87 protein-coding genes, 4 tRNA genes and 1 pseudogene are annotated in these 97,096 nt (G+C 57.5%); 53 read left to right on the top strand and 39 right to left on the bottom strand.

The window, feature by feature from the left end:
- Nucleotides 1–124: 124 nt before the first annotated feature.
- The 5 genes from R3F64_RS17075 (at nt 125) to R3F64_RS17055 (ending at nt 3,656) form a co-directional block, all read left to right on the top strand.
- Entirely contained in the window at nt 125–466 is a 342-nt protein-coding gene (locus tag R3F64_RS17075) for a DUF427 domain-containing protein (protein WP_332612737.1), read from the top strand.
- 244 nt (nt 467–710) lie between these two features.
- A complete protein-coding gene (locus tag R3F64_RS17070; protein ID WP_332612735.1) occupies nt 711–1,532 on the top strand; it encodes a hypothetical protein in 822 nt (273 codons plus the stop codon).
- Nucleotides 1,532–2,005, top strand: a complete 474-nt coding sequence (locus R3F64_RS17065; protein WP_332612733.1) for a hypothetical protein — start codon at nt 1,532–1,534, stop codon at nt 2,003–2,005. The genes R3F64_RS17070 and R3F64_RS17065 overlap by 1 nt, the downstream gene beginning before the upstream one ends.
- 79 nt (nt 2,006–2,084) lie before the next feature.
- Nucleotides 2,085–2,579 carry a hypothetical protein gene (locus R3F64_RS17060; protein ID WP_332612731.1) on the top strand — a complete coding sequence of 165 codons (495 nt, stop codon included), beginning with the start codon at nt 2,085–2,087 and terminating at the stop codon, nt 2,577–2,579.
- Nucleotides 2,580–2,582: 3 nt separating this feature from the next.
- Nucleotides 2,583–3,656 (top strand): ComEC/Rec2 family competence protein, encoded by a 1,074-nt coding sequence (locus R3F64_RS17055; RefSeq protein ID WP_332612729.1) that lies wholly within the window; start codon nt 2,583–2,585, stop codon nt 3,654–3,656.
- Nucleotides 3,657–3,754: 98 nt separating this feature from the next.
- On the opposite strand, the gene recD is transcribed toward R3F64_RS17055, so the two are convergent.
- The 5 genes from recD to recC are packed head-to-tail and all read right to left on the bottom strand — an operon-like array spanning nt 3,755 to nt 14,329.
- Nucleotides 3,755–6,076: an exodeoxyribonuclease V subunit alpha gene (recD, locus tag R3F64_RS17050; protein ID WP_332612727.1), complete on the bottom strand. Its 2,322-nt coding sequence runs from the start codon at nt 6,074–6,076 to the stop codon at nt 3,755–3,757.
- A complete protein-coding gene (recB, locus tag R3F64_RS17045; protein WP_332612725.1) occupies nt 6,073–9,861 on the bottom strand; it encodes an exodeoxyribonuclease V subunit beta in 3,789 nt (1,262 codons plus the stop codon). Before recB ends, recD begins: the two co-directional genes overlap by 4 nt.
- Nucleotides 9,858–10,385: a hypothetical protein gene (locus R3F64_RS17040; protein WP_332612724.1), complete on the bottom strand. Its 528-nt coding sequence runs from the start codon at nt 10,383–10,385 to the stop codon at nt 9,858–9,860. The genes recB and R3F64_RS17040 overlap by 4 nt, the downstream gene beginning before the upstream one ends.
- A complete protein-coding gene (locus R3F64_RS17035; RefSeq protein ID WP_332612722.1) occupies nt 10,382–10,690 on the bottom strand; it encodes a nucleotidyltransferase domain-containing protein in 309 nt (102 codons plus the stop codon). The genes R3F64_RS17040 and R3F64_RS17035 overlap by 4 nt, the downstream gene beginning before the upstream one ends.
- Nucleotides 10,691–10,744: 54 nt before the next feature.
- Nucleotides 10,745–14,329: an exodeoxyribonuclease V subunit gamma gene (gene recC, locus R3F64_RS17030; protein WP_332612720.1), complete on the bottom strand. Its 3,585-nt coding sequence runs from the start codon at nt 14,327–14,329 to the stop codon at nt 10,745–10,747.
- Between the two features lie 127 nt (nt 14,330–14,456).
- Between recC and ilvD the strand changes: the two genes are divergently transcribed.
- A complete protein-coding gene (gene ilvD / locus R3F64_RS17025) occupies nt 14,457–16,142 on the top strand; it encodes a dihydroxy-acid dehydratase (protein WP_085919859.1) in 1,686 nt (561 codons plus the stop codon).
- Between the two features lie 74 nt (nt 16,143–16,216).
- Complete coding sequence (gene chrA, locus R3F64_RS17020; protein WP_332612717.1) at nt 16,217–17,413, top strand: chromate efflux transporter; 1,197 nt, start codon at nt 16,217–16,219, stop codon at nt 17,411–17,413.
- 96 nt (nt 17,414–17,509) lie between these two features.
- On the opposite strand, the gene R3F64_RS17015 is transcribed toward chrA, so the two are convergent.
- Entirely contained in the window at nt 17,510–17,782 is a 273-nt protein-coding gene (locus R3F64_RS17015; protein WP_085919848.1) for an XRE family transcriptional regulator, read from the bottom strand.
- 210 nt (nt 17,783–17,992) lie between these two features.
- On the opposite strand from R3F64_RS17015, the gene purE reads away from it, so the two are divergent.
- The 4 genes from purE to R3F64_RS16995 all read left to right on the top strand — a co-directional run bounded on the left by purE (nt 17,993) and on the right by R3F64_RS16995 (nt 22,819).
- The gene (gene purE / locus R3F64_RS17010) at nt 17,993–18,508 is read left to right on the top strand and encodes a 5-(carboxyamino)imidazole ribonucleotide mutase (RefSeq protein WP_085919847.1); all 516 of its coding nucleotides are present in this window, start codon (nt 17,993–17,995) and stop codon (nt 18,506–18,508) included.
- An 11-nt stretch (nt 18,509–18,519) separates the two neighbouring features.
- Nucleotides 18,520–19,659, top strand: coding sequence for a 5-(carboxyamino)imidazole ribonucleotide synthase (locus R3F64_RS17005; protein WP_332612715.1), 1,140 nt, complete (start codon nt 18,520–18,522; stop codon nt 19,657–19,659).
- A gap of 157 nt (nt 19,660–19,816) precedes the next feature.
- A complete protein-coding gene (locus R3F64_RS17000; RefSeq protein ID WP_332612713.1) occupies nt 19,817–21,427 on the top strand; it encodes a diguanylate cyclase domain-containing protein in 1,611 nt (536 codons plus the stop codon).
- A 150-nt stretch (nt 21,428–21,577) separates the two neighbouring features.
- Nucleotides 21,578–22,819 (top strand): GGDEF domain-containing protein, encoded by a 1,242-nt coding sequence (locus tag R3F64_RS16995; protein WP_332612710.1) that lies wholly within the window; start codon nt 21,578–21,580, stop codon nt 22,817–22,819.
- On the opposite strand, the gene R3F64_RS16990 is transcribed toward R3F64_RS16995, so the two are convergent.
- The 7 genes from R3F64_RS16990 to R3F64_RS16960 all read right to left on the bottom strand — a co-directional run bounded on the left by R3F64_RS16990 (nt 22,812) and on the right by R3F64_RS16960 (nt 28,778).
- A complete protein-coding gene (locus R3F64_RS16990; protein ID WP_332612708.1) occupies nt 22,812–23,591 on the bottom strand; it encodes a TraX family protein in 780 nt (259 codons plus the stop codon). The two genes, R3F64_RS16995 and R3F64_RS16990, sit on opposite strands and share 8 nt — an antisense overlap.
- A gap of 225 nt (nt 23,592–23,816) precedes the next feature.
- On the bottom strand, nt 23,817–24,584 hold the full coding sequence (locus R3F64_RS16985; protein ID WP_085919842.1) for a transporter substrate-binding domain-containing protein: 768 nt from the start codon (nt 24,582–24,584) through the stop codon (nt 23,817–23,819).
- A 110-nt stretch (nt 24,585–24,694) separates the two neighbouring features.
- Entirely contained in the window at nt 24,695–25,426 is a 732-nt protein-coding gene (locus R3F64_RS16980; protein WP_085919841.1) for an ABC transporter permease, read from the bottom strand.
- A complete protein-coding gene (locus tag R3F64_RS16975) occupies nt 25,426–26,130 on the bottom strand; it encodes an ABC transporter permease (protein ID WP_085919840.1) in 705 nt (234 codons plus the stop codon). Before R3F64_RS16975 ends, R3F64_RS16980 begins: the two co-directional genes overlap by 1 nt.
- Before the next feature lie 15 nt (nt 26,131–26,145).
- Nucleotides 26,146–26,916, bottom strand: coding sequence for an ABC transporter ATP-binding protein (locus R3F64_RS16970; protein WP_085919839.1), 771 nt, complete (start codon nt 26,914–26,916; stop codon nt 26,146–26,148).
- Nucleotides 26,917–27,103: 187 nt separating this feature from the next.
- Nucleotides 27,104–28,096, bottom strand: a complete 993-nt coding sequence (locus tag R3F64_RS16965) for a succinylglutamate desuccinylase (RefSeq protein ID WP_199284890.1) — start codon at nt 28,094–28,096, stop codon at nt 27,104–27,106.
- A gap of 241 nt (nt 28,097–28,337) precedes the next feature.
- The gene (locus R3F64_RS16960; RefSeq protein ID WP_085919837.1) at nt 28,338–28,778 is read right to left on the bottom strand and encodes a hemerythrin domain-containing protein; all 441 of its coding nucleotides are present in this window, start codon (nt 28,776–28,778) and stop codon (nt 28,338–28,340) included.
- Between the two features lie 183 nt (nt 28,779–28,961).
- Here R3F64_RS16960 and wrbA point away from each other — a divergent pair, with 183 nt between their 5' ends.
- Nucleotides 28,962–29,561 carry an NAD(P)H:quinone oxidoreductase gene (gene wrbA, locus R3F64_RS16955; RefSeq protein WP_085919836.1) on the top strand — a complete coding sequence of 200 codons (600 nt, stop codon included), beginning with the start codon at nt 28,962–28,964 and terminating at the stop codon, nt 29,559–29,561.
- A 77-nt stretch (nt 29,562–29,638) separates the two neighbouring features.
- On the opposite strand, the gene R3F64_RS16950 is transcribed toward wrbA, so the two are convergent.
- Both R3F64_RS16950 and R3F64_RS16945 read right to left on the bottom strand, forming a co-directional pair.
- Complete coding sequence (locus tag R3F64_RS16950) at nt 29,639–30,667, bottom strand: SMP-30/gluconolactonase/LRE family protein (RefSeq protein WP_199284891.1); 1,029 nt, start codon at nt 30,665–30,667, stop codon at nt 29,639–29,641.
- Nucleotides 30,668–30,849: 182 nt separating this feature from the next.
- Nucleotides 30,850–31,926 carry a tartrate dehydrogenase gene (locus tag R3F64_RS16945; RefSeq protein ID WP_199284892.1) on the bottom strand — a complete coding sequence of 359 codons (1,077 nt, stop codon included), beginning with the start codon at nt 31,924–31,926 and terminating at the stop codon, nt 30,850–30,852.
- A gap of 171 nt (nt 31,927–32,097) precedes the next feature.
- Here R3F64_RS16945 and R3F64_RS16940 point away from each other — a divergent pair, with 171 nt between their 5' ends.
- The gene (locus R3F64_RS16940) at nt 32,098–33,018 is read left to right on the top strand and encodes a LysR family transcriptional regulator (protein WP_085919833.1); all 921 of its coding nucleotides are present in this window, start codon (nt 32,098–32,100) and stop codon (nt 33,016–33,018) included.
- On the opposite strand, the gene R3F64_RS16935 is transcribed toward R3F64_RS16940, so the two are convergent.
- On the bottom strand, nt 33,015–33,566 hold the full coding sequence (locus R3F64_RS16935) for a lipocalin family protein (protein ID WP_199284893.1): 552 nt from the start codon (nt 33,564–33,566) through the stop codon (nt 33,015–33,017). The genes R3F64_RS16940 and R3F64_RS16935 overlap by 4 nt on opposite strands.
- 92 nt (nt 33,567–33,658) lie before the next feature.
- Here R3F64_RS16935 and R3F64_RS16930 point away from each other — a divergent pair, with 92 nt between their 5' ends.
- The gene (locus tag R3F64_RS16930; RefSeq protein WP_085919831.1) at nt 33,659–34,087 is read left to right on the top strand and encodes a secondary thiamine-phosphate synthase enzyme YjbQ; all 429 of its coding nucleotides are present in this window, start codon (nt 33,659–33,661) and stop codon (nt 34,085–34,087) included.
- Nucleotides 34,088–34,259: 172 nt separating this feature from the next.
- Here the strand turns inward: R3F64_RS16930 and R3F64_RS16925 are convergent, their stop codons facing one another.
- Nucleotides 34,260–35,198, bottom strand: a complete 939-nt coding sequence (locus R3F64_RS16925) for an ABC transporter substrate-binding protein (protein ID WP_085919830.1) — start codon at nt 35,196–35,198, stop codon at nt 34,260–34,262.
- A gap of 97 nt (nt 35,199–35,295) precedes the next feature.
- Nucleotides 35,296–36,468 carry a TauD/TfdA family dioxygenase gene (locus R3F64_RS16920; RefSeq protein ID WP_233337374.1) on the bottom strand — a complete coding sequence of 391 codons (1,173 nt, stop codon included), beginning with the start codon at nt 36,466–36,468 and terminating at the stop codon, nt 35,296–35,298.
- 115 nt (nt 36,469–36,583) lie between these two features.
- On the opposite strand from R3F64_RS16920, the gene R3F64_RS16915 reads away from it, so the two are divergent.
- Both R3F64_RS16915 and R3F64_RS16910 read left to right on the top strand, forming a co-directional pair.
- The gene (locus R3F64_RS16915) at nt 36,584–37,447 is read left to right on the top strand and encodes a LysR substrate-binding domain-containing protein (RefSeq protein ID WP_085919829.1); all 864 of its coding nucleotides are present in this window, start codon (nt 36,584–36,586) and stop codon (nt 37,445–37,447) included.
- Nucleotides 37,448–37,462: 15 nt separating this feature from the next.
- Nucleotides 37,463–37,762, top strand: a complete 300-nt coding sequence (locus R3F64_RS16910) for an MGMT family protein (RefSeq protein ID WP_085919828.1) — start codon at nt 37,463–37,465, stop codon at nt 37,760–37,762.
- Between the two features lie 148 nt (nt 37,763–37,910).
- Here the strand turns inward: R3F64_RS16910 and R3F64_RS16905 are convergent, their stop codons facing one another.
- The 3 genes from R3F64_RS16905 to R3F64_RS16895 form a co-directional block, all read right to left on the bottom strand.
- Nucleotides 37,911–39,479: a bifunctional GNAT family N-acetyltransferase/carbon-nitrogen hydrolase family protein gene (locus tag R3F64_RS16905; protein WP_085919827.1), complete on the bottom strand. Its 1,569-nt coding sequence runs from the start codon at nt 39,477–39,479 to the stop codon at nt 37,911–37,913.
- Nucleotides 39,480–39,624: 145 nt separating this feature from the next.
- Nucleotides 39,625–39,945, bottom strand: a complete 321-nt coding sequence (locus R3F64_RS16900; protein WP_199284894.1) for a hypothetical protein — start codon at nt 39,943–39,945, stop codon at nt 39,625–39,627.
- Nucleotides 39,946–40,053: 108 nt separating this feature from the next.
- Nucleotides 40,054–40,974, bottom strand: a complete 921-nt coding sequence (locus R3F64_RS16895; RefSeq protein ID WP_085919825.1) for a DMT family transporter — start codon at nt 40,972–40,974, stop codon at nt 40,054–40,056.
- 238 nt (nt 40,975–41,212) lie between these two features.
- On the opposite strand from R3F64_RS16895, the gene R3F64_RS16890 reads away from it, so the two are divergent.
- From R3F64_RS16890 to R3F64_RS16870, 5 genes are all read left to right on the top strand, one after another.
- Complete coding sequence (locus tag R3F64_RS16890) at nt 41,213–43,234, top strand: NADPH-dependent 2,4-dienoyl-CoA reductase (protein WP_199284895.1); 2,022 nt, start codon at nt 41,213–41,215, stop codon at nt 43,232–43,234.
- A 139-nt stretch (nt 43,235–43,373) separates the two neighbouring features.
- Nucleotides 43,374–44,417, top strand: coding sequence for a threonine aldolase family protein (locus R3F64_RS16885; protein WP_085919823.1), 1,044 nt, complete (start codon nt 43,374–43,376; stop codon nt 44,415–44,417).
- 236 nt (nt 44,418–44,653) lie between these two features.
- The gene (locus tag R3F64_RS16880) at nt 44,654–46,576 is read left to right on the top strand and encodes a PrkA family serine protein kinase (protein ID WP_085919822.1); all 1,923 of its coding nucleotides are present in this window, start codon (nt 44,654–44,656) and stop codon (nt 46,574–46,576) included.
- Between the two features lie 25 nt (nt 46,577–46,601).
- Nucleotides 46,602–47,891, top strand: coding sequence for a YeaH/YhbH family protein (locus R3F64_RS16875; protein WP_085919821.1), 1,290 nt, complete (start codon nt 46,602–46,604; stop codon nt 47,889–47,891).
- Between the two features lie 21 nt (nt 47,892–47,912).
- Complete coding sequence (locus R3F64_RS16870) at nt 47,913–49,478, top strand: SpoVR family protein (RefSeq protein ID WP_085919820.1); 1,566 nt, start codon at nt 47,913–47,915, stop codon at nt 49,476–49,478.
- A 57-nt stretch (nt 49,479–49,535) separates the two neighbouring features.
- On the opposite strand, the gene R3F64_RS16865 is transcribed toward R3F64_RS16870, so the two are convergent.
- Complete coding sequence (locus R3F64_RS16865) at nt 49,536–49,850, bottom strand: high-potential iron-sulfur protein (protein ID WP_085919819.1); 315 nt, start codon at nt 49,848–49,850, stop codon at nt 49,536–49,538.
- A gap of 264 nt (nt 49,851–50,114) precedes the next feature.
- Between R3F64_RS16865 and R3F64_RS16860 the strand changes: the two genes are divergently transcribed.
- Together R3F64_RS16860 and R3F64_RS16855 are read left to right on the top strand one after the other, a co-directional pair.
- Nucleotides 50,115–50,390 carry an Lrp/AsnC family transcriptional regulator gene (locus R3F64_RS16860; RefSeq protein WP_027338179.1) on the top strand — a complete coding sequence of 92 codons (276 nt, stop codon included), beginning with the start codon at nt 50,115–50,117 and terminating at the stop codon, nt 50,388–50,390.
- Between the two features lie 67 nt (nt 50,391–50,457).
- Nucleotides 50,458–51,303, top strand: coding sequence for a DNA/RNA non-specific endonuclease (locus R3F64_RS16855; protein ID WP_199285413.1), 846 nt, complete (start codon nt 50,458–50,460; stop codon nt 51,301–51,303).
- Nucleotides 51,304–51,346: 43 nt separating this feature from the next.
- On the opposite strand, the gene R3F64_RS16850 is transcribed toward R3F64_RS16855, so the two are convergent.
- From R3F64_RS16850 to R3F64_RS16835, 4 genes are all read right to left on the bottom strand, one after another.
- Nucleotides 51,347–51,433: transfer RNA gene (locus tag R3F64_RS16850), tRNA-Leu, on the bottom strand.
- 33 nt (nt 51,434–51,466) lie between these two features.
- Nucleotides 51,467–51,553, bottom strand: a tRNA-Leu gene (locus R3F64_RS16845).
- Nucleotides 51,554–51,586: 33 nt separating this feature from the next.
- Nucleotides 51,587–51,673 (bottom strand) — tRNA-Leu (locus tag R3F64_RS16840).
- A 57-nt stretch (nt 51,674–51,730) separates the two neighbouring features.
- Nucleotides 51,731–51,817 (bottom strand) — tRNA-Leu (locus R3F64_RS16835).
- 245 nt (nt 51,818–52,062) lie between these two features.
- Between R3F64_RS16835 and rnr the strand changes: the two genes are divergently transcribed.
- From rnr to R3F64_RS16790, 9 genes are all read left to right on the top strand, one after another.
- Nucleotides 52,063–54,480 carry a ribonuclease R gene (gene rnr, locus R3F64_RS16830; protein ID WP_199284896.1) on the top strand — a complete coding sequence of 806 codons (2,418 nt, stop codon included), beginning with the start codon at nt 52,063–52,065 and terminating at the stop codon, nt 54,478–54,480.
- 2 nt (nt 54,481–54,482) lie between these two features.
- Nucleotides 54,483–55,268, top strand: coding sequence for a 23S rRNA (guanosine(2251)-2'-O)-methyltransferase RlmB (rlmB, locus tag R3F64_RS16825; RefSeq protein WP_199284897.1), 786 nt, complete (start codon nt 54,483–54,485; stop codon nt 55,266–55,268).
- Nucleotides 55,269–55,482: 214 nt separating this feature from the next.
- A complete protein-coding gene (gene rpsF / locus R3F64_RS16820; RefSeq protein WP_066321716.1) occupies nt 55,483–55,872 on the top strand; it encodes a 30S ribosomal protein S6 in 390 nt (129 codons plus the stop codon).
- A gap of 36 nt (nt 55,873–55,908) precedes the next feature.
- Nucleotides 55,909–56,136 carry a 30S ribosomal protein S18 gene (gene rpsR, locus R3F64_RS16815; RefSeq protein ID WP_085919816.1) on the top strand — a complete coding sequence of 76 codons (228 nt, stop codon included), beginning with the start codon at nt 55,909–55,911 and terminating at the stop codon, nt 56,134–56,136.
- 12 nt (nt 56,137–56,148) lie between these two features.
- Nucleotides 56,149–57,000, top strand: a complete 852-nt coding sequence (locus R3F64_RS16810) for a hypothetical protein (RefSeq protein WP_085919815.1) — start codon at nt 56,149–56,151, stop codon at nt 56,998–57,000.
- A 15-nt stretch (nt 57,001–57,015) separates the two neighbouring features.
- Nucleotides 57,016–57,462 carry a 50S ribosomal protein L9 gene (gene rplI / locus R3F64_RS16805; RefSeq protein ID WP_085919814.1) on the top strand — a complete coding sequence of 149 codons (447 nt, stop codon included), beginning with the start codon at nt 57,016–57,018 and terminating at the stop codon, nt 57,460–57,462.
- Between the two features lie 177 nt (nt 57,463–57,639).
- Nucleotides 57,640–60,279, top strand: coding sequence for a replicative DNA helicase (locus R3F64_RS16800; RefSeq protein ID WP_199284898.1), 2,640 nt, complete (start codon nt 57,640–57,642; stop codon nt 60,277–60,279).
- A 64-nt stretch (nt 60,280–60,343) separates the two neighbouring features.
- Nucleotides 60,344–60,637, top strand: a complete 294-nt coding sequence (locus R3F64_RS16795; RefSeq protein WP_199284899.1) for a hypothetical protein — start codon at nt 60,344–60,346, stop codon at nt 60,635–60,637.
- A gap of 127 nt (nt 60,638–60,764) precedes the next feature.
- Nucleotides 60,765–61,067: a DUF6482 family protein gene (locus R3F64_RS16790; protein WP_085919812.1), complete on the top strand. Its 303-nt coding sequence runs from the start codon at nt 60,765–60,767 to the stop codon at nt 61,065–61,067.
- A gap of 16 nt (nt 61,068–61,083) precedes the next feature.
- Here the strand turns inward: R3F64_RS16790 and R3F64_RS16785 are convergent, their stop codons facing one another.
- Together R3F64_RS16785 and R3F64_RS16780 are read right to left on the bottom strand one after the other, a co-directional pair.
- Nucleotides 61,084–61,485: a thiol-disulfide oxidoreductase DCC family protein gene (locus tag R3F64_RS16785; protein ID WP_199284900.1), complete on the bottom strand. Its 402-nt coding sequence runs from the start codon at nt 61,483–61,485 to the stop codon at nt 61,084–61,086.
- Complete coding sequence (locus tag R3F64_RS16780) at nt 61,482–62,984, bottom strand: cryptochrome/photolyase family protein (RefSeq protein ID WP_199284901.1); 1,503 nt, start codon at nt 62,982–62,984, stop codon at nt 61,482–61,484. Before R3F64_RS16780 ends, R3F64_RS16785 begins: the two co-directional genes overlap by 4 nt.
- Nucleotides 62,985–63,095: 111 nt before the next feature.
- Here R3F64_RS16780 and hemH point away from each other — a divergent pair, with 111 nt between their 5' ends.
- The gene (hemH, locus tag R3F64_RS16775; protein ID WP_085919809.1) at nt 63,096–64,175 is read left to right on the top strand and encodes a ferrochelatase; all 1,080 of its coding nucleotides are present in this window, start codon (nt 63,096–63,098) and stop codon (nt 64,173–64,175) included.
- 135 nt (nt 64,176–64,310) lie between these two features.
- Here hemH and nhaC read toward each other — a convergent pair whose 3' ends face one another.
- The 6 genes from nhaC to R3F64_RS16745 all read right to left on the bottom strand — a co-directional run bounded on the left by nhaC (nt 64,311) and on the right by R3F64_RS16745 (nt 71,997).
- Entirely contained in the window at nt 64,311–65,753 is a 1,443-nt protein-coding gene (nhaC, locus tag R3F64_RS16770; RefSeq protein WP_199284902.1) for a Na+/H+ antiporter NhaC, read from the bottom strand.
- 41 nt (nt 65,754–65,794) lie between these two features.
- Nucleotides 65,795–67,093 (bottom strand): NAD(P)/FAD-dependent oxidoreductase, encoded by a 1,299-nt coding sequence (locus tag R3F64_RS16765; protein WP_085919807.1) that lies wholly within the window; start codon nt 67,091–67,093, stop codon nt 65,795–65,797.
- Nucleotides 67,094–67,474: 381 nt separating this feature from the next.
- Entirely contained in the window at nt 67,475–68,146 is a 672-nt protein-coding gene (locus R3F64_RS16760) for a GntR family transcriptional regulator (protein WP_085919806.1), read from the bottom strand.
- 205 nt (nt 68,147–68,351) lie between these two features.
- On the bottom strand, nt 68,352–69,929 hold the full coding sequence (locus tag R3F64_RS16755) for an aldehyde dehydrogenase (NADP(+)) (RefSeq protein ID WP_199284903.1): 1,578 nt from the start codon (nt 69,927–69,929) through the stop codon (nt 68,352–68,354).
- 43 nt (nt 69,930–69,972) lie between these two features.
- The gene (locus R3F64_RS16750; RefSeq protein ID WP_085919804.1) at nt 69,973–70,920 is read right to left on the bottom strand and encodes a dihydrodipicolinate synthase family protein; all 948 of its coding nucleotides are present in this window, start codon (nt 70,918–70,920) and stop codon (nt 69,973–69,975) included.
- Nucleotides 70,921–71,064: 144 nt separating this feature from the next.
- Nucleotides 71,065–71,997 carry a 4-hydroxyproline epimerase gene (locus R3F64_RS16745; RefSeq protein ID WP_199284904.1) on the bottom strand — a complete coding sequence of 311 codons (933 nt, stop codon included), beginning with the start codon at nt 71,995–71,997 and terminating at the stop codon, nt 71,065–71,067.
- A 157-nt stretch (nt 71,998–72,154) separates the two neighbouring features.
- Between R3F64_RS16745 and R3F64_RS16740 the strand changes: the two are divergent.
- The 6 genes and pseudogenes from R3F64_RS16740 to rloA3 form a co-directional block, all read left to right on the top strand.
- Nucleotides 72,155–72,367 (top strand): annotated as a pseudogene (locus R3F64_RS16740) (ferrochelatase); the annotation flags it as partial.
- A gap of 180 nt (nt 72,368–72,547) precedes the next feature.
- A complete protein-coding gene (locus tag R3F64_RS19455; RefSeq protein WP_085919801.1) occupies nt 72,548–72,706 on the top strand; it encodes a DUF2256 domain-containing protein in 159 nt (52 codons plus the stop codon).
- A gap of 2 nt (nt 72,707–72,708) precedes the next feature.
- Nucleotides 72,709–74,127, top strand: coding sequence for a DASH family cryptochrome (locus R3F64_RS16735; protein WP_199284905.1), 1,419 nt, complete (start codon nt 72,709–72,711; stop codon nt 74,125–74,127).
- A gap of 30 nt (nt 74,128–74,157) precedes the next feature.
- The gene (locus R3F64_RS16730) at nt 74,158–74,589 is read left to right on the top strand and encodes a DUF3429 domain-containing protein (RefSeq protein ID WP_199284906.1); all 432 of its coding nucleotides are present in this window, start codon (nt 74,158–74,160) and stop codon (nt 74,587–74,589) included.
- 69 nt (nt 74,590–74,658) lie between these two features.
- Nucleotides 74,659–75,930 (top strand): lytic murein transglycosylase, encoded by a 1,272-nt coding sequence (locus R3F64_RS16725; RefSeq protein WP_233337376.1) that lies wholly within the window; start codon nt 74,659–74,661, stop codon nt 75,928–75,930.
- Nucleotides 75,931–75,966: 36 nt separating this feature from the next.
- Nucleotides 75,967–76,533, top strand: coding sequence for a retropepsin-like aspartic peptidase RloA3 (rloA3, locus tag R3F64_RS16720; RefSeq protein ID WP_085919797.1), 567 nt, complete (start codon nt 75,967–75,969; stop codon nt 76,531–76,533).
- Between the two features lie 3 nt (nt 76,534–76,536).
- Here the strand turns inward: rloA3 and R3F64_RS16715 are convergent, their stop codons facing one another.
- The gene (locus R3F64_RS16715) at nt 76,537–77,250 is read right to left on the bottom strand and encodes a 16S rRNA (uracil(1498)-N(3))-methyltransferase (RefSeq protein WP_199284907.1); all 714 of its coding nucleotides are present in this window, start codon (nt 77,248–77,250) and stop codon (nt 76,537–76,539) included.
- A 169-nt stretch (nt 77,251–77,419) separates the two neighbouring features.
- On the opposite strand from R3F64_RS16715, the gene phaR reads away from it, so the two are divergent.
- The 6 genes from phaR (at nt 77,420) to coq7 (ending at nt 81,774) form a co-directional block, all read left to right on the top strand.
- Entirely contained in the window at nt 77,420–77,944 is a 525-nt protein-coding gene (phaR, locus tag R3F64_RS16710) for a polyhydroxyalkanoate synthesis repressor PhaR (RefSeq protein ID WP_085919795.1), read from the top strand.
- Nucleotides 77,945–78,016: 72 nt separating this feature from the next.
- Nucleotides 78,017–79,303, top strand: a complete 1,287-nt coding sequence (purD, locus tag R3F64_RS16705) for a phosphoribosylamine--glycine ligase (protein WP_199284908.1) — start codon at nt 78,017–78,019, stop codon at nt 79,301–79,303.
- A 78-nt stretch (nt 79,304–79,381) separates the two neighbouring features.
- Nucleotides 79,382–79,822, top strand: coding sequence for an acyl-CoA thioesterase (locus R3F64_RS16700; RefSeq protein WP_199284909.1), 441 nt, complete (start codon nt 79,382–79,384; stop codon nt 79,820–79,822).
- Between the two features lie 3 nt (nt 79,823–79,825).
- Nucleotides 79,826–80,698: a phosphoribulokinase gene (locus R3F64_RS16695; protein ID WP_085919792.1), complete on the top strand. Its 873-nt coding sequence runs from the start codon at nt 79,826–79,828 to the stop codon at nt 80,696–80,698.
- 56 nt (nt 80,699–80,754) lie between these two features.
- Nucleotides 80,755–81,096 carry a histidine triad nucleotide-binding protein gene (locus R3F64_RS16690; protein ID WP_085919791.1) on the top strand — a complete coding sequence of 114 codons (342 nt, stop codon included), beginning with the start codon at nt 80,755–80,757 and terminating at the stop codon, nt 81,094–81,096.
- A gap of 39 nt (nt 81,097–81,135) precedes the next feature.
- A complete protein-coding gene (gene coq7, locus R3F64_RS16685; protein WP_199284910.1) occupies nt 81,136–81,774 on the top strand; it encodes a 2-polyprenyl-3-methyl-6-methoxy-1,4-benzoquinone monooxygenase in 639 nt (212 codons plus the stop codon).
- Nucleotides 81,775–81,971: 197 nt separating this feature from the next.
- On the opposite strand, the gene ettA is transcribed toward coq7, so the two are convergent.
- The 4 genes from ettA to R3F64_RS16665 all read right to left on the bottom strand — a co-directional run bounded on the left by ettA (nt 81,972) and on the right by R3F64_RS16665 (nt 86,062).
- The gene (gene ettA / locus R3F64_RS16680) at nt 81,972–83,633 is read right to left on the bottom strand and encodes an energy-dependent translational throttle protein EttA (RefSeq protein WP_199284911.1); all 1,662 of its coding nucleotides are present in this window, start codon (nt 83,631–83,633) and stop codon (nt 81,972–81,974) included.
- A gap of 178 nt (nt 83,634–83,811) precedes the next feature.
- Nucleotides 83,812–84,027 (bottom strand): PA3496 family putative envelope integrity protein, encoded by a 216-nt coding sequence (locus tag R3F64_RS16675; RefSeq protein ID WP_085919788.1) that lies wholly within the window; start codon nt 84,025–84,027, stop codon nt 83,812–83,814.
- Between the two features lie 140 nt (nt 84,028–84,167).
- Nucleotides 84,168–84,614, bottom strand: a complete 447-nt coding sequence (locus R3F64_RS16670; RefSeq protein ID WP_199284912.1) for a PAS domain S-box protein — start codon at nt 84,612–84,614, stop codon at nt 84,168–84,170.
- 134 nt (nt 84,615–84,748) lie between these two features.
- Nucleotides 84,749–86,062, bottom strand: coding sequence for an MFS transporter (locus R3F64_RS16665; protein WP_199284913.1), 1,314 nt, complete (start codon nt 86,060–86,062; stop codon nt 84,749–84,751).
- 209 nt (nt 86,063–86,271) lie between these two features.
- Between R3F64_RS16665 and R3F64_RS16660 the strand changes: the two genes are divergently transcribed.
- From R3F64_RS16660 to R3F64_RS16625, 8 genes are all read left to right on the top strand, one after another.
- Nucleotides 86,272–86,541: a SelT/SelW/SelH family protein gene (locus R3F64_RS16660; RefSeq protein WP_085919785.1), complete on the top strand. Its 270-nt coding sequence runs from the start codon at nt 86,272–86,274 to the stop codon at nt 86,539–86,541.
- Nucleotides 86,538–87,407: a DMT family transporter gene (locus tag R3F64_RS16655; protein ID WP_085919784.1), complete on the top strand. Its 870-nt coding sequence runs from the start codon at nt 86,538–86,540 to the stop codon at nt 87,405–87,407. The genes R3F64_RS16660 and R3F64_RS16655 overlap by 4 nt, the downstream gene beginning before the upstream one ends.
- 398 nt (nt 87,408–87,805) lie before the next feature.
- Nucleotides 87,806–89,332 (top strand): TolC family outer membrane protein, encoded by a 1,527-nt coding sequence (locus tag R3F64_RS16650; protein WP_199284914.1) that lies wholly within the window; start codon nt 87,806–87,808, stop codon nt 89,330–89,332.
- Complete coding sequence (locus R3F64_RS16645; RefSeq protein WP_199284915.1) at nt 89,325–89,654, top strand: SPOR domain-containing protein; 330 nt, start codon at nt 89,325–89,327, stop codon at nt 89,652–89,654. The genes R3F64_RS16650 and R3F64_RS16645 overlap by 8 nt, the downstream gene beginning before the upstream one ends.
- A 119-nt stretch (nt 89,655–89,773) precedes the next feature.
- Nucleotides 89,774–91,942: a type I secretion system permease/ATPase gene (locus R3F64_RS16640; protein WP_199284916.1), complete on the top strand. Its 2,169-nt coding sequence runs from the start codon at nt 89,774–89,776 to the stop codon at nt 91,940–91,942.
- Nucleotides 91,942–93,369 carry an HlyD family type I secretion periplasmic adaptor subunit gene (locus R3F64_RS16635; RefSeq protein WP_199284917.1) on the top strand — a complete coding sequence of 476 codons (1,428 nt, stop codon included), beginning with the start codon at nt 91,942–91,944 and terminating at the stop codon, nt 93,367–93,369. The genes R3F64_RS16640 and R3F64_RS16635 overlap by 1 nt, the downstream gene beginning before the upstream one ends.
- Complete coding sequence (locus R3F64_RS16630) at nt 93,369–94,016, top strand: response regulator transcription factor (RefSeq protein ID WP_085920467.1); 648 nt, start codon at nt 93,369–93,371, stop codon at nt 94,014–94,016. Before R3F64_RS16635 ends, R3F64_RS16630 begins: the two co-directional genes overlap by 1 nt.
- 237 nt (nt 94,017–94,253) lie before the next feature.
- On the top strand, nt 94,254–97,096 hold a 2,843-nt coding region (locus R3F64_RS16625; RefSeq protein ID WP_332612662.1), incomplete at its 3' end, for a retention module-containing protein.

The following is a 97,096-nucleotide window of genomic DNA, read 5'->3' as shown; positions in this document are numbered from 1 at the left end:
ATCCATGCGGTAATGAATCCTAGGCAGTTGACGATGGCCGTATTATCGCTGATTTCGGAGACTTATTCAGAGTCTCCCTAGGCTAATTTTACTAGAGCGAAAAATCGCCGCAGGGAACAACCTAATGCCGCATGCCCCACGCATCGAGCTTCACCCCATCAACCAGCGCATGCAGGTGCATGTGGATGGCAATCTGATTGCCGACTCCATCCAGGCCCTCGAACTCCGCGAAACCGGCTACCCGCCACGGCATTACTTCCCACGTGGCGATGTGCGGATGGGTTTGCTTAGTACCTCCGAGACGACCACCCATTGCCCATTTAAAGGCGACACGGTGTATTTCTCGCTGGGCGATCATAAGGATATTGCCTGGAGCTACGAGCAGCCGATTGAAGGAATGGAAGCGATAGCAGGAGGGGTGACGTTTGCATACGGGGTAGCGAAGATGCAGGTGGTACATGGGTAAACACTGCTTGTTTATTTATAATATTGCCATTCGATGGCAAATGCAGCCCGCCTGCAAATTCTGTAAATGCTGCTTAGTTAAAGTTGATTTTATTGGAATCAGACTTTTTAAGACTGGTATGTTGTGTTTATCGTATAGATAGCTGTCTGATATCTATTAGGGTTTTACAGGGTATAGGGGGAATTGGGTGAGAAAAGGAAGGTACTATCTTGGTCGGGTCAAAAAGATAAATCTTGACCAAGAAATGTTGATTGATGCCATTACCAATGCTCCTATAGTCTCAATTGGAAAGTTCGATTGGACGATAACGGATGTAGTCGACAATAGAGGTGAAGAGACACCCTATATTTTCGGGAAGTTGTCGAAGTATGCAAAGGAAGGTCATGCAAAAGTAATTGATGAAGTCAATCGTTCTCAGATTGATGCAGATGTGCCAAACCTTCTGGAGGCTAGCTCTTCGTTTGTATATTTGCCCGAATACTCAGGGATTGCATTTCTGCAGGTATGGAATGGTATTCAGGAAGACGTATTTCCAAGAAGGTTCAAGTCCGTAATTGAGGCTGCATATGGTGGATTTTTTGTCGCATGTGATGTGGAACCAGTATCCGACTATCGTGCTTTCACTGCTCGGCTTAAAAAGTTAAGTCATTTCACAGAATTTTCTGCAACCGTACATCCTCCAAATCCCCTTTTTGGGAGATTGTGGGGAAGTCTCAACGACTACATTGACAAACGAAATGCCTCTGAAGTGACAGTCAAAGAACAGACCACCAAGCCAAAAGGTTTAAAGTCAAGAATAATAGAGCTTATGGATCGAATAATAGATTCGCCGGAATATGAACCGGAAGAATCTCCTGCGATTGGTGATGCCGCTATTCTAATGGCTGCCGATGGATATGGCAGGGGTAAAGTAGTTGGGATGGAGAATGGTGATAAAGTCGAGATCAAAACTAGTGACACACAAAAGAGCTTTCTTCATGATAAAGAGCCTGTGCCCGGAGAGCTTGCGGTAAAAACATCAGCTCAGTTTGAGAAGGTTTCCAGAGAGCGGGATATGAAGCACTGATGACAATGTTCTACTATCTTAGAGTTTTTTTTGTAAGCTACGAATTTGCGTTCCTTTTGTTGTGCTGGGTTGTCTATGCTTTTTTGCAAGAAAATCTTTCAAAGTATTTTCCATTTCCCTCTTTGAATCAGGATGCACTTAAGTGGGCAATGCTCATTCCTGGGGGAGTTGCAGGGTGGACTTTGAAAGAAGGAGTCGGTGTTATTTTTCCTAGTGAAAAAAATGAGAAAGTATTGCACGAATGGCCCGATTATTGGAGACTTAAAGTTCATTTTGATGTTGGTGTTTTAAATAGTATTTTGTTCGTGATCCCTTGTTTTATTGTTTGGCTTCTAGGTGCTTTAAATACGTTGGTTGGGGCTTGGGTTTTTATTGGATTCGCTGGTGCCCTTTCAATAAATGCTTTTAGCTTCTACGCTGCAAAGATAGCTATAAAAAGTGCCTTAATTAGGTTGAATGACGGAAAAACCTAGCAATTCGGTGAATTAGGAAGCTCGCATGCGTGAGCCTGTAGCATGAGGGTTGGGTGTTTTAATTGAATGAGAAGATTTGATGAAAGACTTACTTGATAAAATATCTTCATACAATATTTTTAACTATCTTTTGCCTGGCGTAGTGTTCGTTTCAGTATCAGAGTCGCTGACAAGATATGATCTTGTTCAAGAAGATATTGTTATTGGTGTTTTCTTATACTATTTCATCGGTTTGGTTATTAGTAGGATCGGTTCGATTATGATCGAGCCTATTCTTAAGTGGTTGAAATTTGTTCGATTTAGTGATTATGAAGATTATGTTAAAGCGTCTCATAAAGACAAAATTATAGAAGTGCTATCCGAAGTAAATAATATGTATAGAACGTTCTTGTCATTATTTCTCTGTCTTTCGGTTTTAAAAATATATGAATATTTAACGTTACGCCACCAATCGGTAAATGAATGGACGCCTGTAGTTGTAATCTGTGGGTTGCTGTTTCTATTTGCTTTTTCCTATCGAAAACAAACCAATTATATAAGTAGACGTGTTGCTAACTATAAAGAAAAGGGGTAAGTTATGACTGATTTTTTTGAGATAGATTTTTTAGACGTTGAGTCCAAAAAAAGTGGAGATGCTATACCACTTCGGTATTCAATCGATGGTACTACAAGAATCCATGTGACTGATGGTGGATTTCAAGCTACAGGAGACTTGGTAGTAGACCATATTAACAAATATTATGGATCACCAAATTATATTGACGCTGTAATCGTAACACATCCTGACAGTGACCATGCTGGTGGGCCAAGAAAGCTGTTTGATGAATACGAGATTGGTGAGTTATGGATGCTACGACCTTGGCTTTATGCTGAAGAGCTAATTAATCGATTTAGTCGTTTCACTTCGGTTGATAATCTCGTACAACGACTAAAAGAGCTGTACCCAAATTTAGCAGCTTTAGAAGAACTTGCGCTTGAGCACGGTGTGAAAATATCAGAGCCATTCCAAGGTGAAAAGATAGGTGAGTTTAGTGTCTTGGCGCCATCTAAAACCAGATACTTAGATCTCGTTGTTGAATCGGAAAAAACCCCTGAGTCGACTAAGGAAGAAGAACAGTCCTTAGTCGAGGCTGCTGGGCAGTTATTTGATAAAGCGATAAATTTCATTAAATCTGCATGGGGAGATGAATATTTTCCTGATGATGATACGAGCCCTGAAAACAACATGAGCGTGATTCAATATGCCTGCTTATGCGACAAGAAAATTTTGTTGACAGGTGACGCGGGGCGGGCTGCGCTTGATGAAGCAGCTGACTTTGCACCGAATGTGGGTTTGCAACTTCCAGGAATTGATCGTATGCAAGTCCCACATCATGGTTCTAGGCACAATGTATCAACTGAAGTATTGGACCGGTGGCTTGGAGCTAAGCATGAAGCACAACCTGATTTGGGTAGTTTTACCGCAGTAGTTAGTGCAGCGAAAGAAGATAAAGATCATCCTCGAAAGTCTGTAGTTCGATCATTTATGCATAGAGGAGCAAAAGTAATCTCTACGGAGGGAAGTAATAAGAAAATCGGTCACAATGCACCTGAACGTAAGAATTGGGTGACAGTAGATCCTTTGCCTTACCCTGAAGATCAAGAAAAGTGAAGGTTGAACCACGCATAAAAAGTGACTGTGATCAGGCAAACAATAGTTCTGGGTTCGCCTCTACATTTCACCTGTCGCAGAGCCTGACGTAAATCTAATTACCCGAACCCACTCACCCTCATAACCTCCCTAGTCACCGCATCATTCAATATCCCGCGTTTGGCTTCCACCACCGTGAGCCATTCGCGGGCGCGGGTGATGCCGGTATAGACCAGCTCGCGGGTGAGAATGGGATTGGGCGTGGGCGGTAGCAGCAGGGCGGTGTGCAGGAACTCCGAGCCCTGGGATTTGTGTACCGTCATCGCGAATACGGTTTCTACCGCATGCAGGCGGGAAGGCAGCACCCAGTTGATGGGCTTTTCCGGGTCGCTGGTTGGGAAGGCGACGCGCAGTAATGATTTACCCGGCGTGCGCGGGTCCGGCACGGCGAGGGTAATGCCGATATCGCCGTTCATCAGCTTCAGGCCGTAGTCGTTTTGGGTCACCAGCACCGGGCGGCCTTCATACCAGCCTTTTTCCAGCATGTGGTCGCTGCCGAACAGCAGCTTTTCGCCGCGCAACGTTTTGGCGATGCGCAGGTTCAGGCCTTCTACCCCCCAGGGGCCTTTGCGCAGTGCGCACAGCAGTTGAAAGTGGCTGTAGGCGCTAAGTACCGCGCCTGCCCAGTCGTTATACGCCGTTTTATCTTCCTCAAACGCCAGCCCCTGCGGGCGCTGTGCTTTTAGCGTGTTCAGGTAGTGGTGGTAGCCCGTGGGCGGGGCGATGGGCGTGCCTTCGTGGTCGGTGCGGCCTTCGCCCGCGTTCGGGAACGCATCGGGGCTGCCATGAATCACCAGCTTATCCAGCGCGGGGTCTTTCTCTCGGCTTTCGGCGTTACTGCCCAGCACCAGGTGGTGCAGGTCCGGGTAGCCGTGGCGCAGTACGCCATGAACCGCCTGGTGCTTTTCCCGTTCGCTTTGAGCGTGGCTTGGCTGGTTAATCGCCTGGGCCAGCTGGCCGATGCCGCTTTCGGCGTTGAAGCGGTGGCTGACCCGCAGCATGGTAATCGCCTGGTCGAGCGGCTGGCCGTTGGGGTCCAGGTAGTGCTCGGGCAGCGGCTGGCCGGTGGCGCTTTCCAGCCACTGGGCGGTTGCCGGGGTGTAGTGGGCGGTCTCGGCGCGGCGGCACAGGTCGCCGAGCACGGCACCGGCTTCGACCGAGGCCAGCTGGTCTTTATCGCCCAGCAGTACCAGCTGCGCCTGGGCGGGCAGGGCGCTGAGCACGGCGGTCATCATTTCGATATCCACCATCGAGGCTTCGTCGATCACCAGCACGTCCAACGCCAGCGGGTTGGCGGGGTTGTGGCGGAAGTGGCGGGTGTCGGGGCGTGCGCCAAGCAGCCTGTGGAGTGTGGTTACTTCAGTGGGGATCGAAGATTTTAGGCGCTCTGTGCCTGACTCATCGCCGATATGTCGGACCACCAATGAATCGTGCTCCAACAAAGTGCTTAAAGACTCGAATGGCAGCAGGCTTACCTGCCCGGCGATGGATTCATTCAGCCGGGCGGCGGCTTTGCCGGTGGGCGCGGCGAGGCGAATGCGCAGCGGTTGCGTGGGCGATTGGGCCAGCTGCAGGGTTTGCAGCAGGGCGAGCAGGCGCACCACGGTAGTGGTTTTGCCGGTGCCGGGGCCGCCGGTGATTACCCCGAAGCGGTTGCGGGCGGCGAGGGCGCAGGCGGTTTTTTGCCAGTCTAGGGTGGGGGGTTTTTTAAATAGAACGTTTAGGGCGTTGGGGAGTAGATTGGGATGGTTCCGAACGGTATCTGACTCGGTGCCTGAATCAATCGCCCAATGAATTGGGCTCCTACAAAAACCCTCTTCGCCGGAGAGGCGGTTGGCGATTTCTTGGTGCAGGGTTTGTTCGTACTGCCAGTAGCGGCGCAGGTAGAGGCGGGTGGTGTGTTCGCTTTCGCTGCGCACTAGCGGGGTGTTGCCGGGGCCTTGGGTGATCAGCGTGGGGTGGTTTAGCGCGGCTTGCCATTCGGTAAGGGTGAGCGTTGCCAGCACCTCGCTGGGTAGCGGCGGCGGGTCGGTTAGGTCGTCGCCTTCCGGCGGTAGCGAAAGCGCGAAGTCCGGTGCGTTGAGCGTGGCGTTGATATCCAGGCATACGTGGCCGCGGCCGAGCTGGTGGCTGGCCAGCGCCGCGCCTAGCAACAGCAGCGGCGGGGCGTCCGGTGCTTCCGTGGCTAAAAAGCGCACCAGGGCGCGGTCCAGGTCGCGCAGCCAGCCTCGGGCGACCCAGCGTTCGCATAGTGCCAGTAGTTCGACGGTATCGCTTAGCGCGGGGTGAGCGTTCACTTGCGCTGGAGCGCTTGGCTGGTTGGCTTCGGGGGCGTCGCCGAACAGGTCGGGCGTGTGGTGGTTGTGTCGTGAGCCGCTCATGCGGTGGCCTCCTGTGCCGTACCTGTAAACAGGCCATCCAGTGCTTCAATCAATGCCACGGGGGCGGCTTCGGTATACACGCCGCGCCCTGGGCTGCGGCTGCCGCGCAGAAACACCGTCATCGAACCGCCCAGGTGCTGGTGTGGGTCGTAATTGGGCAGGCGCGCCTTGAGCAGCCGGTGCATCGCCAGTAGGTAAAGCGCGGCCTGCAGGTCGTAGCGCTTGGCGAGCAGCGCGTGGCGCAGGGCATCCGGTTCGTAGGCGCTGTCGTCCGGCCCCAGGTAGTTGGATTTCCAGTCGAGCACGTAAAAGCGCCCCTGGTGCTCAAAGGCTAAATCAATAAAGCCTTTGAGCATGCCGTTCAGGCTGTCGCTATCCAGCGCGGGTCGCTCGTAACCCGGCAGTAAGTGCTTGCTAACCAGCGCGTCGATGGCCTGGGTATTCACCTGCTTGGCGGCCAGCCAGAACTCCAGCTCGACCTGGTAGCTGGCAAGCTCGGTGAGTGCGACGCTCTGTTGAGAGGCCAGCGGCAGCGGGGTGGTGAGCAGTGCGGTCAGCCAGCCGGAAAGCGGCTCCTGCCACTTATGCCAGCCGCGCAGCTGCACCCGCCGCCAGAGCATATCGTCGAGGCTTTCTGCGTCGCTCGCGGCGGCGTCAAAACCTTGCCTGCCCGCCCATTCCAGCAGCCCGTGCAGGAAGGTGCCGGGGCCGGGGCCTCTGGGGAATTTATGCAGATGAAACGCTTCCGGTTGGGCGAGATCCTGGGGTTCGTCCAGCACCTCGAACGCCGTGGCTTCCTGGGCGGTGGTGGGTTCCAGCGGCGTGGTGACCGGGGCTGTGAGCGTGCCGGAAAGGCGCAGCGCCGAGTAGCTGGCAATCCACCAGTGTTCTTTGGCCGGGCGCAGCGGCGTGCGGGCGTGGCCCAGGGCGGCGGTGTTCTTGGGGGGCGTTAGCCGCTGGGCGGTGGGCGCGGGCGGTTCGTCGACGCGGATGTCGCTGCCTGCGGCGAGGTCGGCGAGTTTTGCGCTGAGCGTGTCCGGCGCCATGGCTTCGCCGCCGTTGATCAGGTGGCCGATGGCGCTGTTTTCCAGCCCCTTGAGCGGCGCCAGCCCCAGCCAGGTGGCGTGGCGGGCGCGGGTCAGCGCGACGTAGAGCTTGCGCAGGTCTTCGCCCAGGCGTTCGCGGTCGGCGGTGGCCAGGGTGTCTTCATCGGCGCTCAGGCTGAGTTGCAGGTTGCCGTGGGCGTCGTGCCAGCGCAGCGGCAGGTCCTTATCGCTGACCGGGCGGTGGTTGGCGATGAACGGCAAGAACACCAGCGGGTACTCGAGCCCCTTGGATTTGTGGATGGTGACCACCTTGACCAGATCGGCGTCGCTTTCCAGGCGCAGCTTGTGGCTGTCGCCGTGGCTGTCCGGGTCGGCGATGGCGTCATACAGAAAGCGAATCAGCGCGTGTTCGCCGTCCAGCTCTTGGCTTGCCTGCTGGAGCAGTTCGCCCAGGTGGAGCAGGTCGGTTAGCAAGCGCTCACCGTCCTCGAACTCCGCCAGCAGGCGAGCGGGGATGTCGAAATCCACCATCATGCGGCGAACCAGCGGCAGCACCCCCTGGCGCTGCCACAGCCGGTGGTAGTGGCTGAACTGCTCGACGCGTTCTTCCCAGGCCAGCTCGCTTTGTTGCAGGTGATCCAGGTTGGCCAGCGTCAGGCCCAGTACCGGGGTGGCCAGGGCCGCGCGCAGGTGGGCTTCGGCCTGGCGGGAGCTGGCCAGCGGCTCGGCGCAGGCGCGCAACCAGCGTTCTACCTGGGCTGCCATGGGGGAGCTGAAGACCTTGTCGTGGTCGGAAAGGTAGACGCTTTTGACGCCACGGCTGGCCAGCGCCAGACGAATCGCGCGGGCTTCCTGCAGGCCGTTGACCAGCACCGCCATGTCGGAGGGCTTGAGCGGCGTAAGCGCCTCGCCGTCTTGAAAGCCGCTTTGTGCCTGCTGGCCTGCCTCGAGCAGTTCGGTCATGTGCGAGGCGCAGCGCTCGGCCATTTCGGTCTGGTAGGCGGTTTTGGAGAGTGGCTCGTCGCTTTCAAGCGGCCAGAGGGTCATCGCGGGCAGCGGCTGGCCCTGGTGCACCAGCTGTTCGTCGCGGCCTTTGGCGGTCACGGGCTGGAAGGGCAGCGGGTTCTCGCCGCCTTCTTCGCGGAACAGAAATGCCCCGGCGGGCTGCCGGTCTGCGTAAGTAAAACAGTGGTTGACGGCCTCGACCATGGCGCGGCTGGAACGGAAGTTGGTGCCCAGCGTGACGTGGCGGCCAGCGGTATCCTGGCGGGCCTGCAGATAGGTGAAGATATCCGCGCCGCGAAACGCGTAGATGGCCTGCTTGGGGTCGCCGATCAGCAGGATGGCGGCGTCGCGGCGGGGCTTGGCGACCTCGAATACCGCGTTGAAGATGCGGTACTGAATGGGGTCGGTGTCCTGGAATTCGTCGATCAGCGCCACGGGGAACTGGCGCAGAATCTGCGCGGCCAGCGCTTCGCGGTTGGGGCCTTGCAGGGCGCGGTCCAGGTGGGTGAGCAGGTCGTTGGGGCCCATTTCGGCGCGGCGTTCCTGCTCGCGTTCCAGGCGCACCTTGCACCATTGCACGGCGTGAATCAGCAGGTCGTTGCGTGGTTCCGGCAGGGCCTTGAGCGCGGCGGGCAGTTCGGCCAGCGCTTGCCATACCTCTGGGCAGGGCGGTGCGCCGTCTTTCCAGATCTCGGCCATGCCCTCCGGGGTGAGGCGTTTCCAGGCGGCGGGCGTCAGCGCGGGGCGTTCCAGGTCGCTTTCGCTCCATTCGCGCAGCGCGCCCAGCCAGTTGGCGCGGCTTTTGGCGTTGAAGCTTTGGCCCTTGAAGGCCTTGCGCTTGGCGGCGTCTTCCAGTGCGGGCACCAGTTCGTCCAGCCAGGCGGGCCAGGGGGCTTTCAGGGTGCTGAGCGTTGCCTGGCGTTCGGCCTCGGCGGCGCTGAGGGTCTCCGCCGGGTCGGGTCGCTGGCTGCCGAGGGCCTCGCTTTCGGGCAGCAGCCGGGCGACCTGGGCGTGCAGTTCGCCGGGGGATTTCCAGTAGCGGGTAATGTGGCCGAGTGCCTCCGCATCCAGCGGGTAGTAGAAGGTGCGCCAGTAGTCGCGGACGACTTCCTGTTCCAGTTCGTGCTGGTCGTTTTCCAGGTCGAGGGAGGACAGGCTGCCGCTGTCGAAGGCGTGTTCGCGCAGCATGCGGTAGCACCAGCTGTGGATGGTGGAGACGGCGGCTTCGTCCATCCATTCGGCGGCCAGTTCCAGGCGGCGGGCGCAGGCGGGCCAGGTGGCCGGGTCGTATTGGTCGCGGAGCTCTAGAAGCAGCGGGTCTAGCTTAGCTTGCGGTGCTGCCCCGCCGGGGGTATGCCTACGAGGAGGCGCTGTGAACCCATCCTTGGGCGCTACGTCCGACATCCCTGTCGGACAACCTCCTCTACGGCATACCCCCGGCTCCTCCTCATGCAATGCTTCTGCCCGAAACACCCCGGCAGCTTCTACCAGCCGGTTGCGGATGCGTTCGCGCAGCTCCTGGGTGGCGGCGTTGGTGAAGGTGACGACCAGGATTTCCGGTGGCGTGAGCGGGCGCACGAAGGCGGTGTCGTCGTCGCTGTGTTGGCCGCCCAGTACCAGGCGCACGTATAAAAGCGCAATGGTGAAGGTTTTGCCCGTGCCCGCGCTGGCTTCTATTAGCCTGCTGCCGTGGAGGGGGAGGCGTAATGGATCGAGTGGTGCGGGCTGGCTCATAAGAAGATACTGTCAAACTCAGTGGAGAAATCTTGGCTTGCGGGATGAATCTGGAGTTGGTCAGCGCACCAGGCCACCAGATTTCGAGACGTATGCAGGAGTATGTCGGAGAGTTCATTCAGCAGATTGAAGTGTTCTGCTATCTGAGCGTAGTGCGTTGAGTAGTCGTGGGCGGCGATGTTGCGGATGGCGCGGCAGCGCTGCCAGTCACTCGTCGCATCAATCACGCCTTGTTTTTCAAACAGCGCAAGTACCTTAAGAAAGCTCTCGGTGGACTCTCCCGCAAGCAAGGCACTGTGTCGCATCGCGGATGCCAGGGAATCCTGCAGCTTGGCAAATCGTTCATTGAGGGCGGCAAGTGTTTCAAATAATTCCACATCTTTTTTGTGGTCTGCCAGCCACTCTCCGTCAATCGGCCAAGTCACCTTGTTGCGAGACTGTTGCAGAAACCAGGCGCAGCGCTGAATCACTTCCAGTAATTGCGCAAGATAACGTTGTTGGTCGCTGAGAACGTCCTGGCTCATGCTGCTTCCTCACCATCAATTGACGTCGACTGGCTCAGGGCTATCGCCTGGAAGGGCGTTGGCTCATCCGTCGAGACGTAGGTCACGATATCCACAGGGAGTTGCAGCCGCTCCTCCAGCGCCATTTTGAGTTCGGCAGAGGCGAGCAGAGGAATCGCTGTCCTGGAGATCAGCAGAAGGTCGATATCACCGCCTCGCTTTGTGTCATCAAGACGCGAGCCAAACACGTGGACGTTGACGGAAGGCCCAATGAACTCACGGACACCAGAGACGATCGTGGAGCGCTGTGATTGAGTGAGTCGCATGGAGGCCTCTCCTTTCCTTTGAGCCTGTTGATAAAGTCTAGCACTGTATCGAGTCTAACCCTTTACTGCATAAAACAGCGGGGCGTAGAGCGCCTCGGTGAGCGTAGCGAAGCGGTGGCCGTGTTGGGTTTGCTCGTTGAACAGCCGTTCGAAGCGGGGCCACTGGTGGCCGAGGTAGGCGCTTTGGGCGACTTCGCCGGTCTGGAAGCGGCCGCCGTCATAGGCGCCTTCGGCGGCGGCGTAGGCGTCGCTTTCCCGGCCTTTGTCTTCGGCGATCTCCGGCGTGCCTAGCTTGGTCAACCAGGCAAAGGCGGCCTGGGGGGCCAGTGGCAGCGGGGCTTCAAGGCCTGCTTGCCAGGCGTTCATCTGGGTGTCCAGGTGGGCGCGGGCGGTGTCGGCGGCGATGGGGTCCAGCGTGATGTTGCCCGCCTTGGAAAGTAGCTGGGTGGTCATCGGGCCGCTGAGGTTGCCCGCCAGGTGGGCGACCCAGGGGCGCAGCAGGTGGGTCCAGCGGTACTGGCCGCGCCCGCTGCCCTGGCTGATCAGGCTGCTGCTGAGCAGCAGCAGGCGGCAGCGGTCACCGGCTTCGTTCTGGCGCAGCTCGTTCAGCCAGTCTTCCAGCACGATGCCGTCGGCGCTTTCTACGCGAACCGGCTCCGGCGCAGGCAAGGCGATGGGCCACTGGTCCAGTGCGTCCTGGTAAGCGCTGAACAGGTCGTCCATGGGCTCGGCCAGGGCGTTGCGCATGCGCTCGCCAAAGGCCCCCATGGCGAGCACACCCTGACCCTGGAAGCGCTCAAGCTGGGCGTCGAGGGCTTCCAGGCGTGGCTCGCCGTTGTCCACCGCGTGGCGCTGGGCGGCGATGAGCCGGTCCTGCAGCTGCCAGTTCTGCAGGCCGTCCAGGGCGAAGGGTTCGGCGTCCAGCTCGGCAATGGCTTCCTGCTCGAAATACACCCCTAGCCGGGTATTGAAGAACGTCCGCACCGGTTCGCGCAGAAAGCCGCCCAGTTGGCCGAGGGACAGGCTGGTAGGGGCGTTTTCTGGCTTGGGTAACGTTACTTGGGCGGTTGGGGGCGTGCGCGGGGCATGCTCATCTCGCCATACATGGGCCCCACGCCATTCATGAACATAGGTAAACAGTCGCCCAGCGTCGTCGCCATCCTGGAAATACGCGCGGCTGAACGGTTGCAGCGGGTGCTCGGTGGTCAGGGCGTCGAGCAGTGGGGCGCCGTGTTCAAAGTGCCAACCGGCGGCCAGGTGGTCGCGCAGCTGGCCGACCAGCACCGAGGGTGGCAGCGTCGTGTTGTCGATCTGGCTGCGGCCGACCCAACTGATGTAGAGCTGGTCCCGGGCGGAGAGCAGCGCTTCGAGAAACAGGTAGCGGTCGTCTTCCCGGCGGGAGCGGTCGCCGGGGCGGTAGTCGCTGCCCATCAGGTCAAAGTCCAGCGGCGGCTGGGAGCGCGGGTATTCGCCGTCGTTCATGCCTAGCAGGCAGACGCGCTTGAACGGAATGGCGCGCATGGGCATCAGCGTGGCGAAGTTGACCGCCCCGGCCAGAAAGCGCTGGGAAAGGCTGTGTTCGTCGATCTGCGCCAGCCAGTGTTCGCGCACCATGGAAAGCGGCAGCGGGTCCGCCAGCTGGGCTTCGCGGCTGCTTTCGAGGATTTGCTGCAGGCCGTTTTCCAGCTTGGTAAGCATCACGCTTTCCTGGGCGTCGTCGGTCAGGAAGAAGGTTTCCAGCAGGGTGCGCAGCCGCTCGACCCAACTGGCGGCATCGGTGGGCTGGCGAAAGGTCTCCCAGGTGGCTTCGAGCTTTTCCAGCAGCGTTGCCAAGGGGCCAGCAAGGCCCGCTTCCAGCCCGCCGATGTCGTCGAACGGCTCGATGCCCTGCCAGGCATTACCTTCACCTACCGTATACCCCAGCAGCAGGCGGCGCAGGCCAAAGGCCCAGGTGTTCTGGCTAAGCCCGCCAGGTAGTTCGAGAGTCTGGCGCTGTTTGGCATTCAGCCCCCAGCGGATGCCCGCGCCTTCCATCCAGCGCTCCAGCACCGGCAGGTCGCGTTCTTCCAGCCCGAAGCGCTGGCGCAGGGCGGGCACGTCGAGCAGGTCCAGCAGGTCGCTGACGGACAGGCGCAGCTCCGGCAGGCGCAGCAGCTTTTCCAGCGCGATCATCATCGGCAGTCGATGGCGGCTGGCCTGGTCGGAAAGCGTGTAGGGGATGAAGCGCGGGTCGTCGCCTTGAAGCTGGCCGAATACCGCGTCGATGTGCGGCGCGTAGCGGTCGATATCCGGCACCATGACGATGATATCCCGCGGGCGCAGGTCGGGGTCGGCGCTGAACGCGGCGAGCAGCTGGTCGTGGAGAATCTCGACTTCCCGCTGGGGGCCGTGGGCGATATGAAACACCAGGGAGTCATCCGCCGGGGCGAGGGCGGGCCAGTGGGTCTGGGTTTCGGCCACCGGGCGCAACTCGCGGATGTCGTCCTGCAACTGGCTGAGCAGGCAGCCGCGTTCACCGGAGAACGGCTCGAACATGTCGATGCGCAGCGCCTGCTGCTCGAACAGGGTCTGGTAGTCGCCGGTGTCGTCGTGCTCGTCCAGCAGGCGCAGGTAGTCGCGGCCCTGCTTGCCCCAGGCGGCAAGCAGCGGCTGGGCATGCAGGTGCAGGGCATCGTCGGCGTCGCCGGTGCCCAGTACGTCCAGCGCTTCGGGCATGCCGGTCTTGCGCCGCTGGCGGTAGCGGCTGGCGCGCAGCAAGTCCTTGTGCTCGATGATATCCGCCCAGTAGAACTGGCAGGGGTTGTGCACGCAGAGCACCACCTGGCAGCAGCGCGAGAGCGCCGCCAGGGCTTCCAGCGTCTGTTGGGGCAGCGACGAGATGCCGAAAATGATCAGCCGCCGGGGCAGGCCCGGCGGGCAGGTCTGGCCGTCCAACTGCTCGGTGGCCTTCAAAAAGCGCCGATGCACCTGGGCGCGGCTGCTGTCGAGGCCCGCATCGCCCTGGGTGGCGGCCACATCCTCACGCAAGATGCGCCACAGCGCGGGTTGCCAGCGCTGGTGGTCTTCCAGGGGGCGGGTTTCGCCGCGGGCGGTGATCAGCACGTCGTCGCCATTGGCCCAGGCGTCCAGCCAGTCGGCGCGGTAGACCTGATACTGGTCGAACAGGTCCGCCAGTCGCTCGGCCAGCTGGTAGTGCTTGCGCTGGTCGCGGTCGACTTCCAGAAACTGCGCCAGCGGCGCAAACACGTCCTGCTCGGCCAGGGTGGGCAGCAGACGGAGTAGCCGCCAGACCAAGCGCGATTTATCGAACGGCGAGGTTTCCGGCACGGCGTCTTCGTTGTTCGATACGTGAGTCAGCACCGTGCGGTAGGCCTGCCACAGGAACCGCGCGGGCAGCATGACGTCCAGCGCCGCCGCGATCCCCGCGCCGCCGTTGTCCGGGTCTTCCGCCAGCGCGAGCTTCAGCCACTGCCCGATGCCGTTGCTCTGCACCAGAATGGTTTCATTTTCCAGCGGCCCCAGCGGGTGCAGGCGCATCCACTCCACCGCCAGCCCGCGCAAATCTTCCAGGCGATTGCCATGCACCACCATGAACCCGGGCGTTAGCGATGTTGGCGAAAGCAGCGAATTGGCGGGCATGCGCGAGGTTCCTTCACGGCGGTGGTGGTAGCTAAGGGTATGGTGCCATAATTGAACATCTTGCGGGATGCGCGATATATCGCCAAGCTATGCCGATACCGTGAACAAAGTTGAGAGATCTATCCCCATGACCGAGTCATCACAAAATTCCCGCCGTCATTCTTCCTCTGTGGTCGATGGCCCAGGTAAAGCCGCCAGCCGCGCCATGCTGCGCGCGGTGGGTTTTAACGACGACGATTTCAAAAAGCCCCAGGTCGGCGTTGCCTCGACCTGGAGCATGGTGACCCCCTGCAACAGCCACATTGGCGAGCTGGCCGAACATGCCCGTGACGGCGCGGACGCGGCGGGTGGCAAGGGTGTGATCTTCAACACCATCACCATTTCCGATGGCATCGCCAATGGTACCGAGGGCATGAAGTACTCGCTGGTGTCCCGCGAGGTGATCGCCGATTCCATCGAGACCGTGGCGGGCTGCGAAGGCTTTGACGGCCTGGTGGCCATTGGCGGCTGCGACAAGAACATGCCCGGCTGTGTGATGGGCCTGGCGCGGCTCAATCGCCCGAGCGTGTTTGTTTATGGCGGCACCATCATGCCCGGCGAGGGGCATACCGATATCGTCTCGGTCTTCGAGGCCATGGGCGCGCACTCCCGCGGCGATATCGACCTGATCGAACTCAAGAACATCGAGGAAACAGCGATTCCCGGCCCGGGTTCCTGCGGCGGCATGTACACCGCCAACACCATGGCCTCGGCGATTGAAGCCCTGGGCATGAGCCTGCCAGGCAGCTCGGCGCAGAACGCCATTTCCCGCGATAAGCGCGAGGACTGCGAGGCGGCGGGCGAAGCCGTGCTGGCGCTGCTGGCCAACGACATCAAGCCTTCCGATATCATGACCCGCGAGGCGTTTGAAAACGCCGTGACCGTGGTCATTGCCCTGGGCGGCTCGACCAACGCCGTGCTTCACCTGGTGGCCATGGCGCGCACCATTGGCGTCGAACTGTCGCTCAAGGACTTCACCGAGATCGGCAAGCGCGTGCCGGTCGTGGCTGACCTGCGCCCCAGCGGCCACTACATGATGAGCGAGCTGGTGGCGATTGGCGGTATTCAGCCGCTGATGAAGATCCTGCTCGACGCAGGCCTGCTGCACGGCGACTGCCTGACGGTCACCGGCAAGACGCTGGCCGAGAATCTCGCCGATGTGGAGCCGTACCCGCTGGACCAGAAAATCATCGCCCCGCTGGGTAACCCCATCAAGGCCGAAAGCCATCTGCGTATTCTCCACGGCAACCTGGCCCCGGAAGGCGCGGTGGCCAAGATTACCGGCAAGGAAGGCACGCGGTTCAGCGGTTCGGCACGAGTGTTCGGTTCTGAAGAGGAAGCCCAGGCGCGCATCAACGACGGCACCGTGGTGGCGGGGGACGTGATAGTGATTCGCTACGAAGGCCCCAAGGGCGGCCCAGGCATGCGCGAAATGCTCACGCCGACGTCGGCCATCATGGGCCGTGGGCTGGGCAGCGACGTGGCGTTGATTACCGATGGCCGCTTCTCCGGCGGCAGCCACGGCTTCGTCGTGGGCCACGTGTCCCCCGAGGCGTTCGAGGGCGGTCCGCTGGCGCTGGTGGAAGACGGCGACACCATCACCATCGACGCGGTGGCCGACACCATTGAAGTGGCGGTTTCCGACGACGAATTGATTCGCCGCCGTGCCGCCTGGCGTCAGCCGACACCGCGTTACCGCCGTGGCGTGCTGGCCAAGTACGCGCGACTGGTCAGTTCCGCCAGCACTGGCGCGGTCACCGACAACGAAGAGTAAGCCTAGCGCTGTCATCTGCATGTCAAACGCCAGGGATAACCTGGCGTTTTTATTGGCGTAAAGGAAACGTTTCAATGACGACGCAAGCGAACTCCAAGACGTCACGGGTCAGCGAAGTCTTCAAGGCGTTTCTGCTGCTCGGGCTCACCTCCTTTGGCGGGCCGGTGGCGCATCTGGGTTACTTCCGCACCGAGTTTGTCGCGCGCCGGAAGTGGCTGACGGAAAGCGCCTACGCGGATCTGGTGGCGCTGTGTCAGTTTCTACCCGGCCCGGCCAGCAGCCAGGTGGGCTTTGCCCTGGGGCTGATGCGGGCGGGCCCCTGGGGCGCTGCCATGGCATGGCTGGCGTTTACCCTGCCGTCGGCCATTGTGCTGGTGCTGTTCGCCTTTGGCGCTGCGGTGCTTGAGGGGCCGATTGCCAGCGGTATTATTCATGGCTTGAAGGTCGTCGCCGTGGCCATTGTTGCCCATGCGGTGTGGGGCATGGCACGCAATCTATGCCCGGATCCTACCCGCGCGGGTATCGCCCTGGCCGCCGTATTTGCCGTGGTGGCCATCAGCGGACCGTTGGGGCAGGTAAGTGCCATTGTGCTGGGTGGCGTCGCCGGGCTGTTGCTATGCCGGGGCGTGGCCGCGGCCGCTGAAAGTGATCCGCTGCATTTCCCGGTGTCGCGCCTGGTCGGCATCATCGCCCTCGTGCTGTTCGGCGGGCTGCTGGTGTTACTGCCCCTGCTGGCCGGCATGGCGGTCTGGCTGGATATCACCGATGCCTTTTACCGTTCAGGCGCGCTGGTGTTCGGCGGTGGTCACGTGGTGTTGCCGCTGCTTGAAGCCGAGGTGGTGCAGTCGGGCTGGGTTTCCGCCGACGCGTTCTTGACCGGTTACGGTGCCGCCCAGGCGATACCCGGGCCGCTGTTTACCTTTTCGGCCTACCTGGGCGCGCTGATACCGTCAGGCGGCAGCTTGCTGACCGCGACGCTTGCGCTGCTGGCGATTTTCCTGCCGGGATTCTTGCTGCTGGTGGGCATACTGCCATTCTGGAACCGCTTTCGTCAGTGGCAGTGGGCTCAGGCGCTGATGCGCGGTGCCAATGCGGCAGTGGTGGGTATTCTGGGGGCAGCGCTCTATGATCCGGTATGGACGAGTGCCATTATCGGGCCACAAGAATTTGCGCTTGCGCTCACCGGCTTCCTGCTACTGACTGTCTGGAAACTGCCTGCCTGGGCGGTGGTGATCGTGGTGGCATTCGGCGGCGTGTTGATTGCACCCTGAGGCCGTTGCATGAAGCGGATACAAAAACGGCCGCTTCAAGGGCGGCCGATATAGCGAGAGAAAAACATCCAATAGGAGGCGTAGAGGATCTGTTCGCTATGGCGCCTCCACTTCCAGCGTGCGACGCAAAACGTGAAGTTCATCCACGTTAAGGTGCTCAAGCTTTCCAGCGAGCAGGTCGCTGACCTTCTGAACGGGTAGCCCCGCTCGGCGGGCGATTTCACGGCTTCCCATGTCTGATACCGCAATCAGACGCGTGATAATGCGCATCAAGCGCGTACGTCTTTCGAGTTCCCTGACATCGAGGTCAGGGCTGCTTCGCGGAGGGTCGTGCAGATCCGCGTGTGCAATTGAGCGTGCCGTACTCATGAGGCTCCATCAGTCTGAAGTGACAAGGACACAATGCCGCCAACCGGGGGGCATTTCAATACCTTTTTTGATGAAAATTTCATGGCGCGGAAGGCCCCCCGCAAGGGGCTTGGCTCTGGTAGACTAACCCCTTATTTTTTCGTCTGTCCTCTCGTGTGAGGCACGGTATATTGAGCGTACGGATAAGGCCACGGGCCTAGGAGTGATGGCATGTCGTCGAACAGCGCACCCAAAGTGGGTGTGATTATGGGGTCAAAATCGGACTGGCCGGTCATGGAGCACGCTGTTTCCATGCTGGAGCGTTTGGGCGTGGCTTATGAAACCCGCGTCGTGTCGGCGCACCGCACGCCTGATCTGCTGTTCGACTATGCCAAGGGGGCTGCCGAGCGGGGCCTGCAGGTGATTGTGGCGGGCGCTGGCGGTGCTGCCCATCTGCCGGGCATGGTGGCCTCTCAAACGCCGCTGCCGGTGCTGGGCGTGCCAGTGGAATCCAAGTCGCTGAAAGGGCTGGACTCATTGCTATCCATTGCCCAGATGCCGGGTGGCATTGCGGTCGGCACCCTGGCGATTGGTAAAGCGGGCGCGACCAATGCCGGCTTGCTGGCGGCACAAATTGTGGGTTTGCAGGATGCCGACGTGCGCAATGCGGTGGAAGCGTTCCGCGCCGAACAGACCCAGAAAGTGCTCGATAACCCGGACCCACGTCCCGACCCGGAAGCCGAATAAGGAGGCCTGCGATGCAGTCTGTCATTGCCCATAACATCGGCATTTTAGGTGCCGGTCAGCTAGGCCGCATGCTGGCCCTGGCGGGCTACCCGCTGGGTAATCGTTTCACCTTCCTGGATACCACCGGTAACCCCAGCGCCGGCATTGGCGAGGTCATCGTCGACCCTGACAACCAGCACCTGGCGGCGTTTCTTGAAAAGGTCGACGTGGTGACCTACGAATTCGAACACCTGCCGGTTCAGCTGGTGCGCGATATTGAGCAGCATAAGCCGGTCTATCCCGGCAGCCGTGCCATTGAAGTATGCCAGAACCGCGTGGAAGAGAAGGCCCTGTTTGACCACTTGGGGATTCCCACGCCCGCCTATCGTATCGTCGAGAGTGCCGAGCAGCTTGAAGCCGCCGCCCGTGAACTGGGCTGCCCGGTAGTGGCGAAGTCCGTCACCGAAGGTTACGACGGTAAAGGTCAGGCGGTGCTCAAACAGCCTGAGCAGGCGGCTGACGCCTGGCGTGATATCGGCCACCGCCAACTGATTGTCGAAGCCTTTGTCGACTTCGTGCGTGAAGTGTCGATCATTGCGGTGCGCGGCCGCGATGGCGAGGTGGTGTTCTACCCCATGGCGGAAAACCAGCACGTGGATGGCATTCTGCGCTATTCGGTCGCGCCGCTGCCGGACATCGACGCAAGCGTTCAGCAAACCGCAGACCGCTATATTCGCTCGCTGCTGGATGAACTGGATTACGTGGGCGTGCTGGCACTGGAGCTCTTCCAGGCCCGCGACGGCAGCCTGCTGGCCAATGAAATGGCGCCGCGGGTTCATAATTCGGGCCACTGGACCATGAACGGTGCGGTGACCAGCCAGTTTGAAAACCACCTGCGAGCGGTACAGGGGCTACCCTTGGGCAGTCCCCAGGCGATTGCACCGACCTGCATGGTCAACGTCATCGGTCAGGAGGGCGACAGTGCGGCATTGTTGGCGTTGTCTAACACCCACCTGCACCGTTACGACAAGACCGAGCGGGCCGGGCGCAAGCTGGCGCATCTCAATATCGTGGCGGACACCCACGCCGAACTGCTTGAAAAAGTGCGTACCTGTCAGGCGCTGTTGCCGGGGGCGCCGCCTGTCGCGTGGAGTTTTGAATCAACTCTTTAAGCCGAATCGCCGCCTTTCAAGGCGGCTTTTTTATGCGCAAACGCGCCAATCGCTGACTTCAGTCGCAAAGCATTAAAAAATCGGCTAAAAAGGGCCAGACGGATTCATCAATAAGACTGGCTGAAAAGTCAGCTTGGCACCTTGCAAGGGACTTTGTATGCCTCACCCTGTTAATACGGCTAACGCGTCGGGTCTGCGAAGTCGTTTCAAGCGTGACCACCATGCCACGCTGAAAAGCCTGCGCAGCGAAAAAGTACGCCTGTTGTATGAAAACTTGTGGTCGCCTGTGCTGGCCAGCGTGCTGGGTGGGATATTGCTGGTGGCTGCGCTCTGGCCGGTGGTGGCGCACTGGAAGCTAATCGGCTGGCTGGCACTGTTAGTGATGGTCTCAGGCTTGCGTCTTGGCCTGGCCTACCGCTTTCAACGCTTGCCGGCCTTGGAGCAGCGGCGCCAGCGCTGGCTGCGATGGTTCAGCATCGGCGCCATCTCGGCGGGTAGCGTATGGGGCCTGGGCAGCTTTGCACTGTTCACCGGCGATCACCCTGGCCAGGTGGCGGCGCTTTCGATTGTGGTCGCCGGTATCTCAGCGGGCGGGGTGACGACGCTTTCAGCTATCTGGTGGGTGGCGCTTGGGTTTGTTCTGCCCATCATGCTGCCATTGATGGTGCAGTTTTTTCTGCTTGGGTCGTCGCTTTCGTTACTGATCGGCTCGATGCTGACGCTATTTCTGGGGTTGATCGTCGTGACCAGCCGCCGTTTGAGCCGCATCATCCACGATAATATTTCGCTGCGCGTCAACATGGCGGCGCGCGAGGCGCAGTTGATGGAAAGCGAGGACCGCTACCGGTCGATTTTTGATCAGTCGCCGCTTGGCGTGCTGCACTTTGACGATCAGGGCACCATTACCGACTGTAACGGCAAGCTACTGGAGATTCTTGGCGTTGAGCGTGGTCAGCTAATGGGTTACTGCATGCTGGCCCCAGGTGCGGATAAAGCGGTTGCCCGGGCGGTCAGCGACGCCTTGAACCAGGGCACCGGTTACTACGAGGGGACTTATCAACTCCCCAAAGCCTCTGTAGGCACGCCGCTGCGCGCCTTTTTCAACGGGGTGCATAGTACTCGCCAGGAGATGGTCGGTGGGGTGGCCATGATCGAAGATTTCAGCGAGCGCAAGCAGCATGAGGCGATTATTTACCGCCAGGCCTACTACGATGCGCTGACCGATCTGCCCAATCGGCGCATGTTCATCGAGCGCCTGGAAACCCTTTGCGGCGATGATCAGTACGCCAGCGGTCTGCTGCTGTTCATGGATCTGGACCGTTTCAAGCTGATCAACGATACCCTGGGCCACGCTGCCGGTGACGATTTGCTGATTCAGGTGGCGCGCCGACTGGAAGGCTGTCTCCATAAGGGGGACATGGCCGCACGGCTGAGCGGCGACGAGTTCGTGCTGCTGGCGTTGACCCCTACCACCACGCCCAAGGCCCTGGAAGACTGGACTGAAGACTATATGCAGGCCGTCCAGTTAGCCCTGTCAGCGCCTTATCGGTTGGAAAGCCATTCGGTGGACGTGACCCCGAGCATGGGATACACCTGCTTCCAGGCCAGTGGCTGTGACCATGGTGAACTGCTGAAGGAAGCCGACCTGGCCATGTACCAGGCCAAGACGGAAGGGCGCGCGCAGCGCCGCCGCTACCAGCCATGGATGCGGGAGGAAGCGCAAAAACTGGCCAGTGCCGGGATGCCTGCTGAAAACTCGGCTAGCTGAACTGGCCGCAGAGTTCAAACGCAAGCTTTTGTCGCCAGGTTCCCGTAAATCGCCTAAAAAAAGAGATCGAGTCGCCGATTAATAATAAAGGCTCGAACGCCTGAGCTCAGGTGATATGTGTGGGCAATGCTATGAAGGGGATGTTTTTAAATGCCACAGTCCTTGAGTGCGGCGATCCTGTCGGGTCTACGGCGCCGGTTTGAGCGTGAAGATCCTGATAAGGCCTGTAGCCTGATCAGTGAAAAAGTGCGCATCCTCTACAGCAATTTATGGCAGCCCGTGTATGCCGGTATTCTAGGGGCGCTTCTTTTGGTCAGCATCATGTGGGAGGTCGTCGCTCCTGCTGTTTTAATCGGCTGGCTAGTCGCCATTATTGCTATCTCTCTGATTCGCTTGCGGCTGGCTTTCTTGTTTCTGCAGTCCGACGCGTCATCACAAGCGCAACCGAAATGGATATTCTGGTTTGCGTTCACTGTCTTTGTGGCGGGGTGCGTTTGGGGAACAGCCGGTTTTCTCATGTTTGTCCCCGAGCGACCTGAATACATCGCGGCGCTGGCGATTATCCTGTCGGGTGTGGCAGCCGGTTGCGTGACCATGATTTCGGCGATTTGGTGGATAGTACTATTGTTCATCTTGCCGATTGGTCTGCCTCTGCAATGGATGTTCGTGACGTCCGTGGTGCCTACCCACACCATGATGGGCATCATAATGACGGTATTTTTAGGGCTGCTGATTGTCACCAGTCGACGCCTGGGGCTGATCATTCACGACAACATTTCACTGCGGGTCAGCATGGCAGCCCGCGAAGCGACGATCTACCGCCAGGCCTACTATGATGCATTGACCGACCTGCCCAACCGACGCATGTTCATCGAGCGGCTTGAGGCGCTTTGCACCGATGGAAAGTCCGCCAGTGGCCTGCTGCTGTTCATGGATCTGGACCGTTTCAAACTGATCAACGATACGCTTGGCCACGCTGCCGGTGACGACTTGCTGATTCAGGTAGCGCGCCGCCTGGAGGGGTGTCTACACGCAGGCGACATGGCCGCTCGACTCAGCGGTGATGAGTTCGTGCTGTTGGCGTTGACCAATACCGCTACATCAAAGGCGCTGGACGACTGGTCTGAAGCGTATATGCAGGCGGTACAGCATGCGCTTTCGGGCGCATATAAGCTGGATACCCACTGGGTAGATGTGACGCCAAGTATTGGTTACACCTGTTTTCAAGCTTGTGGTTGTCAGCATGACGAGTTATTGAAACAAGCCGACCTGGCCATGTACCAAGCCAAAATGGGAGGCCGCGCCCAGCGTCGACGCTATCAGCCGTGGATGCTGGATGAAGCGAAAAAACGGGCCCGGTTCCGTTCCTCGGCTGACGATTCGACTAGCTGAACTGGCCACTGATCAGGAGCCATAGCGCGATCAGGGCGAAATGACCAGGGTACCAGGCCAGCCATAAGCGCCTGGGCATGGTCCACTGAAGGGTGGGTATGCGCTGTGCGACGCCTGCTGCTAGCACCAGAACGACAATACAGGTGCCTACCGTAAACGACTTGGCCATATCGGAAGCATTCATCTGGCCTGCTATCCATAAGACCGGAAAAGCCGCCAGTCCTGCCCATAGTCGCGCTGAAAAATGACGCTCGGCGTCGTTCAACGCCTGCATGGCAAACATCAGCAAGGGAATCAAAAGCAATCCGTAGTGGCTATATTCGACCCAAAAGCCGAGTAGATACCATAGGGTGACCCCTGCCGCTGCACCGCCCAGCAGCCAGCCAAAGTGAATGCTTTCCTGCTGATAGTGCTGCCACCCCAGCCGTACCAGTGACCCCAGCGCGAGGCCGGTAGCCAGCGTAAAGCAGATGTTGAGGATGAAGGCGTCGGATTCACGCGGCATCAGCATGTAAGGCAGTTGCGCGATCACCCCGATAATCAGCATGCGCCGGGCGTAACGCATCGGGTTCCGCGTATTGAAAAGGCCGTGCCAGGCGACCATCGCGGCAAACAGCGGGAAGGCAATACGGCCCACGGATGACCCCACCCACTCAAGGCCCCAGCCCTCGGGTATGACATAGCGCGTCACATGGTCCATCGTCATGGTGAACAGAGCGAGCCACTGTGCCCAGCCTGTCCAGTGCGATGAGGGTTTTGCTGAAACCGCCATAGTACCTCCCTGTGAATGACGCTAAGTGGGGCTTATCAATGGATAATGCTACTAATGCAAAGACCGAGAGATAGAGCGTCGGTTCACTTAAGGCTCAATGAATCTTGGTCGGGGAGGCTAGAAAGGTCAGGCGGTGATGGAGATAGGTAAGGCGGTCGTGGAGATAGGTTAGCAGTCGATAAGACAGAAGAAGTCCCTCCCCATAAGGCTGGGGAGGGGGATTGCTTACTCTGCGTCGAAGTAACGCGCGTAGATTTCGTCGTAGGTGCCGTTGTCACGAAGGGTTTCAAGGGCTTCGTTGAACTGCTCGGCAAGTGCTTCATCGCGCTGGCGGAAGGCAATACCGAAACCGTCGCCGAAGTATTCTTTCGGCTCGGTCAGCATGTCGCCGACAACGATGTAGTCGCCTTCTTCACTTTCCAGCAGGGTGGATTTGCCCACCGGGAAGTCGAGGAACAGGATATCCAGACGCTCGGATTCCATGTCCAGCACCATGTCATCGGCGGTTGCATAGCGGTTGATGTCCGCCACATCGCCATACATGTCGGTGACGTAGTTGTCCTGCAGGGTGCCGCGCTGTACACCGATAGTCATGCCGGTGAGCGTCTCTTCGTTGACGGCGTCAAACTCGACGCCTGCAGGGGCAAACCAGGCAGACGGCGGCGTGATGTAGGGGTCTGAGAACAGCACCTGTTCGCGACGATCATCGTTGATGGTCATGGACGACATGATGGCATCGTATTTACGTGACAGGAGGCCAGGAATGATGCCGTCCCAGCCTTGAACAACCCATTCGCAGCTAACGCCGATTTCTTCGCAAAGGGCGTTGCCCAGATCAATATCGAAGCCAGTGAGGTCACCGTCAGGGGTGCGGTATTCCATTGGCTCGTAGGGAACATCCACGCCGATGCGAACTTCTTCGTAATCCTGCGCCTGGGCACTGGATGCAGCCATCGCCAGGCCAAGTAGAGAAAGTGTTAGGACTTTTTTCATTATGAGTCTCCTGATGGACGTAATTCACCAAGTGGTGAGGAACATAACCTTCGTCAGCTTAGCGCCGACAACAATGTTTTGTCGACGTATGAACTAACGTTTGTTTCACACTACCCGGTTTGGGGTTGTAGATGGGCCAGCAGTTTTTTCTCCAGATGGCGGAAGAAATACAGAATCGCAAAGGTGAGGCACAGATAAATGGCCGCGACGAATAAAAAGGCATCGAAGGGCGCGTAGTAACGGGCATAGACAAAGCGCGCCGCACCGGTCAGGTCCATGATGGTGACCACGCTGGCGATCGCGCTGGCGTGGAGCATGAAAATCACTTCATTGCCATAGGCGGGCAGGGCGCGCCGGAAGGCACTGGGAATGATGATCCGACGCATGGTCAAGCCGGGGGACATGCCGTAAGCCCGCGCGGCCTCGATTTCGCCTTTCGAGGTGGACTTGATGGCACCGCGAAAGATTTCGGTCGTGTAGGCGGCGGTATTAAGCGTGAAGGCAATCAATGCCGGTACAAAAGGGTCTTCCAGAATGAGCCACAGCCATGTCTCCTGGATGCCGTCAACGAACACCACACCGTAGTAGATCAGGTAGAGCTGGATGAGTAGCGGGGTGCCGCGAAAGACGTAGGTGTAGGCAAAGATTGGCCATTTGATCCAGGCATGCCTGGAACCGCGACCAATGGCGAGCGGCACCGCCGCAATAAGCCCGATAATCAGCGAGAGGAAAACGAGCTGAACGGTGGTCGTCAGGCCTTCGCCGTAGTGGGCCAGCGTTTGCAGGGTGAAAATGCTGTTATCGGCGAGCTGGGTTTCCAGCCAGGTAAGTAGGGATTCCATTAGTCTGCCTCCCCGTACCCGATGTCATAGCGCTTTTGCAGGCGGATAAATATCCACTCCGAGACGCTGGCGATCAACAGGTAAATGAGCGCCACCACAATCATGAAGGTGAACGGCTCGCGGGTGGCCTTGGAGGCCTCGGACGCCACGCGGACCATGTCGGAAAGACCGATGACCGAGACCAGCGCGGTGGTCTTTAGCAATACCATCCAATTGTTGGACAGGCCTGGCAGGGCGTGGCGCATCATTTGCGGGAAGCGGATGCGCCGGAATACCAGTGAATTGCTCATGCCGTAAGCCTTGCCGGCTTCGATTTGGCCGTGATCCACCGCCATGAAGGCGCCGCGAAAGGTTTCGCCCATGTAGGCGCCGAAAATCAGCCCGATGGTCACGACGCCCGCGACAAACTCATTGATATTAATGAAAATATCGATATCAAATTGATAGTACAGCCAGTCGGTGATCATGTTGACGCCGATTTGCCCGCCGAAGAACAGCAGCATCATCAGCACCAGGTCGGGAACGCCGCGGATAACGGTGGTGTAAAGCGTCGCGGTACGGTGGGCCAGCCAGCTGCGCGACATCTTCGCGCTGGCGGTGATAAGCCCGAGTACCACGGCGAGAAGCAGCGATAACAGGGCTAGCTGAAGCGTTACGCCGGCGCCTTCCAGCAAGCGCGGGCCGTAACCATGAAGATCAAGCATAGTGAGCCTCGCGTATCAGTATTTGGGCGCCAGGAACTGCTGCAGGCGCGGAGATTGAGGGTTGCCGATCAGTTCTTCAGGCGGCCCCGCTTCTTCCACCATGCCTTCGTGGAGGTAAATCACCTGGCTGGAGACGTCCCGGGCAAAGCCCATCTCATGGGTGACCACCACCATGGTGCGGCCTTCTTCGGCCAGGCCATGCATGACGTTGAGGACATCGCCCACCAGTTCAGGATCCAGCGCCGAGGTGGGTTCATCGAACAGCATGACCTCCGGGTCCATGGCCAGCGCGCGGGCAATGGCGCCACGCTGCTGCTGGCCACCCGACATCTGCGCTGGGTAGGCATTCGCACGGGCCGTCAGGCCGACCCTTTCAAGAAGTGCATGGGCGTGCTCGATGGCTTCTTTCTTGGGTTTGCCCAGTACATGGATCGGCGCCTCGATGATGTTTTCGAGCAGCGTCATGTGTGCCCACAAATTAAAGCTTTGAAACACCATCGACAGCTTGGCGCGCATCTGCACCACCTGCTTCCAGTCGGCGGGCTCGCGGCCACGGCGGGTGTTCTTGAAGCGGATTTCTTCGCCGTGCACGTAAAGGTCGCCTTCGTCAGGCTGTTCAAGCAGGTTCATGCAGCGCAAAAAGGTACTTTTACCCGACCCTGATGCCCCAATGAGGGTGATGACATCCCCTTTATGGGCCTGTAGGGAAAGGCCTTTCAGAACTTCCGTATCGCCGAAGCGTTTTTTTATATTACGCACTTCAAGAGGAATAGGCGTAGCGGCCATGTGCTTGGCTCCAATACTGGGTTGCCGCGGCAACAGTGAATGTTGGTGGCGGCTGGCGCGAAAAAAGGGGCGATTCTATCAGGCTAAACGGCCGATGCACGTTCTCCTGGTGTTTTTAATGGCTCAACGTTAGTCGTAGACAACGTCAAGCAGGTGATCATCGCCAGTGGATTGTTGTTGTCATCCCTTAAGCATTTGTGGGTGGTGCGCAGGGAACCACCAAGAGCGCGGCGCGCGCGCCAATTTCAACGTTGGCATTGGGAAATACCACGTGGAGCGGGGTATCGCCCACCCGATATTCACCGGTTTGGCTGTCGTTGGCTAAGCAGGTTCCAGGCGCAAAATGGGTGAAATTGGGGGTGTCATCGTCGAAGCACAGCGTGAAATGGTCGCCGTGGCGCATCAACTCATGCCGTACGCGGAAAAACGTCACCGCTTCAATGTCACTTTCCGCCGGTGTAGTGCCTTCGCTGAGCCGACCCAGCAGGGCCTGCATCGGCGTAAGCGATGCCATGTCGTTCTGCCCGAACGGCGCTACCCGGCCCAGCTCGAAGGTAAACGATTGAGCGCCGTGATAATGCTTGCTGTAGTGGGAGAATGTCCAGCTATGTTGGTGCTGGTGCAACACGGCCTGCATATCGGCAGCGGCCAGCCACTGCCACTGTTCGCTGTGTGTGTCGCTATCCCCATAGGGCTCCACGACAAAACGCGGGTAGAGGCTAGCGCGAATCGCCGTGTGGAGATCGTAGTGGAGCTTGGGTAATGCAGCGTTGTCGCTGAAAAAGTCATCAACCTCGGCCATCAGCTGGCGCGCCCGGTCCGGCTCGTCGCCGCTCGCAGAGAGCCCGCGCTCGAAGAGTCGATTGAGGTTGGTGTGGATAAAGCGCTGCTGGGCCTTGAGAGCAGGAATATTGCCAAGAATCACCAGCACCGGGGCGCCGAGCGTTAGCGTTCCGGCTTCCAGTTCGCTCAGCCAGGCACCTAACAGTTCGACGGGGGCGGTTTCGTTGCCGTGAATGGCGGCTGAAAAGATACAGGCGTGCGCATCGGGCCGTTGACGGTGCGGCGTCAGGCGCATAACGCCGGGCGCGCTGATGTCGAAGCGACCACTGGCAAAGGTGCCTTTGCGGGGCGTATCGCGCTGCTCGTCGAGGGTCCAGTCCAGCCACTCGCCTAGCATGCTGGCACCTCGTGGCGGGTAACAGCGCCAGAGAGAGAACTTCGCCGGGTAACGTTGTGTTGTGTCATTGGCAGTGCAACAAGCTGATAAACGTGGCCTACCTTTACCATCTTCCGCTTGACCGGCAACCCTGGGCGTCGTTCGAATGAAAAAGCGCGGTGGCATCGTGAAAGATTGCCGATAAAAAACGCCCGGGAGCTACTTGCTGTGCAACTCGGGCGTTATCGATCCTGCTCGATGGTCAAGCTGAACGCTGGCGCTGCATTTCTTCGTTGTATTCTTCGGCAAGCGCGGTTTTCTGCGGGTCTTCAAGGCCTCGTCCGGCGAGCTGAAAGACCTCGTGTTCTTCTTCATCCAGGTGATGGGTGACCAGGTGCTGGAGTTTCTTGGCGTGGGTCAGCCAACTGGTTGCGCTGAAATCGGTGTCGTCGAGCAGCTCGATCATTTCGTCGATTTCGTGGTGCTCAGCCACGCTGTGGCGCGCTTTTTCCTGGGTCAGGTCAACGTCCATCATGGGGATGTAAAGCGCGCGCTCTTCGGCATTGGCGTGAAATTTCAATTCCGCGCGAACCTGCTGATAGAGCTGCTCCCTTTCATCGCTGTCGCCATGGGTTTCCACCAGGCGCGCCAGGAGGTCGCGCTGAATATCGTGGTCTTTACGTAACGCTTCGAAAATTGTCATTCCTTTCTCCATGGATGCAGGGGTGAAGTAAAAGCTAGTCAGCGAACGACGAAAGCGCAAATGGCAGAGCATCGATGAAATCGATGCTCGCGGTCGAAAACATTCGCTTTTTTCTACGCGCTACTGCGTTATGTTGTGTTTATCAACTCAGACATCATCAATCGCAGCGCAAAGGAGTGAGCAATGACGAAAGTACTGGTGCTTTACTATTCCATGTATGGTCACATCGATACGCTGGCGGCGGCCGTTGCCGAGGGTGCCAGGAGCGTCGATGGCGTGGAGGTTACCGTCAAGCGCGTGCCGGAAACCATGCCGGAAGAAGCCTTCAAGAATGCCGGTGGCAAGCAGGATTTCACGACGCCTGAAGCAACGCCACAGGAGCTTGCCGATTACGACGCCATCATCTTTGGCACCCCCACGCGCTTTGGCAACATGGCCGGTCAGATGCGTACTTTCTTTGACCAGACTGGTGGGCTCTGGGCGAATGGCGCGCTGCGCGGCAAGGTGGCCAGCGTGTTTACCTCTACCGGCACCGGCGGCGGCGATGAAATGACCATCACGTCTACCTGGACCACATTGGCCCATCACGGCATGGTGATCGTGCCGATTGGCTATGGTATCGAAGAGCAGTTCGATATTTCCAAGGTAAGTGGCGGTACACCCTATGGCGCCGCCACCATTGCCGGTGGTGATGGTTCTCGCCAGCCGGATGATCGCGAACTGAAAATTGCCCGCTTCCAGGGTGAGCATGTTGCAGGCATCGCGGCCAAACTGGCCAGCTAATCGCTTGCAGCTGTGGCACAAGAAAGCCTCGTCGGCATCATCCGGCGAGGCTTCTCTCGTTCAGGTATCGCCAATGGCTAGGCGCCGCGTGCCGCCGTATAGATGGTGTAGACGGATTGGCTGGCGGTCATGAATAGCCGGTTTCGATCCTGACCCGCAAAACACACGTTCGAGCAGACTTCGGGCAGCAAGACACGTCCGAGCAAGGTGCCTTCCGGGGAGAAGACCACGACGCCGTCGATGCCTTCTCCACCATTGGCACTTGACCAGATATTGCCATCTACATCGCACGTCATGCCGTCGAAAATCGTATCTTCGCTGGTCACGATCACTTGCCGGTCGCTGACACTGCGGCCATCTTCGCCAAGCGTCCAGCGGATAATTCGCGCAGGCTCGTCGAAATGGGTAGGCGCACTGTCACTTGCGTAGAATCCCTCGCCATCCGGTGTCATGACAATACCGTTTGGCTTATGAATGTCATCGGTCAGCATGATGGGTTCATCGAGGCTGTCATCAACGTAATAGATCGCCGTGTCGAGTTCCAGGTCGCGTTTTTTCCCTTCATAGTCGAAGTGAGCACCATAGCCGGGATCAGTGAAAATCACGCCTCCTGACGGTAGGGCAATGACATCATTGGGGGCGTTGAGTGGCTTGCCTTGATAGCGCTCGGCAAGCACCGTTGTGCTGCCATCCCACTCGTAGCGCAGAACGCGTGAGGGGTAGTGTTCGCAAGCGATTAGCCGACCCTGATGATCGAAGGTGTTGCCGTTAGAGTGCCCGACATTGTCCCTAAGAACGCTGACCTGCCCCGTGGCTTCGTCCCAACGCATCTGCTTGGCACGGGGTATATCCCTGAACACGACATAGCGACCGATGGCGTTCCAGGCGGGTCCCTCTGCCCAGAGCCCTCCGCTCCAGTGTCGCTCCAGAGGACTATTGAAAAGCATGTAATTACTGAAGCGTTGATCCTCGACCTGCCAGGCGTCGATGGGATATCGCTCCGGGGTAGGGCCAGGTGAGGACTGCCACGCAAAAAGCTGAGGTGATGTACCGACGGCGGCCAGGGTGGCCGTTGCCGAAAGAAACTGACGGCGTCCGAGTTTCATAGCATTGTCCTGATTGTTGTTTGAAAACTTGTTATGAGCGAGTGAAGCAGGCTTCACTCGCTCTCAGGAAAATGTAGAACATAAAGAGTTGGAAGTCATACATTGGCTGCCCGGTTGGGCTTGTTCGGGCAGCCAGTCGCGACGTCAGTGTCGGCCTATGCTAATGAGTGATCAAGACGACGTCAGTGCGCGCCAATTCGCTCGGCAATGGCCTTGCCCAGGCTTTCCGTGCTGCCTTGTCCGCCGATATCGCGGGTGAGCGCTTGGCTATTGCCGTCACTCAGTACGGCTTCAATGGCCGTGACCATTGCTTCCCCGGCTTCTTGATAACCCAGGTGTTCGAGCATCATGGCGCCGGACCAGATCTGGCCGATGGGATTGGCGATGCCCTTGCCGGCAATATCCGGTGCGCTGCCGTGAACCGGCTCAAACAGACTGGGGAAGTTGCCTTCCGGGTTGATGTTGGCCGAGGGCGCAATGCCGATAGTGCCGGTACAGGCGGGGCCTAAATCGGAAAGAATATCGCCGAACAGGTTGCTGCCCACCACCACGTCGAACCAGTCCGGGTGCAGCACAAAGTTGGCAGTCAGGATATCGATATGGAATTTATCCACGGCGATCTCTGGATAGCTGTTGGCCATCTCCGCCACGCGCTCATCCCAGTAGGGCATGGTGATCGAGATGCCGTTGGACTTGGTGGCTGAGGTCAGCTTTTTACGCGGGCGGGTCTGCGCCAGGTCAAAGGCGTACTTGAGGACCCGGTCAATGCCGGTGCGGCTCATCACCGTTTCCTGAAGGACGATTTCGCGCTCGGTGCCCTCAAACATTTTGCCGCCGATGCTCGAGTACTCGCCCTCGGTGTTTTCGCGCACGACGTAAAAATCGATATCGCCGGGCTCGCGGCCTGCCAACGGACTTTTGATGCCGGGCATCAGCTTGCACGGGCGCAGGTTGATGTACTGATCAAAGCGGCGACGGAACTGCAACAGCGAGCCCCACAGGGAAATATGGTCGGGCACCTTGTCGGGCCAGCCCACCGCGCCATAAAACAAGGCGTCGAAGCCTTTCAGCTGCTCGAACCAGTCATCCGGCAACATGCTTCCGTGTTCCAGATAGTAGTCGCAGCTGCCGAACTCAAAGGTGGTGAATTCCAGCGGGATGTTAAAACGCTTGGCGGCAGCTTCCAGCGCACGGATGCCTTCGGGCATGACTTCGGTGCCAATGCCGTCGCCGGCAATCACTGCAATACGGTGGGCCATGGTGACTCCTGTTTAGGTAGGCGCAATGAGCTATTTACTAGAGCTATTTACTATGAGCTATGCACAATGAGCGATGCGGTAGCGTGTCGTTGTAAGGTGAGTGTAGTCCCTATAGCAAAGAAGATAATTAGTCTATGATGCAAGCTATTGTTGCCTTGAGGTAAAGAATCAGTGACTCCCCTGGATGATTTGGCATTTTTTCAGCAGTTGGCGCGGGCTGGTAGTTTGACCGCTACCGCGCGGGAGTTGGGTCTCTCGCTCTCGGCGGTCAGCAAGCGGCTAAAACAGCTGGAAGCCCGGCTGGGCGTGATGCTGGCGGCGCGAACCACGCGGCGCCTGACACTGACGGCTGAGGGTGAGCACTATCTGGCCCGAGGGGGACTGATTCTTGAAGAGCTCGACGAGCTGGAAAATGGCCTCGGGGATTCGTTCAGCCAGGCACTTGGCGGGCGATTGCGGGTAAACGCCACCTTTGGTTTTGGCAGGCGACATGTCGCGCCGTTGCTGTCCGGCTTTTGTGTCGAGAACCCGGCGATTGAAAGCTGGCTGGAATTGACCAATTTTCCGCTGAATCTAAGCGACCACGGTTTTGATGTGGGGGTGCGCATCGGCGAGCCGCCGGACTCCCGCCTGGTGGCCAGGCGAATCCTGGTCAATCGTCGCGTGCTTTGCGCATCGCCCGGCTACCTCGAACGGATGCCTGCGTTAACCACGCCTGCCGATCTGGCGCAGCATAGCTGTCTGGTCATCCGTGAAAACGACAGTGATTTTCCAGTGTGGAGGTTCGAGCGCTGCGGCTCGCCAGCCAATGTTCAATCGGTAAAAGTCAGCGGTCGACTTGCCAGTAATGACGGCGAGGTGGTGACCCGCCTGGCGCTCGAAGGTCATGGGGTGATGCTGCGTTCCTGGTGGGATGTCAACGAGCACCTTGCCAGTGGCGCGCTGGTGCCGTTGTTACCCGGCTGGCAAGGCGTGCGTGCGGATTTCTACGCGCTATTTGAGCATCGTCGTCATATACCCAGGCGCATCAGTGCCTTTATCGATTACCTTCAGGAAGAAATGGCCATGCGCGTGCCTGCCATGCCGCTTTAGCGCTCGGGGCATATTTCTCCATGGGCGACATCAATCAGTTCGTCGGTTGGAAAATCCAGCTCGGCCGCCCGCTCGCGCAGGCGGTTTTCCAGCTCGCTGTCCATGTCCGGCGTCCGCGAAAGAATCCAAAGGTAATCACGGTTGGGGCCTGATACCAGTGCCCACTGGTAGTCATCATCCAGCGCCAGAATGTTGTAACCGCCGTAGAAGGGGCCAAAGAAACTGACTTTCAGTCGTCCGATATCGTCATCGTCGATAAAGTAAGCGCGCCCTTCGGCTTCATCCCAGGCCTGTTCCTCCGGGTTGTAGCCGCGGTTGATCACTCGGACGCCGTCATCCTCGCGAAGGCTGTAAGTCGCCGTCACGCATTGAAGTCCTTCCTCGAAGGAATGATCCAGCCGGGCGATTTCATACCACTGGCCCAGGTAGCGGTCCAGCTCAAAGCCGGTAACGGGCTGAGTACCGTCGGGAATGCCGGTACAACCGGCAATGGCAGCACTGCCAAGGACGACCTTCCATGGTTTTAACACCTTCCATGGTTTTAACATTGTCTGCTCCTGAGGTGACGGGTGGTTGCTAATCCGGGCGTCGCCCATAACAATGAATAGCGTGACTCACTCATTATGTTAAGGCGATGGTTATGTGGCATCAGGATGAAATTCACCTAACCGAGCGGCCACGGGGCTTTCATCTTATCACCCACGAGCTGGTCGAGGCTCTACCCTGGCTGGCGGAATGTGAGATGGGCGTTTTGCACCTGCAGCTACTGCATACCTCGGCCTCGCTGACGCTCAATGAAAATAGCGACCCGGATGTTCGCCATGATATGGACGCCTTCATGCGTCGATTGGTGCCGGAGGGGTTGGATTATTTCCGTCATACGCTGGAAGGCCCGGATGACATGCCTGCCCATGTCATGGCAAGCCTGTTGGGAACTCAATTGACACTGGCGGTGCGTGATAGCCGCTTGGTGCTGGGAACATGGCAGGGGGTTTGGCTCGGCGAACATCGCGAGCAGGGCGGCCAGCGACGCGTCATGGCGACACTTACCGGGAAAGCTGACCCCTAATCAGTCGCCTTTTACAAAGACTCAATAACGGGGTGCTGGGGCAGGTTGAAGCGAGGGGCTTTTTCCAGGGCCGGGAAATACTCCCGGCGACTCCGGCATCCCCGCCCTCCATGGCGGTCATATGGAAAACCAGATGGAAAAGTAGCTCCCTCGACAACGTTAACGGCGCTTGTTACTCGTTAAGCTGGCTCTCGATAACCGGCCAGGCGGGGTCGCCGTCGGTGGTGGTCACGTCGGCGAGCATGGCTTCCACCCGTTCGGCGTTTTCGTTGATCCACTGCTCGGCGACACCGTCCAGTTCACGCTCTTCCTGGCCGAACTGCTGGATCATCCAGCTCTGTTCTTCGGCGCTGAAGGTGAACTGTTCAAAGAACGTCACGACATTGGGGTTGGCGTCGGCGTAGCCGGAACGCATCAGCGTGAGCACTTCGCTTTCACCATTGTTCTCGCCGAACAGGTCTTTCTCGTCGTCGAGATAGCGCATTGGTAACTCAAGGTTCATCCAGTGCGGTGTCCAGCCAACCCATACGATGGGCTCTTCACGAGAGATCGAATCGCGGGCGGCGGAGAGCATCGCGACTTCGCTGGTGTCGACCAATTGCCAGTCGCCGAGTCCCCAGGTGTCGTTATCAATGGCGTTGTTGAGGATTTCGCTGGCCGCTGAACCGGCACCAAAGCCATGAATTTCGCCATTCAACTGGTCACGGTAATCATCCAGATCGGCGAAGCTTTGCAGGCCGTCTTCATAAAGGTATTCCGGCACGGCCAGGGTCATTTGCGCGCCATCGACGTTGTTGGCTACATCGACCAGTACGCCGGACTCCTTGCGCGGGTTGAACATCTCACGCTGAGCCGGCAGCCAGGCACCCAGGAAGGCATCGATATCGCCGCTTTCAATACCCTGGTAAATCACCTGCAGGCCGATTTCCTGGGTCGTGGTCTCGTAGCCTAGCGGGTTGAGCAGCTGCTCGGCGATGGCGGTCTTGACGGTAATGCCTGGCCAGGCAGGCACGCCAAAGTCGAGGGTCTGGTCATCGGCGTGGGCTGCTGAAGCAAACAGCGCTGCACTGGCAAAGGCAATGCCCGAGGCGAGAGGTTTCAGATGTGTCATACGATCTCCTTGCTTGGTTTATTGTCAATGCATGCTCGTCATGTGCTTCTCATGCATCTTTTCATGCGCTTTCTCACGCGCTATTTCATGAACTGTTTCATGCAGTACGCGCCAGAACACGAAGCTTGGAAGCGAGCATGTCACGGTCTAGATAGGTGCCCTGCAAGTGACGTGCGCCGCTGTTGGGGTCGAATTCGCGCCGTCCATGGAGGACACGGCGGTTATCGAACGCCACCATCTGGCCGGGTAGTAGGGTGAACTCGATCTGGTGCGCCTCGCTGTGAAACAACTGCCATAGAACGCGGTAGGCGCGGTACCAGGCGGCCATCTTGGGCGCCGGCAGGTGCAGCGTGTCGCGAATCCAGTTGTTGAGGCGCATTTCGATGAGGTTGCCGTCAGCGTCGAGCTTGATGACCGGCTCACGCACTGAAATGTCGTGCGTGTCGTCCTGAAAGCGAAAATCGATCGCGGTTTCGCTCAGAATCTTCAGGGCTTCCGGATTCTGTTGGCGTAATGCGTTGACCACCCGTGCGCCATCGGCAAACAGCGATTGACCGCCACTCGCCTCGTTCTGCAGGCAGTAGAGCAGTTGAATATCCGGCGGCTGACGCCAGTTGGGCAGGTCGATGTGCAGCGGCAGGCCGACGGCGGTGTAGGCGGCATTGTTGGGGTTGGGCTTTGAGCGGACATCAAAGCGCGAGCCAAAGTTGGTGGCACGCTGGGGGCCGATACGCTCCGCCAGGCGGCTGACTTCTTCCTCAACCAGCGGGCCTTCAGTGATCAGCGCCAGACCATCGCGCAACATGGCCGTCAGCCAGGCTTTTTCGCCGTCGGGCGTCAGGAAATCGGCATGGGGGATGCGCTCAGGGGTGAACTGATCCCGCCAGGGGGTCAGCGATGGAACGGCCGTGGGGATCTCGGCTTCCGGGCGGCGCTGGTAAAGCCATCCGCTGTGGAAGGCACTTTCGTGGCCATCCTGCCAGGTCAGGTAGAGATGTCCACCCGCAAGTTCGATTGCTGGCGTTTCACTGATATCCTCAAGCGGCAGGTACAAGCGCTCGCGGGTTTGCGGGTGCCGACAGGCAGGGCAGGCGCAATGGTCGCGCAGCCAAAGTAGCGGTAGCATGGTGTGCTGGCCATCCTGCCATGTAAGGCGGATGCCTTCATCGGTGGGCACTGCCTCAGTTAGTGATGGACCGTCCTGGTAGGGGGCTAGTTCGCCCATTTGCGGCGCTTGGTATTGCTCTTCAGCGAAAACGGCACTGTTCATCACTTCCTCCCGGCATTGACTAAATAACGCCCATCTAGGATGCGCAGTCGCATTGGCAGTGACAAACGATTAATCTGACCCCTGAGACCCCGTTCAGCTTATAGGTTGCTTTCCCATGAGTGCATTGCCGCCGTTACTATGGCTACAGGCCTTTGAATCCGCCGCCCGAACGCTCAGCTTTACCGCTGCCGGTAACGAGCTGGGGGTGACCCAGGCGGCGATCAGTCAGCGCATTCGACTGCTGGAGGATCGTCTGGGGCAGAAGCTGTTCGTCAGGCATGCCCGAAGCCTGACCCTTACGCCCGCCGGGCAGGCCTGGCTGCCGAGTATTCACGATGCCTTCGCGCGGATCAGCGAGGGCACCTCGGAAGTGTTCGGCATGACCCTCGAGCAGCCGGTCACCCTGCGCGCCACACCGGTCATTCAGCAGGTGTGGCTGGCGCCGAGGCTGATTCAGCTGCATCACCGGCATCCCAAGCTATCGCTGCGTCTGGTCAGCGCCATCTGGCCCGATGATTTTGGCCCGGAGGGCGCCGATATCGAAATTCGCTATGGGCGGGGGGACTGGAGCGGCGTCGAGATGTACCCGCTAGGCGACGAGCAGCTATTGCCCGTCTGTACCCCCGCTATCGCTGCAACGCTCGGCGCGCCGAGCGACCTGGCCGGGCACACCCTGCTCCACGCAGTGGGCTTTGGGGTTGGCTGGCCTGGCTGGTTGCAGACGGCGGGGGTGTCACATGTGGAGGCACAGTGCCACGCGCTGACCTGCGATAATCAGGTCATGACGCTGGCGCTGGCAAGCCAGGGAGGCGGTGTTGCGCTGACGCATCGTCGCCTGCTCGAGCAGCGCGATGATCTCGTGGCACCGTTTTCGGTCAGCGTGCCAAGTGAGGAGCGTTTCTGGCTCGTAAGGCCCAGCCGTCGTATCGTGAGCGAAGACGCTGAAACGGTATGGCAGTGGTTGATAAAAGCGATTTAGCAGGAGAGTCAAACGATGCCCCGGCCCGAACTACTCGAACAGATCTATACCATTGTCGATCAGATACCGGCGGGGCGGGTCACGACCTACGGGCGGATTGCGGCAATGACCGAAGGGGCGACCCCACGCATGGTGGGGTCTGCCATGCGCCACTTGCCGGACGGTCACCAGTTGCCCTGGCACCGGGTCATTGCCGCATCGTTGAAACTGGCCGACCACGGCGGCGCGGCCCGCCAGCATCAAAAACTACGCGATGAAGGCGTCGCGTTTGATGCCAAGGGGCGCGTCCCTGCGCACCTTGTCTGGCCTGATTGATCAGGCAGTCGCCCGGATCGGAACAGCCCTCCGCGGGGGCGCTGTGAGCCCATCCCTGGGCGCTACATTCGCCATCCGTGGGCGAATAACCCCCGCTTCGAGCTGATTCCGATCCTACGGAGTGCTTGAAGCTTAAGCTGACTTCAAATCAGTCATCGAGATTGGCGCCTGACTTCCAGGACCAGTCGCGCCAGCGAAGGTCGAAGAGATCCTTGCGGCGGTCTTTCAGGTTGGTCACCGAGCCTTCGGCGCGCACCACGGTCAGGCGAGTCAGGTCCAGGTCCGAGAAGAAGATCATCTCGGTATTGGGCGTGGTTTCCGCCAGCACCGCGTCGTGGGGGAAGGCAAAGTCGGACGGCGAGAACACCGCCGACTGTGCGTACTGGATGTCCAGGTTCTCGATCGACGGCAGGTTGCCGACGCTGCCGCACAGCACCACGTAGCACTCGTTTTCGATGGCGCGCGCCTGGGCGCAATGGCGCACCCGCAGGTAGCCGTTCTTGGTGTCGGTCCAGAAAGGCACAAACAGAATGTCCATGTCCTGATCAGCCAGCAGGCGGCCCAGTTCAGGGAACTCCACGTCGTAGCAGATCAGAATGCCTACACGGCCTGCGTCGGTATCGAACACCTGCAGATCGTCACCGCCTTCGATGACCCAGTCGCGTCGCTCTTGGGGCGTGATATGCAGTTTCGACTGCTTCTCGATGCTGCCATCGCGGTGAAGCAGGTAGGTGATGTTATACAGCCGGTCATCCTCGCCGGCCTCGATCATCGAGCCGCCGATAATATTGATGTTGTAGGACACCGCCATCCGCGACAGCTCGGCGACAAAACGCTCGGTAAAGCCCGCCAGAAAGCGAATCGCGCCCATCTGGTCCTGCTGGGCTTCACGGTCCTGCAGCCCCATCAGCGGCGCGTTGAACAGCTCGGGGAAGACAGCAAAGTCACTTTGGTAATCCGACAGCGCGTCCACAAAGTACTCGATCTGCTGTAATGCGGCTTCCACGGAAGAGAACTCGCGCATCTGCCATTGCACTGCCCCCACACGCACTTGTGTCGGACGGGTGTCCAGCACGCTTTCCGCGGGCTCGAAGAGAATATTGTTCCACTCAAGCAGCGTGGCGTAGCCCCGGGACTGCTCGTCTTCCGGCAGGTATTTGCGCAGCAGGCGCTTGACCTGGAAGTCGTTAGCCAACTGGAACGACAGAATCGGGTCGTAAATCTCTTTACGCGATACTTTGTCGATGTACTGGGCCGGGGACAACTCATCGGAATGCTGGTGGTATTCGGGAATTCGCCCACCCGCCAGAATGGCACGCAGGTTATGCGAACGGCACAGTTCCTTGCGCGCCTCGTAAAGGCGGCGGCCCAGGCGGTAGCCGCGATAGTCGGGATGAATCAGCACATCCAGGCCGTACATGGCATCGCCATCCTGATCATTGCGGATGATTTCACGATGGCCGATCAGGTCGTCGTACTTGTGCGGGTTGGAAAACTCGTCGTAATCCACCTGAACGGTCAGCGCCACGCCAACCAGGATTCCGTCGTCCTCGATAGCGATCTGGCCATCAGGAAACTCCTGGATCAGTTTATCGATCGTAAGCTTCGGCCAGGCACCCCCGATATCGTGATACACCGCATCCATCAATGACTTCAGCTGTTCATAGTCATCGCTTGTCAGGTTGCGGAGATTAAGGTGCAGTTCTTCTAGGGACATGCATTACCCTTTGTGTGAAAACCATCGTGTCATGATAACACTCTCGATCGATGAGCTGTGACAATGGCTCTACCTTTGTCGCTCGGCGCCAACAAAAAACCCCGGCTAGACGCCGGGGCTTTTACAAGGTGACAAGAGTGGGTGATCAATCTTCGGGGTCGTTTGCCGAGTCGACACCGTTGTCTTCAGCGACTTCACCGTCTTCCAACTGTCCCTCAGGCTCTGTCGTACCGTCATCCGGGTCGTTGGCACTCTCTGTGATATTCTCATCTTCTACTACGGCGTCATCAGACATCATTGCATCTGGTTCGGACTGACCGTCAGAAGGATCATTGGCGGAATCGACGCTTGCTTCCGCTTCGTTCATTTCATGATCTTTCATGTCTTCATGATGTTCGGCGAATGCCATTCCTGACATCAAGCCAAATGTACCTACCAGCGCGACTGTCCTAATTACGTTTTTCATGGCAAATCCTTATGATCTGGTTGAGTGCTTTATCATCCAAAGATGTTTTTTCAATGAATGTACGTACAAGTTTAGTAGGGATATTTTTTTTTACAAGTATGAATTTCATTAGCTGCGTTTACGTATGGCAGCACCTTCTCTCTTAAAGCCTTGGGCCAAGGGCTGGGTCAACGTTTGCGCCATGATGACGCCCGCCAGTATCAGCAGGCCACCGATAAAGTGGAAGCCCGCCACCTGCTCGCCCAGAAACGCCATGGCGATGAGGGCGCTGAAAAGTGGCATCAGGTTGATGAAAATACTCGCCTGGCTGGCGCCTATTTGGCGGACGGCACGCATCCATAAAAAGGTGGTGATGATCGATGCGGGAATACCCGCGTAGAGGATGAGTCCAATGTTTTGGCTATCCACCGGCGTCATTGGCCCCATCAAGTAAGGTGGCAGCAGTAACAGCACGGCAAAGCACACCTGGGCGTAAAGCATGACCCAGGGTGGCAACTTCATCGACCAGCGCTTGAGCATGACGCCGTAAAGCGCATAGCAGGTGGCTGCTACCACCATCAGTGCGTCACCATAGACGACCTCCAGCTGTAGCAGCGAAAGCGGGTTGCCGCGACCCAGCAGGACGGTCACGCCGATAAACGCCAGGATCCCGCCTGCCACACCTCCACGGGTCGGCGGCTCGCGTAGAATCAATGCGCTCAACAGCACGGTCAGCAGTGGCACCATTGCCGCCAGTATGCCCATGTTGGTGGCGCTGGTGGTTTCCGCGGCGACATAGGCCAAGCCTTGCCAAAGGCCCATGCCCAGAAGCCCCAACAAAGCCAGTTTTGGCCAGTGGCGGCGGATTTCCTCACGGTGGCGTATGGCAGCGGGCAGCACAAAAGGCGTCATCACCACCAGTGCCAGCAGCCAGCGCAAAAACGCGATGCTGCTCGGTGCAATGGCGCCCACGGTGAGCTGGTTGATGGTCATGTTGCCCGACCAGATCAGCACAGTGGTCAGCGGCGCTAAAAAATACATCAATGGCATAGCACATTCCCTTAAAACAGTCCCTTATCGTTAGCCGGGTAATGTGACGCCCTTTTGCTGAGTGGGCAAGGCCCTTTCACCTGAGCCTATCACCAGAACCTGTCATCAGAGCCTACCATCAGGCCTTGCCAGCAAGACTTGTTATCAGGGCTTGTTATCAGGACCGGGGCTGTACGTGACGGGCAGGATGTCATACGCTTGTTTGAATAATCATCAAATAACCCTCTGGAGAACCGTGATGACTCGTGCGCCTGCCTATCCGCATCTTTTCCGTCCGATCAGACTGGGGCATTTAACGCTGCCAAATCGGGTATTGATGGGCTCCATGCACACCAACCTGGAAGAAGCGCCCAATGGCTTTGAGCGCTTGGCCGCGTTTTACGCCGAGCGTGCGCGTGCCGGGGTTGGCCTGATCGTGACCGGGGGCATTGCCCCCAATGCCGAGGGCGCGGTATTTCAGGGGGCGAATGCGCTGACCGAAACATCGCAGTTGGCGGAGCACCGTCATGTCGTCGACGCCGTTCATGCGGAGGGAGGGCATCTCTGCATGCAGATTCTGCATGCCGGCCGCTATGCGTACTCCCCTGAACTGGTCGCGCCATCGGCGATCCAGGCCCCGATCAATCCCTTTACACCGCGCGCGCTGACCAGCGATGAGGTCGAGCAGCAAATTGCCGACTACGTGCGCTGTGCCAATCTCGCCCAGCAGGCGGGCTACGATGGCGTTGAGGTGATGGGCTCCGAGGGCTATCTGATCAATCAGTTTATCTGCCAGCGCACCAATCAGCGCGACGACGAATGGGGCGGTGACTTTGAGCGGCGGATCCGCTTTCCCATCGAAATCGTCAAACGCATCCGCGCCGCCGTGGGTGAGCGGTGCCTGGTGATTTTCCGCCTGTCGATGATTGACCTGGTGGAGGAGGGCAGCTCCTGGGAAGAAGTCGTTGCCCTGGGAAAAGCCATTGAAGCTGCCGGTGCCGACGTGATCAATACCGGCATTGGCTGGCACGAGGCCCGGGTGCCGACCATTGTCACCAGCGTTCCCCGGGCGGCGTTCAGCGAAGTGACCAGGCGAATGAAGGGGGCGCTTTCGATTCCGCTGATCACTACCAATCGCATCAACATGCCGGAGGTGGCAGAGCGGGTGCTCGCCGAAGGGCATGCGGACATGGTTTCGATGGCGCGGCCGTTTCTTGCCGACCCGGAATGGGTACGCAAGGCCGAAGCGGGGCTGGCCGACGAGATCAACACCTGTATCGCCTGCAATCAGGCCTGTCTGGATCACACCTTTGCGGGCAAGCTGACCTCCTGCCTGGTGAATCCTCGCGCCTGCCATGAAACCGAACTGACGCTTGAGCCTGCCCGCACGGCGAAGCGGGTCGCGGTGGTCGGCGGCGGCCCGGCGGGCCTGGCGACAGCCGTGGAGGCGGCTCGCCGCGGCCATGCCGTCGTGCTGTTTGAACGTCGTGGCGAGCTCGGCGGGCAGTTCAATTACGCCCGCAAGATCCCCGGCAAAGAGGAGTTCAACGAAACGCTGCGTTACTACCGCGTGATGCTGGAAAAGCATGCCGTGGAGGTTCGCTTGAACACCGACGCCACGGTCGACGCGTTAACGGACTTCGATGACGTGGTGATTGCCACCGGCGTCATGCCCCGTGAACTGACGCTGCCCGGTGCCGACCATCCCAAGGTGCTGAGCTATGCTGAAGCGATTGAACGCCCTGAGCGCGTTGGCTCAACCGTCGCGGTGATTGGGGCGGGCGGTATCGGCTTTGATGTGTCCGAGCTGTTGGCGCATCAGGCGCATCCGACGCTCGATCTGGCTGCATGGTGTGACGAATGGGGGGTGGATCTGGCGATGGACGCAAGGGGGGGCTTGAAAGCACCCGCGCCGCCCGCGTCGCCAAGAGAGATCGTCATGCTCCAGCGTAAAACTTCCAAGCCGGGCAAATACCTGGGCAAGACCACCGGTTGGGTGCATCGCGCGTCGCTTAAACAGCGCGGCGTCAAAACCCTCACCGGCTGTGAGTACCTCAAGATCGACGACGACGGTCTACACATCCGCCAAGAAGGGCAGAACCAGGTGCTCGACGTTGCTTCCATCGTGGTCTGTGCTGGCCAGGAGTCGGTGCGCGATTTGATCGTGCCGCTGGAGCAGTCGGGGCACCGCGTGCACGTGATCGGCGGCGCCGATGAAGCCGCCGAGCTCGATGCCAAACGCGCCATTGATCAGGGCACCCGCCTGGCGGCTTCCTTATAACGTTGAAATGGCGATAGACTGTTTACCCCACCCGTTAGCCAACCTGGCGGGTGATGACGATGCAGGTGGCACCCAGCCTGCGTCGTTTGACTGTCAGATAAAGGTCTATCCACAAGGACTCGCCACAAGGACTATCGCCATGACCTCGGAGTGTACCCCACGATTTTTGGCCAGTGATAATACCTCCGGTATTTGCCCGGAAGCCATGGAGTATCTGCTGGAAGCCAATCAAGCCGATGATCTAGCCTACGGCAACGACCGCTGGACAGCCCGCGCCGCCGATCGTTTTCGCGACATGTTCGACTTCGACTGTGACGTCTTTTTTGTCTTCAACGGTACCGCTGCCAATTCACTGGCCCTCTCCGCGATGGGGCGTAGCTACCACAGTGTGATCTGCCACGAGCTGGCCCACATTGAAACCGACGAATGCGGTGGCCCCGAGTTCTTTTCCAACGGTGCCAAGCTGCTGACGTCGCCGGGTGCCAACGGCAAGTTGACCCCGGAAGGCATTGAAGCGCTGGTCACCAAGCGCAGCGATATTCACTACCCAAAACCCAAGGTCATTTCGCTGACCCAGGCCACTGAAGTCGGCACGGTCTATTCCCGGGAGGAGCTTCTGGCCATTCGCGCCATGGCGGATAAGTACGACCTGCGCCTGCATATGGACGGCGCCCGCTTTGCCAACGCCTGCGCCAGTCTGGACGCCACCCCGGCCGAGCTGACCTGGCAGGTGGGTGTCGATGCGCTGTGTTTCTCGGGTACCAAAAACGGCTTAGCGTTCGGTGAGGCGATTCTGTTCTTCAACCGGGAGCTGGCCGAAGATTTCTCCTACCGCTGCAAACAGGCAGGCCAACTGGCGTCCAAAATGCGTTTTGTCTCCGCGCCCTGGCTGGGATTGCTGGAAAGCGGTGCCTGGTTGACCAATGCCCAGCACGCCAATGCCATGGCGCGCTACCTGTCTGACGGCCTGCAGGCGTTGCCCGGCGTGTCGCTGATGTTTCCGACGCAGGCCAACAGCGTCTTCGTTGAATTGCCGCCCCGTGCCATCGAAGCGTTGAAAGCCAGAGACTGGACCTTCTATACCTTCATTGGCGCCGGCGGAGCACGGTTTGTCTGCGCCTGGAACACCACCGTTGAATTACTCGACCAGTTGCTGAACGATATCCAGGAAGTGCTTGAATAGACCCATACCCGTTAACGGATTCCCTGGCGCCGCCGTTCTGGCGGCGCTGTGCGTTGGGCCTGTCAACGCAACTAATCTTCCCCTCTTATGCTCATAATATTAACGCCGCAGCGTTGAAGTTTGAGTCATCACATTTTGCTAATGCTGACTATGCTGATAAGCGACACCTCGTTCGGCATATCGCACCGATGTTGATTGGCTGGCGACTGCCTGGGGATGGGCTACAGGAGAGTTCCATGAGCATCTTTGATCACGTTCAAGACCGTTTTGCCCGCGTTCAGCAAGAAGACATGAGCCTTGAGGAGTACCTGGCGCTTTGTCGCCGCGACTCCAAGGCCTACGCCAGCGCGGCCGAGCGCCTGCTGGAAGCCATTGGTGAGCCTGAGGTCATCGACACCGCCAAGGACTCGCGTCTCTCGCGCATTTTTTCCAATAAAGTCATTCGGCGCTATCCCGCGTTCGCCGAGTTCCACGGTATGGAAGAAGCCATCGAACAGATCGTGGCTTACTTTCGACATGCGGCCCAGGGGCTTGAAGAGCGTAAACAGATTCTCTACCTGCTGGGGCCGGTGGGCGGGGGTAAATCGTCGCTGGCGGAGCGCCTCAAACTGTTGATGGAACGGATTCCTTTTTATGCCATTAAAGGCTCGCCGGTGTACGAATCACCGCTTGGCCTGTTTTCGCCGGAAGAAGACGGCGAGCTGCTCGAAAAAGAGTACGGCATTCCTCAACGCTACCTTAAAAGCGTGATGTCGCCCTGGGCGGCCAAGCGTTTGAAAGAATATGGTGGCGATATTTCCCAGTTCCGGGTCGTGCGATTATACCCGTCACGGCTTAACCAGATCGCCATCTCCAAAACCGAACCCGGTGATGAGAACAACCAGGATATTTCGTCCCTGGTCGGCAAGGTCGACATTCGCCAGCTGGAGCTTTATTCCCAGGATGATCCGGATGCCTACAGCTTTTCCGGTGGCCTGTGCCGTGCCAACCAGGGGTTGATGGAATTCGTCGAGATGTTCAAGGCACCCATCAAGGTGCTGCACCCGCTGCTGACCGCTACCCAGGAAGGCAACTACAACCCCACCGAGGGCATGGGCGCGATCCCCTTCGACGGTGTGATCCTGGCCCACTCCAACGAATCCGAGTGGCAGGCATTCCGCAATAACCGCAACAACGAGGCGTTTCTTGACCGGGTGTATATCGTCAAGGTGCCTTACTGCCTGCGGGTAACCGAAGAAATCAAGATTTACCAGAAACTGCTCGAAGACTCGTCGCTTAACGCCGCGCCCTGCGCGCCTGATACGCTACGCATGCTGGCGCAATTCTCGGTGCTTTCGCGGTTGAAAGTGCCCGAAAACTCAAGCATCTACTCGAAGATGCGCGTCTACGATGGCGAAAATCTCAAGGATACCGACCCGCGAGCCAAGTCGATTCAGGAATATCGCGACGCCGCCGGGGTGGATGAAGGTATGCAGGGGCTATCAACCCGCTTTGCCTTCAAGATTCTCTCCAAGGTGTTCAACTTTGATGGCACGGAAACGGCGGCCAACCCCGTGCATTTGCTTTACGTGCTGGAACAGGCACTCGAGCGCGAACAGCTGCCGTCGGAAGTATTCGAACGCTACATCGGCTTTATCAAGGAGTTTCTGGCCCCGCGCTACGTCGAGTTTATCGGCAAGGAAATCCAGACCGCTTACCTGGAGTCCTACAGCGAGTACGGGCAGAATATTTTTGACCGCTATGTCACCTATGCAGACTTCTGGATTCAGGATCAGGAATACCGCGACCCTGATACCGGTGAGCTGTTCGACCGTCAGGCGCTCAACGAAGACCTGGAAAAAATCGAGAAACCGGCGGGTATCTCCAATCCCAAGGACTTCCGCCATGAAGTGGTCAATTTCGTGCTGCGTGCCCGCGCGCAAAATAACGGCATGAACCCCAGCTGGCAGTCTTATGAAAAGCTCAAAGGCGTGATCGAACACAAGATGTTCGCCAACACCGAAGAACTGCTGCCGGTGATCTCCTTCAATGCCAAGGCGTCGAAGTCGGATCAGAAAAAGCACGAAGACTTTGTCGCGCGAATGGTGGATCGTGGCTACACCGAAAAACAGGTGCGGCTACTCTCCGAGTGGTACCTGCGCGTACGCAAGTCCCAGTAGCGGATGCGCTTAAAAAGGAGGTCATATGACCTACTTCATCGATCGCAGGCCCAATGCCAAGCACAAGAGTGCGGTCAATCGGCAACGCTTTCTGGAGCGCTATCGCAAGCATATCAAGCGTTCCGTGGAAGAAGCCGTCAACCGCCGCTCGATCACCGACATGGAGCGGGGCGAGAAGGTATCGATCCCCACCAAGGATATCTCCGAGCCGGTGTTTCAGCACGGACCGGGCGGGGCGCGTGAAATCGTCTCGCCTGGCAACAAGGAGTTTCTGGCGGGCGATAAAATCCATCGTCCGCCCGGACAGGGCGGCGGCAGCGGCTCCGGTGAAGGCAACGCTTCCAATCAGGGGGAAGGCACCGATGAATTTGCCTTCACCCTGAGTCGTGAAGAGTTTCTGGAATTTGTCTTTGATGGGCTGGAACTGCCTCACCTTCAACGAAAGCCGCTCAAGTCGCTGCAGGAAATCAAGATGGTGCGCGCAGGCCTGGCGAGGGACGGGGTGCCTTCGCGCATCAGTATTACCCGCTCGATGCGTGAAGCCTATGCCCGGCGTATCGCCATGCGCGCGCCTATCAAGCGCGCCCTGCGAGAAGCTCAGCAGGCACTCGAGGCCGAGGAGCGTAAAGACCCGGTGCTGCGTAACCCCGCTCGCATCACTGAACTGAAAGCCGAGATCGAGCGCCTGGAAAAACGCATCGAAGCGGTGCCGTTCATCGACACCTACGATCTGCGCTATCACCAGCTGGCCGCTCAGCCACAGCCCTCAAGCCAGGCGGTGATGTTCTGTGTCATGGATGTTTCGGGTTCGATGACCCAGAACCACAAGGACATCGCCAAGCGGTTTTTCCTGCTGCTGTATCTGTTTCTGGAAAAACACTATGAGAAAGTCGAGCTTGTGTTTGTCCGCCACCACACCGCCGCCCGGGAAGTCAGCGAAGAGGAGTTCTTCTACTCGAGGGAAACCGGCGGCACCATCGTGTCCAGTGCGCTTACTCTGGTCAAGAAGATCATCGACAAGCGGTACCCGGCAGAGCAGTGGAATCTGTATGTCGCACAGGCCTCCGACGGCGACAACTGGGATGATGATTCAAACGTGTGCCGCGACTTGCTGGTCAAGCAGCTGATGCCGCAGCTCCAGTACTATGCCTATGTGGAAATCACCCCCCACGACCATCAGTCGCTCTGGCAGGAATATGAGGCCGTAGCCGCTCGTTTTCCCGAACAATTTGCCATGCGCCAGATAGTCGAGGCTGGGGATATTTACCCCGTCTTCCGTGAACTGTTCAAGCGTCGCTTGAGTCAGCAGCACTGACTGACCGTTGAGGAGTGAGCCATGAATGCCACCCGCAAGCCGATTGCGACCGGTTCTGACTGGAACTTCAACGTGCTCGAGCGTTTTGACGCCGAGCTTGCCCGGCTCGCCGACGAATACCGGCTGGATACCTATCCCAACCAGATTGAAGTGATCACCACCGAGCAGATGATGGATGCCTATGCCAGCGTCGGCATGCCGGTAGGCTATCACCACTGGTCGTTCGGCAAGCAGTTTCTGGCCGTCGAACAGGCCTACAAGCGCGGCCAGATGGGGCTTGCCTATGAGCTGGTCATCAACTCCAACCCCTGCATCGCCTACCTGATGGAAGAAAATACCCTGATGATGCAGGTGCTGGTCATGGCGCATGCCTGCTACGGGCATAACTCCTTCTTCAAGGGCAACTACCTGTTTCGCACCTGGACCGATGCGGAGTCCATCGTCGATTATCTGGTGTTTGCCCGTCAGTACATCGCCCGGTGCGAGGAGCGCCATGGTGTTCAGGCGGTCGAGCAGTTGTTGGATGCCTGCCATGCGCTGCAAAACTATGGAGTGGACCGTTACAAGCGCCCGTCGCCGATTTCGGCGGAAGAAGAAGCCAAGCGTCAGGACGAACGCGAGGCCTACCTGCAAACCCAGGTGAACCTGCTGTGGCGCACGATCCCCGACAGTCCGGAAGGCGTCGAGCCGCTGCCCGGCAGTTTATCGCCTGAAGAAGACGACCCGCTTGGGCTGCATAGCGGCGGCCGTTATCCCTCCGAACCCCAGGAGAACCTGCTCTACTTTGTCGAGAAGAACGCGCCACTGCTGGCCCCATGGCAGCGCGAAATCGTGCGTATTGTGCGTAAACTGGCGCAGTATTTTTATCCCCAGCGGCAAACCCAGGTAATGAACGAAGGCTGGGCGTGCTTCTGGCACTATACCTTGATGAATCGCCTTTACGACGATGGCAATGTCGATGAAGGGGTGATGCTCGAGTTTTTACAGTCCCATGCGGCGGTGATCAACCAGCCCGGGTTTGATAGCCCTTACTACAGCGGCATCAACCCCTATGCCCTGGGCTTCGCCATTTTTATGGATATCAAGCGCATCTGCGAAGCGCCCACTGACGAGGATCGTCGGTGGTTTCCGGATATGGCGGGCTCGCCCTGGCGCGAAACGGTTGAATTTGCGATGCGTAACTTCAAGGATGAATCATTTATCCAGCAGTTTTTGTCGCCCAAGGTGATGCGCGATCACAAGCTGTTTCTGGTGGTCGACGATGATCAGGAGGAAATGCTGGAGGTGGCGGCCATTCACAACGAACAGGGCTACCGGCGAGTGCGTGATGCGCTGGCCACGCAATATGCACTATCGGTGCGCGAGCCCAATATTCAGGTCGTGGAAGCGGCCATTCGAGGTGACCGTTCACTCACACTGCACCATGTGCAAGACAGCCGTCGCCCGTTGGCACGCAGCGTATATCCGGTGATTCGGCATTTGCAGAAGCTATGGGGGTTCCCCGTCCACTTGATCTCCATGGAAGAGGGGCGCGTCACGCGTCGTTACCGCTGGCCGGTGGAAGAAAGCGCTCAAAGCGAAGAGTGACGTCAAGCCAACATGACTGGATGGCAGAGGCGCATGGCGTCTCTGCCATTTTGGTTGTTAGCCCTGTGCAACCCAGGACTGGCACCAGCCCCCTGGCTCAACGCTGTTTTCCGGGAAAAGTTGGCAGCCCTGATTATCGGCGGAGTAGAACATGCAGTTGTCGCACCGCTGGCCATCTTCGTAGGCCGGGTGATCGCTGGCATCCGCTGCATCCTCCACGTAGCTCAATGCCTGGGCATTGCTTGCCGAAGGGTCCAGGCGTGGCAATGTTTGTGCAAAGGCGGTTTTGGAAAGGATACCCGCGCCCAGCGGCAGGGCAGCAAGGCTGAGTATGCTGGATCGCATGAAGGCACGTCGGCTTTGGTTAGCCATGGTTGCTCCTAGTCGTCATTGACTGACGTATTGTCACGGTGTCTGTTATTGACAGTGCTTTTTTTATAAAGCGCTGAATATAATCAGCGCCTATCTGGATGCTAGCGGAACTCGTCGTGGAGTGCGAATCACCTGAACAAGGCAGCGACAATCGGTCACGCTGAGAGAACGACTATTTCTAGCACCACTACGCCCACTGCCAGGGCCCTGTTATACTCGTCCCCTATCAGACCATATCCAACACCCACAGTTCATGAGGGCGCGATGCAAAACGCAGTCATCCTAATCAATACCGAGAAAGGTCAGGTCAAGGCCGTCGCTGAGCGCCTGGCGGACGTCGACGGTATCAGCGAAGTGTATTCGACCTGCGGTCGCTACGATCTGGTGGCTATCGCACGGACTCGCGACTTCGAGAGCCTGGCTGACCTGGTCACCGAACGACTCAATGCCGTAGAAGGCATCAGCGACACGGAAACGCTCAACGCCATGCAGGTACACTCGCGTCACGATCTGGAAACCATGTTTTCACTGGGTTGGTAACGCGCCCTGTTTGATCAGGGGCTGAATCTAGCGGGTCAGGGGAGTTGTGGGATTGGGTAAGTTACGCTTGGGTTGGCGTCGGCAGGCCAGACGAATAGGGATTCTCGTGCTGTTTGTGGTGCTGGGCGGCGTGCTCTGGCAATACCAGGAGCGCCAGCATCAAGATATGTACACTTGGCAGGGCGTACCAACCTGGGAGGCGCTGAGTCTGACTTCATTCCACCGGGTGCTGCGCAACGACGGATACCTGGTCGGCTGGTCGGACGTTCGCGTCAACCCGCTCTGGGTCAGTTATCAGGTCGCCGCCGTGGACGATACGCGTATAGGATCGCGCCCGGACTTCCGTCCCGACTGGCGGACATTATGGCCGGTGGGTACTGACAGCTATTCCGGCAGCGGCTACGACCGCGGCCATCTGGCTCCCAACTATGCCATTGCCGCCGTTCACGGCCGTAGCGCACAGCTCGACACCTTCTACATGAGCAACATGACCCCCCAACGGCCCAATCTGAACCGCCGATTATGGCAGCGTTTGGAAGAAGCGGTCATGGATCATTTCGCGCCGCGTTTTGATCGCTTGCAAATCATTACCGGCCCCGTCTTTCCTGACAATTTAATGGATAATGTCTTCAATCGTGTGGGCCTGGTCGAAGTGCCCGAGGCGTTCTACAAGATCATTGTGGCGCCCCACGATGAAGCACCGCTGGCGCTTGCCTTCATCATGCCCCAGGACGTGCGCGGCAACGAGCCGTTGGACGACTACCTGGTCAGCATCGATGACATCGAAGCGCGTACCGGCCTGGATTTTTTCCATGAGCTGAATGATAACGTCGAGAGTGTTCTGGAAAGCGAAATCCGTACCGACGGCTGGGCACTGGAAGAAGTGGCGAAAAAGCCGGGGCGTTATCAATAATAAGGGGTAATTTCGGCGTTCAAATGATGCGAGGGCTATTAAATGGTGCCCAGGAGAGGACTTGAACCTCCACGACCATACGGTCACTAGCACCTGAAGCTAGCGCGTCTACCAATTCCGCCACCTGGGCGCATCATATTGTCACTTGCGGGCTGTGTTCGATTGGTGCCCAGGAGAGGACTTGAACCTCCACGACCATACGGTCACTAGCACCTGAAGCTAGCGCGTCTACCAATTCCGCCACCTGGGCGCATCATATTGTCACTTGCGGGCTGTGTTCGATTGGTGCCCAGGAGAGGACTTGAACCTCCACGACCATACGGTCACTAGCACCTGAAGCTAGCGCGTCTACCAATTCCGCCACCTGGGCGAACACAACGTTTCAACACCAATCAGCCTTGTGGAAAGGGGATAACACAAGTTTGATTGGTGCCCAGAAGAGGACTTGAACCTCCACGACCATACGGTCACTAGCACCTGAAGCTAGCGCGTCTACCAATTCCGCCATCTGGGCAAGTGGCGCGTATGATACCCGTGTATTGGCTAAATGCAAGCATTAGACAGGGGTTTTTGACGTCTAAATACGAGAATCGTTGCCAAGGTGGTTGGGTGATGGGCGTCACAGCGCTATAATGCGCCTATGACCAAACAAAATATGAAATTTTTCAGCCGAGTGAACGCTGAAAGCCCTCATCCGCGGCATGCAATGCACGCGCTTTTTTTACGCCTCCCGCCAACGCAAGCAAGGATGTTGATCGCATGAAGTACTGGACATTGAATGATGATCCGCACGCCGAGCGCGAGGCGCATAAGTACGATAATCCCGCGCCGAGCCGTGAGTATCTACTGGCGGCGCTGGAACAGCACGGTAAACCGGTTACCCACGAAGACATGAGCCAACTGCTGGGGCTGGAAGACGAAGACCACCATGAGGCAGTGCGCCGTCGGCTGGCTGCCATGGAACGCGACGGCCAGGTGCTGCGTGACCGTCGAGGGGCCTATGCGCTGATCAACAAGCTCGACCTTATCAAGGGTAAGGTGCTTGGCCATCGTGACGGCTTCGGTTTTCTATTGCGCGACGACGGCAAGAAGCCGGACCTGGTATTGCCGCCGCGCCAGATGCGTCGTGTGTTCCACGGTGACCATGTACTGGTGAGAATCAGTGGCCGTGACCGCCGTGGTCGCGACGAAGCCACCATTGCCGATGTCATCTCCCGTAATACGCAGACCATTGTGGGTGTTTACCGCAGCAATACCCCGGAATTCGGCATATTGATTCCCGAAAATCCGCGCATTACCCAGGAAGTGATTATCCCCCACAGCGCCTGCAGCGGTGCTAAAGACGGACAGGTCATTTCAGCCAAGATCGTCAAGCAGCCTGAAACCCGGGTACAGCCAGTGGGCGAGGTGATTGAAGTACTCGGCGAGCGCATGGACCCGGGGATGGAAATCGATATCGCCATTCGCAGCTATGAGATTCCTGCCGAATTTCCGCCGGAAGTGCTGGATCAGACAAGTGGGATATCGGCAGAGGTGCTTGAAGACGATAAGCAGAACCGGGTCGACCTGCGTGACACGCCACTGGTCACCATCGATGATGAATCTGCCAAGGATTTCGACGATGCGGTCTGCGCCTGGAAGACCAAGTCGGGCAGTTGGAAGCTGCTGGTGGCTATCGCAGACGTTTCGCACTATGTTCGCCCCGGCGCGCCGCTTGACGACGAAGCTCGCAAACGGGGCAACTCGGTTTACTTCCCGGGTCAGGTGGTTCCCATGCTGCCTGAGCTGCTTTCCAATGGTCTGTGCTCGCTAAATCCGCACGTTGATCGTCTGGTGATGGTTTGCGAGATGAATATCTCGAAAACCGGCGCCATCAGCCGCTACCGTTTTTACGAAGCGGTGATGAACTCGCATGCACGCCTTACCTATAACAAGGTGGCCGCGATACTGGACAAGGAAAGCGAAGAAGGCAAGGCGCTACGCGATGAGTACTCGAAACTCGTCAAACCGCTGGAAAACCTACATGAGCTCTACCAGCTGCTGCGCGAAGCCCGTGAAGAACGCGGCGCGATTGACTTTGATACCACTGAAACGGCGATCATCTTCAACGACGAGCGCAAGATCGAGAAAATCGTCCCGCGCAGCCGTAACGATGCGCACAAGATGATCGAAGAGTGCATGCTGGCGGCCAACGTCGCCACGGCACGCTTCCTGGATAAGCACGACCTGCCCGCGCTGTACCGTATTCACGAACGGCCGACGCCGGAAAGGCTCGATAAACTACGCCTCTTCTTGAACGAGCTGGGGCTCTCCCTGGGCGGTGGCGATACGCCAACGCCACAGGACTACCAGGCGTTGCGTGAGACGATTACCGGCCGTTCCGACTTCGATATCATCCAGACGGTCATGCTGCGCTCGATGAATCAGGCGGTGTATTCACCGCAGAACGAAGGGCACTTCGGCTTGGCCTATCAGGCCTATGCGCACTTTACTTCGCCGATTCGCCGCTATCCCGACCTGCTGGTCCATCGGGCGATTCGGTCGGTGATTCGCGGGCCGCGCCAGACCAATACCGTGCTGCGGGTCGAAGGCGCCCCGGTCGAGCCGCCGAGCAAGTGGTGCCCATACACCTTCGAGCAGATGCTCGAGCTGGGTGAACACTGCTCCATGACCGAGCGCCGCGCCGACGACGCCACCCGCGACGTGGAAAGCTGGCTCAAGTGCGAGTTCATGTCCGACAAGCTGGGCGAAACTTTCGACGGCACCATTGCCTCGGTCACCCAGTTCGGCCTGTTCGTCCGCCTCGACGCGTTCTATGTGGAAGGCCTGGTGCACGTCACCTCGCTGCCATCGGACTACTATCACTACGAAGCGGAAAAACACCGTCTGAAAGGCGAGCGCACCGGCACGACCTATCGCCTGGGCGATGGTTTGAGCGTTCAGGTGGCCCGCGTGGACATGGATGACCGTAAAATCGATTTTGCTCTGGCCGACGAGAAGCCGCGCCCGCGCCGCCAGCCGCGTAAAAAGCCGTCCACCGAAGGGGGCAAAGCGACTGGCAAGGGCGACAATGAAAAGTCGGGCAAGGATAAGCCTGGCAAGGATAAACCCGATACGCGTCGTGGACCTCGACGCACGCGCAAAGGCCCGCGCAAGCCATCACCGAACAAGGGTTGAGCATGAAATCGCCAGCCTCACAGAAGCGCCCGAACACGCCGAATGGCCTCGACCAGGTGTACGGCGTTCACGCCTTGCAGAGCCTGCTCGAGCGCGGTGAAGCGCCGAGGGAAATCTGGGTACAGCAAGGCGCTGGCAACCGGCTAAGTGAACTGCTGAGTCAGGCGGGCGGCCAGGGGGCTCGTATTATCGAGCACCCTCGAACGGTGCTGGACCAGCTGACCCAGGGGGCTTCGCATCAAGGCGTGGTGGCCTTTTGTCCGCCGCTGACACCCGAAAGTGAAGAATCACTGTGGCTCAAGCTGCACGCATGGCCGTCGAGCGCGCCGCCTTTGCTACTGGTGCTGGATGGTGTGACCGATGTTCACAACTTCGGTGCTTGTCTGCGCAGTGCTGATGCTGCCGGGGCGCACGGCGTGATCGTTGCGAAAGACAAGGCTGCACCCTTGAACGCGACCGTGCGTAAAGTGGCCTGCGGCGCCGCCGAGGTCGTGCCGGTTTATCAGGTCACCAACCTGGCCCGGACGATGGCGAAGCTCAAGGATTCAGGTGTGTGGATTACCGGCACCGCCGGTGAAGCCGACGCCAGCGTTTACGACATCGACATGTCGGGCCCGACTGCACTGGTCATGGGGGCAGAAGGCAAGGGCATGCGCCGTTTGACCCGTGAGGCGTGCGATAACCTTGCCAAGCTGCCCATGGCCGGCCAGGTGTCGAGTCTGAATGTGTCCGTTGCCGCCGGTATCTGTTTATTTGAAGCGGTACGCCAGCGTCAGCTTGCAAGTTAACCCGCTCACCACTAAAATGCATGCGCCCGTTTGTCTGGCAAACGGGCGCTCGTTCTTATGAACGTTTGCTACGTACGGTTATTAAATCGTTGTTCTGCTTGATGCCAATGCCATTGATTCATCAATGGACGTGGCACTTCAGTTAACTCCTTGCTTCTATGTCGCGTTGCCTAGTGCTTGCGCATAAGAAGCTGCCAAACCGCAAGGAGATCCCATGCGTCATTACGAAATCGTGTTTATGGTCCACCCGGATCAAAGCGAGCAGGTCCCCGCCATGGTCGAGCGCTACACCAGCCTCGTTACCGAAAGCGGCGGCACTGTGCATCGCCTTGAAGATTGGGGCCGTCGTCACCTGGCTTACCCGATCAACAAGATCCACAAAGCCCATTACGTGCTGATGAACGTTGAATGCACCGGTGAGACGCTCGACGAAATCGAGAATATCTTCCGCTTCAACGATGCCATCATTCGCAGCCTGGTTGTGCGCTGTAAAGAAGCCGTGACCGAAGCATCGCCGATGATGAAGCCGGCAGAAGAGAAGCGTCCGCGTCGCGAAGAAAAACCGCGCGCTGAAGCTGAAGAATCTGAATCCGAATCTGCCTGATAGCATTCACTCCACGTAACCTAAGGAGCTTATTCCATGGCACGTTTTTTCCGTCGCCGTAAGTTTTGCCGCTTCACTGCCGAAGGCGTCAAGCAGATCGACTATAAAGATCTCGACACGCTGAAGGCTTACGTCACCGAAACCGGTAAAATTGTTCCAAGCCGCATTACCGGCACCAAGGCCCGCTACCAGCGTCAGCTGGCAACGGCTATCAAGCGTTCGCGCTACCTGGCGCTGCTGCCCTATTCCGACAGCCACCAGTAAGCGCTTAACGTGATGCTAGCACTGGCGCGATGGCTAATGCGTGGTACGCCCTACGCCGCAGGCGGGGCAGCGTTGGCCACCTTCGTGCCCTGGCTGTTTTGGCTGGGTGCTGCTATCAGCGCACTGGTAACGCTTCGCCGCGGTTTCGCGCAAGCCTTGCCTGTCACCATCGCGGCGGCACTGCCAGCCGGGATGTGGTGGGTGCAGGGCGATGTGATACCGCTGGCCAGTATCTTGCTGGTGACGTTGATGGCCGTTGTTCTGCGCGAGCGGATGCGCTGGAGTGAAGCCCTTATTCTCGGCGCGATTGCCGCCGCCGTGATGGTTCAATTGGGGATCTTCAGCCCGCCGGCGGGTACCGAGCAAATGCTCGAGCAGTTACGCCAAAGCTCGCAGGAAGTTGATCGGATGCTCAACGAGTTTGCCGATCAGGGCTATGATACCCAGCAGCTAGCCGGGCTCGTCGTCGGTGGTGTCACCGGGTTTGTGGTGTTGCTTGCCGCGATTGCCTGTCTGGCACTGGCGCGTAGCTGGCAAGCAGGGCTTTATAACCCGGGTGGTTTCCGTGAAGAGTTTCATGGGCTGCGTTTAGCACCCAAGGAACTGATCGTGCTGATTGCCTTGAGCGTTATCAGCATGGTGCTGGGCATCTCCGCGTTGGCGATGCTGGCCTGGATACCGCTGCTAGTGGCTGGCATTGCATTAGTGCATGGTATTGTTGGATTAAAGGGGATGAACGGGCTGTGGCTGGTAGCGTTCTATGTGCTGCTGATCACGACCTGGCCCACGATTCTCATTGTGCTGCTGTTGGGGCTGATAGATACATTCGCGAACATTCGCGCACGCCTTGCCCGCAGCAATTGACTAGAGGTTTACGAGATGGAAGTCATTCTGCTCGACAAAATTGGTAAGCTGGGCGGCCTAGGTGACAAAGTCACCGTAAAGCCTGGTTATGGTCGTAACTACCTGGTGCCTTACGGCCTGGCAGTACCGGCAACAAAAGATAACGTTGAGGCGTTCGAAGCCCAGCGTGCTGAGCTCGAAGCCCAAGCGGCCGAGCGCAAGGCAGAAGCTGAAGCACGCGCTGAACAGCTCAACGACATTGAACTGTCGTTGGTCTCTAAAGCGGGTGAAGAAGGCAAGCTGTTCGGCTCAATTGGTCCTCGTGACCTGGCAGACGCCATTTCGTCTGCAGGCATCGAAGTTTCCAAAAGCGAAGTACGTATGCCGCTGGGTCCGATTCGCCAGACCGGCGAATACGACATCGCGCTTCACTTGCACGCTGAAGTGGATGCCGCAGTACGCGTCGTCGTCGTCGCAGAGTAAGTACTGCAAGACGGGCAACGTCTTAAAGGGCGCGGGGATTTCCCCGCGCCCTTTATTATTGGTAGACAGTCAGTATTTGTAGACAGTCGAGCGTGACGCTAACGGTAGTGATTGCGATCATCGGCGGCTAAGATATAGCGTTTATTGACGACGCCGTCGTGTTTAAAGGAGCTCGTTATGCAGGACCAGCCACCCGCTGACAAGGAAACGGCAGCCCTCAAGCTACCACCCCACTCGCTAGAGGCAGAGCAGTCAGTACTGGGCGGGCTGATGCTGGATAATCAGGCCTGGGATGGTATTTCCGACCGCCTGGTGGCCGACGATTTCTATCGCTACGAGCATCGCCTGGTGTTCAACGTGATGATCCATCTGGCTGAGTCCGGTCAGCCGATGGACGTCGTGACGCTCTCCGAAGCACTTGAAGACCGCGATCAACTGGATACCGTGGGCGGGCTGGCCTTTCTGGCGGAGCTGGCCAGAAACACCCCCTCGGCAAGCAACATCCGCGCCTATTCAGATATCGTCCGCGAGCGGGCCACGCTGCGCAAGCTGATCCGAGCGGCCAACCAGATCGCTGAAGGTGCCTTTGCCCCCCAGGGGCGTCCGGCCGATGAGTTGCTTAACGAAGCCGAGCGGCTGGTCTTCCAGATTGCCGAAGAGCGCCCCAAAACCGGCGGCCCGATTGGCATGAGCGACCTGTTGACCAAAGCGGTTGACCGCATCGACGAGCTGTTCAATCTCAAAGGCCAGATGACCGGCTTATCGTCCGGCTTTCGCGATCTCGATGACATGACATCCGGGCTCCAGCCGTCCGACCTGGTGATCATCGCCGGAAGGCCCTCGATGGGCAAAACGACCTTCGCTATGAATTTGGTCGAGCACGCCGTCATTTCCAGCGATAAACCGGTGATGGTGTTTTCCATGGAGATGCCAGCGGAATCGCTGATGCTGCGGATGTTGTCTTCACTGGGGCGCATCGATCAGACCCGCGTGCGTACCGGGCAACTGGAAGACGAAGATTGGCCGCGACTGACCTCAGCGGTAAACCTGCTGAAGGACAAGCAGCTGTTTATCGATGATACGGCGGCGCTATCGCCCAATGAAATGCGTTCGCGAATTCGCCGTGTCGTGCGCGAGCACGGCAACATGGCGATGATCATGATCGACTATCTGCAGTTGATGCAGATCAGTGGTTTCTCCGAAAACCGCACCGGCGAGATTTCGGAAATTTCGCGTTCACTGAAGGGGTTGGCAAAAGAGTTCAACTGTCCAGTCGTTGCCCTTTCGCAGTTGAACCGTTCCCTCGAGCAGCGCCCCAACAAGCGTCCGGTCATGTCGGATCTGAGGGAATGTGTGACAGGTGACACCTTAGTGACCCTGGAGACGGGTGAACGGGCACCCATTCGCGAGCTTGTAGGCCAAACGCCAAACGTTATCTCGATGGCGGAAAGTGGAAAACTCCAGCCAGCGAAAACGGACTTGATATGGTCAGTTGGTGTCAAGCCTGTCTTTGAAGTAACGCTTGCGAGCGGTCGGAGAGTCCGTTGCACCGGCGAGCATCGCCTTAAGGCGCTGTGGGGCTGGAAAACGGTTGCCAGCCTGGAAACCGGGGATCGGCTTGCTATTTCACGTCAACTAGCTGAACCAGATAGTCCCAGTGTCTGGGATGAGCATGCCATCATCTTAATGGCACACCTGCTCGGTGATGGTAGTTATGTGAAAGGCCAGCCACTGCGTTATACAACGGCCAGTGAAGCGAACAGCGAAGCAGTAACCCAGGCCGCAACACAATTTGGCTCAACGGTAACGCGCCACACTGGCAGGGGGAATTGGCATCAATTAGTGATCGCCGGCAATGGAAACCGCTGGCATGCGAGTGGCGTTGGGGGGTGGTTGAAGTCACTGGGGGTATTTGGTCAGCGCTCTGCTGATAAACATATTCCCCGGGAGCTTTTTAAGCTTTCCAACGACCAGATTGCCCTTTTTCTGCGGCACCTTTGGGCAACAGACGGCAGTATTACGACCGATGCCAATCAGCGAACACGCATATACTTTTCCACTGTTAGCCGCCGACTGATTGACGATGTTGCCGCCTTGCTGCTGCGTTTTGGCATTGTGGCCCGCATTAGGCGCGTCGTGTCTGGTGAAGGCGGTGGATGGTACACCGCCGACATCTCAAGCGTTGAGCAGCAACGTCGCTATGCTGAATATATCGGGGCGTTTGGCCATCAGAAAGACGCCATGGACAATTGGCTTGCCTCTGCCGTGGCTAATAGCAATACCAACATCGATACACTTCCTCAGGAAGTATTTGAGTACGTTAAAAAAGCAATGGGCGCTAAAGGTATCAGTCAGCGCAAAATGGCATCGATGCGAAATACCGCACATGGAGGAAGCGCTCACTTCAGCTATTCTCCCTCTCGTAAGACGCTTAGTCACTATGCTGACCTTTTAGAGAACCAGGCGCTGAAACAAATCGCGACCAGTGATTTATTTTGGGACAAGGTCGTCGAGGTTCGTGCTTGTGGAGAAGAAGAGGTCTTTGATCTGACGGTACCGGGTAATGCTTGTTGGTTAGCCAATGATATTGTTAGCCATAACTCGGGCGCTATCGAACAGGATGCCGACGTTATCGCCTTTGTTTACCGCGATGAGGTCTATAATCCAGACAATCCGGATAATCAGGGTATCGCCGAGCTGATTATCGGTAAGCAGCGTAACGGTCCCATCGGCACCGTGCACATGGCCTTTATCGGCCGCTATACACGCTTTGAAGATTTGGCGCCGGATAGCTACGGGGAAGCTTTCGGTGATTAACTTGAGACCGGGAGTCAGGTTCGTATAATGCCCGGCCAATCAGCAAACAGAACGGGAGCACAGCATGGCAGGTGGTTTTCGGCGCGGTAATCGTCAGCGTCTACCCAAGTTAGAAGCGCGCGGGGAGTTGCAGTCGCTTGAACGCGAAGGGCCGTTCAAGGAGTGGCTGGGCATGCCTGACCTTTACCGCTACTACATCGAGGTCGACGGCGAAAAATACAGCTACCAGACGGAAGACTCGGAGTTGCCGGTAACAGTGGGCGATAAAGTGGTGTTTCGTTACAAGCAGACCAAGGCGGGCAACTGGATCGATCGCAATTCGCTGGGCAAGGCCATCGACCCTTCCGAATACCAATAGCAAAGGCGGATGGTCAGGAACTCTCCTGGGGCTTCATCGTCTTAGCTAGAACGTGACACTGCAACAAAAATGCCATTATGTTTCGGCATGCTGTGCCACTGAAACGCTAATAACCCAGGAGGGAACCATGGAAATGACGTCACTCAAGGCGTTCGTTGCCCAACATGACAATTTTGAAATACGCGTCATCAGCCACGCGGGCAGCCGCTTTTATCAAGTGGAGCTGGAAGACGTTGAAGGTGAGCGCCACATGCTGACCCAACGGGGCAAGCCGATGATGTTTCGGGCGCTGGATGATATCTACCTGGAGCTGAAACGCGCCGATATTCACCGCGCCTATCTGGTTCAGCACGTCGCCCACGACGAAATGATTGGCCGTGATGCCCACTATAGCGCCCCGTTAAGTTCGCGTGTGCCGCTGGTTTTTTAAACCTTGTGCATGAGCATTATGAGGATCCGTTAGACCGTTTTTCCCACCATTGGCCCAGTCGCACCCGGCGGCGGGCAAACCACCGATAGCCCCAGTTGAGGGCGCCTTTCAATCCCGGCATGCACGATAGCCAAACCAGCCGCCGGTATCCCAGAACGGCATACAGGGCGCGGCTTGCTTCCATGCCGATGTACCAGTTGCCCTGGCTGTCTTTTACGTGAAGCAACCCCATCATGGCGTCGAACTCACCCCGATCGTGGGTGGCGTTGAATGCATCGCTCTGAATGTCCACCAGCCGAATGCGGTCCTGGTGTTGGTGACGGGAAAGCCAGTTGACCTCCACGCGGCAAAAAGGGCAGTGACCATCGTGGTAAAGCGTCGCAGGCGCACTGGCGTCAAGCGGGCTGAATCGACTCATGAGGTGGTCTCCTTTGTATAGCCAGCGGTATGGTGGGGCTGCCCGTAACCCGTCGAGGTTTCAAGCTGATCGAGAAATTGCTGTGCCTGTTGATGAATGGCTGATCGCTTGTCAGGTGCCATGCGATCAAGCGAGCCATAAATCAATTTCATGCGCGGATTCTGCTGTAACGAGCCGCGGTGTTGCTCGAGGAAATGCCAGTACAGACTATTGAAGGGGCAGGCCTTCTCACCCGTGACCTGGTTGGGTGAGTAACGGCAGTGTTGGCAATGGTCTGACATCTTGTTGATGTATTTGCCTGACGCGCAGTAGGGCTTCGACCCCATCTGGCCGCCGTCGGCGTGCAGCACCATGCCCAGCGTATTGGGCAGCTCCACCCATTCGCAGGCATCGATGTATACCGCCAGATACCAGTCGCACAATGCCTCCGGCTTGACCCCGCATAGCAGAGCGAAATTGCCGGTCACCATCAGACGCTGGATATGGTGCGCATAGCCGTTATCCATGGTCATTTCCACTGCTCGCTTCAAGCAGTGCATATCGGTCTTGGCGTCCCAATAGAAGGCAGGCAGATCACGCTCGAAACCTAACGAATTGCGGCGCTTGTAGTCGGGCATCTGCGTCCAGTAAAGCCCCCGTACATACTCGCGCCAGCCAAGTATCTGGCGAATAAAGCCCTCAACGGCGTTGATAGGTGCTTGCTCATCGAGATAACGCTGCTCAGCCGCCTGGCAGACCTCCTGGGGGGAGAGCAGGCCGATATTGAGCGCGGCCGACAGGCGCGAGTGAAACAGGAAGTTGGAGCTTTCACTGATCGCATCCTGATAGCGGCCAAAATCACTCAGGCAGTGGTCAAGGAAATGGCGCTTGACCGCATCGAAGGCGGCCTGGGTCATCTTTTCGTAGTGATGCCTGGGTGGCGTCGGAAACGCCAAGTCGCCCTTGATTGGCTCGCGGTTATCATGATCAAAATTCCACTGACCGCCCATCGGCTCATTGTCTTCCATCAACAGCCCCGTGCGTTTGCGCTGCTCACGATAGAAGTACTCCAGACGAAGCAGCTTGCGCCCCTCAGCCCACTGGCTGAAGTCATCGGGTGTCGTGAAAAAACGATCATCCTCGTGAAGCCGCCAAGGCAATTCGGCGGTTTGACGGTTCAGCATGGCTTCATAAAGCCGCCATTCGCCGGGGCGCGTCACGCGTATCTCATCGCAGCCGTAAAGCTGGGCCAGGCGCTCCGCTTCCCTGATCAACGAGTGGCAGTTGTCAGCATCATCCAGATTGCTGTAGTGGACCTCGAAGCCCTGTTGGCGCAGCTGGTAGGCAAAGTGGCGCATGGCGGCGAAGAACAGACCAAGCTTATGGCTGTGATGGGGAACGTAGCTCGCTTCGTCGGCCACTTCGCAAAGGACGACGACGGCATTGTCAGGTGCCTGACGCAGCGTCACCAGAGAAGACGACAGCTGGTCGCCAAGCACGAGGAGTAAAGGCTTAGACATAAATTGACCCAACTATGTACAAATAATGTTAATAGTATAACTTTATGCCGCCGGTTTGCAGAAAAGTGGTAGGATTTATTTTTCAAGGTGCTGTCAGCAGGAGTGAATATCATGACCGAGCAAGTCGCAAAGGATCAGCCGGGCGAAGGTCGCCTAATGCATGCCCCCAGCGACCATCCCCCTGTGCCCCGCGCGAAGGTGGGCGTGGTATTGGCAAACCTGGGTACGCCGGATGCCACCGACTACTGGTCGATGCGTCGTTACCTGAGCGAGTTCCTGTCTGATAAGCGGGTGGTCGATTACGCCAACTGGAAGTGGCAGCCGTTGCTACAGCTGATCATCCTGACCAAGCGGCCGTTTTCATCCGGCAACGCCTATAAAAGCATCTGGAACAACGAGCTGAACGAAAGCCCGCTATTGACCACCACCCGGGCGCAAACGCAGAAAATGACCGAACGTTTGAAGGCGCTCTACGGCGACGATGTGGAAGTCGATTTCTGCATGCGCTACGGCAACCCTTCGACCGAAAGCGTGCTGAATCGACTGAAGGAAAAAGGCTGCGAAAAAATCGTCTTCTTCCCGCTTTACCCCCAGTACGGCTCGCCCACCACGGCGACGGCCAACGATCAGGCGTTTCGCACCCTGATGAAAATGAAATGGCAGCCGTCCATCCGCACCGTACCCGCTTATTTCGATCATCCGGCCTATACGGATGCGCTGGCTAACTCGGTGCGGGAAGCCTACGAAGGGTTGACGTCCCGGCCGACCAAGCTGGTCGCCAGTTATCATGGTGTGCCCGAGCGTTATCTACTCGAAGGCGATCCCTACCATTGCCAATGCCAGAAAACCACGCGCCTGCTGCGAGAAAAGCTGGGGTTCAGCAAGGAAGAAGTCGACACCGCCTTCCAGTCGCAGTTCGGCCCCGAAAAGTGGGTGGGCCCCCAGACCGTTGATCACGTAGCAGAACTGGCCAAACAGGGACACAAGCACATCGCCATCCTGTCGCCTGCGTTTTCGTCGGACTGCGTCGAGACCCTGGAGGAAATCAAGGAAGAGATTCACGACAGCTTCATGGAAGCGGGGGGAGAGACCTTCAGTTATATTCCCTGCCTGAACGACCGGGATGACCACATCGATGCGCTAGTGGCAGTGGTCAACAATGAATTGTCGGGGTGGTTGCCGCGTACTTAATTGACTATAACCATTTAGCTATGTGGTTATCTTAAACATAGGTAAATGAAATTCTAGAATGTCGTCATAAAAAGGCCTGCGTTATCGATTGGATAACGCAGGCCTTGTTTTGGGAGGAGCGAATTTATCGATCGCCTATGAGGTTTGCATTGAAGGTGTTGTGCCTGCCGATGGCGCGTCGTCGGTTATAGGTTGGGTTCGCCAAATGGCGATATTAGCGAAACCATAGAAAATGGCGATGGCAATTACCAGCATGTGGAACCACAGAAATGGCAGGTAAGTTAGCGTCGAAACACCCAGCGTTGCGGCCATGAAAACCCCGCCGTCTGTCCAAGGGACCATGGGGGTGGTGATAGTGCCACCGGCTTCGGTATTACGTGAAAGAACGCGCCGATCAATTCCCTGCTTATCGTAGTTCTTTTCGGTGATCGTGCTCGCGGTGATTAATGAAACGTAAGCTGCGCCCCCGAAGAAGTTCCCAAAGAAGCCGCCGAGCATTGTCGAGATAGTGAGTCGGCCGGGGTTGTTGGCCCAACGCAGGAATCCGTTGCTGATTGACTGAAGAATACCAACTCGCTCCATTAGGCCACCAAGCCCAAGCGCAAACAAGATGAGGGCAATAACGCCGAGCATCGACTCAATGCCGCCTCGATTCAGCAGTGTGTTCAGAAATTCCACGTCGGATTCAATGGCGTTACCCACATAAGCAATTCTAATTGCATCAATGGGCGCGACTCCCTGAGCCCACCAAGCGCAAATGCTTCCTAAAACCGCACCGAAGGTGATGACAGGAATGGAGGGGAAACGACGCGTCAGCAACAAAATGACAATGGCAGCGGGCAATAGAAGCCAGGGGCTGATGGTAAAGTGGGATTCAAGTGCCTGCATGGCCATCGTGGCCCGAGATGTGTCGGCACTATCGTCTACGTAGAAAAAGCCGACCACTAAGAATAACACGGAAGCAATTAGAATGGCGGGGACGCTTACCCACATCATGGACCGGATATGGTCGATCAGACCCACCTTGCATAATGAGGCCGTCATGACGGTTGTATCGGAAAGCGGTGACATCTTGTCACCCACATAGGCACCAGAAATAACCGCACCGGCCACAAGGGGAAGCGGGATGCCAAAGCTATGACCTATGCCCATCATCGCGACACCTGCTGTTCCCACGGTCCCGAATGACGTACCAGTGGCAAGTGAAGTTAAAGCACAAATAATAAAGGCGGCAAACAGGAAAATCTGCGGATTCATGACTGATAAGCCATAGTAGATAATGCTAGGGACGATCCCCCCGGCAATCCAGGTGCCAATCAGTGCCCCAACCGTGGTCAGAACCAAAACAGCTTCCATACCGTTATGTATGCCATCAATTAGCCCCTTCTGCATGTTCTCGTAAGAAAGCTTGAGTTTTAAACCCAGAGCCATAACTAAAAACCAAGAGGCAAAAAGAGCCAACTGAATGGGTAATTGCAACACGTTGATACTGACAAACATGATGGCAATAAAGCCGACCATGACGGCCAGCACTTCCACCATGCTAGGGAGCCTTGTTTGCGTTACAGATGAAGACATAGTGTTTCCTCTACGATTGTTTTGGGCTTGTGTATCGAGGGTTAAGAAGTGAACCGACTCAGTCGGTAAGGGAATACATCAGGCAATGGGTTGGGTGTGTTGGCTGTTGTTTCTCCTTGTCTTGCTAGGTTGGCAATAATTTCCGCGGTCACAGCGGCTTGCGTGAGGCCAAGATGGTGATGCCCGAAGGCCAGCATTACTTTGCCGTCGTTCACGCAGTCTATGATGGGTAAAGAGTCAGGCAGGGAAGGTCGAAACCCCATCCAGGGGCTCGCCTCGGAGATATCAAGGTCCGAGCAGAAGAGTCCTCGGCTCAACTGATGGAGTTTCCATGCGCGTTCCATGTTGGGAGGTCGCTCTAGCCCGGCAAACTCGACGGTGCCTGCTAAACGCAATCCTTCCTCCATCGGTGTCATGATAAAACGGCGTTCCAGAGAGGTAATGGCGACGGGGAGGCGTGCTTTTTCATTGGGAAGCATCAGGTGGTAGCCCCTTTCTGTATCGAGCGGCACCTTGCTACCGGTTAGCGAAGCCGTGAGTTTGCGCGAATGGGCACCACAAGCGATCAGTACTTTGTCGGCATGTATTGCCTCGGTTTGGGCCGTTCGTAACGTTACACCTTGGCTATTTGTTGATCCTGAAAGGACTTCTTCTTGTATGAACCGCACGCCATTCCGCTGAGCATTCATTACTAGCGCATTGGACACTTGCCACGGGTCTACTACATGGGCGGTGTCGGGGAAGAAGAGCCCACCTTGTATTGAGGTGGAAAGTTGCGGGGCGAACTTCCTAATAGCGTCACCCTGCCAGTGATCCGCCGCAACGTTTTGGGCGTTCATTCGTGACTGCAGCGCTTTTATCTCCGGAACGGATGCTTCGTTCTCGTAGATCAGAAAAGAGCCGTCCTCTTTCAATAATGCCCTACCATCGATCGAATCGAGTAGTCGGTGCCATGCGGATAAGCTGGATTGATTGAGCGCCCGAATCCCAGCAGTACTGGCTTGGTAAGGAGTTTGGCGAAGGTTTAAAAGTAGCTTGGTAAACCACGGAAGGGCTTTGGGTAGATATTGCCAGTCAAGACGTAGCGGCCCCATTGGGTCTAGCAGCATGGAGGGAATTCGCCTCAAAATTGATGTGTCGGCAATAGGGAATACCTGTTCGGTTGCCATGTGTCCTGCATTACCGAAAGAGGTTCCCAGACCTGGAAGCTGTTTATCGATAACAAGCACCTGCCAGCCTTGCTGACTGAGTGCCAAGGCGCAGGCTATCCCGATAATGCCAGCGCCGACCACAACGATCTCGGCGTCAACATTGTGCGGAGGCGAAGAGGTATGTGCCATAAAGCTGCGTCCCTTTTTAATTTTGTCGATTGTATAAAATATAATGTATGTATTTTTTGAGTGCAATATGTATAGGGCGAAAAGTAGGTGAGGGGATAGATATCAGGGGGGGGCTTCGGAAGGCTTCAAGGCGGTCGGCTAAGGTAATACGGAACAATGAATTCCGGAGTCCTCTGTCACCAGGCTTGCTAACGCTTGTCGGGTACGATGGCTAGCTGAGGATGGAAAGGTATCATCCTGCCAGTGGGGGAAACGCTGTTAGGGCAAATTAACGAAGCTGATAACGCCACCCGCATGGCTCAGAGGTAAGCAGCAAGCGGCGATTTCTATGAGGTGAGTTGCAGTGATTTCGTGGTAGGAGCGAAATGCATGAGGCTTTAGCTAGGTACCTTCTGTATTGAGCGTGCGTTCTTTTAGCAGGCTGACAATCGCCTCGCAGGCTTCCCGAATATGATTCTTTAATAGTTCGCAGGCTTCATCGATACTGCCCTTGCGTGCCAACGCTAATAAGGCATGGTGCTCCTCTTCAGCTTTCTCTATTTCTTGGGTATAGAGGAGTTGCATACGGATATAGCGATCAGATTTGGTGTTTAGTTGGTTAATTAACGCCAGTGTTTCGGGAAGCTCGGATGGCGCATATAAGGTGAGGTGAAAAGCGTAGTTGTACTCGCTCCAATTATTGATTTCCCCGCCTGTATTTAATGCTTCATCGTATTTGCGCAGTATATTGTCGGCTTTTTGGAGGTCGTCTTCTGTCAGCTTGGGTATAGAATGCCTAAAAACATAGGTCTCAAGCAGGATACGAAGCTCAAACAGCTCTTGTATTTTGGCAACGGAGAGCTCAGTAGTGAAGGCCCCACGATGGGCATAAAATTCGACCAAACCTTCCGATTCAAGGGTTAACAAGGCTTCGCGCACGGGGATACGACTAACGTCGTAGTCTCTGGCCAGTGCGTCCTGACGTAACTGCGTGCCGCCCTTGAATTCGCCGCCCAAAATGCGACTGCGCAAATCGTCGGCGACAAATTGTGCGCGTGTTTTATACGTAGCCATAGCCCCAACATTTACCAAAACAATGTTTGCACATTTTATACAAAATGCGCCGAGTGTCTATGTCTGCAGAGTGGCTTGCTTGAAATATCACTAATTAGATATGACGTACTTAAGGCATAGCTGGATATGGTGAGTCGCTAGTGGTGGAAGCGACGTCGATAGCAGCCGCTCTCCGGGTAGCTGAGAAGAGCGGCTTAATCATTGTTTATTTTATGGGGCGCTGCCCATCGACCAGACGGTCGAGCGCAAGGGGATTATCGTCGGCGAGCTCCTCGGGCAACAATTCGGCAGGTAAGTCTTGATAACAGATGGGGCGAAGGAATCTGAAAATGGCTGCGGTACCCACTGAGGTGGTACGTGCATCTGATGTGGCTGGGAAGGGGCCCCCATGAACCATTGCATCACATACCTCTACGCCGGTCGGCCATCCGTTGACCAGTATTCGTCCGGCTTTTCGTTCGAGTACCGGTAACAGGGCACGCGCGGCTTCAGTATCATCGTCTTCCATGTGCAGAGTTGCTGTTAATTGGCCCTCGAGGTGTTCGGCCACATGGCGACGTTCGGTTTCGTTTTGGCAGACCACAATAAGTGATGTTGCGCCAAACACTTCGGCTTGTAGTGTTTCATCGGCTAAAAAGTCAGTTGCGGAGGTCATAAACAGGCCTGGCCGACACTGGTTGGGGCCTTGCTCGTTCTGCCCACGCGCCACTTCCTTGGCTTTACTAGTGGAAAGCGATTTTAAGCTAGCATCATAGGCTTCATGAATACCTGGCGTGAGCATTGTCTGTGCTTCGCTGCCTTCCAGCGCGCGCTTCGCGGCGCTGATGAACGTATCTAGTTCTGGACCCTGGACCGTGATCACTAATCCTGGGTTGGTGCAAAATTGACCCGCACCCATGTTCATGGAGCCGATAAATGCTTCACCTAGTGTAGCTCCCCTCGATTTAAGTGCCTCCGGCAGTAGAAAAACCGGGTTGATTGAGCTCATTTCTGCATAGAACGGAATGGGTTCGGCGCGCGACTTGGCCGCTCGCCATAACGCTAGTCCTCCGCTCTGCGATCCTGTGAAACCAGCGGCTTTAATATTCGGATGGGTGACCAGGGCATGGCCAACTTCGCGACCGGAGCCAAAGATAAGTGAAAAGACCCCCTCAGGTAGGCCGTTTTGAGCAATGGCTGATTGTATCGCCCGCCCAACCAGTTCACTGGTGCCAGGGTGAGCAGAATGGGCTTTCACAATCACTGGGCACCCGGCCGCAAGCGCCGAGGCGGTGTCTCCCCCCGCTACAGAGAAAGCCAGTGGAAAGTTGCTAGCTCCAAAAACGACCACGGGGCCAAGGGCAATATGGTGTTGACGAAGGTCGGCGCGAGGTAAAGGGCGTCGTTCGGGAATCGCGTTATCAATACGTACATCAAGCCACTCACCGGCGCGGACGGTTTTGGCAAACAGACGCAGTTGCTGGCAGGTGCGCCCGCGCTCGCCTTGAATTCGGGCGTGGGGTAACCCTGTTTCTTCTACGGCACGATCAATCAGCTCTTCGCCAAGTGATTCGATATTATCGGCGATGGTTTCAAGAAAATTGGCCCGATCGGTCAAGCGAGTTTTACGGTAGATATCGAAGGCATCCCAGGCGAGTTGGCACGCGCTATCAACGTCTTCTTGCGTCCCGCCGGGGTAGCCCGGTTCAAGACGGTGGTTCGTGGCTGGGTTGGTGGCGAAAATTGCATCACGCTGGCCACGAATGGCTTGTTGGCCGATTAACATCTTGCCTTCAAGGGTCATGGTCGTCTCCTTAGTGGGTGTCGAGAGCGTATTCAGCATCGTTTTATTTATTGTTCAGGGATTCGCACCACTGTGAGTACCAGCGACGGAATAAATCATACTGAGCTTCTACATAGTGACGCTGGGCATCGCTTAGCTGGTCGGTTTCATTAAAGTGCAATGCGTATTCAGTATCACCGTTAAGTACCATCAGGTGTTTGTAGTACAGGACGAGGTCTGCCCCTTCATCAAAAGAGGAAAGTACGCTTAGCGCATCCTCAAGCTCTTTGGCTTGACGGCGAGCCTCAACGTCACCTTGGGCGGCTTTTTTACTCAGTGATACAAGATGCAGGACTTCGCGCGGAAGGGCGTTGCCAATGCCTGTGATAGCACCTGTTGCGCCGCAATTTACGAAGCCATGAAAAACAGTGGTATCGACACCCACCATAAGCGTTACTTTATCGTCCTGAGAGGTGATGTTTTCAGCCGCGTAGCGTAGGTCATCGGCACCGCCGAACTCTTTAAAGCCGATTAAGTTGGGGTGCTGGTCACGTAGCTCGAAGAATAGGTCAGCGCGGGTGGCAAAACCGTAATAGGGGCTGTTGTAAATAACCGCAGGCAGGTCCGGTGCAGCTTGCAGTATTGCCGAGAAGTGGGCTTTTTGTGCGGCGACCGACGTACCGCGTGACAGTACCCGTGGAATTACCATTAGTCCTTGGGCGCCTACTTTGGCGGCATGGTCAGCATGGGAGATGGCTTCTTTGCTATTGACTGCACCTGTCCCGACGATAGTGGGAATACCAGCTTTAACAAGGCGTTCGACGCCTTCTTGGCGTTGTGCTTCACTTAACAGAGGCCAGTCGCCCATCGAACCGCAATACACAACACCACTCATGCCGGTTTCGATTAACGCGCGCCCTTTGGCGACCAGGGCGTCAAAATCAGGTTGCCGGTCGGCGTTGCAGGGAGTCATCAGCGCGGGTATGCATCCGGTGAAAATTTGGTCGTTCATTGTCGTGTTTTCCTTTTCGGATAGGTGATTGATAGTTGTTGCATGCTACTGAGTCAGCGCCTTGTTTGAGCTTGGCGTGTTGGCGCTGGGTGTTTAAAGCGGTGGTGACGACGCCCCGAGTCGTTTGGTCAGGTTAAGGGCGTCTCATGAGGTAATCCCCCATGCGAAGGGATCCTGTTCATCAATAAGCAAGGTGGCGTCTGCACTGAGGTAAGCGTGCCCTTTGATATAAGGGCGAATTTGCTCTCCTTCCCACTCGTAATAAGCTTCGAACTGGCTTCCGCAAATGCTTGCTTGCCGCCAGGTGGTATGGGGTGGCAGCTTGCTGTCTGCGGCTAGACAGGCGAGCTTTGCGCTTGTACCGGTGCCGCAAGGCGAGCGGTCATAAGCTTTGCCCGGGCAGAGAACAAAATTGCGGCTATCCGCCTCTGGGTCATCCGCAAATAGTTCGATATGGTCGATCAAGCCTTGATTCGCGCCGGTAATGCATGCTGCTTCAAGGCCTTGACGTACTGCCCAGGTGAAAGCGGTTAATGCTTCTACATTGTCGAGCCGTAACGACTGCCCATGGTCACTGATAAGGAAAAACCAGTTGCCTCCCCATGCGATATCTCCGTGGACGACTCCATAGCCCGGTACATCGACGGAGACTTCACGACGGTACCGGTAGGCAGGCACGTTGCGTACGGTTACGGCGCCATCTTCATGAAGCGTTGCGCTCACAGGCCCCACTGTGGTGTCAATGTAATGCTCACCTGGGGTGATAACCCCCAAGTGGTACAACGACGCCACCAGGCCAATGGTGCCGTGACCGCACATGCCTAAGTAGCCGGTATTGTTGAAAAAGATTACCCCGCAGGTGGCGCCAGGTGATACCGGTTCACAATATAGAGCGCCTACCAACACATCATGCCCTCGGGGTTCCAGCATGCTGACGCGCCGCCATTGATCGTGATGCTGCCTAAGGTCATCGCATTTTTCCGCGATGGTTTTGCCTGCCAGAAGTGGAAAGCCTTCCATGACGAGTCGGGTAGGTTCACCTGCCGTATGGGAGTCGATGACACGGATTTTCTTCATGGAGCACCTTGTTTGTCGTTTTGCGATAGCCAGGTTTTCAGTGACAGGATATTCGTCGATTGTCTTTTTTATATTTTATACAATTTTAAAACACGTTTGTGAAGCCAAGATGGCAATGATTTGATGTCAGTGGGCTTAAAAGCTGGGAGAGAAACGTGCCAAACAGGGACACAAGCACATCGCCATTCTGTCGCCTGCGTTTTCGTCGGATTGCGTCGAGACGCTTGAGGAGATCAAGGAAGAGATTCACGACAGCTTCATGGAAGCGGGGGGAGAGACCTTCAGTTATATTCCCTGCCTGAACGACCGGGATGACCACATCGATGCGCTAGTGGCAGTGGTCAACAATGAATTGTCGGGGTGGTTGTAAGCGAACACGTGATCTCTGCTATTTGTTTCTTTTTGTCATAGGCCACCTTCGGGTGGCTTTTTTATGTCTGTAGTCACCAACGGATGCCGTATAGAGGTGGAAAATATATGTACAATAGTTGTACTGTATAAGATATGATGTTTACGTTTAGAGTACGCCTTCTACCAGGCGAAAATCGAGATGACACATCAACACCATTTACCGGAAAAAGTCTGCGTTCACTGCCAGCGCCCATTTACTTGGAGAAAGAAATGGGCGCGATGCTGGGATGAGGTCCGCTATTGCAGCAAACGCTGTCAGCGCGAAGCCCGGATAGCAAAACGCGCTGAGGAGAACTGAGCATGAACAGCACGATCGATATCGTCTGGCTGCACGACGACCTCAGAGTGACAGATAACCCACTGATGCGCCTGGACGATCTGCCGGATCATCTCGTCTGCCTTTATGTGCTTGATGAAGCGTGGCTGACGCCCTTGTTTGATGACGCCGATGTGTTGCGAATTGGTCCGGCGAGGCTACGCTTTCTATGGCAGTGCCTGATGGAGCTACGCGGCGAGCTCTTGCAGCGGGGCAGCGATCTTCTGGTGCGAATCGGCGATCCTGTCGAGGAGGTTGTAACGCTGGCTGAACAGCTCCAGGCGCGTAAAGTCAGAGTTGCCGAGCACGTTGGCGTAGAAGAGCAGCAGCACATCCAGGCGGTCAGCGATCGGCTTTCGCCGACAATCGTGGTTGAGCGTCATGAGTCGGGTCGGTTGATCGACGAACAGGCCCTGCCGTTCGATCTATCTCAACTGCCTGAGAGTTTCTCCGCCTTTCGGCGCCAGGTCGAGAAGCACTGTGTCATTCCCCCCAGCCTGGCGGCACCGGTTACCTTGCCTGCCTGGCCCGACGCGCCACGTGGCTTTCCGCCGCTGAACAAAGTCTGTGCCGTCAGTGCGGGTTGGCAACCGGATGAACGCCAAGGGCTCGATTTTGTGGGAGGAGAGGCGGCTGGCCGCGCACGCCTGCACCAGTATATCTGGCAGCAACATGGTCCGGCGACCTATAAGAAAACCCGCAACGGACTTTTGGGGGCTAATTTTTCTACGCGTTTTTCACCCTGGCTGGCCCATGGTTGCATATCGCCGCGCCAGGTGCAGGATGAGGTCAAAGCCTGGGAGTCACTGCACGGGAGTAATGAATCCAGCTACTGGATTGGTTTCGAGCTGCTGTGGCGAGAATATTTTTTACGCGCGGCGCAACTGGAAGGCGAGTCGCTATTCGGTCAGGCGCAGTTGCCTGCCACCAACGCAGACTTCGATGCCTGGCGCAATGCCACGACAGGGGTGCCGTTTATCGATGCCGCGATGCTGGAACTGAGGAGCACGGGGTGGATTTCCAATCGTGTTCGCCAGAACGTGGCCAGCTTCCTGGTCAAGGATCTGGGCGTGGATTGGCGACTGGGTGCCGCCTGGTTTGAGCACTGCCTGCTGGACTACGATGTGGCAAGCAATTGGGGGAACTGGCGCTATATTGCCGGGGTGGGTCGTGATCCGCGTCAGGACCGCTACTTCAACGTATTGAAGCAGGCAGGCCACTATGACCCTAAAGGGTTTTATGTGGCGCACTGGTTGCCTGAACTGGAAAATTTGCCCAATGGTCTGGCTCGGCATCAGCCATGGCGAGCCGCCGCTGAGCGTTTCCCGGCCCCTCGCGTGGCCCCCGAGGCCTGGCAACGCTGGTTGATCGATGAAGGTCAACTGGAAGCAACGGACGAGTAATGGTTGGACGAGTAACTGATGAGAGTATCCATGGAAGATCGCCGTACCGCCTGGTTGTTGGGGCTGGCAGGCTTGTTGCCGTTCCTTTTGACGCTCTGGTTGGCAGGGTGGGGGCCAGTCGCCTGGCAAGAAACCGCAGTTCGAGCGTTCTTGTATTACAGCGCGGTGATCCTGTCGTTTCTGGGTGGCACGCACTGGGGAGCGGCGCTGCAAAACCCGCAACCGGGTCATAACCATCGGCTGCTGATCGCCATGGCGCCGAGCCTGATTGCCTGGCCTGCGTTACTGTTCAGTCCACTGTGGGGGCTGGTCGTGCTGGGTGTCGGCTTTATGTTTGTTTGGGGGTATGATCTCAGCCGCAATGGGCGCTTTGGTTGGCCAAGCTGGTACTGGCAGCTGCGCACGCTATTAACCGTGATCGTCGTACTTGCCCACGTCGTCTTGTTGACTCGCCTGTGGTGATCAGGCTCTAGTAACCTAAAGCGTTCTGCGCCATCATCGGAGGCTGCCAAGGACTGCCTTAAGGAAGCCATGATGTTGTATAAAATGACGTTGTATAAAAAGCTGACAATTGCCTCGGTCAGCGCCACGTTCGGGATGACGGCCGTATTGCTTTTGAGCCCTCCGGTACTTGCGAACCAGCAACTGATGACCGAGGTGGATGCCCAGGTTGCGGAAGACATACAGCACGAGAGCTTTAGCCAATGGCGCGACGCCTTCCGTCGCTACGCCAAGGATCAGGGCATCAGCGAAGCGACGCTACGTGAGGCTTTCGATCAGGTCCGCTACCGCGAACGGATCATAGAGCTGGATCGCTACCAACCCGAATTCGTGCGCCCCATCTGGGAATACCTTGATACGGCGGTTTCCAGCACCCGCATCAACAACGGGCAGGATCGGCTTGCAGAACATCGGCGTACGGCAGAGCAAATGGAACAACGCTACGGTGTTCCCGCCGAAATTATTGTCGCCATCTGGGGTATCGAAAGTAATTACGGTAGCAACTTCGGTGATTTCTCCACCCTCGAAGCATTGGCGACGCTGGCCTTTGATGGCCGTCGCCAGCAATTCGCCCGCGAGGAATTACTGGCTGCCTTACGGATAATCCAGCAAGGCGATATCGCCGCTGAGCAAATGCGTGGCTCCTGGGCGGGTGCTATGGGACATACTCAGTTCATCCCCACCAGTTTTGAAGCCTATGCCGTCGACGGTGACGGCGATAACCGCCGCGACATCTGGAAGAGTATTCCTGACGTCATGGCGTCAACGGCCAACTACCTGGACCGCGCGGGCTGGCAGCCTGGCCAGCCCTGGGGCGTTGAGGTCAATCTGCCGGCTGACTACGACTACGCCCAGACCGGCCGTCGTGACAGTCAGGCCTGGGCAGAGCAGGGTGTGGAAGCCGTGAGCGGCGAACTCCCGCGTTTTGATAGTGCCGACGTCATTGTGCCTGCCGGGGCCGACGGGCCGGCATTTTTAGTAGGGCCCAATTTCCGCGCCATTCTGCGTTACAACAATGCCACCAGCTACGCGCTGGCGGTGGCAACGCTGAGTGATGCCATTGCCGGGCGTGATGGCATTCAGCAAGGCTGGCCGCGTGAAGAGGCACCTTTGACAAGGGATGATGTCCAAGCGCTTCAGCGCTATCTCAACCAGGCCGGTTACGACGTTGGCGGCGCCGATGGCATTATGGGACCCAACACCCGCCAGGGCCTGCGTGCCTTTCAGCGGGCTGAGGGATTGACCCCCGATGGCTTTGCGACACAATCATTGCTCGAGCGGCTGCGCCAGCGGGTTGAGTAGCTCTTCTTCCAAAGGATATCAGGACAGGAAATGATGATGCCCAAGGCAGTAACGACATTGTTGAGTAGTTTCGCCATTGTCACGGCACTGGCTAGCAGTCAGGCAGTGGCCGATGACGACAAGGTATTTGGCTGGGTGGAAAAGGCAACGCTGCAGCCCTGGGGAACCGAAGTCAAAGCTAAACTCGACAGTGGTGCATTGACCTCGTCGCTGGACGCTCGTGATATCGAGATGTTTGAAAAGGACGATGAAGACTGGGTGCGTTTTCGTCTCAAGCTTGAAGACCAGGAAAGTGGTGAGGTATTTAGCGACGAGTTAGAGCGCCCACTCTATCGCGAGTTGAGAGTCCGCGGTGCTGGTGGCGTAGACGAGCGCCCCGTGGTACTGCTCAACGTGTGCATGGGCGACACCGTCTACGAAGAGCAGTTCAGCCTGCGTAACCGGGAAGACATGAATTACCCGCTATTACTGGGGCGGCGCACCATCAGCCACCTCGGTTTGCTCGATGTGCGTGAAACCTTCATGCAAGAGCCCGACTGCGGCGATGATGCAGAGGTAGTGGCCCATGATCCCGACGAAGATGACGCCAGCGACGAAACCTGACCCCTAAAAAAGCCGTGACAACAAAGCCGTCACGGCGGTCTCCACTCGCAGAATACGCGGGCCAAGATGCATGCCTTCGCAGCCCGCGTTCACCAGTTGCTCCACTTCCCAGTCGATAAAGCCGCCTTCGGGGCCGATAAACAGCACCGTTTCCCTGTTGATGCCCCTTGGGCAGGGGAGCGCCATGCCGGGGTGGGCGACCAGGCCATGTCCTTCGCTGAGCAGCGTGGGCAAGTGGTCACTGAGAAAAGCCCGAAAGCCTTTGACCAGCGTCACGCTGGGCATCACGGTATCGCGCGCCTGCTCAAGGCCGAGTACCAGATGCTGGTGTATCTTCTCGGGGCGCAGTTCGGGGGATTGCCAATAGCTTTTTTCGACCCGTTTGGTGTGCAGCAGCGTCAAGCGCTTTACGCCAAGCGCTGTCACGTGCTCCAGGGTGCGTGCCAGCATGCGCGGACGCGGTAACGCCAGCACCAGGTGCACGGGCAGGGCGGGCGGTGGCGCCTCGTCAAGGTGCTCCCAGCGCAATGTCGCCTGATCGGGCCCCATCGCGGTCAACTCGGCCTTGCCGATCAGCCCGTTCGAGCAGCCAACGGTGAGCGTATCCCCTGGCTGGGCGCGGTGTACCTCGCGCAGGTGTGTCAAACGGCGTTGGTCGCGCAGCAGGGCTTCGCCGTTCTGGGCCACATCGTGAGGTTCGAGTAAAATCAGGTTCATGGCAGTGGTCGATTGTTGAGTGCTTGGAAAGGTAGAGAAAGGCCCATCTGTGACATCCTGGCCGACGCTACGCCTATTGAATATCGCTACATGGCTTGCATGGCCGCCAAGTGCAGGCACAATAACAGCAACGGGAAGCAAAGCCCTATCGCGTTTAAGGAGAATCGCCGTGCGCGTCATTCGTAAATATGCCAATCGCAGATTGTATGATACCCAACAAAGCCGTTACGTGACGCTGGAGGATCTGCGCCGTCTGATTCTCGAGGAAGAGCCGTTTCGGGTCGAGGATGCCAAAAGCGGTGAAGACCTTACGCGGACGATCCTGCTGTCGATTATCATCGAACAGGAAAGTGCCGACAGTGATGCCGAGGTGTTCTCCAACGACCTGCTGGCGCAGTTGATCCGTGTCTATGACATGTCCTCACCGCTACCGCTGGCGCGTTACCTGGAGCAGGGCACCCAGATCATGATGGAGCAGCAAAAACGCATGCAAAGCCAGTGGCAGCAGGCCATTCGCCATACGCCCATGGAATTCATGCGTGAGCTGGCCGAGGAAAACATGCGCTTCTGGCAGAAGACCATGAACCAGGCGCCGCCCACCGGCAAAAATGACAGCGACGATATGGGCCGGAACGACAACGCGCATGACGATAAAGCTCATGATAAAAAGAGCAACGACGACAAGTCATCGTAAGCGCCAGCGACGCGCGGGCAAGCTGTGGCATAATACCGCTATTAATCTGCTCTTCCGCAAAGAAGGATATCCATGAAGGTTTTGATGATAGGCGGCGGTGGTCGCGAACACGCGTTGGCATGGAAACTGGCCCAGTCGCCGCGCGTCTCGCAGGTGTTTGTTGCGCCGGGTAATGCAGGCACCGCCGGTGAGGAAAAACTGACCAACGTCGCCATCGAAGCAAGCGATATTTCCGCACTGGTGGCGTTTGCACGCCAGGAAGACGTGGCGTTGACGGTGGTGGGGCCGGAAGCACCGCTAGTCGAAGGCGTGGTGGATCGCTTTCAGGCGGCGGATCTGACCATCTTTGGCCCCACCCAGGCAGCCGCCCAGTTGGAAGGCTCGAAGTCGTTCACCAAAGACTTCCTGGCGCGTCATGCGATTCCCACGGCCGACTATCAAACCTTCACGGCCGTTGAGCCAGCGCTTGAATACCTGACCGAAGTGGGCGCGCCCATCGTCATCAAGGCCGACGGCCTGGCAGCTGGTAAAGGCGTTATCGTCGCCATGACCCATGCGGAAGCCGAAGCCGCGATTCGTGACATGCTGGAAGCCAATGCCTTTGGCGATGCGGGTGCGCGGGTAGTGATCGAAGAGTTTCTGGACGGTGAAGAAGCCAGCTTCATCGTCATGGTCGATGGAGAAAACGTGGTGCCCATGGCGACCAGCCAGGACCACAAACGCGCCTGCGACGGTGATAGCGGACCCAATACCGGCGGCATGGGTGCCTACTCACCGGCGCCCGTGGTCACCCCGGATGTCGATGAACGCATCATGCAGCAGGTGATTCTGCCGACCGTCAAGGGAATGGCCGCCGAAGGTCATGCCTACAACGGCTTTCTCTACGCCGGCCTGATGATCGACGCCCAGGGTAACCCCAAGGTGATCGAATACAATTGCCGCTTTGGCGACCCGGAAACCCAGCCCATCATGCTGCGCTTGACCTCGGACTTTGCCGCACTGTGCCTTGCCGGTGCACAAGGCAAGCTGGCCGGTCAGCGCTGCGAGTGGGACGCACGTGCGGCGGTGGGGGTCGTACTGGCCGCCGGCGGTTACCCGGGCAGCTATCGCAAGGGCGATGTGATTCACGGTATTGCCAATGCCGAGCGCCATGGCTGCAAGGTGTTTCATGCGGGGACTCAACACAACGACCAGGGGGATGTTCTGACGGCAGGTGGCCGCGTACTGTGCGTTACCGCCCTTGGGGATAGCGTCTCCCAGGCGCAACAGAAGGCGTATCAAGGCGTGGACGAGATTCATTGGGAAGGTGTCATCTGCCGCCGTGATATCGCGCATCGTGCGATAGCCCGGGAAAGTTGACGCTTCGCCCGAAGGTTGACGCTTTTATAGTCGCAGGGGCATTCTGCCTCGCTTGCCGATCACAACAAGGATAACTGGATGGAACGGGTTCAGCTCGATTTTCCCGACGCAGCGATCATTCATCGCCATTCACTCAGCGTCCGTGTCACGGATATGAACTACGGTCGTCACCTTGGTCACGATGCGCTTGTATCGCTGCTCCATGAGGCGCGCATCCAGGCGTTTGCCACCCTCGATCTGCCAGAATGGGACATGCAAGGCTACCCCAGTGTGGTTGCCGATCTGGCGGTGCAATACCAAAGCGAAGCGCGCTGGCCGGACGCCCTGGTGGTTGAAACCGCTGTACCATCCCCCGAGGGCAAGGCATTAACGGTCTATCAGCGTATCGCCCACGCCGAGAGTGGCAAGACAGTGGCGACTGCGCGTATCAATCAACTGCTGATTGACATGGCGTCGGGTCGCCCGGTGACGATCCCTGACGCGGTTGTGCAAGCATTAGCGCAAGCAAGAGGCACCTGATCGATGTCCCGTGAATACCCCATTATTGCCATCACCGGCTCGTCCGGTGCTGGCACCACCACCGTGCGGCGTAGCTTTGAGCGCATGTTCCTGCGTGAAGACGTGCACGCTGCCATGGTGGACGGTGACGCCTTCCATCGCTACACCCGCGATGAACTGCATCGCATGTTCCGCGAAGAGCCCGAGCGCAAGAATGAGCTTTCGCATTTTGCCGTCGAAGCCAACCTGCTGGATCGCCTCGAAGGCATGTTTATCGAATACGGCGAGCATGGCACTGGGACCTTCAGGCACTATATCCACGCCGAGGATAAACAAAAGATCGAGGCGGGCCACAAGGTAGGCACCTTCACAGAGTGGCAGTCGCTACCCTGCGGAACCGATCTGCTGTTTTACGAAGGTCTGCACGGCGGCCTGGTCACGGAAGAATACGATATCGCACGCCACGTTGACCTGCTGGTGGGCGTGGCCCCCACGATGAACCTGGAATGGATCCAGAAAATCGATCGTGACACCAAGATGCGTGGCTATTCCCAGGAAGCGGTTATCGACACCATTCTGGGCCGTATGGATGACTACGTGCGCTATATCCAGCCCCAGCTTTCGCGCACCCATATCAATTTCCAGCGCGTGCCCACGGTGGATACCTCAAACCCCTTTGAGGTGCAGGATATACCGACGGATGCGGAATCCTTTGTGGTCATCCGTTTCCGCGACCCTTCCACGGTGGACTTTCCCTGGCTGCTGGCGATGATCAAGGATTCCTTCATGACCCGGCCCCACACCCTGGTGGTGCCCGGCGCCAGAATGTCGCTAGCCATGGAGCTTATCCTGGCACCGTTGGTGCGCCACTTGTTGTCACAGCGGCGTTTTCGTTAGGCTCGCAGGTAGTCATTCTGCCTGCGTCGCCAGCTTACGCTCATTGAGGAGCTTTTATGGACTGTCTGTTTTGCAAGATCATCAACCGTGAAATCCCTGCGGATATTGTCTATGAAGACGAGCACGTGCTGGCGTTCAACGACATCAATCCCCAGGCACCCACGCACCAGTTGATTATTCCCAAGAAGCACATTGCCACGCTCAATGATATTCATGCCGATGACCTGGCGACTGTCGGTCGGTTGCAATATACCGCGGCGAAGCTCGCCCAGGAGCAGGGCTTTGCCGACGATGGCTACCGCGTCGTCATGAACTGTAACGAAATGGGTGGCCAAACGGTCTATCATATCCACATGCACCTGCTCGGCGGGCGTCAGTTTACCTGGCCCGCCGGGTAAGTTGCTGTACTTTTACGACCCACGGCCAAGGAGCGAGCCATGAGGCGTCGATGCCCCCTTTCTGACCAATGGATCTATCAGTTTGATCGTGCGCTGCGCACGCTGGCGCCGCCCACGGCGCGCACAAAATCACTTGTGCCGGTATCATCTGGCGATAAAACCCTGACAGCCTTCGAGGCACACCACGTGGCAGGCATGATGCGCGTCAATCACAGTGGGGAGGTATGCCTGCAAGGGCTTTACCAGGGACAGCGGTTGTTTACGCAACGGCCGGATGCCAGTGCGCAAATGCAGCAATCAGCGACCAATGATCTTGGCCATCTGGCCCTGTTTAGCCAGCGGCTGCGGCAACTGGATAGCCGTACAAGCCTGCTTGCCCCGTGTTTCTATATAGCCTCGCTCAGTATTGGTGCGACCACGGGTGTACTGAGTGAGCGCCTTGGCCTGGGGCTGCTGGCCGCCAGCGAAACGCAAGCCGCTAGGCGGTTCAGTGATCAGCCGTCACGCCTGCCGGAGGCTGATCAGACGTCACGTACCCTGCTTCGCAAAGTGGCCGTGGAGAAAAACCACCATGCCCAACTGGCGCTAGAAGCGGGCGGTGTCAACCTGCCTGCGCCGGTGCAGTGGCTGATGCGCGGCGCCTTCAAGGCGGTCAGTAAAACGACGTATCACGGCTAACCGCTGGCAGATATCCATAAACAGCCACGCATAAAAAAGCCCCGCCAAGGCGGGGCTCAATTTACTAAAAAAGACTCAACTTATCTTGCGCAAGGTCCGAATCAACCCGTAGCGGGGGTTATTCGCCATGGATGGCGAATGTAGCGCCCATGGAGGGGTTTACAGCGCCCCCGCCAAGGGTTGTTCGGACCAGGCTATTAAGCATCGATGCGCTTGTACTTCATCCGCTTGGGCGTGTCGTTGCCCACACGCTTCTTGTGATCTTCTTCGTAGTCGGTGTAGTTACCGTCAAAGAAGACCACTTCCGAATCGCCCTCAAACGCCAGAATATGCGTCGCAATCCGGTCGAGGAACCAACGGTCGTGGGAGATCACCATGGCACAGCCCGGGAAGGCCAGCAGGGCCTCTTCCAGCGCACGCAGCGTCTCGATATCCAGATCGTTGGAGGGTTCGTCGAGCAGCAGCACGTTGGCACCCTGCTTGAGCGTTTGCGCGAGCTGCAAACGACCCCGCTCACCACCGGATAACTCATCCAGACGTTTCTGCTGGTCGTTGCCCTTGAAGTTGAAGCGACCCACGTACGCCCGTGAAGCGACCTCGTAACCATTGATGTTGAGGATATCCTGGCCATCGGAGACGGCCTGCCAGACGGTCTGCTTGTCGTCCAGAGCATCGCGGAGCTGCTCGACATAAGCGATATCCACGGTCTCGCCAAGCACCACCTCGCCGGCATCGGGCTGTTCCTGGCCGGTAATCAGCTTGAATAGGGTCGACTTACCGGCGCCGTTACCGCCCACAATGCCGACGATGGCACCGGGGGGAACCGAGAACGAAAGATCCTGATAAAGCAGCTTGTCGTCGAAGCGTTTTGCCACATCATGAAACTCGATGACCTTATCCCCCAGGCGCGGGCCGGGTGGAATATAGATCTCATTGGTTTCATTACGCTTCTGGAAATCACCGGACTGCATTTCCTCGAAGCGGTTAAGGCGTGCCTTGCTTTTCGCCTGGCGGCCCTTCGAGTTTGAGCGTACCCACTCAAGCTCCTGCTTGATGGCTTTCTGGCGAGAAGCCTCCTGCTTGGCTTCCTGACCCAGGCGCTGTTCTTTCTGCTCAAGCCACTGCGAGTAGTTGCCCTCGAACGGAATACCCTGGCCGCGGTCCAGCTCAAGAATCCAGCCCGCCACGTTGTCCAGGAAGTAGCGGTCGTGGGTAATGGCAACCACGGTGCCGTTGTAGTCGTGCAGAAAACGTTCCAGCCAGGCGACTGATTCGGCATCCAGGTGGTTGGTCGGTTCGTCGAGCAGCAGCATGTCGGGGCTTGAGAGCAGCAGACGACACAGTGCCACACGGCGGCGCTCACCGCCGGACAGGTTGCCGACCTGAGCTTCCCAGGGGGGGAGGCGCAGTGCTTCAGCGGCGACGTCTAGCTTGCGCTCGATGTTATGGGCGTCGGCCGCTTCGATAATGTTTTCCAGGCGTGCCTGCTCGCTCGCCAGGGCATCAAAGTCGGCGTCAGGCTCAGCGTAGGCAGCGTAAACGCCATCGAGTTTTTCCTGGGCTTCCTTGATAGCGCCCAGGGCTTCTTCGACGGTCTCGCGGACATTCTTGCTGTCGTCGAGTTCCGGCTCCTGAGGCAGATAACCGACGTTGATTCCCGGCATCGGACGGGCTTCACCTTCAAACTCATTATCGACACCGGCCATGATGCGCAGCAGTGTGGATTTACCCGCGCCATTCAAGCCCAGTACGCCAATCTTGGCGCCCGGGAAAAACGACAGCGAAATATCTTTAAGAATTTGCTTTTTGGGCGGCACGATCTTGCCAACCCGGTTCATGGTGAAAACGTATTGCGCCATGGAAATCCGTATAGTTGATGAAAAAAATGCCAGCGTCACCGCTGAGCGATAGGCAGATGATAGAGCCCCACGTGACGAAAGGCCAGCCAAGGAAGGCTGACCGTCCAGGTGCGGTCAGGTTGGTACCTGATGTCGCAGCGGGGAAGGCATCAGGAATGTTCCTGATGACTCTGCATCATTACTCTTCTTCGTCCCAGCCGTCATCGATCGCGCGTTTGAGGCGGCGTTCTTCAAGCCAGGCCTCAACCTGGCGTCTGGCGCGCAGGCTATCGGCTTTGTTGCTCGGCCGAGAACGGCTGTAGTGTTCGTCATTGACGGCGTCAGAGGAATCGAACTCATCCGCTTCACCGTCTTCAGGAGAGAAAGTTTCACGACTCAAGGGATTACGGCTCATGACTGGCCCTCCAACCCAAGCCGGCGTGCCGGCGTCATTATGGCTTTCTGGTTGGCAGAGCAACAGAAAGCGCCAAGCGCTTCAGCAAGCGCCTTGCCGCTATATAACGCCGGTTACGTTGAAGATCAAGCCTTGTCGTTTTATTTTTCTGTTTTTGTATCTGCCTGCTTGGCATGGAGTGCGGCGAGTGCCTGTTGCGCTTCCACACGTTCGGTCACATCTTTCTGTACGCCGATGTAGTACATCAGGTTATCGGCTTCGTCGAAAACCGGCGTGATCGACAGCTCATTCCAGAACATGGTGCCGTCTTTACGATAGTTGCGCAGCACCTCCCGCGAAGGCTTGCCTGCATTCAGCGCCTCACGAATCGCGTTGAGAGGATCTTGATCGCGATCCTCATTCTGCAAAAAACGGCAGTCCCGATATAAAATTTCATCGGCGCTGTAACCAGTGAGGCGCTCAAAGCCTTTGTTGACATAAATCAGGATGTTTTCGTCACCTTCCTGTTCAGCAACCACAATGCCGTCTTCGGAGGCGTCAACCATGCGTTCGAGCAACGCGGGGCTGATCATGGGAGATCGTTTCATCAAGGGGTCCTGTTGCAGCTCCAAACCTATCGTGGCGTATTGTCACGTAATTTTTATGATAGCAAAAGGCCGCATAACGGCTGCCACCGACTTACCATCATGGCGAGCGTTGCCCTGCTTTGCAATCCTGAACGTCACTCAACCTGCGGTAATCGCAGGGCACTGAACATCGCCGCCAGGGCGGTGGCGGACAAAACGAGCAGCAAGGCGCTACTGCCCAGCCACTGGGCCAACAGGCCGACCACCCCGCCCACCAGCAGCATCAGTACCCCCGTCAGGGTGTTCGAGAGTGCCACATAAAGGGCGCGGTTATCCTGGCTTGCCATGTCGACCAGGTAGGTTTTGCGACCCAGACGCACCCCATGATGAACAATCACCAGCGCCGCATAGACCAGTGCGTAGGGCCATATACGCTCGGAAACGACGGTCGGCAGCCACGCAATGCCTGCGCCCAGCAAACAGCATAAGGTTGTCCCGATCGCGGCATCTCGCATGACGCCTCGACTGGAGTGGTCGGCCCGCTTGCCCCACACGGGGCTTGCCACCATGGCGGCCAGGCCGGATACCACAACCAGAAGCCCCAGGCTGCTTAGCTCGCTGCCGCTTTGTTGTTGACCCAGCAGCGCCAGATAGGGAAGGGCCAGGGCGCTGGAAAGCAGCAACGCCCGGCACAGGTTGAAGTGTAAAAACGTGCGGTCTTGCTTGAGTAACGTAAGTCCCTGTATGATGCTATCCCAGGCATTTTCGCCACCTTCAACAGCGCCCGGCGTTTCCTCGATACGGGCGGCGCAGATCCCGTTGACGGCCCAGCCAAAAGCCGCAATGCCTAGCAGCGCCGCAAGTGTCACCTTGCCCAGGGAGTCATCCAGAAGCATCAATACGCCCCCGGCTGCCAGAGTGGCTGCCCCGGCAACACTGCCACTCCAGCCCATCAGGGTGCCACGGCGGCGTTTGGCAATGGTCTTGCCCATGACATCCTTGGTGGCGATGGACGAAAGGCCCCGGGCCAGCGACAGCATGACCAGTGCCATCAAGACCAGGCTGCCTCCCAGGCTGCCACTGCTCCACAACGCCAACGCTGCCAGCACGACTGCCGCCAGCGCCTGCAAGGCAGCACCGGCCACCCACACCCATTTGCGTTGCGGCTTGAGGCGAATGAAACCGGCCACAAAAATCTGCGGCAACAGTGCCCCGGACTCACGAATAGGCACCAATAGCCCGACCATCCATACCGGCGCACCGATGATGCCCATTAGCCAGGGCAATACCAGTCGTGCACTGGATAGCTCATCCGCCAGCTTATTGCCGAGTGATGCCCATAAATGCAGCATGAAGTTACGCGGTTGCTCATGGCAGGCGCTATCGGGAATGTCATCGCACATCCGGCTGTCCTCGTCGCCGGTCAGCCACTCGTAAATGCGCGATTCTGAGAGGTCATGTCTAGCCATCTAGGCTCCTTGGCAGTCGTCGTCCCGGGCGGCTCGTTTTGACGAGCCGTGTTATTCAGTACACTCTTGCTGGGCAATACCCCTGTCTAGTACAGGTGCTCACTATACGCGGTGGTTAACGCCTGCAGATTAGTTAATGCCCGCAGATTATTACGCAGTTTATTAATAGTACTCATGGATAATGGCGAGTGTCGCCAAGGAGCTCAAGGATGTCGCGTATTCAAATCCGCTATTGCACGCAATGCCAATGGCTGCTACGCAGCGGGTGGTATGCGCAGGAGCTGCTTTCCACCTTTGGCGAAACGTTGCAAGAAGTAGCGCTTTGCCCCAGTCACGGCGGCACCTTCGAAATATGGTGCGACGGCGTACTGCTGTGGGAGCGCAAACGTGATGACGGTTTCCCGGATATCAAAACCCTCAAGCAGCGGGTGCGAGACCACGTCGAACCCGCCCGTGACCTGGGCCATACCGACCGATGAATCAGGACCGCCAAGCAATTCTCTATGGGTTGGGGGCAGTTGCCCTCTGGTCCACCGTCGCCACCGCCTTCAAGGTTGCCTTGGCCTGGATGTCGCCCCTGGAACTGATGTGGCTGGCGGCGTTGGTTTCCTGGCTGCTGATGGGCGTACTGGTGGTGTACCAGGGTAACGCCAGAATAGCGCTCAACACCGGTTGGAAAACCGCTGCCTGGGCCGGGTTGATGAACCCGGTCGCTTATTACCTGGTGCTGTTTGCCGCTTATGATCGACTGCCCGGCCAGGAAGCCATGGCGCTCAATTACACCTGGGCGTTGGCCATGGCGTTTCTGGCGGTACCGCTGTTGGGGCACCGCCTGACCGTCAAGGATGTCACCGCCGGACTGGTCGCCTACGCAGGCGTCTGGGTGATCGCCACCCGTGGCAATGTGTTCGATGTCCACTTTGCCGACCCGCTTGGCGTCGCCTTTGCGCTAGCATCCACGCTGCTGTGGGCGCTTTACTGGCTGCTCAATGCCCGCGATAAACGCCAGCCGTTGGTGGGGCAGTGGCAAAACTTCACCGTCGGGTTGCCGGTATTGACGCTATTGCTGGTATGGGGGCCAGGGTTTCAGTGGCATGGCGGTTCGGCGTTGGTGGCCGGTATTTATGTCGGTCTGTTTGAGATGGGTATCGCATTTATTTTGTGGCAGCTTGCGGTTCACAAGGTGTCACGCACCGCCAAGGTCTCAAACCTGATATTTCTTTCCCCGCCTGTCTCGCTTTTGTTACTGTTTGTAGTCGTTGGTGAGTCGATTTATCCTTCAACCTTGGTGGGCCTGGTGCTTATTCTGGCAGGGTTAGGCTGGCAACAAACGCGTAGATCATAGGGTTAAGCCTTTTTTATCAGTCTTGTAAACCAATGCTTTGGCTTTTGGTTTACATATTCCTGTCTACTTAATAAGAAATTTATTGCATTAGGTTTTGTAAGTAATGTAATTTTGTTTTACGATAATTTACATTAATATTTCTGACGTAACCTATGTGTTATAAGCTATAAAGAGCAAATACATCATCAGGGTGCTTAAGCTCTTATGACGAGTAACGTGGACACGCAAGGCTCTAGAGCTTAGCACCACCAGGGTATGGAAACCGGGAATGGATGCGCCACCTGAACATAACGAGTGTTAGGAGAGTCCCGCGATAAAAAAATAACGTATCGATTGCTATCGGTGATTGCGGTGGTTTTGCTGCAGTCGCTGTCTCATATTCCATGAGGGGACCACAGATGAAAAAACTCAGCTACACCAACGGGCTTTACCAACGGTTTGGCTTGGCACGTATCATTCAGGCGGCCGCTTTCGGCACCAGCCTGACACTCCTTCCGCTCGGTCAGGCGATGGCACAATCGCTTCCATCCGATATGGCCATTCCGGGTTCATCCAATCTGCAAGAGACTGTCCAGCAGGCGATCACCCAGAATCCCGAAGTCAACGCGGCGTTCCGCGCCTTCAATGCGGCGGGTTACGACCGGGATGAGGCCTGGGGCGGTTACCTGCCAAGCGTGGATGCCACTGCTGGCGTAGGCCGCGAGTCCGTCGAAGGTGATGGCCGCGGTAGTTATGACACTGATTACGTGCAGCTCGAGTTGACCCAAATGGTCTACGACGGTTTTGCGACGGCCGGACGGGTAGAGCAACTGGACCGGGCAGAACTGGTACGTTACTACGAGCTATTGGGCGCCAGTGAAAACGTCGCTCTGGAAGCGACCAGGGCTTACGCTGATGTGCTGCGCTATCGTGAGCTGGTGCGCCTGGCTCAGGATAATTACCGCCAGCACATGCGGGTCTACGATCAGATCGAAGAGCGTGCGCTGTCCGGCGCAGGCCGCGGTGTTGATCTTGAGCAGATTACCGGTCGTGTCGCGCTGGCCGAATCCAACCTGCTGACTGAAGCCTCAAATCTGCATGATGTCTCGGCGCGCTATAACCGCATCGTCGGCGACCTGCCGGTAGAAAACCTGGCCCCCACGCCGGCATTAGAAGACGAGCTACCCAGCTCGGTGCAAGAGGCGGTCAACCTTGCCTTTGAAGGCAACCCCGACTTCCATGCCGCCATTGAAGACATTGCGGCGTCGCGGGCGGAGCAGGACATTGCAGAAGCCGGCTTTCATCCGCGGTTGGATATCGTAGGACGCACCGGCAGCAACAACGATGATTCTGCGGCAATCGGTCGTCGTGACCAGAGCAGCATCGAGCTGGTAGCCAGCATGAACCTTTATCGGGGTGGCTCGGATCTGGCCTCATTCCGGGCAGCGAGTGAACGCATCGAGGAAGCCGTTGAAAATCGCGAGCTGGCTTGCCGCAACGTTCGTCAAACGACCCAGATCGCCTACGGGGACACCCAGCGGTTGCGCGAGCAGATGCAGTACCTGAATCAGCATCGCCAGTCCATTGACCGGGTTCGCGGCGCTTATCAGCAGCAGTTCGATATCGGCGAGCGCACCCTGCTCGACGTGTTGGACAGCGAAAACGAGTTCTTCGAAGCCAGCCGAGCCTACGTGAACGCTCAGTATGATGTTGCCATTGCCGACGCCGAGACGCTGGCTTCAATGGGGCACCTGATGCGCACCCTGGATGTATCACGCGCCGACATGCCGAGCCTTTCAGACCTGGATAGCGATGGCGTCCAGATTGACGCCGAGGCTATCTGCCCGACTCAAGCGCCTGCCAACTATACGCTGGAGGATCTGGTAGGTAGTACCGGTAATGATCCGTCTTCGGGTGTCAGTACAGTGCGCTCGTTTGATGTTTGATGGGGATCGCGCCATTGATTCGCTTTCGGTCGCTGACGTTTCGGGCAATCCCTCGGAGCGTCCTTCAGCGTTCTCGGACGAGATCGTTGACACCACCCCTGCGAATGCAAACTCATTTCTTCAGGTAGCGGCCCTCAGCAGCCAGTCATCGGCCGCTGAGCTGCAAAGAGAACTTGAAGGTCAGTTGAACATGCCAACTCGCGTGGTTGACGGTGGTGGTCTTTACCGTGTTCAGGTAGGCACCACCCCTGATGCAGTATCAGGCTTTCGCCGCCAGTTGAGCGATATGGGGTATGATGAAGCGTTTCCTGTCAGCAGTTAAGTAAGAGGATGGCGCTGTAGGTTGTTTCGCGTTCTTTCAGTTTTCGTTACACAAGAACGCGAGACAGCATCGCTGGGCGCACTAATCTAAGCAGGTCGCATTTATGATTTGGGGTATGTGTGTCTAACGAAAAAGACGTAGCATCAGACGAACCATCTACTCGAACCGATACAGATGAGCTTCTTGAATGCTTGATCGCTGTGGCATCCATTCATCACCACGATGCCACACGAGAAGCGCTGACTGCCGGTCTCCCACTAGAGGAAGGCAGGCTGACGCCCGGCGTGTTGGGGCGTGCAGCGGCGCGCGCTGACCTGACGGCTCGGCTGGTCAAATCACGCCTGTCGCAGCTGAACCCCGCCCTGTTTCCAGCGATTCTGCTCCTGGAATCGGGGCGCGCCTGTGTGCTGCTCAACCTGGACATTAAAAATGGCCAGGCGGAAGTCATTTTCCCCGAGCTGGGCGAGGCAAGCTCCATTGTCAGCCTGGTCGGCCTTCAGGACGCCTACAGCGGCCAGTCGGCCTATGTCAGGCCCAAGTTCCGCTTTGATGCGCGTGGCCCCGAGGTCAAGAAGCAGCGCTCGCGGCACTGGTTCTGGGGCGTTATCCGCGAAAACCGCAAGCTTTACCGCGATGTATTGATCGGCTCGGCGGTGATCAACCTGTTTGCTGTGGCCATGCCCCTGTTCGTGATGAACGTTTACGACCGGGTAGTCCCCAACGCGGCCACCGAGACGCTCTGGGTGCTGGCCGTCGGCATCTTTATCGTGCTGTGTTTCGACCTGGCGCTACGCCTGATGCGCAATGCCTTTGTCGACCTGGCCGCCAGCCGTGCCGATGTGAAACTGACCTCAAGCATCATGTCACGGGTGCTCGGCATGCGCATGGAATCCAAGCCAGCGTCAACAGGCTCCTTTACCGCCACGCTGCAATCCTTTGAATCCGTGCGGGCGTTTATCGGCTCTGCCACCATCGTGGCGCTCGTGGATCTGCCTTTTGTCATTCTGTTTGCCTCGATTATCGCGCTGATTGGGGTGCCGCTGGTGATTCCCATTGTGGTCGGCGCGGTGTTCGTTTTCCTTTATGCACTGGCCGCGCAGAGTAAGCTGCACGAGCTCTCTGAAACCACCTGGCGCATCGGCGCCCAGCGCAATGCCACCCTGGTGGAGTCCGTCGGCAACCTGGAAACCGTCAAGGCGCTGCGCAGCGAAAGCCGTTTACAGGGCATGTGGGAAAGGGCGTCGGCGTTTCTTTCCCGTACGGCGGCCCAGTTGCGCCTGGTCAGCTCGTCCGTCACCAGTGTGGCGCTATGGACACAGCATACGGTGGCGGTGGCGATCATCATTATCGGTGTCTACATGATCATCGAAGGTGATTTGACCCAGGGCGGGCTGATCGCCGCTTACCTGCTATCTTCCCGGGCAATGGCGCCAATCAGTCAGGCGGCGGGGTTGATGGCCCAATACCACCAATCATCCACGGCGCTCGAGTCACTCAACGAGGTGATGGACAAGCCTACCGAGCGCGTTGAGGGAAAGGCCTATATCAACCGTCCCGTGGTGCAGGGCGATATCAAATTCGACGGCGTCAGCCTGAGCTACCCGGAGGCAGAGCGTAGCGCGCTCAACGACGTGAGTTTCCGGCTCAAGCCGGGTGAGAAGGTCGCCCTGATCGGTCGTATCGGTTCGGGCAAATCAACCCTCAGCAAGCTGTTGCTGGCGCTTTACCAGCCCACTGGCGGTGCCATCTTCCTGGATGATGTCGACATACGCCAGTTCGACCCCATGCAGCTGCGGCGGCACATCGGCTACGTGCCCCAGGATATCGCGCTGTTTTTCGGTACCCTGCGCGAGAACATCGTCGCCGGAGCAGGCAGCGAGGGCGTTGATGACGAGGCACTGCTCGAGGCTGTCCGATTGAGCGGCCTTGAGTCACTGGTCAAGTCACATCCTCACGGGCTTGATCTGCCGGTCGGCGAGGGCGGCAATATGCTCTCCGGTGGTCAGCGTCAATCGGTCGCCATTGCGCGTGCGCTGGTGAACAGTCCGAGCGTGCTGCTGCTCGACGAACCCACCAGCGCGATGGACCACGCCAGCGAAGAGGTGCTGAAGAAAAACCTGACGCGTTTCAGTCAAGAAAAAACCATGGTGATCGTTACCCACCGCACCTCGCTGCTCTCGCTTGTCGACCGCATTATCGTGATGGACGCGGGCAAAGTGGTTGCCGATGGCCCGCGCGAGCAAGTCGTCGAAGCCTTGCGTAAAGGCCAGGTCGGGAGGGCGAGCTAATGGCGAAAAAACGTAAATCCGCCGAACAGCAGGGCTTTGAAGCGCTGGGCCGGTTCAGTGAGAAGGGCGGCAAACCCTTTCGCCCGTTCATGGACCGGTTGTTTTCCAAGCGTGTCACGTCAGCCCATATAAATCGGGACTGGGCCAGTGATGCCGACTGGGCGCGCATGCAACAGGACCCCCTCCGCGCACGCGGATTTCTCTACGGCATCGTGCTGGCCATCATCGCGCTGCTTGTCTGGGCTTCTTTTGCGGAAATTGACGAAGTCACCCGTGGCCAGGGCCGCGTCATTCCCGCCCAACAGCTGCAGCGCGTCCAGTCATTTGACGGCGGCGTGGTCGAGGAAATCCTTGTCCAGGAAGGCGAGATGGTCGAAGCGGGCGAGGTCATCATGCGCATCGACCCCACTCGCTTTGTCTCCGATTTTCGTGAGAACCGGGTGCAGGCCCAGGCGCTAAAAGCCCGAGCCGAGCGGCTGCGTGCCCTGGTGACGGACACTGACTTCTCGCCAGGCGAGGAGCTGCTGGAAAAAGCGCCACTCGCCGTTTCGCAAGAGCGTGAAGCCTATCAAAGTAGCCTATACGAATTACGCCAGCAGGAAGCCGTTATTCGCGACCGCATCCGCCAACGTGAAGCCGAGCTGCGCGAGGCAAAACTACGGCGCGATACCGCCAGCCGGGAGTTGCAAATGGCCAGTGAGGAGCTTCAGCTCACGCGGCCTCTGCTATCCTCCGGCGCCGTATCGGAAGTCGAAGTGCTGCGTCTGGAGCGCGAAGTTTCCCGTAACCGCGGCGAGCGCGATCAGGCCAATGCCGCCATTGAGCGGCTCGAAGCCGCCGTTGAGGAAAGTGAGTCGCAGTTGCGTGAACTGGGCGCTGAACGGCGTAGCCAGTGGCGCAACGACCTGTCCGATACGCTGAGTGAAATTGCCGCGTTGGATGAAGGCAGTTCGGGCCTGGAGAATCGCGTGCAGCTTGCCGATATTCGCTCGCCAGTGAAAGGGGTCGTGCAAACCCTGCACATCACGACCATCGGTGGCGTTGCTCAAGCCGGGCAGGAAGTCGTCGATATTATTCCTACCGATGACCGGCTATTGGTCGAAGCGCGCATTGCACCCCAGGACATCGCTTTCCTCACCCCTGGGCAGGAGGCAACCGTCAAACTGACGGCCTACGACTATTCCCAGTATGGCGGTTTAAAGGCCGAGCTCGAAAACATCAGTGCTGACACGATTACCGATGACGATGACAACACCTTTTATCGCGTAAAGGTACGTACCGAACAGGGTGAGATCAATAACGAAGACATGGACATCATTCCCGGCATGACGGCCCAGGTGGATATCATGACCGGCAAGCGTACGGTGATGGAGTTTCTCCTGAAACCTGTCCTGCGTGCGTGGAATAATTCATTAGGGGAACGCTGATGAACCACCTTTTTGTCACACAAGACCAGGCGTTGATGCCCCGCTGGCAAGCCGCCTTTGCCGAGGCTGAGTGCGTTACTGTTGAGCAGGCCGAGGCGCGGGCGGATGCTGACACCCTGGTGTGGTTATTAAAAGAAGAGCATGGCAATGAAGAGTCTTCTCTCGTGCGCCGCCTGTCTCAGCGTGCCACCGTTGTAGTGCTGTCGATGATGCCGGAAAACGGCGCGGCGATGGAGGCGCTTCAACAAGGCGCAAGAGGCTACGCCCACGCGCTGAGTCCCGCCGATTCGCTAAAGCAAATCGCCACGGTGGTAATGAACCAGGGGATCTGGGTACCGGCCGAACTGATGGCGCAAGTCATGGGCAGCACCTGGCGGCTACTCAAGGGAGACGAACAGGTTCAATCATCGGTGTTGGAAGTACTGACTCAACGTGAGCGCGAAGTAGCGTTGGCAGTGGCCAAGGGAGCCAGCAATAAAGTCGTGGCCCGAGAACTCGATATAACGGAAAGAACCGTCAAAGCTCACTTGACCGCTATCTTTGCCAAGCTCGATATCCATGACCGGTTACAACTGATCATCAAGCTGACCGGGAAAGGCGCATCAGCAAAGGCAAACGAGGTCCTCAGTTACTCCACCTCAAAGTAGTCAGCCAGTAGCAAGCGGCTATAACCTCTTTGGTGGATAGCAATCTGTCAGCCTTGACGCCCAGCTATCTAGCCCTTTTCTATGCCGCTGGGGCGATTTAAAGCCCCCCAGTACGTATGAAGTACCTACCGAAATAGTCCCCCATCCTGTACCACGGTCCAATACTAAGCTTTCCCAGTCTGGCCTAGTGTGACTATCAATATAAAACCTTATTTCTGTTGTTAGAGGATGACTCCTATGAGCATTGCAACCGTTGTTACCATTACTGGTCAGGCCTGGGCACGCGATCCTGACGGTAACCTGCGCGAACTGGCTGTTGGTGATGTTCTTCAGGAAGGTGAAACGCTCGTCACCTCTACCAATGGCAGTGTGCAACTTGATTTTGACGACGGTCTGCCTCCGACGCTGATCGGCGGCAACGAAGAAGTCGCGATCACCAATGACGTGGATGCCGAGAATGCACCTACCGAAGAAGAAACCGTCGCCCAGGACGGAGAGGTAGAAGCGCTCCTCTCCGCACTGGAAGAAGAAGACGGCGACATCCTTGAACTCCTTGAAGCAACCGCCGCAGGCGGTGGTGCTGCCGGTGGTGGCGGCGGCGGTGGCGCCGACTTCGTCCAGCTCGCGCGCATCGAAGAGTCTGTTCAAGGTTTGCAGTTTGAGTATGCAGGTGGTGTGGATGGTGGCCCGCCTGCGGTTGAGTTTGCCGAAGCTCCTGTCGAAGACGATGCAGCGGTCGAAGATACCGACGCCATTGCAGGTATTATTTTAAACCCCATTGCGGGCGACGATACTGTTAATGAAACTGAAGCGGGTCAAATCGTTACGCTGACCGGTAGCGTCACCGGCGATGCGGGTGAAGGCGACACGGTCACACTCACCATCGGTGATCAAACCTATAGTGGCCTGGTCGATGCCGATGGCAATTTTGCTATCGATGTCGACGGCGACGTGCTTGCCGCCAACGATACGGTAAGTGGCAACGTTACCGGCACTGATGATGCAGGCAACGAATTTAGCGCTGATACTGACCGCGAGTATGCGGTTGATACCACCGCTGAAGCGGGCATTACCATTGATCCGGTCACTGATGACAACACTGTCAACGAAACTGAATCGGGGCAGGCCATTGCGATCACCGGTAGTGTGACCGGCGATGCCGCAGAAGGTGACACGGTTACGCTTACCATCGGCGAGAATGAATACACCGGCCAGGTCGATGCTGATGGGAACTACAGCATTGATGTAGATGGCGATGTCCTTGCCGACAACGACACCATTGAAGCCAATGTCAGTGGTTCCGACGAAGCGGGTAACGAATTTAGTGCGGATACCATCCGCGAGTACGCGGTGGACACCACCGCCGAAGCGGGTATCACCATTGATCCGGTGACCGATGACAATACCGTCAACGAGACCGAAGCCGGTCAGACCATTGCGATCACCGGTAGCGTGACTGGCGATGCCGCCGAAGGCGACACCGTTACGCTGACCATCGGTGAGAGCGAATACACCGGCCAGGTCGATGCGGATGGCAACTACTCGATCAACGTCGATGGCGACGTGCTGGCAGCCAATAACACCATCGGCGCCAACGTCACTGGCACCGATGAAGCCGGTAACGAATTTAGTGCTGATGCCAGCCGCGAGTACGCGGTGGATACCACCGCCGAAGCGGGCATTACTATTGATGCCATCACTGGTGACGACGTGGTCAACGGTGAAGAAGCGGAAGAAGGCAACCAAGTCACCATCACCGGTAGCGTCTCAGGTGATGCCGCCGAAGGTGACACCGTTACCCTGACCATCGGTGACCAAAGTTACGAAGGCACCGTGGGTGAAGACCTCACCTACAGCATCGACGTGGACGGTGAGGTGCTGGCCGCCAATGACACCATCGGCGCCAACGTCACTGGCACCGACGAAGCGGGCAACGCCTTCAGTGCGGATACTAACCGCGACTACAGCGTCGATACCGAAGCCAGTGCCACGATCAGCATTGACCCGGTGACTGACGACAACACCGTCAACGAAACCGAAGCGGGTCAGACCATTGCGATCACCGGTAGCGTCACCGGCGATGCCGCCGAAGGCGACACCGTTACCCTGACCATCGGTGACCAAAGCTACGAAGGCACCGTGGGTGAAGACCTCACCTACAGCATCGACGTGGACGGTGAGGTGCTGGCCGCCAACGATACGATTGCAGCCAACGTCACTGGCACCGATGAAGCCGGTAACGAATTTAGTGCTGATAACACCCGCGAATACGCGGTAGATACCACCGCTGAAGCCGGCATTACTATCGACGCCATCACCGGTGACGATGTGGTCAACGGTGAAGAAGCGGAAGAAGGCAACCAAGTCACCATCACCGGTAGCGTCTCAGGTGATGCCGCCGAAGGTGACACCGTTACGCTGAACATCGGTCAGAGTGAGTATACCGGCCAGGTGGACGCCGACGGCAACTACGCCATTGCGGTAGATGGTGATGTTCTGGCATTGAATGACAACGTTCGAGCTAATGTGTCTGGTACTGACGAGGCAGGCAACGAATTCAGCGCCGATAACGCCCGCGAGTATATGGTCGATACCGCCGCTGAGGCCAGTATCACCATTGACCCGGTGACTGACGACAACACCGTCAACGAAACCGAAGCGGGTCAGACCATTGCGATTACCGGTAGCGTGACCGGCGATGCCGCCGAAGGCGACACCGTTACCCTGACCATCGGTGACCAAAGTTACGAAGGCACCGTGGGTGAAGACCTCACCTACAGCATCGACGTGGACGGTGAGGTGCTGGCCGCCAACGATACGATTGCAGCCAACGTCACTGGCACCGATGAAGCCGGTAACGAATTTAGTGCTGATAACACCCGCGACTACAGCGTCGATACCGAAGCCAGTGCCACGATCAGCATTGACCCGGTGACTGACGACAACACCGTCAACGAAACCGAAGCGGGTCAGACCATTGCGATCACCGGTAGCGTCACCGGCGATGCCGCCGAAGGTGACACCGTTACGCTGACCATTGGTGACCAAAGTTACGAAGGCACCGTGGGTGAAGACCTCAC

Origin of the sequence: Halomonas sp. 5021 (assembly GCF_036663435.1) — a bacterium.
Classification (GTDB): domain Bacteria; phylum Pseudomonadota; class Gammaproteobacteria; order Pseudomonadales; family Halomonadaceae; genus Vreelandella; species Vreelandella janggokensis.
This window is presented reverse-complemented; position numbering and strand designations above follow the sequence as displayed.

Bases quoted from the DNA above. Each gene is read 5' to 3' on its own strand.
- R3F64_RS17075 (WP_332612737.1), top strand. From the start codon at position 125: ATGCCGCATGCCCCACGCATCGAGCTTCACCCCATCAACCAGCGCATG.
- R3F64_RS17070 (WP_332612735.1), top strand. From the start codon at position 711: ATGTTGATTGATGCCATTACCAATGCTCCTATAGTCTCAATTGGAAAG.
- R3F64_RS17065 (WP_332612733.1), top strand. From the start codon at position 1,532: ATGACAATGTTCTACTATCTTAGAGTTTTTTTTGTAAGCTACGAATTT.
- R3F64_RS17060 (WP_332612731.1), top strand. From the start codon at position 2,085: ATGAAAGACTTACTTGATAAAATATCTTCATACAATATTTTTAACTAT.
- R3F64_RS17055 (WP_332612729.1), top strand. From the start codon at position 2,583: ATGACTGATTTTTTTGAGATAGATTTTTTAGACGTTGAGTCCAAAAAA.
- recD (WP_332612727.1), bottom strand. From the start codon at position 6,076: ATGAGCGGCTCACGACACAACCACCACACGCCCGACCTGTTCGGCGAC.
- recB (WP_332612725.1), bottom strand. From the start codon at position 9,861: ATGAGCCAGCCCGCACCACTCGATCCATTACGCCTCCCCCTCCACGGC.
- R3F64_RS17040 (WP_332612724.1), bottom strand. From the start codon at position 10,385: ATGAGCCAGGACGTTCTCAGCGACCAACAACGTTATCTTGCGCAATTA.
- R3F64_RS17035 (WP_332612722.1), bottom strand. From the start codon at position 10,690: ATGCGACTCACTCAATCACAGCGCTCCACGATCGTCTCTGGTGTCCGT.
- recC (WP_332612720.1), bottom strand. From the start codon at position 14,329: ATGCCCGCCAATTCGCTGCTTTCGCCAACATCGCTAACGCCCGGGTTC.
- ilvD (WP_085919859.1), top strand. From the start codon at position 14,457: ATGACCGAGTCATCACAAAATTCCCGCCGTCATTCTTCCTCTGTGGTC.
- chrA (WP_332612717.1), top strand. From the start codon at position 16,217: ATGACGACGCAAGCGAACTCCAAGACGTCACGGGTCAGCGAAGTCTTC.
- R3F64_RS17015 (WP_085919848.1), bottom strand. From the start codon at position 17,782: ATGAGTACGGCACGCTCAATTGCACACGCGGATCTGCACGACCCTCCG.
- purE (WP_085919847.1), top strand. From the start codon at position 17,993: ATGTCGTCGAACAGCGCACCCAAAGTGGGTGTGATTATGGGGTCAAAA.
- R3F64_RS17005 (WP_332612715.1), top strand. From the start codon at position 18,520: ATGCAGTCTGTCATTGCCCATAACATCGGCATTTTAGGTGCCGGTCAG.
- R3F64_RS17000 (WP_332612713.1), top strand. From the start codon at position 19,817: ATGCCTCACCCTGTTAATACGGCTAACGCGTCGGGTCTGCGAAGTCGT.
- R3F64_RS16995 (WP_332612710.1), top strand. From the start codon at position 21,578: ATGCCACAGTCCTTGAGTGCGGCGATCCTGTCGGGTCTACGGCGCCGG.
- R3F64_RS16990 (WP_332612708.1), bottom strand. From the start codon at position 23,591: ATGGCGGTTTCAGCAAAACCCTCATCGCACTGGACAGGCTGGGCACAG.
- R3F64_RS16985 (WP_085919842.1), bottom strand. From the start codon at position 24,584: ATGAAAAAAGTCCTAACACTTTCTCTACTTGGCCTGGCGATGGCTGCA.
- R3F64_RS16980 (WP_085919841.1), bottom strand. From the start codon at position 25,426: ATGGAATCCCTACTTACCTGGCTGGAAACCCAGCTCGCCGATAACAGC.
- R3F64_RS16975 (WP_085919840.1), bottom strand. From the start codon at position 26,130: ATGCTTGATCTTCATGGTTACGGCCCGCGCTTGCTGGAAGGCGCCGGC.
- R3F64_RS16970 (WP_085919839.1), bottom strand. From the start codon at position 26,916: ATGGCCGCTACGCCTATTCCTCTTGAAGTGCGTAATATAAAAAAACGC.
- R3F64_RS16965 (WP_199284890.1), bottom strand. From the start codon at position 28,096: ATGCTAGGCGAGTGGCTGGACTGGACCCTCGACGAGCAGCGCGATACG.
- R3F64_RS16960 (WP_085919837.1), bottom strand. From the start codon at position 28,778: ATGACAATTTTCGAAGCGTTACGTAAAGACCACGATATTCAGCGCGAC.
- wrbA (WP_085919836.1), top strand. From the start codon at position 28,962: ATGACGAAAGTACTGGTGCTTTACTATTCCATGTATGGTCACATCGAT.
- R3F64_RS16950 (WP_199284891.1), bottom strand. From the start codon at position 30,667: ATGAAACTCGGACGCCGTCAGTTTCTTTCGGCAACGGCCACCCTGGCC.
- R3F64_RS16945 (WP_199284892.1), bottom strand. From the start codon at position 31,926: ATGGCCCACCGTATTGCAGTGATTGCCGGCGACGGCATTGGCACCGAA.
- R3F64_RS16935 (WP_199284893.1), bottom strand. From the start codon at position 33,566: ATGTTAAAACCATGGAAGGTGTTAAAACCATGGAAGGTCGTCCTTGGC.
- R3F64_RS16930 (WP_085919831.1), top strand. From the start codon at position 33,659: ATGTGGCATCAGGATGAAATTCACCTAACCGAGCGGCCACGGGGCTTT.
- R3F64_RS16925 (WP_085919830.1), bottom strand. From the start codon at position 35,198: ATGACACATCTGAAACCTCTCGCCTCGGGCATTGCCTTTGCCAGTGCA.
- R3F64_RS16920 (WP_233337374.1), bottom strand. From the start codon at position 36,468: ATGAACAGTGCCGTTTTCGCTGAAGAGCAATACCAAGCGCCGCAAATG.
- R3F64_RS16915 (WP_085919829.1), top strand. From the start codon at position 36,584: ATGAGTGCATTGCCGCCGTTACTATGGCTACAGGCCTTTGAATCCGCC.
- R3F64_RS16910 (WP_085919828.1), top strand. From the start codon at position 37,463: ATGCCCCGGCCCGAACTACTCGAACAGATCTATACCATTGTCGATCAG.
- R3F64_RS16905 (WP_085919827.1), bottom strand. From the start codon at position 39,479: ATGTCCCTAGAAGAACTGCACCTTAATCTCCGCAACCTGACAAGCGAT.
- R3F64_RS16900 (WP_199284894.1), bottom strand. From the start codon at position 39,945: ATGAAAAACGTAATTAGGACAGTCGCGCTGGTAGGTACATTTGGCTTG.
- R3F64_RS16895 (WP_085919825.1), bottom strand. From the start codon at position 40,974: ATGCCATTGATGTATTTTTTAGCGCCGCTGACCACTGTGCTGATCTGG.
- R3F64_RS16890 (WP_199284895.1), top strand. From the start codon at position 41,213: ATGACTCGTGCGCCTGCCTATCCGCATCTTTTCCGTCCGATCAGACTG.
- R3F64_RS16885 (WP_085919823.1), top strand. From the start codon at position 43,374: ATGACCTCGGAGTGTACCCCACGATTTTTGGCCAGTGATAATACCTCC.
- R3F64_RS16880 (WP_085919822.1), top strand. From the start codon at position 44,654: ATGAGCATCTTTGATCACGTTCAAGACCGTTTTGCCCGCGTTCAGCAA.
- R3F64_RS16875 (WP_085919821.1), top strand. From the start codon at position 46,602: ATGACCTACTTCATCGATCGCAGGCCCAATGCCAAGCACAAGAGTGCG.
- R3F64_RS16870 (WP_085919820.1), top strand. From the start codon at position 47,913: ATGAATGCCACCCGCAAGCCGATTGCGACCGGTTCTGACTGGAACTTC.
- R3F64_RS16865 (WP_085919819.1), bottom strand. From the start codon at position 49,850: ATGGCTAACCAAAGCCGACGTGCCTTCATGCGATCCAGCATACTCAGC.
- R3F64_RS16860 (WP_027338179.1), top strand. From the start codon at position 50,115: ATGCAAAACGCAGTCATCCTAATCAATACCGAGAAAGGTCAGGTCAAG.
- rnr (WP_199284896.1), top strand. From the start codon at position 52,063: ATGAAGTACTGGACATTGAATGATGATCCGCACGCCGAGCGCGAGGCG.
- rlmB (WP_199284897.1), top strand. From the start codon at position 54,483: ATGAAATCGCCAGCCTCACAGAAGCGCCCGAACACGCCGAATGGCCTC.
- rpsF (WP_066321716.1), top strand. From the start codon at position 55,483: ATGCGTCATTACGAAATCGTGTTTATGGTCCACCCGGATCAAAGCGAG.
- rpsR (WP_085919816.1), top strand. From the start codon at position 55,909: ATGGCACGTTTTTTCCGTCGCCGTAAGTTTTGCCGCTTCACTGCCGAA.
- R3F64_RS16810 (WP_085919815.1), top strand. From the start codon at position 56,149: ATGCTAGCACTGGCGCGATGGCTAATGCGTGGTACGCCCTACGCCGCA.
- rplI (WP_085919814.1), top strand. From the start codon at position 57,016: ATGGAAGTCATTCTGCTCGACAAAATTGGTAAGCTGGGCGGCCTAGGT.
- R3F64_RS16800 (WP_199284898.1), top strand. From the start codon at position 57,640: ATGCAGGACCAGCCACCCGCTGACAAGGAAACGGCAGCCCTCAAGCTA.
- R3F64_RS16795 (WP_199284899.1), top strand. From the start codon at position 60,344: ATGGCAGGTGGTTTTCGGCGCGGTAATCGTCAGCGTCTACCCAAGTTA.
- R3F64_RS16790 (WP_085919812.1), top strand. From the start codon at position 60,765: ATGGAAATGACGTCACTCAAGGCGTTCGTTGCCCAACATGACAATTTT.
- R3F64_RS16785 (WP_199284900.1), bottom strand. From the start codon at position 61,485: ATGAGTCGATTCAGCCCGCTTGACGCCAGTGCGCCTGCGACGCTTTAC.
- R3F64_RS16780 (WP_199284901.1), bottom strand. From the start codon at position 62,984: ATGTCTAAGCCTTTACTCCTCGTGCTTGGCGACCAGCTGTCGTCTTCT.
- hemH (WP_085919809.1), top strand. From the start codon at position 63,096: ATGACCGAGCAAGTCGCAAAGGATCAGCCGGGCGAAGGTCGCCTAATG.
- nhaC (WP_199284902.1), bottom strand. From the start codon at position 65,753: ATGTCTTCATCTGTAACGCAAACAAGGCTCCCTAGCATGGTGGAAGTG.
- R3F64_RS16765 (WP_085919807.1), bottom strand. From the start codon at position 67,093: ATGGCACATACCTCTTCGCCTCCGCACAATGTTGACGCCGAGATCGTT.
- R3F64_RS16760 (WP_085919806.1), bottom strand. From the start codon at position 68,146: ATGGCTACGTATAAAACACGCGCACAATTTGTCGCCGACGATTTGCGC.
- R3F64_RS16755 (WP_199284903.1), bottom strand. From the start codon at position 69,929: ATGACCCTTGAAGGCAAGATGTTAATCGGCCAACAAGCCATTCGTGGC.
- R3F64_RS16750 (WP_085919804.1), bottom strand. From the start codon at position 70,920: ATGAACGACCAAATTTTCACCGGATGCATACCCGCGCTGATGACTCCC.
- R3F64_RS16745 (WP_199284904.1), bottom strand. From the start codon at position 71,997: ATGAAGAAAATCCGTGTCATCGACTCCCATACGGCAGGTGAACCTACC.
- R3F64_RS19455 (WP_085919801.1), top strand. From the start codon at position 72,548: ATGACACATCAACACCATTTACCGGAAAAAGTCTGCGTTCACTGCCAG.
- R3F64_RS16735 (WP_199284905.1), top strand. From the start codon at position 72,709: ATGAACAGCACGATCGATATCGTCTGGCTGCACGACGACCTCAGAGTG.
- R3F64_RS16730 (WP_199284906.1), top strand. From the start codon at position 74,158: ATGGAAGATCGCCGTACCGCCTGGTTGTTGGGGCTGGCAGGCTTGTTG.
- R3F64_RS16725 (WP_233337376.1), top strand. From the start codon at position 74,659: ATGATGTTGTATAAAATGACGTTGTATAAAAAGCTGACAATTGCCTCG.
- rloA3 (WP_085919797.1), top strand. From the start codon at position 75,967: ATGCCCAAGGCAGTAACGACATTGTTGAGTAGTTTCGCCATTGTCACG.
- R3F64_RS16715 (WP_199284907.1), bottom strand. From the start codon at position 77,250: ATGAACCTGATTTTACTCGAACCTCACGATGTGGCCCAGAACGGCGAA.
- purD (WP_199284908.1), top strand. From the start codon at position 78,017: ATGAAGGTTTTGATGATAGGCGGCGGTGGTCGCGAACACGCGTTGGCA.
- R3F64_RS16700 (WP_199284909.1), top strand. From the start codon at position 79,382: ATGGAACGGGTTCAGCTCGATTTTCCCGACGCAGCGATCATTCATCGC.
- R3F64_RS16695 (WP_085919792.1), top strand. From the start codon at position 79,826: ATGTCCCGTGAATACCCCATTATTGCCATCACCGGCTCGTCCGGTGCT.
- R3F64_RS16690 (WP_085919791.1), top strand. From the start codon at position 80,755: ATGGACTGTCTGTTTTGCAAGATCATCAACCGTGAAATCCCTGCGGAT.
- coq7 (WP_199284910.1), top strand. From the start codon at position 81,136: ATGAGGCGTCGATGCCCCCTTTCTGACCAATGGATCTATCAGTTTGAT.
- ettA (WP_199284911.1), bottom strand. From the start codon at position 83,633: ATGGCGCAATACGTTTTCACCATGAACCGGGTTGGCAAGATCGTGCCG.
- R3F64_RS16675 (WP_085919788.1), bottom strand. From the start codon at position 84,027: ATGAGCCGTAATCCCTTGAGTCGTGAAACTTTCTCTCCTGAAGACGGT.
- R3F64_RS16670 (WP_199284912.1), bottom strand. From the start codon at position 84,614: ATGAAACGATCTCCCATGATCAGCCCCGCGTTGCTCGAACGCATGGTT.
- R3F64_RS16665 (WP_199284913.1), bottom strand. From the start codon at position 86,062: ATGGCTAGACATGACCTCTCAGAATCGCGCATTTACGAGTGGCTGACC.
- R3F64_RS16660 (WP_085919785.1), top strand. From the start codon at position 86,272: ATGTCGCGTATTCAAATCCGCTATTGCACGCAATGCCAATGGCTGCTA.
- R3F64_RS16655 (WP_085919784.1), top strand. From the start codon at position 86,538: ATGAATCAGGACCGCCAAGCAATTCTCTATGGGTTGGGGGCAGTTGCC.
- R3F64_RS16650 (WP_199284914.1), top strand. From the start codon at position 87,806: ATGAAAAAACTCAGCTACACCAACGGGCTTTACCAACGGTTTGGCTTG.
- R3F64_RS16645 (WP_199284915.1), top strand. From the start codon at position 89,325: ATGTTTGATGGGGATCGCGCCATTGATTCGCTTTCGGTCGCTGACGTT.
- R3F64_RS16635 (WP_199284917.1), top strand. From the start codon at position 91,942: ATGGCGAAAAAACGTAAATCCGCCGAACAGCAGGGCTTTGAAGCGCTG.
- R3F64_RS16630 (WP_085920467.1), top strand. From the start codon at position 93,369: ATGAACCACCTTTTTGTCACACAAGACCAGGCGTTGATGCCCCGCTGG.